Source organism: Streptomyces uncialis, from assembly GCF_036250755.1.
Taxonomy (GTDB): Bacteria; Actinomycetota; Actinomycetes; order Streptomycetales; family Streptomycetaceae; genus Streptomyces; species Streptomyces uncialis.
In genome coordinates, this window is the sequence record NZ_CP109583.1 from 3,103,277 (window position 1) to 3,218,271 (window position 114,995).

At 71.4% G+C, this 114,995-nt stretch carries 103 protein-coding genes (2 of these 103 running past the window's edge); 44 read left to right on the forward strand and 59 right to left on the reverse strand.

The annotated features are described in order from the left end of the window. The 9 genes from OG711_RS12560 to OG711_RS12600 form a co-directional block, all read right to left on the reverse strand. Window positions 1–387, reverse strand: the start of a protein-coding gene (locus OG711_RS12560; protein WP_329559271.1) for an ABC transporter ATP-binding protein. Its footprint begins 1,470 nt before the window's first position; 387 of the gene's 1,857 nt are visible here — the first part of the coding sequence; its start codon is at window positions 385–387; its stop codon lies off the left edge, out of view. Then, window positions 384–1,205 carry an ABC transporter ATP-binding protein gene (locus OG711_RS12565; protein WP_405674837.1) on the reverse strand — a complete coding sequence of 274 codons (822 nt, stop codon included), beginning with the start codon at window positions 1,203–1,205 and terminating at the stop codon, window positions 384–386. Before OG711_RS12565 ends, OG711_RS12560 begins: the two co-directional genes overlap by 4 nt. Before the next feature lie 377 nt (window positions 1,206–1,582). Then, window positions 1,583–2,770: a FecCD family ABC transporter permease gene (locus tag OG711_RS12570; protein WP_329559272.1), complete on the reverse strand. Its 1,188-nt coding sequence runs from the start codon at window positions 2,768–2,770 to the stop codon at window positions 1,583–1,585. 3 nt (window positions 2,771–2,773) lie between these two features. Beyond that, the gene (locus OG711_RS12575) at window positions 2,774–3,856 is read right to left on the reverse strand and encodes a FecCD family ABC transporter permease (RefSeq protein WP_073784944.1); all 1,083 of its coding nucleotides are present in this window, start codon (window positions 3,854–3,856) and stop codon (window positions 2,774–2,776) included. A gap of 69 nt (window positions 3,857–3,925) precedes the next feature. Then, a complete protein-coding gene (locus OG711_RS12580) occupies window positions 3,926–5,050 on the reverse strand; it encodes an iron-siderophore ABC transporter substrate-binding protein (protein WP_329559273.1) in 1,125 nt (374 codons plus the stop codon). 260 nt (window positions 5,051–5,310) lie between these two features. Continuing rightward, entirely contained in the window at window positions 5,311–6,159 is an 849-nt protein-coding gene (locus OG711_RS12585) for a helix-turn-helix domain-containing protein (RefSeq protein ID WP_079184357.1), read from the reverse strand. Window positions 6,160–6,460: 301 nt separating this feature from the next. After that, on the reverse strand, window positions 6,461–6,928 hold the full coding sequence (locus tag OG711_RS12590) for a MarR family winged helix-turn-helix transcriptional regulator (protein ID WP_073784940.1): 468 nt from the start codon (window positions 6,926–6,928) through the stop codon (window positions 6,461–6,463). A gap of 869 nt (window positions 6,929–7,797) precedes the next feature. Further along, entirely contained in the window at window positions 7,798–7,956 is a 159-nt protein-coding gene (locus tag OG711_RS12595) for a hypothetical protein (RefSeq protein ID WP_329559274.1), read from the reverse strand. Further along, a complete protein-coding gene (locus OG711_RS12600) occupies window positions 7,944–8,432 on the reverse strand; it encodes an ATP-binding protein (protein WP_329559275.1) in 489 nt (162 codons plus the stop codon). Before OG711_RS12600 ends, OG711_RS12595 begins: the two co-directional genes overlap by 13 nt. Before the next feature lie 91 nt (window positions 8,433–8,523). On the opposite strand from OG711_RS12600, the gene OG711_RS12605 reads away from it, so the two are divergent. The 4 genes from OG711_RS12605 (at window position 8,524) to OG711_RS12620 (ending at window position 10,171) form a co-directional block, all read left to right on the forward strand. Further along, window positions 8,524–9,366 carry a helix-turn-helix domain-containing protein gene (locus tag OG711_RS12605; RefSeq protein WP_329563766.1) on the forward strand — a complete coding sequence of 281 codons (843 nt, stop codon included), beginning with the start codon at window positions 8,524–8,526 and terminating at the stop codon, window positions 9,364–9,366. Next, window positions 9,363–9,575, forward strand: coding sequence for a DUF397 domain-containing protein (locus OG711_RS12610; protein WP_329559276.1), 213 nt, complete (start codon window positions 9,363–9,365; stop codon window positions 9,573–9,575). Before OG711_RS12605 ends, OG711_RS12610 begins: the two co-directional genes overlap by 4 nt. Before the next feature lie 133 nt (window positions 9,576–9,708). Further along, window positions 9,709–9,918, forward strand: a complete 210-nt coding sequence (locus OG711_RS12615) for a DUF397 domain-containing protein (protein WP_329559277.1) — start codon at window positions 9,709–9,711, stop codon at window positions 9,916–9,918. A gap of 43 nt (window positions 9,919–9,961) precedes the next feature. Next, window positions 9,962–10,171, forward strand: a complete 210-nt coding sequence (locus OG711_RS12620; protein WP_329559278.1) for a DUF397 domain-containing protein — start codon at window positions 9,962–9,964, stop codon at window positions 10,169–10,171. Between the two features lie 69 nt (window positions 10,172–10,240). On the opposite strand, the gene OG711_RS12625 is transcribed toward OG711_RS12620, so the two are convergent. From OG711_RS12625 to OG711_RS12635, 3 genes are all read right to left on the reverse strand, one after another. Then, window positions 10,241–10,825: an NADPH-dependent FMN reductase gene (locus tag OG711_RS12625; RefSeq protein ID WP_073784934.1), complete on the reverse strand. Its 585-nt coding sequence runs from the start codon at window positions 10,823–10,825 to the stop codon at window positions 10,241–10,243. Window positions 10,826–10,948: 123 nt separating this feature from the next. Next, window positions 10,949–11,467: a MarR family winged helix-turn-helix transcriptional regulator gene (locus OG711_RS12630; RefSeq protein WP_237542706.1), complete on the reverse strand. Its 519-nt coding sequence runs from the start codon at window positions 11,465–11,467 to the stop codon at window positions 10,949–10,951. Between the two features lie 283 nt (window positions 11,468–11,750). Next, window positions 11,751–12,764 carry a DUF5954 family protein gene (locus tag OG711_RS12635; RefSeq protein ID WP_329559279.1) on the reverse strand — a complete coding sequence of 338 codons (1,014 nt, stop codon included), beginning with the start codon at window positions 12,762–12,764 and terminating at the stop codon, window positions 11,751–11,753. A gap of 499 nt (window positions 12,765–13,263) precedes the next feature. Here OG711_RS12635 and OG711_RS12640 point away from each other — a divergent pair, with 499 nt between their 5' ends. The 6 genes from OG711_RS12640 to OG711_RS12665 all read left to right on the forward strand — a co-directional run bounded on the left by OG711_RS12640 (window position 13,264) and on the right by OG711_RS12665 (window position 20,467). Continuing rightward, the gene (locus tag OG711_RS12640; protein WP_073784930.1) at window positions 13,264–13,743 is read left to right on the forward strand and encodes a hypothetical protein; all 480 of its coding nucleotides are present in this window, start codon (window positions 13,264–13,266) and stop codon (window positions 13,741–13,743) included. Window positions 13,744–13,790: 47 nt separating this feature from the next. After that, window positions 13,791–15,392 carry a sensor histidine kinase gene (locus tag OG711_RS12645; protein ID WP_079184428.1) on the forward strand — a complete coding sequence of 534 codons (1,602 nt, stop codon included), beginning with the start codon at window positions 13,791–13,793 and terminating at the stop codon, window positions 15,390–15,392. After that, window positions 15,295–15,954, forward strand: a complete 660-nt coding sequence (locus tag OG711_RS12650; RefSeq protein WP_073784926.1) for a response regulator transcription factor — start codon at window positions 15,295–15,297, stop codon at window positions 15,952–15,954. Before OG711_RS12645 ends, OG711_RS12650 begins: the two co-directional genes overlap by 98 nt. A gap of 570 nt (window positions 15,955–16,524) precedes the next feature. Beyond that, window positions 16,525–17,127, forward strand: a complete 603-nt coding sequence (locus OG711_RS12655; RefSeq protein WP_073784924.1) for a carbonic anhydrase — start codon at window positions 16,525–16,527, stop codon at window positions 17,125–17,127. Between the two features lie 512 nt (window positions 17,128–17,639). Beyond that, window positions 17,640–19,742, forward strand: a complete 2,103-nt coding sequence (locus OG711_RS12660) for a SulP family inorganic anion transporter (RefSeq protein WP_329559280.1) — start codon at window positions 17,640–17,642, stop codon at window positions 19,740–19,742. Continuing rightward, window positions 19,739–20,467, forward strand: coding sequence for a hypothetical protein (locus OG711_RS12665; protein WP_329559281.1), 729 nt, complete (start codon window positions 19,739–19,741; stop codon window positions 20,465–20,467). Before OG711_RS12660 ends, OG711_RS12665 begins: the two co-directional genes overlap by 4 nt. A 277-nt stretch (window positions 20,468–20,744) precedes the next feature. Here OG711_RS12665 and OG711_RS12670 read toward each other — a convergent pair whose 3' ends face one another. Further along, a complete protein-coding gene (locus OG711_RS12670) occupies window positions 20,745–21,530 on the reverse strand; it encodes a hypothetical protein (protein WP_329559282.1) in 786 nt (261 codons plus the stop codon). Between the two features lie 99 nt (window positions 21,531–21,629). Between OG711_RS12670 and OG711_RS12675 the strand changes: the two genes are divergently transcribed. After that, the gene (locus OG711_RS12675) at window positions 21,630–22,067 is read left to right on the forward strand and encodes a VOC family protein (protein ID WP_329559283.1); all 438 of its coding nucleotides are present in this window, start codon (window positions 21,630–21,632) and stop codon (window positions 22,065–22,067) included. Between the two features lie 55 nt (window positions 22,068–22,122). Here OG711_RS12675 and OG711_RS12680 read toward each other — a convergent pair whose 3' ends face one another. From OG711_RS12680 to OG711_RS12715, 8 genes are all read right to left on the reverse strand, one after another. Further along, window positions 22,123–23,181, reverse strand: coding sequence for a TolB-like translocation protein (locus OG711_RS12680; protein WP_329563768.1), 1,059 nt, complete (start codon window positions 23,179–23,181; stop codon window positions 22,123–22,125). A 194-nt stretch (window positions 23,182–23,375) separates the two neighbouring features. Further along, window positions 23,376–24,239 (reverse strand): immunity 49 family protein, encoded by an 864-nt coding sequence (locus OG711_RS12685; RefSeq protein WP_329559284.1) that lies wholly within the window; start codon window positions 24,237–24,239, stop codon window positions 23,376–23,378. A 60-nt stretch (window positions 24,240–24,299) separates the two neighbouring features. Beyond that, the gene (locus tag OG711_RS12690) at window positions 24,300–25,151 is read right to left on the reverse strand and encodes an immunity 49 family protein (protein ID WP_329559285.1); all 852 of its coding nucleotides are present in this window, start codon (window positions 25,149–25,151) and stop codon (window positions 24,300–24,302) included. A gap of 11 nt (window positions 25,152–25,162) precedes the next feature. After that, on the reverse strand, window positions 25,163–25,849 hold the full coding sequence (locus OG711_RS12695; protein ID WP_329559286.1) for a hypothetical protein: 687 nt from the start codon (window positions 25,847–25,849) through the stop codon (window positions 25,163–25,165). Further along, window positions 25,846–26,712 carry an immunity 49 family protein gene (locus OG711_RS12700; protein ID WP_329559287.1) on the reverse strand — a complete coding sequence of 289 codons (867 nt, stop codon included), beginning with the start codon at window positions 26,710–26,712 and terminating at the stop codon, window positions 25,846–25,848. The genes OG711_RS12695 and OG711_RS12700 overlap by 4 nt, the downstream gene beginning before the upstream one ends. A 191-nt stretch (window positions 26,713–26,903) precedes the next feature. Beyond that, a complete protein-coding gene (locus OG711_RS12705) occupies window positions 26,904–27,767 on the reverse strand; it encodes an immunity 49 family protein (protein ID WP_329559288.1) in 864 nt (287 codons plus the stop codon). Continuing rightward, the gene (locus tag OG711_RS12710; RefSeq protein ID WP_329559289.1) at window positions 27,764–30,712 is read right to left on the reverse strand and encodes a hypothetical protein; all 2,949 of its coding nucleotides are present in this window, start codon (window positions 30,710–30,712) and stop codon (window positions 27,764–27,766) included. The genes OG711_RS12705 and OG711_RS12710 overlap by 4 nt, the downstream gene beginning before the upstream one ends. Before the next feature lie 173 nt (window positions 30,713–30,885). Continuing rightward, window positions 30,886–31,365, reverse strand: coding sequence for an ATP-binding protein (locus OG711_RS12715; RefSeq protein WP_073784908.1), 480 nt, complete (start codon window positions 31,363–31,365; stop codon window positions 30,886–30,888). Between the two features lie 160 nt (window positions 31,366–31,525). On the opposite strand from OG711_RS12715, the gene OG711_RS12720 reads away from it, so the two are divergent. Together OG711_RS12720 and OG711_RS12725 are read left to right on the forward strand one after the other, a co-directional pair. Further along, window positions 31,526–32,416, forward strand: coding sequence for a helix-turn-helix domain-containing protein (locus tag OG711_RS12720; RefSeq protein WP_405673334.1), 891 nt, complete (start codon window positions 31,526–31,528; stop codon window positions 32,414–32,416). Then, window positions 32,413–32,658 carry a DUF397 domain-containing protein gene (locus OG711_RS12725; protein WP_329559290.1) on the forward strand — a complete coding sequence of 82 codons (246 nt, stop codon included), beginning with the start codon at window positions 32,413–32,415 and terminating at the stop codon, window positions 32,656–32,658. The genes OG711_RS12720 and OG711_RS12725 overlap by 4 nt, the downstream gene beginning before the upstream one ends. 57 nt (window positions 32,659–32,715) lie before the next feature. On the opposite strand, the gene ku is transcribed toward OG711_RS12725, so the two are convergent. Next, window positions 32,716–33,651 (reverse strand): non-homologous end joining protein Ku, encoded by a 936-nt coding sequence (ku, locus tag OG711_RS12730; RefSeq protein WP_329559291.1) that lies wholly within the window; start codon window positions 33,649–33,651, stop codon window positions 32,716–32,718. 91 nt (window positions 33,652–33,742) lie between these two features. Here ku and ligD point away from each other — a divergent pair, with 91 nt between their 5' ends. Next, window positions 33,743–34,627: a non-homologous end-joining DNA ligase gene (gene ligD / locus OG711_RS12735; RefSeq protein ID WP_073785667.1), complete on the forward strand. Its 885-nt coding sequence runs from the start codon at window positions 33,743–33,745 to the stop codon at window positions 34,625–34,627. A gap of 13 nt (window positions 34,628–34,640) precedes the next feature. On the opposite strand, the gene OG711_RS12740 is transcribed toward ligD, so the two are convergent. The 3 genes from OG711_RS12740 to OG711_RS12750 form a co-directional block, all read right to left on the reverse strand. Beyond that, window positions 34,641–35,444 (reverse strand): nuclease-related domain-containing protein, encoded by an 804-nt coding sequence (locus OG711_RS12740; RefSeq protein WP_329559292.1) that lies wholly within the window; start codon window positions 35,442–35,444, stop codon window positions 34,641–34,643. A 774-nt stretch (window positions 35,445–36,218) separates the two neighbouring features. After that, window positions 36,219–37,448, reverse strand: coding sequence for a sensor histidine kinase (locus tag OG711_RS12745; protein ID WP_073785663.1), 1,230 nt, complete (start codon window positions 37,446–37,448; stop codon window positions 36,219–36,221). Between the two features lie 53 nt (window positions 37,449–37,501). Continuing rightward, window positions 37,502–38,386 (reverse strand): hypothetical protein, encoded by an 885-nt coding sequence (locus tag OG711_RS12750; RefSeq protein ID WP_329559293.1) that lies wholly within the window; start codon window positions 38,384–38,386, stop codon window positions 37,502–37,504. Between the two features lie 264 nt (window positions 38,387–38,650). Here OG711_RS12750 and OG711_RS12755 point away from each other — a divergent pair, with 264 nt between their 5' ends. Genes OG711_RS12755 through OG711_RS12765 form a run of 3 tightly spaced genes read left to right on the forward strand, consistent with a single transcriptional unit; the run spans window position 38,651 to window position 41,947 of the window. Then, the gene (locus tag OG711_RS12755) at window positions 38,651–39,004 is read left to right on the forward strand and encodes an SH3 domain-containing protein (protein WP_329559294.1); all 354 of its coding nucleotides are present in this window, start codon (window positions 38,651–38,653) and stop codon (window positions 39,002–39,004) included. A gap of 49 nt (window positions 39,005–39,053) precedes the next feature. Beyond that, the gene (locus OG711_RS12760) at window positions 39,054–40,442 is read left to right on the forward strand and encodes an FtsW/RodA/SpoVE family cell cycle protein (protein ID WP_073784901.1); all 1,389 of its coding nucleotides are present in this window, start codon (window positions 39,054–39,056) and stop codon (window positions 40,440–40,442) included. A 26-nt stretch (window positions 40,443–40,468) separates the two neighbouring features. Next, a complete protein-coding gene (locus OG711_RS12765; protein ID WP_329563773.1) occupies window positions 40,469–41,947 on the forward strand; it encodes a penicillin-binding transpeptidase domain-containing protein in 1,479 nt (492 codons plus the stop codon). Between the two features lie 18 nt (window positions 41,948–41,965). On the opposite strand, the gene OG711_RS12770 is transcribed toward OG711_RS12765, so the two are convergent. Then, on the reverse strand, window positions 41,966–42,574 hold the full coding sequence (locus OG711_RS12770; RefSeq protein WP_329559295.1) for a Uma2 family endonuclease: 609 nt from the start codon (window positions 42,572–42,574) through the stop codon (window positions 41,966–41,968). A 97-nt stretch (window positions 42,575–42,671) separates the two neighbouring features. Continuing rightward, the gene (locus OG711_RS12775) at window positions 42,672–43,592 is read right to left on the reverse strand and encodes an ADP-ribosylglycohydrolase family protein (RefSeq protein ID WP_329559296.1); all 921 of its coding nucleotides are present in this window, start codon (window positions 43,590–43,592) and stop codon (window positions 42,672–42,674) included. Window positions 43,593–44,067: 475 nt separating this feature from the next. On the opposite strand from OG711_RS12775, the gene OG711_RS12780 reads away from it, so the two are divergent. The 3 genes from OG711_RS12780 (at window position 44,068) to OG711_RS12790 (ending at window position 47,211) form a co-directional block, all read left to right on the forward strand. After that, on the forward strand, window positions 44,068–45,186 hold the full coding sequence (locus tag OG711_RS12780; RefSeq protein WP_329559297.1) for a MerR family transcriptional regulator: 1,119 nt from the start codon (window positions 44,068–44,070) through the stop codon (window positions 45,184–45,186). Window positions 45,187–45,578: 392 nt separating this feature from the next. After that, on the forward strand, window positions 45,579–45,866 hold the full coding sequence (locus OG711_RS12785; RefSeq protein ID WP_073784895.1) for a hypothetical protein: 288 nt from the start codon (window positions 45,579–45,581) through the stop codon (window positions 45,864–45,866). 103 nt (window positions 45,867–45,969) lie between these two features. Further along, window positions 45,970–47,211, forward strand: a complete 1,242-nt coding sequence (locus OG711_RS12790; RefSeq protein WP_329559298.1) for a C40 family peptidase — start codon at window positions 45,970–45,972, stop codon at window positions 47,209–47,211. A gap of 105 nt (window positions 47,212–47,316) precedes the next feature. On the opposite strand, the gene OG711_RS12795 is transcribed toward OG711_RS12790, so the two are convergent. The 5 genes from OG711_RS12795 to OG711_RS12815 form a co-directional block, all read right to left on the reverse strand. Continuing rightward, on the reverse strand, window positions 47,317–48,573 hold the full coding sequence (locus tag OG711_RS12795) for a styrene monooxygenase/indole monooxygenase family protein (protein WP_073784891.1): 1,257 nt from the start codon (window positions 48,571–48,573) through the stop codon (window positions 47,317–47,319). A gap of 78 nt (window positions 48,574–48,651) precedes the next feature. After that, window positions 48,652–49,281 carry a GTP-binding protein gene (locus OG711_RS12800; RefSeq protein WP_073784889.1) on the reverse strand — a complete coding sequence of 210 codons (630 nt, stop codon included), beginning with the start codon at window positions 49,279–49,281 and terminating at the stop codon, window positions 48,652–48,654. After that, window positions 49,262–49,639: a DUF742 domain-containing protein gene (locus OG711_RS12805; RefSeq protein WP_073785657.1), complete on the reverse strand. Its 378-nt coding sequence runs from the start codon at window positions 49,637–49,639 to the stop codon at window positions 49,262–49,264. Before OG711_RS12805 ends, OG711_RS12800 begins: the two co-directional genes overlap by 20 nt. An 83-nt stretch (window positions 49,640–49,722) precedes the next feature. Then, window positions 49,723–50,307, reverse strand: coding sequence for a roadblock/LC7 domain-containing protein (locus OG711_RS12810; RefSeq protein WP_329563775.1), 585 nt, complete (start codon window positions 50,305–50,307; stop codon window positions 49,723–49,725). 71 nt (window positions 50,308–50,378) lie between these two features. Continuing rightward, window positions 50,379–53,528: a sensor histidine kinase gene (locus OG711_RS12815; RefSeq protein WP_329559299.1), complete on the reverse strand. Its 3,150-nt coding sequence runs from the start codon at window positions 53,526–53,528 to the stop codon at window positions 50,379–50,381. A 539-nt stretch (window positions 53,529–54,067) separates the two neighbouring features. Here OG711_RS12815 and OG711_RS12820 point away from each other — a divergent pair. Further along, on the forward strand, window positions 54,068–54,841 hold the full coding sequence (locus tag OG711_RS12820) for a protein phosphatase 2C domain-containing protein (protein WP_073784887.1): 774 nt from the start codon (window positions 54,068–54,070) through the stop codon (window positions 54,839–54,841). Window positions 54,842–55,624: 783 nt separating this feature from the next. On the opposite strand, the gene OG711_RS12825 is transcribed toward OG711_RS12820, so the two are convergent. After that, window positions 55,625–56,110, reverse strand: coding sequence for a MarR family winged helix-turn-helix transcriptional regulator (locus OG711_RS12825; protein ID WP_073784885.1), 486 nt, complete (start codon window positions 56,108–56,110; stop codon window positions 55,625–55,627). A 248-nt stretch (window positions 56,111–56,358) separates the two neighbouring features. Here OG711_RS12825 and OG711_RS12830 point away from each other — a divergent pair, with 248 nt between their 5' ends. Further along, window positions 56,359–57,150: a lysozyme gene (locus tag OG711_RS12830; RefSeq protein WP_107499182.1), complete on the forward strand. Its 792-nt coding sequence runs from the start codon at window positions 56,359–56,361 to the stop codon at window positions 57,148–57,150. 77 nt (window positions 57,151–57,227) lie between these two features. Here OG711_RS12830 and lon read toward each other — a convergent pair whose 3' ends face one another. Then, window positions 57,228–59,660, reverse strand: a complete 2,433-nt coding sequence (gene lon / locus OG711_RS12835) for an endopeptidase La (RefSeq protein ID WP_329559300.1) — start codon at window positions 59,658–59,660, stop codon at window positions 57,228–57,230. A 1,167-nt stretch (window positions 59,661–60,827) separates the two neighbouring features. On the opposite strand from lon, the gene OG711_RS12840 reads away from it, so the two are divergent. From OG711_RS12840 to OG711_RS12860, 5 genes are all read left to right on the forward strand, one after another. Continuing rightward, entirely contained in the window at window positions 60,828–61,511 is a 684-nt protein-coding gene (locus OG711_RS12840) for a spermidine synthase family protein (protein WP_329559301.1), read from the forward strand. A gap of 113 nt (window positions 61,512–61,624) precedes the next feature. Beyond that, a complete protein-coding gene (locus tag OG711_RS12845) occupies window positions 61,625–62,368 on the forward strand; it encodes a response regulator transcription factor (protein ID WP_329559302.1) in 744 nt (247 codons plus the stop codon). Continuing rightward, window positions 62,365–63,567 carry a HAMP domain-containing sensor histidine kinase gene (locus OG711_RS12850; RefSeq protein WP_245876634.1) on the forward strand — a complete coding sequence of 401 codons (1,203 nt, stop codon included), beginning with the start codon at window positions 62,365–62,367 and terminating at the stop codon, window positions 63,565–63,567. Before OG711_RS12845 ends, OG711_RS12850 begins: the two co-directional genes overlap by 4 nt. Window positions 63,568–63,928: 361 nt before the next feature. After that, complete coding sequence (locus tag OG711_RS12855) at window positions 63,929–67,777, forward strand: multifunctional oxoglutarate decarboxylase/oxoglutarate dehydrogenase thiamine pyrophosphate-binding subunit/dihydrolipoyllysine-residue succinyltransferase subunit (protein WP_073784877.1); 3,849 nt, start codon at window positions 63,929–63,931, stop codon at window positions 67,775–67,777. Between the two features lie 137 nt (window positions 67,778–67,914). Next, the gene (locus tag OG711_RS12860) at window positions 67,915–68,091 is read left to right on the forward strand and encodes a DUF6104 family protein (protein ID WP_099284549.1); all 177 of its coding nucleotides are present in this window, start codon (window positions 67,915–67,917) and stop codon (window positions 68,089–68,091) included. A gap of 447 nt (window positions 68,092–68,538) precedes the next feature. Here the strand turns inward: OG711_RS12860 and OG711_RS12865 are convergent, their stop codons facing one another. Beyond that, complete coding sequence (locus OG711_RS12865) at window positions 68,539–69,315, reverse strand: hypothetical protein (protein WP_329559303.1); 777 nt, start codon at window positions 69,313–69,315, stop codon at window positions 68,539–68,541. A 145-nt stretch (window positions 69,316–69,460) separates the two neighbouring features. Here OG711_RS12865 and OG711_RS12870 point away from each other — a divergent pair, with 145 nt between their 5' ends. Both OG711_RS12870 and OG711_RS12875 read left to right on the forward strand, forming a co-directional pair. Then, window positions 69,461–70,345: a DUF4097 family beta strand repeat-containing protein gene (locus OG711_RS12870; RefSeq protein ID WP_073784871.1), complete on the forward strand. Its 885-nt coding sequence runs from the start codon at window positions 69,461–69,463 to the stop codon at window positions 70,343–70,345. 1 nt (window position 70,346) lies between these two features. After that, on the forward strand, window positions 70,347–71,372 hold the full coding sequence (locus OG711_RS12875; protein WP_266507987.1) for a PadR family transcriptional regulator: 1,026 nt from the start codon (window positions 70,347–70,349) through the stop codon (window positions 71,370–71,372). A 241-nt stretch (window positions 71,373–71,613) separates the two neighbouring features. Here OG711_RS12875 and OG711_RS12880 read toward each other — a convergent pair whose 3' ends face one another. The 4 genes from OG711_RS12880 to OG711_RS12895 form a co-directional block, all read right to left on the reverse strand. Next, entirely contained in the window at window positions 71,614–72,174 is a 561-nt protein-coding gene (locus OG711_RS12880; protein WP_329559304.1) for a Clp protease N-terminal domain-containing protein, read from the reverse strand. Next, window positions 72,174–72,383, reverse strand: a complete 210-nt coding sequence (locus OG711_RS12885) for a helix-turn-helix domain-containing protein (RefSeq protein WP_073784865.1) — start codon at window positions 72,381–72,383, stop codon at window positions 72,174–72,176. The genes OG711_RS12880 and OG711_RS12885 overlap by 1 nt, the downstream gene beginning before the upstream one ends. Before the next feature lie 90 nt (window positions 72,384–72,473). Then, entirely contained in the window at window positions 72,474–73,436 is a 963-nt protein-coding gene (locus OG711_RS12890; RefSeq protein ID WP_329559305.1) for a zinc-binding dehydrogenase, read from the reverse strand. A 592-nt stretch (window positions 73,437–74,028) separates the two neighbouring features. Continuing rightward, window positions 74,029–75,282, reverse strand: coding sequence for an NAD(P)-dependent malic enzyme (locus OG711_RS12895; RefSeq protein WP_073784861.1), 1,254 nt, complete (start codon window positions 75,280–75,282; stop codon window positions 74,029–74,031). 553 nt (window positions 75,283–75,835) lie between these two features. On the opposite strand from OG711_RS12895, the gene OG711_RS12900 reads away from it, so the two are divergent. The 3 genes from OG711_RS12900 to OG711_RS12910 are packed head-to-tail and all read left to right on the forward strand — an operon-like array spanning window position 75,836 to window position 78,560. Continuing rightward, window positions 75,836–76,813, forward strand: coding sequence for an ABC transporter substrate-binding protein (locus OG711_RS12900; protein WP_073784859.1), 978 nt, complete (start codon window positions 75,836–75,838; stop codon window positions 76,811–76,813). 47 nt (window positions 76,814–76,860) lie between these two features. Further along, the gene (locus OG711_RS12905; RefSeq protein WP_073784856.1) at window positions 76,861–77,802 is read left to right on the forward strand and encodes an amino acid ABC transporter permease; all 942 of its coding nucleotides are present in this window, start codon (window positions 76,861–76,863) and stop codon (window positions 77,800–77,802) included. Next, window positions 77,799–78,560 (forward strand): amino acid ABC transporter ATP-binding protein, encoded by a 762-nt coding sequence (locus tag OG711_RS12910; RefSeq protein ID WP_329559306.1) that lies wholly within the window; start codon window positions 77,799–77,801, stop codon window positions 78,558–78,560. The genes OG711_RS12905 and OG711_RS12910 overlap by 4 nt, the downstream gene beginning before the upstream one ends. Window positions 78,561–78,758: 198 nt before the next feature. Here the strand turns inward: OG711_RS12910 and OG711_RS12915 are convergent, their stop codons facing one another. Next, window positions 78,759–79,520, reverse strand: a complete 762-nt coding sequence (locus OG711_RS12915) for a class I SAM-dependent methyltransferase (protein WP_329559307.1) — start codon at window positions 79,518–79,520, stop codon at window positions 78,759–78,761. A gap of 202 nt (window positions 79,521–79,722) precedes the next feature. Here OG711_RS12915 and OG711_RS12920 point away from each other — a divergent pair, with 202 nt between their 5' ends. Then, complete coding sequence (locus OG711_RS12920) at window positions 79,723–80,370, forward strand: CGNR zinc finger domain-containing protein (protein ID WP_073784848.1); 648 nt, start codon at window positions 79,723–79,725, stop codon at window positions 80,368–80,370. On the opposite strand, the gene sodX is transcribed toward OG711_RS12920, so the two are convergent. Then, window positions 80,256–80,705, reverse strand: a complete 450-nt coding sequence (sodX, locus tag OG711_RS12925; protein ID WP_073784846.1) for a nickel-type superoxide dismutase maturation protease — start codon at window positions 80,703–80,705, stop codon at window positions 80,256–80,258. The genes OG711_RS12920 and sodX overlap by 115 nt on opposite strands. Before the next feature lie 142 nt (window positions 80,706–80,847). On the opposite strand from sodX, the gene sodN reads away from it, so the two are divergent. Further along, complete coding sequence (sodN, locus tag OG711_RS12930; RefSeq protein ID WP_073784844.1) at window positions 80,848–81,243, forward strand: superoxide dismutase, Ni; 396 nt, start codon at window positions 80,848–80,850, stop codon at window positions 81,241–81,243. 609 nt (window positions 81,244–81,852) lie between these two features. Here the strand turns inward: sodN and OG711_RS12935 are convergent. Together OG711_RS12935 and OG711_RS12940 are read right to left on the reverse strand one after the other, a co-directional pair. Next, window positions 81,853–82,251: a hypothetical protein gene (locus OG711_RS12935; RefSeq protein ID WP_329559308.1), complete on the reverse strand. Its 399-nt coding sequence runs from the start codon at window positions 82,249–82,251 to the stop codon at window positions 81,853–81,855. A gap of 281 nt (window positions 82,252–82,532) precedes the next feature. Further along, entirely contained in the window at window positions 82,533–83,765 is a 1,233-nt protein-coding gene (locus tag OG711_RS12940) for a helix-turn-helix domain-containing protein (protein ID WP_329559309.1), read from the reverse strand. 174 nt (window positions 83,766–83,939) lie between these two features. Here OG711_RS12940 and OG711_RS12945 point away from each other — a divergent pair, with 174 nt between their 5' ends. Next, window positions 83,940–84,461 carry a GNAT family N-acetyltransferase gene (locus OG711_RS12945; RefSeq protein WP_266508001.1) on the forward strand — a complete coding sequence of 174 codons (522 nt, stop codon included), beginning with the start codon at window positions 83,940–83,942 and terminating at the stop codon, window positions 84,459–84,461. A gap of 83 nt (window positions 84,462–84,544) precedes the next feature. Here the strand turns inward: OG711_RS12945 and cutA are convergent, their stop codons facing one another. From cutA to OG711_RS12970, 5 genes are all read right to left on the reverse strand, one after another. Beyond that, window positions 84,545–84,724 carry a divalent cation tolerance protein CutA gene (gene cutA, locus OG711_RS12950; RefSeq protein ID WP_266508003.1) on the reverse strand — a complete coding sequence of 60 codons (180 nt, stop codon included), beginning with the start codon at window positions 84,722–84,724 and terminating at the stop codon, window positions 84,545–84,547. A 105-nt stretch (window positions 84,725–84,829) separates the two neighbouring features. After that, window positions 84,830–85,087 (reverse strand): hypothetical protein, encoded by a 258-nt coding sequence (locus OG711_RS12955; RefSeq protein ID WP_329559310.1) that lies wholly within the window; start codon window positions 85,085–85,087, stop codon window positions 84,830–84,832. After that, window positions 85,087–85,368: a hypothetical protein gene (locus OG711_RS12960; RefSeq protein ID WP_329559311.1), complete on the reverse strand. Its 282-nt coding sequence runs from the start codon at window positions 85,366–85,368 to the stop codon at window positions 85,087–85,089. The genes OG711_RS12955 and OG711_RS12960 overlap by 1 nt, the downstream gene beginning before the upstream one ends. A gap of 312 nt (window positions 85,369–85,680) precedes the next feature. After that, a complete protein-coding gene (locus tag OG711_RS12965; protein WP_329559312.1) occupies window positions 85,681–86,157 on the reverse strand; it encodes a hypothetical protein in 477 nt (158 codons plus the stop codon). A 122-nt stretch (window positions 86,158–86,279) separates the two neighbouring features. Further along, entirely contained in the window at window positions 86,280–92,438 is a 6,159-nt protein-coding gene (locus tag OG711_RS12970) for a DNRLRE domain-containing protein (RefSeq protein WP_405674845.1), read from the reverse strand. Window positions 92,439–92,719: 281 nt separating this feature from the next. Between OG711_RS12970 and OG711_RS12975 the strand changes: the two genes are divergently transcribed. After that, window positions 92,720–93,922, forward strand: a complete 1,203-nt coding sequence (locus tag OG711_RS12975) for a sensor histidine kinase (RefSeq protein WP_329559314.1) — start codon at window positions 92,720–92,722, stop codon at window positions 93,920–93,922. A gap of 36 nt (window positions 93,923–93,958) precedes the next feature. Here the strand turns inward: OG711_RS12975 and OG711_RS12980 are convergent, their stop codons facing one another. From OG711_RS12980 to OG711_RS13000, 5 genes are all read right to left on the reverse strand, one after another. Then, on the reverse strand, window positions 93,959–94,564 hold the full coding sequence (locus OG711_RS12980) for a response regulator transcription factor (RefSeq protein ID WP_329559315.1): 606 nt from the start codon (window positions 94,562–94,564) through the stop codon (window positions 93,959–93,961). A gap of 46 nt (window positions 94,565–94,610) precedes the next feature. Then, complete coding sequence (locus tag OG711_RS12985; RefSeq protein ID WP_399545868.1) at window positions 94,611–95,399, reverse strand: ATP-grasp domain-containing protein; 789 nt, start codon at window positions 95,397–95,399, stop codon at window positions 94,611–94,613. A 4-nt stretch (window positions 95,400–95,403) separates the two neighbouring features. Continuing rightward, a complete protein-coding gene (locus OG711_RS12990) occupies window positions 95,404–95,997 on the reverse strand; it encodes a GNAT family N-acetyltransferase (RefSeq protein ID WP_073784826.1) in 594 nt (197 codons plus the stop codon). Window positions 95,998–96,786: 789 nt separating this feature from the next. Further along, window positions 96,787–97,881, reverse strand: coding sequence for a family 2 encapsulin nanocompartment cargo protein polyprenyl transferase (locus OG711_RS12995; RefSeq protein ID WP_329563780.1), 1,095 nt, complete (start codon window positions 97,879–97,881; stop codon window positions 96,787–96,789). 92 nt (window positions 97,882–97,973) lie between these two features. After that, window positions 97,974–99,380: a family 2B encapsulin nanocompartment shell protein gene (locus tag OG711_RS13000; protein WP_073784824.1), complete on the reverse strand. Its 1,407-nt coding sequence runs from the start codon at window positions 99,378–99,380 to the stop codon at window positions 97,974–97,976. Between the two features lie 358 nt (window positions 99,381–99,738). Here OG711_RS13000 and OG711_RS13005 point away from each other — a divergent pair, with 358 nt between their 5' ends. Both OG711_RS13005 and OG711_RS13010 read left to right on the forward strand, forming a co-directional pair. Then, window positions 99,739–99,975, forward strand: a complete 237-nt coding sequence (locus OG711_RS13005; protein ID WP_073784822.1) for a hypothetical protein — start codon at window positions 99,739–99,741, stop codon at window positions 99,973–99,975. Between the two features lie 835 nt (window positions 99,976–100,810). Continuing rightward, window positions 100,811–101,701: a 1-aminocyclopropane-1-carboxylate deaminase/D-cysteine desulfhydrase gene (locus OG711_RS13010; protein ID WP_405673364.1), complete on the forward strand. Its 891-nt coding sequence runs from the start codon at window positions 100,811–100,813 to the stop codon at window positions 101,699–101,701. Between the two features lie 114 nt (window positions 101,702–101,815). Here the strand turns inward: OG711_RS13010 and OG711_RS13015 are convergent, their stop codons facing one another. Then, window positions 101,816–103,414 (reverse strand): Na+/H+ antiporter, encoded by a 1,599-nt coding sequence (locus tag OG711_RS13015; protein ID WP_266508018.1) that lies wholly within the window; start codon window positions 103,412–103,414, stop codon window positions 101,816–101,818. A gap of 72 nt (window positions 103,415–103,486) precedes the next feature. Between OG711_RS13015 and OG711_RS13020 the strand changes: the two genes are divergently transcribed. The 3 genes from OG711_RS13020 (at window position 103,487) to OG711_RS13030 (ending at window position 105,683) form a co-directional block, all read left to right on the forward strand. After that, window positions 103,487–103,747: a UBP-type zinc finger domain-containing protein gene (locus OG711_RS13020; protein WP_073784818.1), complete on the forward strand. Its 261-nt coding sequence runs from the start codon at window positions 103,487–103,489 to the stop codon at window positions 103,745–103,747. Window positions 103,748–104,130: 383 nt separating this feature from the next. Further along, a complete protein-coding gene (locus tag OG711_RS13025) occupies window positions 104,131–104,544 on the forward strand; it encodes an ATP-binding protein (protein ID WP_073784816.1) in 414 nt (137 codons plus the stop codon). Further along, window positions 104,541–105,683: an RNA polymerase sigma factor SigF gene (locus tag OG711_RS13030; protein ID WP_073784814.1), complete on the forward strand. Its 1,143-nt coding sequence runs from the start codon at window positions 104,541–104,543 to the stop codon at window positions 105,681–105,683. The genes OG711_RS13025 and OG711_RS13030 overlap by 4 nt, the downstream gene beginning before the upstream one ends. A 96-nt stretch (window positions 105,684–105,779) precedes the next feature. Here the strand turns inward: OG711_RS13030 and OG711_RS13035 are convergent, their stop codons facing one another. Then, entirely contained in the window at window positions 105,780–106,232 is a 453-nt protein-coding gene (locus OG711_RS13035; protein WP_073784812.1) for a hypothetical protein, read from the reverse strand. A gap of 121 nt (window positions 106,233–106,353) precedes the next feature. On the opposite strand from OG711_RS13035, the gene OG711_RS13040 reads away from it, so the two are divergent. Both OG711_RS13040 and OG711_RS13045 read left to right on the forward strand, forming a co-directional pair. Continuing rightward, window positions 106,354–107,319 carry a diacylglycerol/lipid kinase family protein gene (locus OG711_RS13040; RefSeq protein ID WP_073784810.1) on the forward strand — a complete coding sequence of 322 codons (966 nt, stop codon included), beginning with the start codon at window positions 106,354–106,356 and terminating at the stop codon, window positions 107,317–107,319. 316 nt (window positions 107,320–107,635) lie between these two features. Beyond that, window positions 107,636–107,893 carry a WhiB family transcriptional regulator gene (locus OG711_RS13045; protein ID WP_040248489.1) on the forward strand — a complete coding sequence of 86 codons (258 nt, stop codon included), beginning with the start codon at window positions 107,636–107,638 and terminating at the stop codon, window positions 107,891–107,893. Between the two features lie 412 nt (window positions 107,894–108,305). Here OG711_RS13045 and OG711_RS13050 read toward each other — a convergent pair whose 3' ends face one another. From OG711_RS13050 to OG711_RS13060, 3 genes are all read right to left on the reverse strand, one after another. Further along, on the reverse strand, window positions 108,306–109,787 hold the full coding sequence (locus tag OG711_RS13050) for a sensor histidine kinase (RefSeq protein WP_099284469.1): 1,482 nt from the start codon (window positions 109,785–109,787) through the stop codon (window positions 108,306–108,308). 398 nt (window positions 109,788–110,185) lie between these two features. Beyond that, window positions 110,186–110,953, reverse strand: a complete 768-nt coding sequence (locus OG711_RS13055) for a sulfite exporter TauE/SafE family protein (RefSeq protein ID WP_329559316.1) — start codon at window positions 110,951–110,953, stop codon at window positions 110,186–110,188. Window positions 110,954–111,242: 289 nt separating this feature from the next. Then, window positions 111,243–112,316, reverse strand: a complete 1,074-nt coding sequence (locus tag OG711_RS13060; RefSeq protein ID WP_329559317.1) for an SIS domain-containing protein — start codon at window positions 112,314–112,316, stop codon at window positions 111,243–111,245. A 256-nt stretch (window positions 112,317–112,572) separates the two neighbouring features. On the opposite strand from OG711_RS13060, the gene nagB reads away from it, so the two are divergent. Continuing rightward, window positions 112,573–113,355: a glucosamine-6-phosphate deaminase gene (nagB, locus tag OG711_RS13065; protein ID WP_266510374.1), complete on the forward strand. Its 783-nt coding sequence runs from the start codon at window positions 112,573–112,575 to the stop codon at window positions 113,353–113,355. Between the two features lie 740 nt (window positions 113,356–114,095). Here nagB and OG711_RS13070 read toward each other — a convergent pair. Continuing rightward, window positions 114,096–114,995 carry the 3' portion of a glycoside hydrolase family 3 protein gene (locus tag OG711_RS13070; RefSeq protein ID WP_329559318.1) on the reverse strand. The gene runs 582 nt beyond the window's last position, so only the last 900 of its 1,482 coding nucleotides appear in the window; the start codon falls outside the window, past its right edge; the stop codon is at window positions 114,096–114,098.

Sequence of the window (114,995 nt, forward strand, 5' to 3'; positions counted from 1 at the left end):
GCCGGGTCCGGGGCGGCGGCGCAGTCCGTACGGGTCGAGCAGGCGGGTCATGGTGAGCTGGCGCAGATCGTGCTCGGCGTAGCTGTAGACGCCGACCATCGCGGTGGCGGCACGCTGGTACGAGAGCGACAGGGTGAGGAACACGACGGCGAGCACCGCGAGCCAGCGGAGCAGGGCGGCGGGGTCGGACGGCTCCAGCGCGCGGTCGATGACGACGCCGATGAGGATCGGCACCAGCGCCTCGCAGAGCTGGTGGAGCATGAACGCGAGGGTGGTGAGGCCGAGGCGCAGACCGCGTCCGCCGCGCAGCAGCGCGATCCGGAAGAGGTCGCGGGCCCCGGCGTCGTCCGTGCGGCGGGTGCGGCCCGGCCCTTTCCCGGGGCTCACGGGGTCTCCCGGCGGCGGGCGAGCGGGACGACCATGGGGGTGCCGGTCTCGGGGTCTGGCACGACACGGCACGGCAGTTCGAAGACCTCGCGCACCAGGTCGGCCGTCATGACCTCGGCGGGCGGGCCCTCGGCGACGACCCGGCCGTCGCGCATGGCGATCAGATGGGTGGCGTACCGGGCGGCGTGGTTGAGGTCGTGCAGGACGGCGACGAGGGTGCGCCCGGAGCGGTGCAGGTCCGTGAAGAGTTCGAGGAGCTCGATCTGGTGGGCGATGTCGAGGAACGTCGTCGGCTCGTCCAGCAGGAGGACGGGGGTCTGCTGGGCGAGCACCATGGCGACCCAGACGCGCTGGCGCTGGCCGCCGGACAGTTCGTCGACGAGCCGGCCGGACAGATCGGTGACGGAGGTCGCGGCCATCGCCGCGGCGACGGCGCGTTCGTCCTCGGCGGTCCACTGACGGGTCAGCTTCTGGTGCGGGTAGCGGCCCCGGGAGACGAGCTCGGCGACGCTGATGCCGTCGGGGGCGAGGGAGGTCTGCGGCAGCAGTCCGAGGCGGCGCGCGACCTCCTTGGAGCGGTACTCGGAGATGGCCTTGCCGTCGAGGAGCACCTGTCCGGCGGTGGGCGTCAGCAGCCGGGCCACGGCGCGCAGCAGGGTCGACTTGCCGCAGGCGTTGGGGCCGATGATCGCGGTGAAGGAGCCCTCCGGTATCCGCAGGTCCAGGTGCTCGGCGACGGGGTGGCGGGCGTACCCGAGGGTCGCGTCCCGTACCTCCAGCCGGGCGTGCGGCACATCGGCGAGCGCGGGCGGCGGCACGGGGCCGGGGCGGTGCGCGGGCGCGGTGGCTTCCGGGGCGGGCGCGGGTACGCCGGATTCCTGGGCGGGTACGGGTTCCGGGGCGGGTGCCGCGGATTCCGGCCGGGGTACGGGGTCCGGGGCGGGGGCCGTGGATTCCGGCCGGGGTACGGGGTCCGGCGCGGGTATGGGGTCCGGCGCGGGTACGGGGTCCGGCGCGGGTACGGGGGCCGGGGCGGGTGCCGTGGATTCCGGCCGGGGTACGGGGTCCGGGGCGGGTACGGGGGCCGGGGCGGGTGTCATGAGGTCCGGCGCGGGTGCGGGGTCCGGGCCGGGGTGGTCGGTCTTCGGCGGCATCTGGGGTCCTCGGGAGGGCGGTGCGGGCGGCGGGGCGGGCTTCATCGGCGGGTCGCGTACTGCCGGGCGAGCAGCCAGGCGAGGTAGAGCCCGCCGACGCAGACGGTGACCACCCCCACCGGCAGCTCAAGGCGCTGGGCGGCGTAGTCGGCGGTGACCAGGATCAGCGCCCCGGTGAGCGCGGCGGGCACGATCCGCAGCGTCGTGGAACTCCGGGTCAGCCGCTGGGCGATCTGCGGGGCGGCCAGCGCGACGAACGCGATCGGCCCGACGGCGGCCGTCACCAGCGCGGTGAGCGCGACCCCGACAAGGGTCGCGCTGAGCCGTACCCGGTGGGCGCGGACGCCGAGGGCCACGGCCGCGTCGTCGCCCATCTCCAGCTGGACCAGGGGCCGTACGACCAGGACGGACCAGAGCGTCAGGACGACGAAGCCGACGGCGGCGGGTCCCAGTTCCGTGAACCCGAGACCGCTGAGCGACCCGGCGGCCCAGGTGGCGGCGAGCATCGCCGCCTGGGGGTCGACGGAGAGCAGCAGCATCGAGGTGATGGAGCTGAGTCCGGCGCCGACGGCGATACCGACGATGATGAGCCGGAACGGGTGCAGTCCCCCGCGGTACGCGAGCAGGTACACCAGCAGGGCGGCGGCGGCCCCGCCGACCAGTGATCCGGCGCCGACGGCGAGGTAGTTGGCGGAGCCGAGGAGCAGCATGACGACGCTGGCCCCGGCGTAGGAGCCGGACGAGAAGCCGATGATGTCGGGGGAGCCGAGCGGGTTCTTGGTGAGCGACTGGAAGATCGCGCCGCTGACCGCCAGCGCGGCCCCGCAGATCAGGGCGAACAGCAGCCGGGGCAGTCGCCAGTCGACCACGACGAGCCGGGCGCGCCGGTCGGAGTCCGGGTCGAGGAGCGCGGTCACGACCTGGCCGGGGCTCAGGGAGATGGACCCGGTGCCGAGGGTCAGCACCCCGAGCACGAGGACGGCGGTGGCGAGGGCGGCGCAGACCAGTACGGAACGGCGGTCCACGCGCAGCGCGGTGCCGGCCCGCCGCCAGGCCCAGGTGGTGCGGCCGAAGTCGACGTGCGCGGGCGGCTCACCCCGGCCGGGGGCGGGTACGGGGCGCTTGGTGAGGTCCGGCGCGTCCGTGTCCCGGACGGGTGCGGGCGGCTCACCGGGGTGCGGGGCGGGGGTCACGGCGGGTTCACGCTTCCGGGTGGGGTGGGTGCTCATCGCTCACAGTCCGCTCACGTTGCGGCGCCGGACCAGGGCGACGAGGACGGGCGCGCCGACGAGGGCGGTGACGAGGCCGACCCGCAGTTCCCCGTTGGGCAGCACGATCCGTCCGACGATGTCGGCGGCCAGCAGGAAGGAGGGGGCGACGACCAGGGTCAGGGGCAGGATCCAGCGCTGGTCGGGGCCGGTGAACCAGCGCACCACGTGCGGCACCATCAGTCCGACGAAGGCGATGGGTCCGGCGACGGCGACGGCCGTCCCGGCGAGCAGGGTGACGGAGAGGACGACGGCGACCCGGGTCACGCCGATCGGCACGCCCAGGGCGCGGGCGCTGTCGTCGCCGAGCGCGAGGGCGTTCAGGGAGCGGGCGGTGAGCAGGCCGACGAGGATGCCGACGCCGATCAGGGGGACGGCGACGGTGAGGATGTCGAGGCGGCGCCCGCCGATGGAGCCGACGCCCCAGAACCGCATGATGTCGAGGGTGGCCAGGCTCTTGAGGGTGAGGGCGGAGGTCAGTCCGCTGAACACGGCGGTGAGCGCGACACCGGCGAGGGTGAGCTTCACGGGGGTCGCGCGGTCGGCGCCGAGCGAGCCGAGGGTGTAGACGAGGACGGTCACCCCGAAGGCCCCGGCGAGGGCGAACCAGACGAACGCGGCGGGGTCGGTGAGGCCGAGGACGGCGACGGCGAAGGTCACCGCGAACGCGGCGCCCGCGTTGACGCCGAGGACGCCGGGGTCGGCGAGGGGGTTGCGGGTGAACGCCTGGATGAGCGCCCCGCACAGCCCGAGCGCGGCTCCCACCAGCAGTCCGATCACCGTGCGCGGCAGCCGCAGCTCGCGGACCATCGCGTGTTCGTCGACGGACACGTCGAAGTGGAACAGCGCGTCCCACACGGTCGACGGGGCGATGGCGCGGGCGCCGACCATGAGGCTGAGGACGGACATCGCGAGCAGCAGCGCGAGGGCGGCCAGCAGGACCAGGAAGCGGTGCCGGTGGCGCGGGACCAGGCCCGTACCGGAGTACGGGCCTGGCTCGGCACGCCGCGCGATGGTGTTCCCACCGGGAGGTGATGCGGTCGTCACGGGTGATCCTCGTGGTGGCTGTGCGGGGTGGACCGGATGTCGGGGCGGGTCAGGAGCCCTGGGGACGGGTCAGGAGCCCTGGGTGTCGGACCTGCCCTTGCCCGCGACGGCGTCGGCGAGCAGCGGCACGTACCGCTCCATGGCCCAGGGGATCGACAGCACGGTCGGCGCGCTGACGGCCATGCCGAGTTCGGCGGTCTCGACGAAGGCGTACCGCTTCTCCGCGATGGGCTTCCAGCGCTTGAAGAGGGGGTCCTTCAGGGAGTACGGGACCTCCTTGGGGTCGTAGGCCCAGCCGACGAAGACATCGGCCTTGACCGTGTCGAGCTTCTCCAGGCTGACGCCGCCGTAGAAGTTGGTGCCCTTGACGCCCGCGTTGATGACGTCCAGGGAGGGCGTGTTCTCGAAGCCCATCTCGTTCAGCAGCCGGACCCTGGGGTCGTAGTCGACATACAGACCGGCTTCGGTGGAGCCGGGGGTGAGGGCGGTGCCGTAGGTGAAGGTCTTCCCCTTGAACTGGGGGTTCTCCTTGGCGACGCCGGCGAGCACGGTCTCCGTCTTCGTGACCAGCTGCTCGGCCTTGGTGTTCTCGCCGAGGGCCTTGCCGATGGTGCGGGTCATGTCCTGCCAGGTGCCGCCGTCGAAGGGCCGCTTCAGATAGGGGATCGTGGGGGCGATCTCGGTGAGCCGCTTGTAGTCGACGTCGGTGATGCCGGAGTACAGGCCGACGATCAGGTCCGGGTCGAGGGACAGGATCTGCTCGAAGTCCATCTCGCCGGAGTCCCCGTAGTTCAGGGTCTCGGGGAGTTCGCCGCCCAGCTTCTCCGCGGCGGTGCGGAACCAGGGGGTGTGGCCGTCCTTGTCGCCGCCCCACTGCTTGTCGACCCCGACGGGGAGGACACCGAGGGCGGTCACGATGTCCTGGTTCATCCAGCTGACGGCGACGACGCGCTTGGGCTTCTCGGTGATCTTGGTGGTGCCGTGGGCGTGCTTGATGCTGACCGGGAACGCGGCGGCGCTCTTGTCGGCGGCTTTGCCGTCCCCTTCGGAGCCCTCCGCGGAGCTGCCTCCGCCGCAGCCCGTGAGGACGAGGGCGGCGGCGACCGCCAGTCCCGCGGCACGGGTCCAGACCCTGGCGCGGCGGGGCGTCCGGGTCGGTGCGGCGGCCGTCGGCACGGCCGTGGGTAGGGACATGGTTCTCCTAGGTTCTGCGCACCGCGGGGGCGGCGCGACGGCGACAGGGGGGCGCCGTCGCAGCGGTGCGGGACGTACGCGCGCGGCCGGGCACGGGGACGGTCCGCCGCCCTCCGTACGGGCCAGGTGAGGTAACCCTCACCTGGCTCAACGCTAGGGAACGCCGTGACCGGCGGGCGTCGCGGCCCGGCCAGGGTGCGTCGCGAATCGGCCAGGTGCCGTGCGGCCGGGTCCGGGGCGGCCGGACCGTGGGGGCCGGGTCACGGGGGCACGGGTACGGCGCATTCGCGGAGGTACTCGGTCGGGCTGGCGCCGGTGACCCGGCGGAACGCGGCGCTGAACGCGCTGGTCGTGGAGTAGCCGCAGCGGTGCGCCACCAGGTTCACCGGGTGCCCCTGGGCGAGCATGGTCATCGCGGTGGACATCCGTACGAGCGCGCGCCAGCGGGTGAACGACATCCCGAGGTCCTGGCCGAAGGCCCGGTTGACCGTGCGGACGCTGAGCGAGTGCCGCGCCGCCCATTCCTCGACGGAGCGGTCGCTGTCCGGATCGCGCAGTACGTCGTCCGCGAGGGCCTGGATGCGCCAGTCCGCCGGGAGCGGCACCTCGGGGACGGGGCGGGGATCGTCCTGGAGCATCTCCAGGATGACCCGCTGGGTACGCAGCCGGAGGTCGTCCGGCATGGCGGTGGCGTTGAGGTGGAGCAGCATCTCCTGGAGCGCGCGTCCCACCTTCATCGACCGTGACGAGGTCCAGGTGGCGGGGATCGCGGAGCGGGCCACATAGGTGAAGCAGGCGAAGCTGCCGGGGTCGGCGGTGGCGGCGTGGGGGGCGTCCGGCGGTATCCACACCCCCTGCCCGGGTATCAGCCGCCGCACGCCGGTGGGGGTGTAGAGCGTCAGGGGCCCGGCGTGCGGCCACATGAGAAGGCCGTCGCTGTGGGTGTGCGGTTCCACGTCGAGCGGTCCGTCGCCGCCGTCGAAGACGGCGGTGGTGAGCAGGTACGGCGGCCGCACCACGGCGCCGCCGGCCGGGGGCGCGGCCCAGCGGACGGGCAGGGGCGGGGCCGTCCCGGCGAGCGCGGGACCGGACACATGAGCAACCGACATGAACTTAGGGTAACCTAACCTCCTACCGTCCCGGTCGTACGTCCTGGCCCTCAGGCGGCCGGGACGGGTCGCCTTCGCTCGCGCCTCACGGTTCCGGGCCGGCCGTACGTGTTTCCCGTGCGGGCCGCCTTCGCTCGCGCTTCCGGGTTTGCGCACCTGGGCCTACTTGTCCCGTGCCGGTACAGACGTGGTGCGCGGTTCCCCGCGCCCCTGAGTGGTCCGCGCTCCGCGCACCTGCTCCCGTGCGGCTCGTTCGTGGGTTTGCGCTCGCGCCGCTTCGGGGTGACGCGACGGGGCCGGGTCACGTCGTCGGGGTGGGGGCGGTCGGGCCCTGGTGGCGGAGGCGGGTGACCAGGGCGGCCCAGCGGTCGTCGTAGGCGGCGGCGTCGAGCAGCGCGGTCAGCTCCGTACGGCAGCGGGCCTCGGCGCGCTCGCCGCGGTCGGCGCCCTCGGGTGTCAGGGCGCAGTAGACGCCGCGCCGGTCGTGCTCGCAGCTGACCCGGGCGGTGAGCCCCTTCTTCTCCAGCCGGGTGACGAGCCGGCTCATGGACGACTGGTCGAGGCCCACCGCGGCGGACAGCTCCTGCACCCGCGTGCCCCGGGTGGGGCCGTGCCGCAGCTCGACGAGCACCAGTACCTCCGGGAGGGAGACCTGGAACTCGTCCGCGAGCATCCGCTCCATGGACTGGTTGAACCGGCCCACCATCAGGGTCAGCCGCCGCCACCGGTCGAACTCGCGGAGGCTTGCGGCACGGTCGTCGGCCGACATCCCGGCCTCCCCTCCAGTCGACTCCTTGTCCCTGCGTGACTATAGCCAACTCCGCCCACATTCCATGCGTGCGCACACATCTTACGAAGTCCTGTCGCCGCTGGGTCGCTGGGCCGGCCGTCGAGGTCTGCCCGGGTGGACGTACTCCGTTCCTGTGCCGTCGCTCGTGGGGTGCGCAGTTCCCCACGGGTCGCCTTCGCTTGCGCTTCCGAGGTCCGTCCGGCTGGGCGTACTTCGTTCCTGTGCCGTCGCTCGTGGGTTTCGCGCAGTTCCCCGCGGGTCGCCTTCGCTTGCGCTTCCGAGGTCTGTCCGGGTGGACGTACTTCGTTCCTGTGCCGTCGCTCGTGGGTTTCGCGCAGTTCCCCGCGGGTCGCCTTCGCTTGCGCTTCCCAGGTCCGTCCGGCTGGGCGCACTTCGTTCCTGTGCCGTCGCTCGTGGGTTTCGCGCAGTTCCCCGCGCCCCTTTGGGGCGCCATCTGCTTGTTCTTCGGGTCGGTGCCGGTCGGGATTCTCCGTCCTCGATCCAACGCGCTCGGTACGACGTCCCCCTTGCCCTACTGAAGAGCATCGGAGTCTGCGGGCAGAGATTCCCGCCCACCCCCTCCCGCAGCAGCGCGAGTCCGCGAGGAGGGTGGTTGAACCCCGGCCCCGGGCTGACGTCGGCCCGCAGACGGACGACAGCCCCAGACGGGCGCCCCCAAAGGGGCGCGGGGAACTGCGCAAAAACGAGGACGGCCCCGCACCCGAACGGGAACCGCAAGGGGCGCAACCTCAGGGGCGCGGGGAACTGCGCACCCACGAACGACCCGCACGGGGACAAGTACGCCCAGGTGGGGAACCCCAGGGGCGCAAGCGAAGGCGACCCGCAGATCACCGCCGGGGCGGGCGGGCCCGAAGGGTGTCCCGCAGCCCGTCGAGCTGCCGGTGCAGATCCCGTTGCGCGACATGGCGAGCCCAACGCGCCTCGATCCGGCCCGCCAGGGCGAGAACGCGCTCGAAGCGGTGGGCGCCACGTGTCACCCGTCGCACGTCCCCTCCCCGGGGTTTCCGAGTTCGGCCCACACGGTCTTGCCGCCGTGCCGCCGGTCGCAGCCCCAACGGGAGCTGAGGGCCTCGATCAGGAGCAGGCCGCGCCCGGACTCCGCGCCGTCGCGGGGACAGCGGGGTACCGGGGTGGTGCGCGATCCGTCGCTCACCGCGATCCGGACCCCGCCGCCCACCGCACGGAGTACGTCGAGGCGGAAGGACGAGCAGTTGGTGTGGGTGACCACGTTCGCGACCAGTTCGGTGACGATCTGCCGCGCGTCACCGCACAGTTCGTCCAGGTCCCAGGCCCGTAGAACCTCGGTGACCAGCCGCCGGGCCCGGCCGGCCGCCGACGGCAGACACTCCAGGGCTTCGGCCCGGCCGATCGCCCCGGCAGCGCCATTTCGGGCCCCGAACGCAATTGCAGCGAGGTCGAGTTGGGGTTCGTGTCGTTCCGTGGCTACGTTCTTCCCGGACACGCCGTTCCTCTCCGTAGTCATTCCACTACTGGGGAGGTTCAGCGTGGCCTAGAGCTGGAAGTCCTTCAACGTGCCGCAGGCGGAGGAAACATTGGTAAACCGCAAGGAGTTGAACCCCGACAAGAGTCCGGAAGCAGCGTTCGGCGCACGTCTACGCAGTTCACGCGAGGCACGCAACTGGACGCAGGACGATCTGGCCGCCCGGATGGAATATTCCGGGCGGCATATTTCAGCGATTGAAACCGGCCGCAAACCCCCGACGCGCCGATTTTCGCTTAGCGTCGACGCCGCATTCGGACTCGAAGGCACGAGCGACACGTTCGAACGGGCGTGGGGTGAACTCCGGCGCGGCAGCTTGCTGGAGGGGTTCCCTGAGTATCTGACGCAGGAGTCCCGCGCGGCGGAGATCCGGCTGTTCGAAGTGGGCTTGATCCCGGGCCCGCTTCAGACGCGCGAGTACGCGCAGGCTCTGGCCGACAGTGCCGTGCAACGCGGGGTCATCACCGCCGAACAGGCAGATGAACGAGTCTCGTTGCTGATGGAGCGTCAAGCTGCCTTGGTACGGCCCTTACCACCCATGGTGATCGTGGTCCTGGACGAGAGCTGCATCCGCCGGCCGATCGGGGGCTCCAAGGTCATGGGCGCTCAGCTGGACCAGCTGAGCGAGTTTGCGAAGCAGCCGAACACCGTGCTTCAGATCGCCCCCTTCGGCCTGGGGGAGCGCCGCCCGTTCGACCGGCTGGTCAACTTGCTTACGCTGCATGACCGGTCCGTAGTCTCCTACGTTGAGTCGCAGACCCACGGGCATCTGGAACGCGAGCTCACTTCCGTGCTGCCGCTGGTGAGGGCCTACCATCAGCTACAGGCCGAATCACTCTCCCAAGCGATATCCGTGGCCATGATCAATGAGGTACGAAAGGGCACCCCGCGATGACCGAATCCCCCTCCCTCCTCTGGGTCAAATCCTCCTACAGCAACAACGGCGGTTCCTGCGTCGAGTGGGCGCCCGCACACGCGGACGCCAACGGCATAGTCCCCGTCCGCGACTCCAAGAGCCCCGGCGGACCCGTACTGAACGTCCGCGCCACCGCGTTCGCGGCCTTCGTGGCGGGCGTCAAGGCCGGATCGCTCGACACCGCCTGACCGGACCGCACAGCACATCGCAACGCCGAAGGCCCCGCCGCACACCTTGATTCGAGGACGTGGCGGGGTTGACCCTGCCCGTTCGATCCGCGATCCCCTACCTCGATTCCCCAGCAGGCAGGAAAGGGCCCTCGTGACAACCGAACCTCATGACTGGATCAAGTCCTCGTACAGCGGCAACGGCGGTTCCTGCGTCGAGTGGGCACCGGCACACGCGGCCACCAACAGCACAGTCCCCGTGCGCGACTCCAAGAGCCCCGGCGGACCCGTGCTGGACATCCCCGCCGACGCCTTCACGTCCTTCGTGGCGGGCGTCAAGGACGGAACGCTCGGCACACGCTGACCAGCCGGGCACACCACGCACCGCAACGTCGAAAGGGCACCCCGTGACAACCGAAGCGCACAACTGGATCAAGTCCTCGTACAGCGGCAACGGCGGTTCCTGCGTCGAGTGGGCGCCCGCACACGCGTCCGCCAACGGCATAGTCCCCGTGCGCGACTCCAAGGCCCCGAACGGACCCGTACTGAACGTCCGCGCCACCGCGTTCGCGGCCTTCGTGACCGGCGTCAAGGGCGGAACGCTCGGCACCCGCTGAGCGGGCGGGGACGGGCGAAGCCCCGTCGCATTGCCCGGTACGGGAGTGCGGCGGGGCCTCGGGGGGTGGTCAGACGGTGGCGGACTGGGCCTTCGTCTTGTCGCGGAGGGGCTGGAGTGCGTCGCTCCACGCGATGAGCTGGTCCAGCATCGGGCCGACCGCGTCGACCTGCACGGGCTGCGGGGTGAAGGTCGTGAAGTTCTCGAAGTCGGTGAACAGCGAGAGCATCACCTGGTTGCGGACGGTCGCGACCTGGACCTCGGCCATGATCCCGCGCAGGTGCTCGATCGCGCGGGAGCCGCCCGCGCTGCCGTAACCGACGAAGGCCGCGGCCTTGTTGTTCCACTCCGAGTACAGGTAGTCGATGGCGTTCTTCAGCGCGCCGGACGTGGAGTGGTTGTACTCCGGCGTGACGAACACGAAGCCGTCGTAGGAGTCGACGAGCGTCGACCACTCACGGGTGTGGTCGTTGGCGTACTGGCCGAAGGACGGCGGGGCCTGCTCGTCGAGGAGCGGGAGCTTGATGTCGCGGAGGTCCACGACGTCGAACTCGGCGTCGGTCCGCTTCGAGGCGATCTCGTGCACCCAGTGGGCGACCGTGTCACCGACGCGGCCGGGGCGGGTGCTGCCGATGACGATGGCGATCCTGGTCATAGATATGCCTTGCTTCCTTGTATCGGGTGTCGCGGCGGTGGATGCCGCGCGGGTTCCTGCGGTGTGCGGACCGGTCGGTCCGCTGGGGGCGGACCGCCGGGGTTCGGGGGGACCCGGTGGGGGTCAGGGGCCGGGCGGCGGGGTGCCGCGGGGCTCGGGGAGGGTGAGCCGGCCGCTGAGCTGGTCGCTGATCTCCCGCAGCCGGCGGAGCTGGTCCGCGCTGAGGTGGTCCAGCAGCCGGGTCCGGGCACAGTCCGCGTGCCAGGGCGCGGCCTCCTCCAGCGCGACGCGCCCCGCGGGGGTGAGCCGGGCGAGCAGCGCCCGCCGGTCGCCGGGGTCCTCGGCGCGCTCGATCCAGCCGCGCTGCTCCAGTCTGTCGGCCAGGTGCGAGAGCCTGCTGGCGGACACGCCGGTGCGGCGGGCCAGCTCGTTCATGCGCAGCCGCAGTCCGGGGGCCTCGGAGAGCCAGTCGAGGAGTTCGTAGTGGATCTGCGACATGCCGCCCTCGCGCCGCAGCTCGTGCCCGAGCTGTTCGGACAGCAGCCGGGCGGCGGTGAGGAAGGAGCGCATGGTCCGCTGGGCCTCCCGGTCGGGGTCCGCCGCGGCCACGGCGGGCCGCGGGGGCGCGCTCATGCCTTCCATGGGGACCTCCTGGGAGCTGCTCGGCGGTGTGCTCGGACCAATATAGTTCATCGTTCAATTAATCTCGGAGCCTACAGCGCCACACCCCGGGGAACTATTCCCACCCACGCGCCCCACCGGCCCCGCCGCCCCAGAGCCGATCACCACACAACAGAAAGGGCCGCGACCCCCCGCCCGGCCACGGCCCACACCGCCCTCCCCGCACAAACGGGAACACGGAGGGGGCCGGAACCACCGCGAACGCCTCCCTCCGGGGCGGGTCCGGCAAACCTCCGACGGGTCACTACGAGTAGTCGATCGTGCCGTCCGCCGCCATCGGCGGATGGATGCGCTCCGGCGGGTGGGAGTCGGTGTCGGACGGCCGGGGGCCCTCGGGGCCGTCCGCGCCGCACCGCACCATCCGCTCGATCCGGCAGACCCGGAACATCTCGTCGCCCACCCGTACCTCGTCGGCGCGCTCCGCCGCCCGGAACCGCTCGGCGGCCCGCGCGTAGGCGGCCCGGCCCCGCTCGTCCAGGCCCGTCATCCGGGGCCAGAAATCGGTCAGCCCGTCGTTCAGCACCCGGCGGGCGTCGTGCGGGGTCGGCACCAGCGCGGACCGGGGCCGCCACCGTCCGTCCAGGCGTTCCACCACGCAGAACGCCACCGGCAGCAGCGCCACTTCGGGATGGGTGCGCACGGCCGACACGCTGTCGCGCAGCATGCCGTCGGGGAACCCCGTGCCCGAGTAGCTGAAGTCGCGCAGGGCCAGCTTGAGGGCCCCGGTCATCAGGCCCTGCTCCCGTCCGGGGTCGAGCGGCATGCCCAGCTCGGACGGCCTGGCGTCGGGGGTGAACTCCCAGGAGCGCTTGGCCGGTTCGGGGTCGGTGGGGCGGGGCGGCTCCAGCCCGTCGTCGCCGCCGCGCGCGAACTCGTCGCCCCGGATCACCCGGTAGCGGCTGCCCGCCGCCCGGACCTCGTCCACCGGTTCACGTTCCAGCAGATCGACCGCGGCGAGGAGTTCGCGCCGCACCTCCGGGTCGTCGGTGTCGTCCTTGGCCTGGAACCACAGATGGGAGTTGAGCGAGTCCCGGGCCTCCTGGGGTCTGCCGCAGGTGACCTCGGTCAGCACCCGCCAGCGGGGCGCGTCGGCCGGTTCCTGGACGGCGAGCCCGAACACCGGGCCGCGCAGCAGCAGATTCGGGTAGCGGTAGGACGCCTCCACCGCGTCGGCCTCAGTCACCCACTCCGCCGGATCGTCGCGCCGGACCAGTCCCTCATGGATCCGGTCGAGCTGTCGCTTCCAGTCATCGCCCATGCGCACATTGTGCTGAAGACGGGGCCGCCGTCCGCCCGGATCGGCGCAACCGACCGGACTTGTCCGCCGCACGACCGGGTCCGCGCGCCTGCCGGATGCGGCGAGCGCCCAGGGCGTCCGGGCCGGACCCGGGCCCGGGTGAAGGCCCCGCCGGGGACCCGTGAGCGAGCTCTCACACCGACCCTCACGGATCACCCCGTACCGGGACGAACCACCAGGGGCGGGAGCCGGACCGGAATGCCATCCTCCGCCCGCCGGACGACGGACGGCAGGTGTACGCATCTGCACACCGATCCGTCCGGCTACTGAGCAGTTACCTCGCCCACCACGTATCTCATCCCGGCAAGACCCCAAGAACGAGCAGTTCCGCACGCGACCGCAACGACCACGAACACCGAAGCACCCAGGAGGAAAAGCCCCGTTGGTGCCGGGGCACGGCACGACATGAGAATCCTCTCCTCTTTCCGTCGCCCCTTTGATTGGACTGGACACTCTCCTTATGAAACTCAGGAAGGCCAATCTCGCGATCACGGTGGTGGCGACCCTGGCGGGCGTCGGCATGGTGACCGGCCGGGCCCTCGTGGACGGGAGCGAGCCCCTTGACCTCGGGCCCGTGATCGACGTGAGCGGACCCGAGGCCGGCGCTGTCACCCCGTCGCAGACGGTCTCGCCGCCCCCCCTTTCACCGCAGGGCCCGAAGACCCCACTGCCCACCCCCCCTCGACCCACCGTCACCGTCACGACCACCCCCGGCGCCACCACCCCGCCCAACACCGTCCCGGACGCCACCGACGAGGAGGACGAACCACCCCCGGCATCCGTCCGGCCCACCGGAGGCAGACCCGTGCCCGTCCCGACCCCGCCCCAGAGCAGCCACCGGCCGGGCTTCCCGCCCACCGAGGAGGAGCGCGACCACGACAACGAGGACGGCGGCCGCGGCGAGGGTCACGGTGACGAGGAAGAAGGAGGGGACGACTAGCGGTGCGCAAGCACACGGCCAGCGCGCGGTCGAGAATCGTGGGCTGGATGATGCTCCTGGTGGGTGCCGCGATCGCGGCACCCACCGTCGCCATCACCGTCCTGTGGCAGGCCCAGATGGACGCCCGCGTGGACGAGCAGCTGCTGCACGAGGTGGACAACCTCCGCGCGTTCGCCGGGAAGGGCCGCGGCGAATCGGGCCAGCCCTACACCGACGGCGCCGCGCTGCTCACCGACTTCATGTCCAACAACCTGCCCAACCGGGAGGAGACCTACTTCAGCATCGTGGACGGCCGGGCCGACCGCCGCAGCGGCGTCGACCCGCCCATCAAACTGGACGAGAACCCGGACGTGGTCCGCAAACTGGCCATGCTCGGCAGCACCAAGACCCAGACGGGGTGGCTGGACACCTCGGAGGGCCGGGTCCGCTACGGCGTGGTCCCGGTGCGCGTCGCCGGGGACACCCGGGACGTCCGGCTGGTCCTGATCGAGTTCCGGGACCGCCAGCTCGCCGAGGTCCGCTGGGTGGCCAAGATGCTGCTCGCCACCGGACTCGGCGCGCTCGTGTTCGCGGGTATGACCAGCTGGCTGGTGGCCGGACGGGTGCTCGCGCCGATCCGGCTGGTGCGGCAGACCGCCGCACGGATCAGCGAGTCCGATCTGACCCAGCGGCTGGACGTCCGGGGCCATGACGACGTCGCGGCCCTCGCCCACACCTTCAACCGGATGCTCGACCGGCTGGAGCAGGCGTTCACCGCGCAGCGCCGGTTCCTGGACGAGGTGGGCCATGAACTGCGCACCCCCATCACCGTCATCCGGGGCCATCTGGAACTGATGGACGGCGTCCCGGCCGGCGGTGCGCGCGGTGTGGGTCCGTCCGGCTGGGACGGCAGCCAGGTGCCGGTGCTGGACTCCTGGCAGCCGTGGCCGGAGGGCATCGGTGAGCTCGGGGAGCAGGACCGGGCGGCGACCCGTGCGCTGGTCCTGGACGAACTCGACCGGATGAGCCGGATCGTGGACGATCTGCTGACCCTGGCCAAGGCGGAGCGCCCCGACTTCCTCAGCATCGGTGAGACCAATCTGACCGATCTGATCGTGGACGTCGTCGCCAAGGCCCGCGCCCTGGGCAACCGGCACTGGCGCGTCGCGGCCGTGGCGGAGGCCACGGTCCTCGTCGACGGGCAGCGGCTCACCCAGGGACTGATCCAGCTCGCCGCCAACGCGGTACGGCACACCCTCGACGGCGACCTCATCGAGATGGGGTCGACGGTCCGGGACGAACGGATTCTGCTCTGGGTCCGTGACACCGGGCCGGGTGTGGGACCGATGGACAAGGAACGGATCTTCAACCGGTTCGCTCAGGCCAATCTCGTCGGCACGGCCAAGAAGACGGGTTCGGGTCAGGCGGGCACGGGTATCGGGCTCGGACTGGCCATCGTCCGGGAGATCGCCGAAGCGCACGGCGGCACCGCCTGGGTGGAGGACGCCCAGACGGGCGGGGCCCGTTTCGTCCTCGATCTTCCGGCTTACTACCCCTGGGAGGAAGGACAGCATGCATCGGATCCTCATAGCGGAGGACGAAGCGGGAATCGCCTCTTTCGTGGAAAGAGGCTTAAGGGGATATGGGTTCGCTACCTCAGTGGTGGGTGACGGCCTGTCGGCCTATGAGCACGCCCGCGCCGGGAACTGCGACCTCATGATCCTCGACCTCGGACTGCCCGCCGTCGACGGTCTCACCGTTCTGCGCAAACTGCGCGAACTGCGCGTCACGCTGCCGGTGGTGATCCTGACCGCGCGGGACAGCGTGTCCGACGTGGTCGCCGGGCTCGAACAGGGCGCGGACGACTATGTGTCGAAACCGTTCGCGTTCGAGGAACTCCTGGCCCGGGTCAGGCTCCGGCTGCGGGCCGAGGGCGGGCCGGAGGGCTCGCTGCTGCGGGCCGGGGACCTCGTCCTCGATCTGCGCACCCGGCGGGTCCATGTGAACGGGCGGGTCGCGGAGCTGTCCGCCCGGGAGTTCGCGCTGACGGAGGTGTTCATGCGCAACCCCGACCAGGTGCTGACGCGCGAGCAGCTCCTCAGCCGGGTCTGGGGGTTCGACTACGACCCCGGGTCCAACATCGTGGACGTGTATGTGCGGTACGTACGCCGCAAGCTCGGCCCCGACCGGGTCGAGACGGTACGCGGGGTGGGCTACCGGCTCCGCGCCTGACCCTTCCCGCACCACCCGCACCACCCGCACCGCCAACCCCCTTGCACCCCCGCACCACACACCCCCCGTAACACCGGAACCAGGAACCCCCGCAGGACGCCCGACCCCGCACACCCCCGCAACCCCCACCCCCTCCGGACCGACCCCACCGGACCCCGAGGCCCCAGGACCCCCAACCCGGCGACCCCGGCCGGGGGCTCCGACCCCACCGGCACGCCCCCTCCCGGGGCCCCGGGGACCGGCGCGCGCGAGCCATTCCCACGGCCCGCGCCCGTACATCGCCCGCCCCATCGGCGGGCTTTCGCGCGTTCTGCGCGTTCTGCGCGGGAACTCCCGACGTGCCCCACCTGGCCGTGCGCACATACCAGCGACAAGTGCCCACTCAGATGTGCGCGACCGCGCTCCGACATCGTTATCAAGCAGGTGAGAGCTCTCTCACGGCGATCTCACAGCCGACTCATCACCTACCCGCATGCTTCCGGGCCAAGACAACCACCCCCGGTTGTCCCAACTCCCGCAGCGACCAAGGCCGTTCGCTGCGGAGGTCACTGGATCAGCCAGGAGCACGCCATGAAGAAGCTTCTCGACAACGCGCGGACCTTTCAGCAGCGCATGGCGCCCGAGAGCGAGACCTACCAGCAGTTCGCTGCCGGCCAGAGCCCCGGGACCCTCTTCATCACCTGTTCCGACTCGCGGATCGTGCCCTCGCTCATCATGGGCTCGGCGCCCGGTGAGGTCTTCGAGCTGCGCAACGCGGGAAACATCATCCCCCCCTACCGGCCTGGGCGGCAGTCCGGTGAGGCGGCCACTCTCCAGTACGCGGTCGACGTGCTCCGGGTCCAGGACATCGTCGTCTGCGGACACTCGCACTGCGGGGCCATCGCCGCGGTCGCCAAGGAGCAGGACCTGACGGCTCTGCCGAGCGTAGCGGAGTGGGTTTCCTTCGCCCGTCCGGGTCTGGCCCCCATCCTCGGTACCCCGCCCGAGGACCTGACCCTGACGAACTTCGTCCAGGCCCATGTCGTGGCCCAGCTGGAGACCCTGCGCGGCTACCCCGAGGTCCACGCGGCCATCGCCGACGGCCGGGTGCAGCTGCACGGCTGGTTCTACCGGGTGGACACCGCCCAGGTGTTCGAACTCGACGAGAACGACGGCGCGTTCCACTGCCACTGAGCTCGGAGCCGGGCCGGTTCTCGGGCCCCGCACGGACCGGTCGAGGCGCCAGGGCTCAGGCACCCCCGACCGGTCCGTGAGGACCCCGGACACGACCCGGCTCCGGCGGGGCACCCGCGGCCCCGCACAACCCGGTACGGGACGGACCCAGCGCCCCGTACGGACGGCCCGGACAGCACTCCCGTGCGAACGGCGCCACCGTCCCGTACCGGAACCCCGACGCTTCACCCCGTGTGCCGATGGAGAACCGGCCCCGCGCCGGTCCCGGGACCCGCACCCCACAGGTCCCGACCCCTCACCCCACCCCCCACGGACGCATCCGTCCGCCAGGCCCGCGTACCCCAAGCGCACCCCCAGGCCGGCGGACGGAAGCGGCGAAAGGATCGATCGACATGTCTGCTGAACGAATACACCCGGGAAGTAACGGCCGCCACGCGCGACGGGGCGCCGGCTCCGAGCCCAGCAGTCCAGAGGGCAGCGGTGGCGGCCTACCGAAGAACACCGAGCCGGCCATGAAGGACGCCCTCGGTACCGACTTCATGGCGTCGATCGTCGTCTTCCTGGTCGCGCTGCCCCTGTGCATCGGTGTCGCCGCCGCCTCCGGTGTCCCGGTGGCCCTCGGCATCGTCACCGGCATCATCGGCGGCCTGATCGTGGGCTTCCTGCCCGGCAGTTCCCTCCAGGTGTCCGGCCCCGCCGCCGGACTCGCGGTCCTGGTGCTGGAGTTCGTCACCGAACACGGCCCCGGGATGCTCGGCCCCGTGGTCCTGATGTGCGGCCTCGTCCAGATGCTGCTCGGTGTGCTGAAGGCGGGCGGACTCTTCCAGTCCATCTCGCTGTCCGTGGTCCAGGGCATGCTCGCCGGTATCGGCCTGCCCCTGATCCTCAGCCAGATCTACGCCGTCGTCGACTCCAAGCAGCACGGCACCCCGCTGACCAACGTCGGCGGAATGCCGGACCTCGTCGAGGCGGTCGCGGGCAGCCCCACCAAGCTGGCGGCCCTGGGCCTCGGCGTGATGGCGATCGTGCTCTGCTTCGTCTGGTACAAGGTGCCGAAGCCGCTCAACAAGGTGCCCGCACCGCTGATCGCGGTGGTCCTCGGCTGCATCATCGCCGCGCTCCCCGGCTTCGAAGGTGTGAAGAAGGTCGAGTTCGGCAACATGCTGGAAGCGCTCAACTTCGTGAGCCCCGGCGACATGACCCATATCTTCGACCCCGCCGTCATCATGATGATCATCACCTTCACGGTGATCGCGTCGGCCGAGTCACTGTTCAGCGCGGCGGCCGTGGACCGTATGCACACGGGACCCCGGACCAAGTACAACCAGGAACTCTTCGCCCAGGGCGTCGGCAACGCCGCCTCCGGTGTGGTCGGCGGAATGCCGCTGACCGCGGTGATCGTGCGCAGCGCGGCCAATGTGAACGCGGGCGCCAGGACCAAGCTGTCCCGCATCCTGCACGGTGTCTGGCTGCTCGGCTTCGGTCTGCTGCTGCCGGGCCTGCTCGGACTGATCCCCATCACCGTCCTCGCGGGTGTCCTGCTGCACGCGGGCTGGAAGCTCTTCAACCCGCCGGCGTTCGTCAAGATGTGGAAGACCGACCGTGGCGAGGGCATCGTCATGCTCATCACCACGGCCGCCATCTTCTTCGCCAACCTGCTGGAGGGCGTGCTCGCCGGCCTCGCGATCGCGGTGGTCCTCATCGCCCTGCGCATGTCGCACATGAGCATCAAGCAGACCATCACCGGTGACACCGGCCGCCTGGAACTGCGCGGCAACGCCACCTTCCTGCGGCTGCCCCGGCTGATCGAGGCCCTGGAAGCCATCTCCGACCGCCCCCGGGTGCACGTCGACGCCTCACGGCTCGGCCATCTGGACCTCGCCTGCCGCAGCCAGATCGAGGAATGGGGCGAGCAGCGCAAGAAGGCCGGCGCGCTCCACGTCGACATCCGGCTGCCGGGTGACAAGAGCGACAAGAGCGCGGAGGTCGAGGAGATGGAAGAGGTCACGACCGCACCGGAAGAGGTCGAGGTCACCGCTGAACTCCCCAACGTGCCCGCGGGCGTGGGAGCCGGACCCGGCACCGCGGCCACGACGGCGCAGGACCACGCGTCCGACTCCTACCCGAACGGCCACCAGGCCCCTTCGGCCTCGGACTTCACGGACACCCTGCCCCCGACGCACGAGCGCTCCCGCCCGTACGCCGAGGCCGGGTACCAGCAGACGATGGCCCAGGGCTACGCCCACGGGCACCCCGCGCACGGCGGCTACGCCCGCCAGCACCCGCAGCACTACGGACCGCCCTACGCGTACCACCCGGGCCAGCCGCACCCCGGCTACCCGCAGCCCGGCTACGCCGGTCACCCCGGACAGGCCCACCACCCGCAGCACACGCACTACCAGCACCCCGCGTACCCGCCGCCGCAGGGCTACCCGATCCCGCAGCCGCACCCGCAGGCCGCCATGCACCCGCAGTACCAGCAGCAGCCCCCGCCGCCGTACGACCCGAACCAGCCTCCGCCGCCGCCCTACCAGGGGCCGCCTCCGGCGGGTGGCTACTGGGGCCCCGGCGACGAATGGGCCGCCCAGTCCCACGGCGAGGGGAGCCGGCGATGAAGCAGCGGCTCACGGCGGACGAGCAGGACGGACTGTTCCTGCTCCTGCGCTCACTCCACACGATTCTGACGGCCTGCCAGGACGCGAACTGCCCTGAGCTGCGCCATGAGGCGAAGCCGGACACGGCCCCGGCCCCCGGGACCGTCCTGAACGGAATCCCGTCCCCCGTGAACCGCGACACTCCACGCCACTCGCACCGCTACGCCCGGCCCCCGGCCTCGCCCACCAGGCCGTCCGCCGCCTCGGGTCACCCGCACTCCACGGGACCGTCCCATCCCGCTCCCGCGGGACGGCCCTCGGGTCCGACCCACCCGCACCACCCCGAGGCCCCGGCACACCACCCGGCCGACCTCCACCAGACCCGTGCGGACCCGACAACCCCCCCGGGTCCGCACGCCCCCCAGCACCACGGGGTCCGGGCACCGGGCGGCCACGGGACCACCGTCCCGGCCGCCCGGGGGCCCCGGGCCGCCGGCCGGGACTCCCGCCCGGCGGACGGTTCCGACCCCGACCCGCCAGGCGCGGGCCGCCCGGCACCGGACGCCGCCTCCAAGACCGCCGCCGGACCGGCCGCCACCGGTCCGGCGGCCGGCCCCACCGGAACCCGCACCGACGAGCCCGCCGCGGACCCGCTCCCCCGCAGGGACCGCTCCGGAGCCGCCGCCCGGCTCGAAGCACTACGGGCCGCGGCCCGGACCGAAGCCAAAGCGGCACAAGGGGGTTGAGCGGACCCTCCTCCGCTCAAGTGCCCATCCCCCGCCGGTCGGACACCGCCGACCGACCGGCCCGCGCCGGAGCCTCCCCCATGGCCCATGGGAGGCTCCGGCGCCCTTGTGTGCGCGGGCTTTCGTACGACGGTTGTCGTGCGGGGGCACCCGTGCGGGGGCTGTTGTGCGGGGGCTGTTGTGCGGGGGCTGTTGTGCGGGGCGCCTCGCGTACGGGCGTTCCGGTGCGCGCCGCCACCGCCGTGTACGCGGGCCCGACACCCGGCGCGGGCGCTGTTTAACGCGGCAGGAGGGACCGCATCACGGACGCGGCCTGACGGGTGGTGATCTTCCCGACCGCGCGGGTCCGCCCACCGCGCAGGAAGTCCGCGGGCACCCAGTACCCCGTACCGGGCACCAGCACCTCCTCATGGACCTCGCCGCCCGCACCGGACGCCGTCCGCAGCCGCGCGAGCACCAGCGCGCCGGGCCCGGTCGCGTCGGCGTAGTACGTGACCCGCTCGCCCGCGGTCGCGTCGAGCATGTCGAGCACCCGGGCGTCCAGCGCGACGAACGGTTCCAGCGCCAGACTCCCGGCGAAACTCCCGTACGGGACGCTGATCCCGTCGAGGTCGATCATCTGGCCGACGGAGTACCCGCCGCCCCGCCCGAACAGCGTGACAACGGGCTCATACGGATGCGGCAGTTCCGGCAGCCCCCGGGACCCCACGGCGGCCCACCGCACCGCCGCCCGGCACACCACCTCCAGACCGCGCGGAGCGAGCGTCGCCGCGAACGCGTCCGCCTCGGCCGCCAGGCCGGCGCCCAGCCGCAGCCCCGGCCGCGCGAGTTCCGCGACATCGAAGAACGGCCACCGCTCGGGCACCCCGTACGCGTCCGCCCACAGCGCGGCCCGCCGCATGTGCTCACGCATCAGCAACGCCCGCGACCACCGGTGCGCGTACGCCCGCTCCCAGTCGTCCTGGTCCACGCCCCGCAGCCGGTCGAGCACGCCACGGGGACCCTCACCCCGCACCTCACCGGAGCCCGGCCCGCCCTGCCCGACCGCCCCACCTCGTCCCACCGGTCCACCACCCCCTCCGCGTCCCGTCGCGACGCCCCGCCGCACCCTCCGGGAAGAAATCCCATGGCACGACGTGGGACCCACCCCTACGATGCACGGATGGCGTCGATCAGGCAGGTCCAAATCACCTTCGACTGCGCGGAACCCGAGCGCGTCGCCCGCTTCTGGTCCGAGGTTCTCGGGTACACCACCCCGCCGCCCCCGGAGGGATTCGCGACCTGGGCCGAGTTCGATCGCACGGCGCCCCCCGGACACCGGGGTGAGGCGTTCGCGGTGTGCGCCGATCCCTCGGGTGCGGGTCCGCGGCTGTTCTTCCAGCGCGTTCCCGAGGGCAAGGTCGTCAAGAACCGGGTCCACCTCGACGTCCGGGTCGGCACCGGGCTCGTCGGCGAGGAACGTCTCGCCGCGCTGGAGGCCGAATGCGTACGGCTGCTCCCGCTCGGCGCGGTACGCGGACAACTGCTGCGCGCCGACGGCGTCAACGAGTCCTGCCAGCTGATGCAGGACATCGAGGGCAACGAGTTCTGCCTCGACTGAACGGCCGCCCTCCGGCCGTGGCCGCCGCACCCGGAGCGTGCGGCGGCCGGGCCGGTCAGTAGAGGGTGCGGACGAAGAGGTCCGACTTGCCGTTGGTGTCGCCGGGCACGATGTCGGTGGCCGCGGAGTGGAACACCACCTCACGCCCGCCGGTGCTGACCGCGTCGGTCCTGGCCGACGCGGGCTGGTCCGAGACGATCTCGTCGGTGCCCGTCTGGAGGTCGCGCAAGGTGAGCGACGGTCCGGTCGTGCCGGTCGGGGCGTACAGCAGATACCGGCCGGTGGGATCGATGGCCACGCCCTTCACGTTCGGCACGAGTTGCGCGGTGCCCGAGGCCACGTCGTGGACGTAGGTGTCGGTGCCCGAGAGGTAGACCACCTTGCTGCCGTCGTCGCTGAGCTGCACGAGTGCCGCCGCCACGGACGGCCCCTCGACCGGCCCCGTGGTGGTGCCGGCGGTCCGGTCCCGCACGACGACGTCCTGCGTCGCGGCGTCCTGGTAGGCGACATAGCGGGCGTCACCGCTGAGCGACGGCTTGGGCGCCTGGGCGTGGCCGAGGGTGGCGACGGTCTCCCTGACACCGGTGCTGTCGTCATGGACCTCGACCCGCTGGCCGACCGAGGGCTGCCTGACGACCAGGGCGATGTAGCGGCCGGTCGTGCTGAAGTCCGGCTGATCGCAGCTGTACGCAAGGCAGTTGGTGGAGGCTGTCCCTCCTGTACTCAGCTTGTACTGGCGAATCCGCACGTTGTTGAACCACGGCACCGGATAGGCGGCGTACCGTCCGTCACCGCTGATCACCGGGGGCGCGAGCAGGCTCAGATGCCCGATCTGCTGGGTCTGCCCCGTCTGCCGGTCGCGGACGAACGCCTTGTCGCCTCCGGTGGTGGTACCGGGTGCGAGGTTCAGCGCCGACGACGAGAAGACGACATGGCGGCCGTCGGGCGTGATGGAGGCGCCGGCGGAGTCGCCGTCCCCCTGGGTGCCGTCAGGCGCGACACTGATCCTCTCGACCCCGACGGCGCTGACCCCCGCGGTCCCCGCCACGGCGGCCCCGGGCAGCACCGCCGTCACCGCGCAGACCACGACCGCCGCACTCAGCACGGCCCGCATACGTAAGGTGAAGCTCCGGTTCGCGTTACCCCTCATGTTTCCCCCATGCAGGTCTCCCCCTCCGGTTCCCTACCGGAGGACCACGACCATGCAACCGCGATGGCGCTACGGGGTCAATGCGTCACACGACGTATCGACAGGGCCGGTCCCGGCCGCGCGGAAGCGGTACGCGACCCGGCCGGAGGCCGCACCCGTCAGGTGGGGAACTCGCCCAGCCAGTCACGGGTGACCAGATGACGCGGGATGTAGTCCGACTCCACACCGACCGGAAAGCCCCCGTCGTACGCGAGGCACGCCATCGCGAGGATGCCGAGCGAGAACACCCCGTCGAGGTCCTCTTCACGGTCCTCGTCGGCGGTCCAATACGCCTTGTGCAGCTCCAGCGCCTCCACCAGCGCCTCATGGAAGCCATCGTGGTCCCGCTTCACGAACCGGTAGAACAGATTCACCGGCGGATACGAGATCCGCTGCACCCACTCACGGCCGGCCACCCGGAGCGCGCTCGGATGCGACTTCTCGAACGTCGCGGAGAGTTCATCCACCATGCGGGCCTGATCGCGCAACCAGTACGCCTGAAGCGCGCCCACCCAATGAAACAAGTACTCGTCATGCACGGCACCAGAAGCCCGAAGCACGTCCAACGGCAGCTCGGACAGCTCCGTCATCCGCTTCTGATCCCGACACACAATGGCGAAGAAGAAGGCCGTCAACCAGGTATCCACGTTGGCGTAAGTCAATGGCCCCGCCGCGGGCAGCATGCGTACCTTGTGGTTGATGAGGCACTCCACCGAGCCCTCGGTGACCGCAGCCCGACGAAACACCGCCGAACCCACCTGCATCGCATTCACGACCGCGTACCAGGACTCCACCGACTCAGCGCGCGGATCGACCAGCGAACGTCCCAGCACGGCGATCCTGACGGAGCTCAAGACGATATCCATCATGTGAGGAGCCTCATCGAGCCAATCGATTCGCTCGATCGCACCGTCGAAGAGACGAGTGGCGAACTCGTCGTCACCAGGTCCGGTCATGCGATGACGCACCACTGTCACAGTCACCGGTACATCGTCACATGCAGCAGGGGGGACGGTGAGGGGTCCGGCTCCAGCGCCGGAACGTCACGTGGGGAACTCGCCCAGCCAGTCACGGGTGATCAGGTGATGCGGGATGTAGTCCGACTCCACACCTAGTGGGAAGTCCCCGTCGTACGCGAGGCAGGCCATCGCGAGGATGCCGAGCGAGAACACTCCTTTGAGGTCCTCTTCACGGTCCTCGTCGGCGGTCCAGTACGCCTTGTGCAACTCCAGCGCCTCCACCAGCGCCTCGTGGAATCCGTCGTGATCCCGATTCAGGAACCGGTAGAACATGTTGACCGGCGGATACGAAATCTGCTGCACCCAATCCCGCTCGGCGACACGGATCGAGTCCGGGTGCGACTTCTTGAATGTCGCGGAAAGCTCATCCACCATCCGCGCCTGATCCCGCAACCAGTACGCCTGAAGCGCCGACACCCAATGCAGCAAATATCGGTCATGCACGGCACCCGACGCCCGCAGTACATCCAATGGCAATTCTGCCAACTCAGTCATACGCTTCTGATCACGACACACAATCGCGTAGAAGAACGCCGTCAGCCAGGTGCCCGCATTGACGAAGGGCAGCGGCCCTGTCGCAGGAAGCGTACGGACCTTGTGGTTGATCAGACAGTCCACCGAGCCCTCGGTCACCGCCGCCCGCCTGAAAATTGCCGAACCCATCTGCATCATATTGACGACCGCGTACCAGGACTCCAACTCCTCAGCACGCGGATCGACCAGCGAACGTCCCAGAACCGCGCTGCCCGCGTAGCTCCAGAAGAGGTCCATCATTTCTGGCGACTGTGCCAACAAGTCGATCCGCTTGACCGAGCCCTGAAACAGCCTGTCAGCAAACTCCTTGTCCTCAGGCCCTGCCGCACGATGACGCTCCACGAAACCTGGTTTCACAGGCGGTCCGTCAGGTCCGGGCCCAGGCCGTCGATCAGATCCGGCGGGGCGACGCTATAGCCCTCAGCGCGGCCGAAGTAGGTCGGTTCACCGGGCGCGCAGGCCACGTGCAGAGTGTCGTCCAGCGCACGGAGCGCGGTGGCGAGACGGGGAGCGTTGCGCTGGTGCAACTCGGGATGCGGGTGCCCCTGGAAGTCGCACTCGCCCCAGATGTCGTGGAACACGGCCAGCTCGGCGCAAGGGCCGAGTTCGTCGGGTGTCACGGTCAGTTCGACCAGTCGCCGTACCTGGTGGGCGCGGCCTCCCTCATCGAGCCATTCGCCGTGCCCGACCACCAGGATGTCGGCCGGCTGAGCCGTGGGGAAGGCGACGGGCCTGCACCCAAGGACGCGCCGGGCCGTTTCGGCACCGCCGACCGACGGTGTCAGCAGAGGCAACCTGGTCGTCACACCGACCCCGCCTTGTCCCACTGAGTACCAGTGCCACTCCAGTACGCTCGGCACGAGCAGACGATGTTCGGCGAGGACCGCCACCATCTGCTCCGCCAGCTCCAACGCGGGCAGAAGCCCCACGGTGAAGAGACCATCGGGGCACCACTCCCACGAAGCGACCTGCTCAGGCGCGCGCGCCAGGGCGAACGTACCCACGGGTCTGCCCTGTTCAGCCTTGATCGGGTGACTCATGTGGGGAACTCGCCCAGCCAGCTACGGGCGATCAGGTGGTGGGGCAGGTAGTCCGACTCGACATCGATGGGGAAGTCCCCGTCGTACGCGAGACAGGTCATCGCGAGGATGCCCAGGGAGAACACTCCCTTGAGGTCCTGCTCACGGTCTTCGTCGGCAGTCCAGTACGCCTTGTGCAACTCCAGTGCCTCGACCAGCGCCTCATGGAATCCAGCGTGGTCACGATTCACGAACCGGTAGAAGAGGTTGACAGGCGGATACGAGATCCGCTGCACCCACTCACGACCAGCGACCCGAATCACATTCGGATGTGACTTCTCGAACGTCGCCGAGAGTTCGTCCACCATCCGTGCCTGATCCCGCAACCAGTACGCCTGAAGCGCCGACACCCAATGCAACAAGTACTCGTCATGCACCGCACCTGACGCCCGCAACACATCCAACGGCAACTCCGCCAGCTCCGTCATCCGCTTCTGATCACGACACACGATCGCGAAGAAGAACGCCGTCAACCAAGTACTGGCGTTGAGATAGGCCAAGGGGCCCGTCGCCGACAGGGAACGAACCTTGTGGTTGATCAAGCAGTCCACCGCACCCTCGGTGACCGCAGCCCGGCGGAAAGCCGCTGAACCCATCTGCATCGCATTCACGACCGCATACCAGGACTCCAGCACCTCGGCACGCGGATCTACGAGGGAACGCCCCAGGACGGCGCTCTCCGCCGAACTCCAATAGAAGTCCATCATGTCCGGTGCCTCTTCCAGCGACTCGATGTCCTCGATCGAACCCTGGTACAGACTCTCAGCGAACTTGGCGGAGCTGGGCTCCGCCGAACGATGACGCACCACCGTCATAGTCAACATGCGACTTCCATCCTGGAACCACGCGATGAGGGCGACAGCCTCACAAACGGCCCGCCAAGTGCACTTCCTGGCAGCCAATCAGAACCGGGCAGTGGCCTCATAGCCCTGGACGTTACCGAAGTACTTGGACGAGGGCACGGCCAGAACGAGCGCACGCACGGCCCCGCCCTGTTCAGCCTTGATCGGGTGACTCATGTGGGGAACTCGCCCAGCCAGCTACGGGCGATCAGGTGGTGGGGCAGGTAGTCCGATTCGACATCGATGGGGAAGTCCCCGTCGTACGCGAGACAGGTCATGGCGAGGGGTGCGAGCGCCACCATCCCGTCGATGTCCTCCGCACGGTCCTCGTTGGCGGTCCAATACACCTTGTGCAGCTCCAGGGCCTCCACCAGCGCCTCACTGAATCCCGCGTGATCCCTGTTCACGAACCGGTAGAAGAGATTTACCGGCGGATAGGAGATCCATTGGAGTCGCTCCCGAGAAGTGACATGCACAACATCCGGGTGGGACTTCTGGAACGTGGCGGAGAGTTCGTCCACCATGCGGGCCTGGTCACGCAACCAATATGCCTGGAGCGCCGACACCCAGTGCAACAGGTACTCGTCATGCACCGCACCCGACGCCCGCAACACATCCAACGGCAGCTCCGCCAGCTCCGTCATCCGCTTCTGATCACGACACACAATCGCGAAGAAGAACGCCGTCAACCAGGTGCCGGCGTTGGCGAACGGTTTGGGCCCCATCGCGGGCAGCGTGCGCACCTTGTGATGGATCATGCAGTCCACCGTGCCCTCGGTGATCGCAGAACGACGGAACACCGCCGAACCCATCTGCATCGCGTCCACCACCGCTTCCCAGGACTCCAGCTTCGCCGCGCGCGGATCGATCAGCCCCTGGGCCTGGACGGCCAACTGCGAGGCCTTCCAGTAGACATCGATCATGCCGGGCAGCGCTTCCAGCTTCTCGATCTTCGCAACGGACTTCGGAAAGAATCGACTGACGAACTCTTCACCTTCCGGATTTGCGGAGCGATGACGAACTACCCTGACGGTCACGATGTTTCCCCTACGTCACGTATATCGAACTGTCTCATAGTGTAGCCATTGTAAACACCGTCATTATCACGGCCCTTCACCAGGACGTAGTCGACACGTCCTTCCTCAAGCGCTTCCTCCAGCTGCATAGCGAGCGATTCATCATCCGCCCGCTTCGACATTGCTTCAAGGATATCCGTGAAGTACTCGCGAGAACCCTGTGAATGACGGACATCACCTATCAGCCGACTGCCGAGGTCCGTGTCGACGTTACTCTTCGCCTCGACGACTATATATCGATCTCCCCGCTGCCAGACCTGGTCGAACTGATCGTTTCCAGACCTGGGGCCGTGAAGCTCCAATTCCGATGCTCCAGGGTAGCGCTGAGGTATGGCGTGGTGGCGGGCGATGCCCTCACCAAATGCCTCGCTGGCCACTGTCAGCCTCGCGTGCGGCCCTCTGTGCGCCTCTTTCGCTTTTCGCAGGCTCTCTTGGAGCTCCACATTTTCCGAGTCCTTCTTGAGGGCCTGAGATGCTTCCGTGTGCTTCTGGTGTGGAGCGCGATCATCCGCGATCGCACTTTGGCGCTCTTTCGCCAATTCGTTCAGTTGAGCACGGGCCTCGGGGGTAGCGGTCTTCGCGGCTGTCTCTGTGGGTGCTGCGTCCAGGTAGGAGGGTGGCAGAGCGGGCAGAACATTGTCTTTGGGAATCCACACATTTGCACTCTTCAACAGCTGTGGTGGCACCAACCCGAACTCATCGGCAGCCTCGGCAGCCTTCCGGTACCCGTTCTTCTGGTAGAAGTCCTTGAAGTAGGTGTCGCTGGGGTCGTTGGCCCGCGCTACCTGGTGGTCCATGATCGCCTGGCGCTCCGCCAGGGTGTACGTCCTCGGGTCGCGGGGCTCCGGGAGGTTGTTCCCGGCGCCGCCGCCGGGGCCGTTGCCACCTCCGCCGCCCGGGCCGTTGCCCGTGCCGCCTCCGGCGTTGCCCGGGACCGGGTCCGCTCCCTGGCCCGGCACGGTCGGGCTGTCGCCCGCGGTTCCGCCGCCGGGGGTGGTGTCGGGGGTGGTGGCCGCGCCCCCGCCCGGGGTGGCGTTGTCCCCGAGGTTGTTGGAGGGAAGGTTGTCGGCTGTTCCGCCCGGGATGTGGTTCGCTCCCCCGCCCGGCAGATTGCTCGCGCCTCCACCGGGGAGGTTGTCCACCGCGCCGCCGGGAAGCTGACCCGCTCCGCCGCCCGGCAAGTTGTTCGCGCCTCCGCCCGGGAGGTTGTCCACCGCGCCGCCCGGGAGCTGACCCGCTCCGCCGCCCGGCAAGTTGTTCGCCCCTCCGCCCGGGAGGTTGTTCGCCCCGCCGCCCGGCACGCCGTCCAACCCGCCGCCGCCCGGGACCGCACCCCCACCCGGCGTCACCGCCCCCGGAACAGCACCACCACCCGGCGTCACCCCACCAGGCGTACCGCCCGGGGCACCGGCACCCGGGGTCACCCCGCCCGGTGCACCGCCGCCCGCCGCATTGTCGATACTCCCCGCCACCGGTCCCGCGCCCACCAGCGCCGGTTCCCGTGCGCCCACCTGGACCGGGGTCTCCGACCGCACCGGCGGGACCTCCGCGCCCGAGCGGTCCGGGTTGGTCACATCGCGCGGCATCACGTCCGGCTTCGGGTTGCCCGCCGCGTCGAGTAGTTGGCCGGTGTTCGTGTCGAGGTACTGCGGGCTGCCGTTCGCGTCGTCCGGCAACCGCACCGTGTGCGACGGATCCGGACCCGTACCGGTGCCCGCGCGGGCTGCGTCGTCGGCGCCCGCCACCGGGGCCGGGGTCGCGGGTTCGGGGATGTTGATCCGGGCGCCCGCGTCCACGTTCCGCAGACCCGCCAGGAGATCACCGACCTTCACGGTGACGACCTTGCCGCCCTTCGCGATATACGTCACCGGGTCCAGCAGACGCCCCGTCTTTCCGAGGGCGGAGATCACCTTCGCGACCGAGCCCGTCTTCGCCGCCGCGCCCGCACCACCCGTGAACACCGTCGTCACCACGTTGAACGTCGTCGCACCCGCCGCCCGCGCCGGATTCTTCCCCCACTCGTCCCACGCGACGAGGGCCTTGCCGGTCTCCTTCACCGCCGTCCGCGACTCACGGAACCACCCCGGCAGCTTCTCCTCCGGCAACGCCCAGTACACCGTGCCCAGCACCGGCGTGATGGTGATCGCCAGACCGGTGACGACCTTCGCCAGGCCCGTCCACGCCTGGCCCGCCGCGTCCCACCCGTCGACCCCGACCAGCGTCCCCAGACCCCGGATCGTCCCCCACAGGCCGTCGACGAACACACCCTTCAGGAACGACCCCACATGATGATGGACCTCCCACCAGCGGCGGGACTCCTCCACCTGCGAACCCCACGGCAGCTCCTTCGTACCGTCCAGGTCCTTCTCACTGAACCCGTACATGTTCGACTTGCCCGTGCCGTCGTCCGCGATGAAATGCGTCCCGCACACCAGCGCCGTGATCTTGTTCGCGCAGGCCCGCTCCGCCTCCCAGAACGCCGCCACCGCCGCGTTCACATCCTTCACCAGGTCGTTGTTCTCCTCGACCTTGTCCCCGTCGTCCTTCCAGTGCTTGTCACCACTGATCCCGGACACAAAAGCCGTCGCATCCGCCTTCAACTGCTTCAGCCGCGCCTCGATCGGACGGACCTCCGCCGCGTACTCCGACAACGCCGTCGTCACCGACTCCAGCTGATCCGCGAACACATCCGACTCCGACTTCACCGGACCCGTCGTCGCGAACAACTGCTCCGCCTCCGGCGCCGTGTAGAACGCCGACAACCCCTGAAAACGCGCATGCACATCCGCACCCGCATCACGGAACTGCCCCGCAGCCCCATGAAGCAGCCCCCGCTGCGTCTCCAACTCCCCCAGATCCCCCGTGAACTGAGGAATCGTCCCCGGATTGATCGCCCCGCCATTCACCACAGACCCCCGCCCCTCACTGGCTCGTCACCACGCCCACCGCCGACGACAACCGCCCCATGGAACAACGCGTTCCCGCCATCCCGCGGTTCCCGCAACCGTACGATTCCGGCCCATGACACCGAGCCTGACCGGAACCGTTCCGCGTCCAAGGCCGCCCGCTCACCGGACCTTCACAACAGCGGTCCGGGGTTCACCCCGGTGTCGACGGGCAGGTCCAGTTCGACCCTTACGGTCTTCCCCCCGGCCGGCGCGTCCAACACGCTCCAGCGGTCCGCCAGGGCGGCCACAAGGATCAGTCCGCGTCCGTTCTCCGCCTCGTCATCCGGGGCACCCAAGTCGCCCGGCTCGGGCGGACGTACGGAACCGGCCGCGTCCGTCACCTCGATCCGCAGCGCGCCCGGCTGAAGCATGAGCCTCAGCGCGAACTCCGCCCCAGGTGTGGCGCCCGTATGCGCCACCGCGTTCGCGGCGAGCTCCGCCACGATCAACGCTGCCGCGTCCGAGCTCTCGCTCCCGAACGGGATGCCCCAGCGGTCCAGCCGCAGCCGTGCGTGACGGCGGGCCAGCCGGGCACCGAGGGGAATGGCGTAGAACCGCTGACTGAACGTATGTACGGTTACGCGGTGTCGGCGGATGGTGGGTCCTGTCATGCGGCTCAATCTGGCCCCGATGAGACCGCTTTCACCACCCCTGACCTGCGTACGCTGAAACAGCGTACGCGGCCCAATGCTGGACAGTAGCCTCCTACTCCCGCTAACTCTGGGTGAGTTGGCCGTGTACAGAGTGGTACGTGTGCGGGAGGTGTCCGCGATGCCGGACGAAACGGACGGGACAGAACATGAAGAGGGGACCAGCGGGGCCGCATTACCGCGACGTGGCGGTACGCCCCAGGCCGAGCCCGAGTGGTCGGACAGCCTGCGGACGTTCGGCGCGGTCGTCCAAGCGCTACGGGAACACGCCGGTCTGAGCCGGGCGGAGTTCGGCCTGCGGGTCGGCTACTCCAAACACACGATCGCCTCCGTCGAGCAGGGCCGCAGAATGCCCGACGTGGCCCTCATCGAGGCGGCCGAAGCCCTCACCGGCGAGACCGGAGCGCTGCGCAGCGCAGCGCTCCACCTCTCCCGCGAGAAAGGGCTCGCGGCCTGGTTCCGCCAATGGGCCCAGTTGGAGGCGAAAGCCCTGACCTTGTGGACCTACGAGTGCAGGCTGATCCCTGGCTTGTTGCAGTCGGAGCCATACGCCCGAACGCTGTTCGTCAACCAGCTCCCACCTCTCGGGGACGATCAGATAGAAGCTCAGCTCACCATGCGACTCGATCGACAGCGACTGCTTCGGGAGCGTCCGAACACCGCATACAGCTTCATCATCGAGGAACACCTGCTGCTGCGGAACATGGGCGGCCGGGACGTGACCCGTGGCCAACTGGACCATCTCATCGAGGTGGCTCAGCTGCGGAACATCGAGATCCAGGTCATGTCCTTGGAACGGCACAGTCACGCGGGGCTGGACGGCCCTATGCAGGTACTGGAGACCCCGGAGAACAAGTGGTTCGGTTACGTCGAAGGACAGAAAAGCAGCCAGATCATCACTGACCGCAAAGTGGTGAGCATGCTCAAGATGCGGTATGCCAGGATGCGCTCACAGGCCCTCACGCTGGACGACTCCTTGGGTCTGTTGAAGCGGATGCGAGGAGCGATATGAGCACCACCGGCCTGGCCTGGTTCAAGAGCAGCTACAGCGGCGGGGACGGCGACTCCTGCGTAGAGATCGCGCTCACCTGGCACAAGTCCAGCCACAGCGGCGACTCCGGCGACGACTGCGTAGAGATCGCGACCTGCCCCGGAACCGTCCACGTACGGGACAGCAAGGTCAAGGCCGGGCCGCAGTTCGCCGTCACCGCCACCGCCTGGACCGGCTTCGTCACGTACGCCGCGCGAGGCTGACCCGGGACCGCCCCTGACCGGGTACGGACCGGCCAAGGGCGGCGGGCCGTACCCGGTCTACGCGCTGGCGCGCTTGCGCGGGGTGGCCTTCTTGGCCGTCTTCTTGGCCGCAGTCTTGCCGGACGCGGTCTTCTTCCCCGACACGGACTTCTTGCTCGCGGTCTTCTTCGGGGCGGCCTTCTTCTTCGCTGTCCGGGCGCGTCCCGACCGCTTGCCGGACTTCTCCTCCGCCGCGCGGACCGACTGCTCCAGGATCGCCGCGAGGTCGATGACCTCCGCGCCCTCGGTCTTCTCCGGGGCCGGACGCGGGGGGAGTTCGCCGGACAGCTTCGCGGCGATCAGCTCGTCCAGGGCCGCGCGGTAGTCGTCGTGCATGGTGTCGGGGTCGATCTCGCCGAGGGTGTCCATCAGGGCGTCCGCGAGGTCGAGTTCGGCGTCCTTGATGGTGACGCGGCCCTCGGGGGCGACGTGCTCCGTGGAGCGGATCTCGTCGGGCCACAGGAGCGAGTGCAGCAGCAGCACGTCGTCCACGACGCGCAGCATCGCCAGCCGCTCCCGGCCGCGCAGGGCGAACTTGGTGAGGGCGATGCTGCCGGTCCGCTTCAGGGCCTCGCGCAGCAGCACGTACGGCTTGCCCGCGTCGGTGCCGTTCGCGGCGAGGTAGTACGCGGTGTCCATCTGGAGCGGGTCGATGCGGTCGGCGGGCAGGACGGCGACGACCTCGATGGTCTTCGTGGTGCGCAGCGGCAGGGCGGCGAGGTCCTCGTCCGTGACGGTGACGACCGTGCCGTCGGCCATCTCGTACCCGCGCACGGTGTCGGCCGCCTGGACCTCCTCGTCCTCCAGCTCGCACACCTTGCGGTAGCGGACCCGGCCGCCGTCCTCGGTGTGGATCTGGCGGAAGGACACGGAGTGGTTCTCGGTCGCGCTCATCAGCTTGACGGGGATGCTGACCAGGCCGAACGCGATCGAACCGTTCCAGATCGAGCGCACGGGCACCGCCTTCCGGGACCGGACCCGGGGCGGTCGCGCCCCGTATCCGGATGTACATCCGATTCATCACGTTTCGTGGCAGTCTCATCGTATGACGCCCATGACGGAGGTGGCGGGGCGGCGGCTGGCGCTCAGCAACCTCGACAAGGTGCTGTACCCGGACAGCGGCTTCACCAAGGGGCAGCTCCTGCACTACTACGCGACCACCAGTGAACCGCTGCTCGCCCAGCTCAGGGACCGTCCGGTGTCGTTTTTGCGGTACCCGGACGGGCCGGGGGGCCAGCGGTTCTTCACGAAGAACGTGCCGCCGGGCACGCCCGAGTGGGTGCGGACGGCCGAGGTCCCCCATTCGGACGGGTCGCAGCGGCAGGTGGTCGTGCAGGACCTGCCGTCGCTGATCTGGGCGGCGAACCTCGTCACGGAGTTCCACACCCCGCAGTGGCGGGACGGGGCGCACGGGCGGGCCGACCGGCTCGTGCTGGACCTCGACCCGGGAGCGCCCGCGACGGTCGTGGAGTGCTGCGAGGTGGCGCTGTGGCTACGGGAGCGGCTCGCCGGCGACGGGCTGGAGGCGTTCGTGAAGACGTCCGGCTCGAAGGGGCTGCATCTGCTCGCGTCGATCCGGCCCACCGCGTCCGACCGGGTGACGGCGTACGCGAAACGGCTCGCCGTCGCGGCGGAACGGGAGCTGCCCGCACTGGTCACCCATCGGATGACCCGCAGTCTGCGGCCCGGCAAGGTCTTCGTGGACTTCAGCCAGAACGCCGCCGCGAAGACGACGGCGACGCCGTACACGGTACGGGCGCGGCCCGAGCCGACCGTCTCGGCCCCGCTGACCTGGGACGAGGTCGCGGGGTGCGGGACACCGGAGCAGCTGGTGGTGCTCGCGGGCGAGGTCGCGGGGCGGCTGGAGCGGTACGGGGATCTGCTGGCGCCGCTGTACGAGGAGGGGCGGGCGGGGGAACTGCCGTCCTGAGACGGGACCGGGTTCAGAGGCGGTGCCAGGTGGCGCGGTCGCGGGCCGTCGCGTGCAGGGCCTCGACGTCGGCCGGTTTGAGGACGGCGTCCTCGCGGGCCAGCGCGGACAGTTCGGTGTCGCGCAGGACCCGGATGTCCCGGGGTGCGGCGGTCACGGTGACGCGGGCGGCACCGGCCGGGGCGAGCACGGCGCGGACCTCGGCCGCGAGGGCGTGCGAGGCGCGGTCGGCCAGGGCGCGGACGGTGCGCAGCAGGGGGTGGGCTGCCGACCGGCCGACGGTGACGAGCGGGTCGTCCACGTGCACCTGGCGGCGGCGGGCGGGCAGTGCGTGCACGGCGAAGAGTCCCGCCGGGCCGATGGCGAGATGCGGTACGCGGTCCCCGCCGGGCAGGGGCACGGAGTGCAGGATGCGCCAGCCCCCGGCCTCCAGGGCGTCCAGGGCCGCGCCGGTGGCCTCCTCGGCCGCGAGCGCCGCCTTCCGGGGGTCGGCGCGGAGGCGGCGGGGCGGGGACGGGTCGCGGTCCAGGGCTACACGCAGGCTCTCGCCGGGGCGGTTCGGGGCGAGGTCGTCGTCGGGGTGGAGGCTGAGCCGGGTGAGGTCGGCGGGGCCGGGCAGCACGGGGGGTCCTACGGTCACCCGGCCGGTGAGGTAGGGGGCCAGGGCGGCGAGGACGGCGTCGGTGTCGCGGGTGCTCAGGAGGGTGACGCGGGAGTCCTCACGGTCGTACCAGGCGAGGGTCCTGCCGGACGCGGTGGTGACGTGGAGGAGCTGGTGGCCCTGGCGGTGGGTCGGTACGACGCGGAGGTCTGTCATGTGGATCACCCCGCTCCATGGGAGCAGGTGCGGTGCCTGGGCCGCAACAGGTCCGTACGGCGCCCCAGCGGATACCGGCCAGGTCCCCGTCCGGGGGGCACGGGTACGCCGGGGTTCCCGTCCCCGTCCCCGTCCTCCCGTGCGCCCGTGGGGGTTGCCTGTGCTGGGCGTACTTGTTCCCGTGCGGGTCGCTCGTTGGGTGCGCAGTTCCCCGCAGGTCGCCTTCGCTCACGCCGCCGGGTTTCCTGTGCTGGGCGTACTTGTTCCCGTGCGGGTCGCTCGTTGGGTGCGCAGTTCCCCGCGCCCCTGAGGTGCTGCCCCGTTGCGGTTGTTCTTCGGGTGCGGGCCTGCCCTCGATTTCGCGCAGTTCCTCGCGCCCCTGGGGTTCCACACCTGGACGTACCTGTTCCCGTGCCGTCGTCCGTGGGTGCGCAGTTCCCCGCGCCCCTTTGGGGGCGCCCACCTGGGGCTGCGGTCAGAGTGCGGGCTGTCATCAGCCCGGGGCGGGGTTGAACCACCCTCCTCGCGGACTCGCCCGGCTACGGGAGGGGGTGGGCGGGAATCTCTGCTCGCAGACTCCGATGCTCTTCAGTCGGGTCACCGGACGACTTACCGAGCGTGTCGGATCGAGGACGGAGAATCCCGACCGGCACCGACCCGAAGAACAAACCGGGTGCGCCCCAAAGGGGCGCGGGGAACTGCGCACCCCACGAACGACCTGTACAGGAACGAAGTGCGCCCCGCACAAGAAACCCAGGCGGCGCCCACCCCGACTCACGGCAACGTGAGAGTCGCTACGGCCCCCGGCGGGGCCCCATTGGTGAACGTCAAGCACGCCCCCAACGTCGTGGCCTGGCCGAGCGCGATCGTGAGCCCGAGCCCGTGCCCCTTCGTACCGCCCTCCGTCCGGAACCGCTGCGGCCCGTGCAGCACGAGGTACTCGGGATACCCGTCCCCGTGGTCCCGGACGGTGACCTCGGCCCCGTCCACCGTGACGATCACGGGCCCCCGCCCATGGGTCACCGCGTTGGCGACCAGGTTCCCGAGGACCCGTTCGAGCCGCCGCCGGTCCGTGTCGACGCACACGTCCCGGACCACGTCCAGCTCCGCACCGGTCCCCCGGACCACCCGCTCGGCGAGCGGCCCCAGCCAGTGCGCGTCGAGGTCCACCCGCTCACTGCCCGCGTCCAGCCGGGAGATCTCCAGCAGATCCTCCGTGAGGGTCCGCAGCGCGGCGACCCGGTCCCGTACCAGCTCGGTGGGGCGCCCCGGCGGCAGGAGTTCGGCCGCCGCGTGCAGCCCGGTGAGCGGGGTCCGCAGCTCATGGGCCACGTCCGCCGTGAACCGCTGCTCGCTCTCCAGTTTGCCCTGGAGCGAGGAGGCCATGGTGTCCAGCGCGGCGGCGACCGCCGCGACCTCGTCCTGGGCCTGGCCGGGGAACTTCGTCCGGGGGTCGTCCACCCGCGCGTCGAGGTCCCCGGCGCTGATCCGCCGCGCGACCCGCGCGGTGGCGTGCAGCCGCCGGGTGATCCGGGTGACGGCGAACGCCCCGACCAGCAGGGTCGTCCCGATCGCGAGGGCGGAGGAGCCGAGGATCGCGCGGTCGAGACCGGCGATGGTCCGTACGCCCTGGGAGTAGTCGACGGCGACCGCGAGCACCCGGCCGCCGTCGGCGGGTCCGGCCGCCCACATCGTGGGGCGCGGCGCGCTGTCGCCGACCATCGTGCCGCGTTCGCCCTCCAGCGCCAGCGTCCGCAGCGAGCGGGGCAGTCCCGGCGGGTCGACGGAGACGCCGGGCCCGAGCCGGTCGCCGTCCTCGAACGCCTCGGTGGCGTCCGCGAGCCGGGTCAGCGCCCGGTCCCGGGCCTGGCCGACGGTCTGGTGGGTGACGGACACATGGACGAGCAGCCCGAGCAGCGCGGCCAGCGAGCAGCACATGACGGTGATGAAGACGGCGGCCTTCCACGGCAGGGTCGCGGTCCAGGCGCGCAGCCAGGGCAGCACGCCGTGCGCGGGAGGCGGCGGGGTGTGCGTCGGGCGGCTGCCGTACGGCGGGTTCACGGGGTGCTCCCGGGGGACGGGGAGGCGGTCGGAGGCCGGGGGGCGGGGGACTTCGGGGTGCCGCCGGCGCCGTCCACGCGCAGGAACTCGTCCTTGGTGGGGAGCATCGCTTCCTGGTGGCGGTCCCAGGACCACACGGTCCGGTACTCGTAGCCCGGTATGCCGGACACGGCCCGGATGACGAGGTCGCGGCCGGCCAGTTCGACGCCTGTCACCGCGTCGGAGGTCGACATGATCTGGGTCAGTTCGTCGCCCTCGTGGGTGAAGACCCGGACCGCGAGCTGATCGTCGGGCAGCCGGATACCGATGATGAGGTCGTCGCGGCCGTCACCGGTCAGATCGCGGTACTGCTCCTTGAGCACAGGGCAGCCCCGGCTGCCCGCACCCCCCGCACCGTCCGACCCGTCCGACCCGCTCGCGCCGCTCCCGTCGTCCGACCCGCCAGAACCGTCCGAACCATCCGACCCGTCCGACCCGTCCGAACCGTCCGGACCGCCCGAACTATCCGACCCATCCGACCCATCCGATCCGTCCGACCCGCAGCGGGTGATCTTCTTCGCGGTGTCCTCGTCGAGGGCGAGGGGGCCGGTGAAGGTGTCGGGGTGCTGTTTCGCCTGGGCGCGCAGGACCGCGAGGGGGTCGAGGGTGCGGATGTCGTCGCGGGGCAGGGCGAAGCCGTCGACCGTCTCCGTCTCGGCCTCGCCGTAGTCGTACGCGGGGGTGGAGGCCGGGGGGAGATCCGGCCACAGCCGGGCGGGGCCGACGGCGGTGGTGGCGGGGCCGGCGCTCTCCAGGTCGCCCGGGTTGCCGCAGGCACCCAGCAGCACGGCCAGCGGCAGCAGCAAGGCGATGCCTGACCGGCGGGGTCTGCGGTGGGACACGGCACGGGCTCCTGCGGACGGACGGACGAACGGGGATTCACTCCTTCAGCCCGCCACGGTACGGGAACGCCCCCCGTAACCCCTAAGCGCGGACATTTCCCCCCGGCCGGACCACGGCCTCCCCTGTCATCACGCGATCACCCGGCTGTCCGGTTCCCGACGGATGCCGTCCGCACCGAACCCGATGGGCGTACCCAACAGGCAGGCGGGGAGCCACCCTTCTAGGGTGAAACCGCATCAGACCCCCACGAACAAGGAACCCCTATGCGCCTCCGTACCCTCGCGATAGCCACCGCGGGCACCGCCCTGGCCCTGACCTCGACGATCACCCCGGCGGCGGCCGCGCCCACCGGCCACGACGGCGACCACGACCGCGACCGCGGCCACTACCAGGGCCGGGTCACCGCCCACGGCGGACTGCTGCTGCGCGACTCCCCCACCCGCGGCAGCCGTGTCATCCGCCGGGAGCCCCACGGCGCGATCGTCTCGATCTACTGCCGGACCGAGGGCGAACGCGTCGACCACAACCACATCTGGTACCTGCTCACGGACGGGACCTGGGCGTGGGGCTCGGCCCGCTACATCGAAACCTTCGACAGAACGCCCCATTGGTGCTGAAGCACCGACATAACGGGACATAGGTGGAACGAGTTGCTACGTTCCCGCCATGACCGGAACGACAGCGCAGGCGCCGCCCACCCCACCGGCCGGGGCCCCCGCTGTCCGCCCGCCGCTGGGCCGCGGCACCGAACTGGTGCTCCTGGTCCCGGCGGTCCTGCTCGCGGTCTGCGGCTACTGCGCGGCGGGCCTCGGCAGGACCGGCGCGGTCCCGCCCGGCGTCGCCGCGTACGGCGCCGGGCTCGGCGCGCTCGCCCTTCTCGCGCATATCGCCGTACGGCTGCGCGCCCCGTACGCCGATCCGGTGCTGCTGCCGATCGCCGTCCTGCTCAACGGGATCGGCCTCGTCCTCATCTACCGGCTGGACCTGGAGACCCCGGGCGACCGCGCGGCCCCCGCGCAACTGGTCTGGTCGGCCCTGGGCGTCGCGCTGTTCACCGTGGTGGTGCTGGCCCTGCGCGACCACCGAATCCTCCAGCGGTACGCGTACCTCTGCATGGCGGCGGCCCTGGTGCTGATGATCGTGCCGATCTTCTTCCCGGCGGTGAACGGCGCCCGGATCTGGATCAGGTTCGGCGGATTCTCGATCCAGCCGGGTGAGTTCGCCAAGATCCTGCTGGCGCTGTTCTTCGCGAGCTATCTCGCCGCCAACCGCCACGCGCTCGCGTACACGGGCCGCCGGATGTGGCGGCTCCAGCTGCCCACCGGCCGAGTGCTGGGCCCGATCGTCACGGTCTGGCTGCTCAGTGTGATCGTGCTGGTGCTCGAACGCGACCTCGGCACCTCGCTGCTCTTCTTCGGGCTGTTCGTCGTCCTCCTGTACGTGGCCACCGGCCGCACCGGCTGGATCGCGGTGGGACTCGCCCTCGCGGCGGCGGGCGCCACGGCCGTCGGGCGGCTCGAACCCCATGTGCACACCCGGGTCCAGGACTGGCTGCACCCCTTCGCGTCGATCGACGCGGGCCAGGGACCCAACCAGCTCGCCCAGTCGCTGTTCGCGTTCGCCGCGGGCGGGCTGCTCGGGACGGGCCTCGGCCTCGGCGACTCGATCCTCATCGGCTTCGCCGCCAAGTCGGACTTCATCCTGGCGACGGCCGGCGAGGAACTGGGCCTCGCGGGCCTTTCGGCGCTGTTCCTGCTGTACGCGCTGCTGGTGGAACGCGGCTTCCGCACCGGACTCGCCCTGCGCGACCCCTTCGGCCGGCTGCTCGCCGTGGGGCTCGCGTCGATCGTGGCCCTCCAGTCGTTCGTCATCGCGGGCGGGGTGACCGGACTGATCCCGCTGACGGGCATGGCCATGCCGTTCCTGGCCCAGGGCGGCTCCTCCGTCGTGACCAACTGGATCATCGTGGCCCTGCTGATCCGGCTCAGCGACTCCGCCCGCCGCCACCCCCCGGAGGACGACCCAACGGCCACGGACGGGGGAACGGTCCGATGAGCGCCCGTCCCGTACGCGCCCGGAGCATGAGCCGCTGCGTGCGGCACACCGCCGCCCTCTGTCTGCTGCTGCTCGTCGCCCTGCTGGTGAACGCGGCCCGGGTCCAGATCGTCGAGGCGGGCACCCTGGACGACAACCCCGCCAACCGCCGGTCGGCCATCGCCCGGTACGCCGAGCCGCGCGGCGACATCCTGGTGGACGACCGCCCGGTCACCGGCTCCAAGGACACCGGCGAACAGCTCCGCTACGAACGCGTGTACCGCGACGGCCCGTTGTACGCGCCGGTGACCGGCTTCTCCTCCCAGCTGTACGGGACGTCCTTCCTGGAGAACGCGGAGGACTCCGTCCTGGCGGGCACCGACCCGATGCTCGCGCCGCTGCCCCTGTGGCACGAACTCACCCGCTCCCGCTCCCCCGGCGGCCGGATCGCGACCACCCTCGACGGGTCGGCGCAGCGGGCCGCGTACGACGGGCTCGCGGGCCGCAAGGGCGCGGTGGCCGCCCTGGAACCGGGCACCGGCCGGGTTCTCGCCCTGGTGTCGACGCCCTCGTACGACCCGGGCAGGCTGTCCGGCAACGGCCCGGCCGTCGAGAGCGCGTGGCGGCGGCTGAACGGCTCCCCGGACCAGCCGATGCTCAACCGGGCGATCCGCCAGACCTATCCCCCGGGCTCGACCTTCAAGGTGGTGACGGCCGCGGCGGCCCTGGAGACGGGGACGGTACGGGACCTGGACGACCCCACCGACTCCCCCGACCCGTACCGGCTGCCCGGCTCCACGTCCTCCCTGACCAACGAGGTCGACGGCTGCGAGGACGCCTCCCTGCGCTACGCCTTCACCTGGTCGTGCAACACCGTCCTCGCGAAGCTCGGCACCCGGGTGGGGCTCGCCGGGATGACCGGCACGGCGGAGGACTTCGGCTTCAACGACCGGGGGCTGCGCGTCCCGTCCCCGGTGGCCGCCAGCAACTTCGACCGCCGGATGGACAAGGCGCAGCTCGCGCTCTCCTCCGTCGGGCAGTTCGACACCCGGGCGACCCCGCTCCAGATGGCGATGGTCGCGGCGGCGGTGGCGGGCGGCGGCACGGTCCGCACCCCGTACCTCGTGGACCGCGCCACCACCCACGACGGCAGCCCCGTCCGCACCCCGGGCTCCCGGGTGCTGCACCAGGCGATGAACGCCCGCACCGCGGCGCAACTGCGCGAGCTGATGACGGAGGTCGTCGAGAACGGCACGGGCGGCAAGGCGGCGATCCCCGGCGCCACGGTCGGCGGCAAGACGGGCACGGCCCAGCACGGTGTCGGCAACACCGGCACCCCGTACGCCTGGTTCATCTCCTGGGCCCACGCGGACGGCTCCCCGGAACCGGCGGTCGCGGTGGCGGTGGTCGTGGAGGACGCGTCGGCGGTACGCGGCGAGATCAGCGGCGGGGGCGACGCGGCGCCGATCGCGCGGGCGGTGATGGGGGCGGTCCTGGACGGCGCGGAACGGAAACGGGACCGCTGAAATCGCGGGGCCGCGGGGTCAGGGGCTGGGGCGGCGGGGGTGGATCGCGGTGAGGTCGATGTCGATGGCGAACGGCGTGACGAGTTTCAGCCTGGCGTGGTGAATCCCGGTCAGGGCGTAGCTACGGCTCGCCGGGTCCAGTTCGTAGACGTAGACGACGGGCAGGCCGTCGTTCGCCTCGACGCGCCAGTAGTGCGGAATGCCTGCCCGCGCGTACTTGGGCGGCTTGATGTCGCGGTCGCGGGCGACCGAATCGTCGGACACCACCTCGACAGCGATGAGCACGTCCTCGGGCTCGAACCAGGTCTGCCCCGAACCGGTGTCCGCGTCGACCGGCACCACGAGGACATCGGGCTCGGGCCGGTTCTTCCGGTCGAGCTTCGTCGTCATCTCGCGGATCGCTTCCAGGTGCGGCGGCGCCTGCGCGATCAGCTCGTTCTCCAACAGACGTACGGTCCGCGCGTGGAATCGGGTCCGCGGACTCACGAGGACGAGGGTCCCGTCGATCAGCTCCGTGTGCGGAGGTAGATTCGGAAGCTTGTCGAGGTCGTCCGCCACCCAGCCGCCCACCGGCGGACGAGCCCACTCGTAGTGCTCGTCCAGCCCGTAGTCGCGTTCAGCGTTCATGATCGCTCCCATGGGCCGGATCGTGCCTGATACGGCCAGGGTACCCAGGACGAACGGTGACTGATCATCCGATCGGGTGACGAACACACCGGCGGGCTCACCCCGCGTCCGCCGTCACCCAGCCCGGCAGGGACTCGCGGCGCTTCAGCCACGCCTCCGAGACGCTGGCCGTGCCGGTACGTGCGCCGACGATGCCCGCGGTGATGGCACAGGTGGTGTCCACGTCGCCGAAGCCCTCGGCGGTGGCCCACAGCGCGGAGACCAGGTCGTCGGTGTGGCGCGCGGCGGTCCAGACGGCGAACGGGACGGTGTCGTCGGCGCGGATCCGCCCGCCGCTGCCCAGGGCGTCGGCGGCCCGCCCGGGCTCGGTGGAGAAGGGGAGGTCGTCCGCTCTCAGCAGTCCGTCCCGTACCGCGCCGGGCGGGGTGGCCTCCGCGACGGCGGCGATGGTGAGCCGGGCGCGGGCGGCCAGCGCGGCGGCGACCGCGACGGCGACGGCCCCCGCGACGGCCTGCGGATGCGCGTGGGTGACCCGGGCGGAGACCTCGGCCTGCGCGACCGCGCGTTCGAGGTCGTCGCAGAACCACGCGCCGAGCGGGGCGACCCGCATCGCCGCGCCGTTGCCGAGGCTGCCTTCGCCGCCGAACAGGGCGGGGGCGAGCTCCGGCCAGCGCTCGGGGTGCTCCGCGTAGTGCGGGAGGAGTTCGTGCATCCCGGCTCCGTAGCCGCGTCCCGGGTCGGCCGCGTATCCCTGGCCGAAGGCCCCGGCGAGGGCCGTCGGGTCGACCTCCCCGTGCTCCTCCAGGACCCTCAGCACCCCGAGCGCCATCGCGGTGTCGTCGGTCCAGCGCCAGTCCTTCTCCTGCGGCATACGGCGGGCCCGGACCTCCTCGTAGGCCTGCTGGCGCTCCCGGAACAGCGGGAACCAGCGCTCACCGAACGCGTCCCCGAGGGCTAGCGCTTCGAGGCTGTCACGTGCGGCGGCGCGGCGGTCCGCGGGGGCGAGGGCTTCGTTCATGGCGTCATGTTGCCAGGTGATCGTCCCGTCGCGCCTTCGCTTCCGCCCCAGGGGTTCGCCTTCGCTCGCGCCCCGGAGTTTCCTGTGCCGGGCGCACTTCGTTCCTGTGCCGTCGCTCGGTGGTTTCGCGCAGTTCCCCGCGGGTCGCCTTCGCTCGCGCCCCGGGGTTTCCTGTACTGGGCGTACTTCGTTCCTGTGCCGTCGCTCGTGGGTGCGCAGTTCCCCGCGCCCCTTTGGGGCGCCCGCTCGCTGTTTCCGTTCGGGTGCGGGTCGCCTTCGCCCGCGACCCGGGGTTCCACACCTCGCCGCAATTGCGCCTGTACCGGTTCCCCGTGGGTGCGCAGTTCCCCGCGCCCCTGGGTAGTCGGGGCCCTGCGTACTTGTTCCTGGACGGGTACTCCGGGCTGGGCGTACTTGTTCCTGGACGGGTAGCGGGGTTGACCCTTACGTGGGGTCAGGGGTGAGGGTCCGGGGTGTGGAAGAGCATCTGAGTGTGGGACGTGTGGCCGGGCTCGCCGGGGTGACCGTCCGCACCCTGCATCACTACGACCGGATCGGCCTCGTACAGCCGTCCGCGCGGACCCCGGCCGGGTACCGGGCCTACGCGGCGGGTGACGTGGAGCGGCTTCGGGAGGTGCTCGCCTACCGGCGGCTGGGCTTCGGGCTGCGTGAGATCGCGGAGCTGGTCGACGACCCCGCCACCGACGCGGTCGCCCACCTGCACCGACTACGCGGACTGCTCCTGGAACAGCGCGACCGCGCCGCCGCCATGGTGACCGCCATCGACAAGGAACTGGAGACACGGGCCATGGGGAAACGAACGACACCGGAGGAACAGCTGAAGATGTTCGGCGCACAGCTGTACGAGACGATCGGCTCCGCCTATCCGGCGACACGGCGCACCGAACCCCGGATCGCCGCGCGGGTCTGGGACGCGCTCGGGGACGCCAGGACCGTACTGAACGTAGGAGCCGGTACCGGCTCCTACGAGCCCCCGGACCGTGACGTCACGGCGGTGGAACCCTCAGCGGTCATGCGGGCGCAGCGCCCCCCGGACGCCGCGCCGTGCGTGGCCGCCGCCGCGGAAAAACTGCCCTTCGATGACGGGTCCTTCGACGCCGCGATGGCCTTCAGCACCGTGCACCACTGGCGGGACCCGATCGCGGGGCTGCGCGAGATGCGGCGCGTGGCCCGCCGCGTCGTGGTGTTCACCCACGACAGCAGTGACAGCGGCTGGCGTCAGCGGTTCTGGCTCACCCGTGACTACCTGCCCGAGATCACCGGCCTCGTCGCCGGCCGCCCCTCCGTGGACCGTCTGGCCGACGCGATCGGAGCCCGTAGGCAACCGGTGCTCATCCCGTGGGACTGCGCCGACGGCTTCCTGGAGGCCTATTGGCGCCGACCCGAGGCCTACCTGGAGGAGCATGTCCGCCGCGCGGTCTCGGTGTGGACCCGGGTAGGACCGCAGGCCGAACAGCGGGCGGTGCACCGCCTCCGCGACGACCTCTCCTCCGGCCGCTGGACCGAACGCAACCGCGAACTCCTCGCCCTGGACACAGCGGAACTGGGCCTGCGCCTCCTGGTGGCCGAGTGAGCCACCTCCCGCAGTCGCCCGGCTACGGAAGGGGGTGGGCGGGAATCTCTGCCCGCAGACTCCGACGCCACCAATACAGCCACTGAACGCCCGTACCGAGCGCGTTGGAGCGAGGACGGAGAATCCCGACCGGCCCCGACCCGAAGAACCCACAGGACGCGCCCCAAAGGGGCGCGGGGAACTGCGCAAAAGACGAGGGCAGGCCCGCACCCGGCCGACAACACCAGACAGGCAGCGCCCCCACAGGGGCGCGGGGAACTACGCAAACCCACCGAGCGACGGCACAGGAAACAAAATACGCCCAGCACAAGAAACCCGGGGCCGAGGCCGGACGACCCGCACCGGAGAACCGGTCAAGGCGCCCCCGCCAGAACAAGTGGGACACTACCCCCGTGCGCAGCGAGAACACCCCCTTCGTCGGCGGACCCCTGGACGGCCGGGTCCTCCCGGTCCTCGTGGGACCCACCGGCCACCCCCCGAAGATCTACCGCGTCCCCGTCCCGGCCCCGACGGAGGACACCCCGCCGACCGTCCACATCTACCGCCGGGTCTCCGTCGTGGCCGGACGCCGCCTCCCCCTGCACAGGGGGTGGCGCTACGAGTACGACCCGGACGGCGACCCCGGCGGTCCCAAGTGGCCGTGGAGCAGACGCGCCACCCCCGGCCGCCCGCCCGGGTGACCCCGTTGCTCCGAACCGCCCAGCCCCCCGCGCGCGATCCCGTACCCCCGCTGATGCTCGCCCTGCGGGGCGCACCGGCCGCCCCCTGCGCGGAGGTGACGACATGTCAGGAACACGGACACACAAGGCGCGCACGGCGACCCTGGCCACCCTGCTGGCGGCCGGACTCCTCGCCCCCGGAGCCCCGGGCACCCCAGGCACCGGCACCGCGTCCGCCGCGCCGAGCGCACCAGGCACACCCGGCACACCCCCCGTACCCGCGGCCCCGGCCGCCCCTGCGGCCCCAGCCGCCCCCGCACCGGACCGCTCCGTCAGCGCCCTCCTGACGGACCTTCAGCGGCTGTACCGGGAGGCGGGCTCGGCCACCGCGCGCTACCGCGCCACCGACGAGGAACTGAGCCGCCGCCGCGACCGCGTCGGCACCCTCCAGCGCCGGCTCGCCGACGCCCGCGGCGCCCTGCACACCAGCCGGGGAGCCGCGGCCCGCCTCGCCCGCCAGCAGTACCGCGGCGCCGACAGCCTCTCCCCGTACCTGCGGCTGCTGACGGCCCGCAGCCCCCGCCAGCTCCTCGACGAGAGGTACATCCTGGCGCGGGTGTCCCAGCACCGGGCCGCGGCGGTGGACCGGCTCACCGGGTCCGAACGGACCGCGGACGGTCTCGCGAGCGCGGCCCGCGCGGCACTGGACGAACAGCAGACCCTCGCGGCACGCCACCGCGAGGAGCGGGACGCCGTCACCGGGAAGCTCGACGAGGTCGAGCGACTGCTCGCCTCCCTCACCCCCGAGCAGCTCGGCCGGCTGGGGCAGCTGGAGTCCGCGGGGGCCGAGGCCGGCACCCCGCGGGAGTTCGTGGAGTCCGGGGCGCTCGCCGGACCGCAGGCGAGGTCGGCCGCGCCCTCCGCGACCGGTGAGGCCGCGCTGCGCTACGCCGTCGGGCAGATCGGCAAACCGTACGAGTGGGGAGCGGTGGGCCCCACCGCGTTCGACTGCTCGGGGCTGACGTCGAAGGCGTGGGCGGCGGCCGGTGCCGGTATCCCCCGGACCAGCCAGGAGCAGTGGAACGAGCTGCGCCGGGTACCGCTGGGCGCGCTGCGCCCCGGGGACCTGGTCGTGTACTTCCCGGGCGCGACGCATGTGGCGCTCTACCTCGGGGGCGGCCGGGTCGTGCAGGCCCCGCGCCCCGGCGCGAAGGTCAAGGTGTCACCCGTCGCGGCGAACCCCGTGCTCGGCGCGGTGCGGCCGGACCCGGACGAGCCCGCGATGACGGGCTACCGCCCACCGGAGCTGCCGTCCGGGGCCGACGCGGGTTCCGACGCGGGCTACGACTCCACGACGGCCCCGTGAGCACCCGGCGAGCACCGGGTGGACGGCCCCCTGAACGCCCCGTGCGGCCGCCCCGGACGGGACGGCCGCACGGACCGGCGGAAGCAGGCGGCCTCAGGGACCCGATCAGCCCGACAGGGAAGCCAGGTACGCCTCGGCCTTCTCGGGCTCGAAGAAGAAGTTCTCGAAGTCCGACGGGTCGTTGAACCCGTTGGCGAACCGGTCCGCGACCGGCTGGAGCGCGCCCGCCGCGCCGATCAGGTTCAGCACGTGCTCCGGCGGCGCGCCGAGCATCGCGTTGGTCCACTTGGTGACGTGCTGCGCCGTCTGCCAGTAGCGCTCGAACGTGGCGGTCATCCACGTCTCGTCGAACTCGCCGTCACCGTGGGCCACGATCGACTCCAGGTACGACGCCGCGCACTTGGACGCCGAGTTGGAGCCCTGCCCGGTGATCGGGTCGTTGGCGACGACGACATCGGCGACGCCCAGCACCACGCCCCCGCCGGGCAGCCGCCCGACCGGGTTGCGGACGGTCGGGGCGTAGCGCCCGGACAGCGTGCCGTTGGCGTCGGTCAGCTCGGCCTTGGTGGCGCGCTCGTACTCCCACGGCGTGAACCGCTTCATCAGGTCCAGGGTGAGCGCGAGATGCTCCGAGGGGTCCTTGACGCCCTTGAAGGCGTCGAGGGGTCCGCCGGGTATGCCCTCCCAGAACAGGATGTCGGCGCGGCCGGACAATGTCAGCGTCGGCATCACGAACAGTTCGCCGACCCCGGGCACCAGGTTGCAGCGGACCGCGTCGTAGTCGGGGTGCTCGGGGCGGACCCCGAGACCGTGGACGTAGGCGACGGCGAGCGCGCGCTGGGGCTCGCTGTACGGGGAGCGGGAGGCGTCCCGGCCGAACATCGAGACGAGTTCGCCCTTGCCCGCTGACACGAGTACGAGGTCGTAGGCGCGGGAGAAGTAGTCGAGGTCGGAGACGGCGGCGCCGTGGATGACGACGCGGCCGCCGCGCTGCGCGAAGGTCTCCATCCAGCCGGCCATCTTGATCCGCTGGTCGACGGACTGCGCGTGTCCGTCGAGCTGTCCGACCCAGTCGATGACCCGTGGTCTGGCGCCGCCCGGGTCGTCCTCGGGGGCGGGTCCCGCGACGGAGACCCCGAGGCCCTTGATCTTCGGGGCCTGGGACTCCCAGAAGTTGACCTGGAGATCGCGCTCGTGCTGGAGCGCGGTGTGGAACATGCACTGCGTGGACATGACCCGGCCGGACCGGATCTCGTCCGCGGTGCGGTTGGACATCAGGGTGACCTCGTACCCCTGGGACTGGAGGCCGAGGGCGAGCTGGAGACCGGACTGACCGGCACCGACTATGAGTATTGTCCGCATACGGATGTTCTCCTGTTGAACCACGTGAGCCAGTGAACGACGGGAACAGCTGGGGATCTCCCGGGCCGTGTCCCGCGATTACGCGGGGCTGGACTCCAGGGCTTGGCGCACCACGGCGAGCAGGGTCTCGACCACCGATATCCGGTGCCGCGCGTCCATGATGAGGATCGGCACATGCGGCGGCACGGTCAGGGCGTCACGCACGTCCACCTCGTCGAACCGCTCGCTGCCGTCGAAGTGGTTGACGGCGACGATGTACGGCAGACCGCAGCTCTCGAAGTAGTCGAGCGCGGGGAAGCATTCGTCGAGCCGCCGGGTGTCCGCGAGGACGACCGCGCCGATCGCGCCGCGCACCAGGTCGTCCCACATGAACCAGAAGCGCTGCTGCCCCGGGGTGCCGAACAGGTACAGGACGAGGTCGTCGTCCAGGGTGATGCGGCCGTAGTCCATGGCGACCGTGGTGGTGGTCTTCTCCGGGGTCGCGGAGAGGTCGTCCGTCCCGACGCTGGCCTCCGTCATCAGGGCCTCGGTCTGGAGCGGTTCGATCTCCGAGACGGCCTTGACGAGGGTGGTCTTGCCGACGCCGAAGCCGCCCGCGACGACGATCTTCGTGGCGACCGGGGCGCGGGTGCGGTCCCGCTGCCACGCCTTGAGGGGTTCGCCGTCGGTGTCGGCGGACGGCAGTGGTTCAGAGACGACGGAGTCCACTCAGCACCCTTTCCAGCAGCGCGCGGTCCGGCTGGCCCGTTCCGTGACCCGTTCCGTATACACGGATCTTGCCCTGGTCGGCCAGGTCACTGAGCAGGACCCTGACCACGCCGAGCGGCATCTTCAGCAGCGCGGCGATCTCGGCCACCGTCCGCATCCGGCGGCACAGTTCCACGATGGCCCGCATCTCGGGCATGACCCGGGTCGCCAGCGAGCCGTTGGCGAGTTCGAGGCGCTCGTCGGGGGCCTCGATGGCCGCGACGAACGTCTCCACGAGCAGGACGTGCCCGAAGCGGGTCCGTCCCCCCGTCAGCGAGTACGGACGGACCCGGGCCGGCTTCCTGTCGGAGCCGCGCACCGGGAGCCTGGTGGACGGCGCGGCGAGGCCGGCGTCGTCACCGTTCGCGGCGGCGTCGCCCGTACGCGAGGGACCGGACGCGGTCACTGGGCGCTCCCGGGGGTACGGAGCGGCGTCCGGGGCTCACGCGGCCGGGGCACCTCGGCGTACTCACCGGGGGCCGGCGGGTCGGCGGCGCCCCGGGACTCCAGCGACTGGCGCAGCTCGCTGCGCAGTTCGGGGGTCAGGACATGTCCGGCGCGTCCCACGAACAGGGCCATGTGGTAGGCGATGACGCTCATGTCGCAGTCCGGGGTGGCGTGCACCCCGAGGAGCGAGCCGTCGCTGATGGACATCACGAAGAGGCTGCCGTCCTCCATGGCCACCATGGTCTGCTTCACCCCGCCGCCGTCCATCAGCTTGGCGGCGCCGAGGGTGAGACTGCCGAGACCGGAGACGATGGTCGCGAGGTCCGCCGACGAGCCCTTGGGCCCGGCGGGCCGACCGGCCGTGCCGGACGCGTCGGCGCCGGTCGCGCCGGGGTCGCTTCCGCCGGGGCCGGTTCTGCCGGGGTCCGAGGAGAGCAGCAGCAGCCCGTCCGACGAGACGACCGCGACGGACAGGAGTCCGGGTACCTCCTCGACCAGATTCGTCAGCAGCCAGTGCAGGTTGCGTGCCTCACGGCTCAGTCCGTATCCACCGGTGGCACCGGAACGTGCCTGGGCGGATGTACTGACACCGGGCGATGTGCTGGGCGCAGTCAACTGCTTCCCTCCTCGACTGTGTCCCCCACTGTTTCCCCACCGCGGCCCACCGACTCCGCCGGGGCGGGGCCGATCTCGGCCTCCACGTCCCGGCGGCCGGCCGCGGCCCCCTGATGAAAGCCCCCGAGCTTGCGCCGCAGGGCGTCCGCGTCGACGCCCCCTCCTGCGGGCCTCGCCACGGTCACGGGCTCACTGATCCTAGGCGTCCGCTTGGGCAGCCCCTTGTCCGTCACGCGTGTCCCGCCCGGGATGTTCCCCTGAACAGCGGTCCGCGCGGTCGGTCCCGCGGGTGCGCCGGGCGCCGGTGCCTCGTCGTGGGCGCGGGTGTGATGACCGTGTTCGTCACCGGCCGCTCCGCCCACCGGTGCCTCGTCCGGGCCCCCAGCCCGCTCGGACACCGTTTCCCCGCCGGACTCCCCGTCGCCGTCCCGGAAGAGGTCTTCCCCGGTGCGGTGTTCCTGTTCCTCGCTGCGGTGTTCCCCGAAGAGGTGTTCTCCGGTGTGGTGCTCCCCGGGATGGTTCCGGGGGTGGTCGGACAGGGATTCCGCTTCCGTGTCGGAGCGCGGTTCCACGTAGGACTCCGGGTCCGCGTCCAGGTCCAGGTACGGGTCCAGGTCCGCGTGGATCTGCGCGTCCGGCACCCACTCCGCTTCCGCTCCCGATTCCGCTCCCGATTCCGTCACCTGTTCGGTGTCCGGCGGCGATGGCGGGGCGATCAGTTCCATCGTCGTCTCGGAGTGGCGTACGGCGGTCTCGGCCGCGGCGATGAGGGGGTCCCCTTGAACCGCTCGGCCGCGCAGCACATTGGAGTTGGCCTCGGCCTCGGAGCCGGGCAGCCGCAGCGCGGGCGCGGCGCCCGCGGCGAGCGGCGGCACCGCCGTGGCGGCGGCCGGTTCGGCGGCGAGCATCCCCTTGGGCAGCACGGCGACCGCGGTGACGCCGCCCTGCTTCTGCTCCCGCAACTGGACCCGCACACCGTGCCGGTGGGCGAGCCGCGCCACCACGTAGAGCCCGAGACCGAGACCTTCGTCGCTCTCCGGTCCGGCGGTCAGGTCGGCGGGGTCGAACTCGGAGAGCCGCAGGTTCAGTTCCCGCAGCCGCTCGGAGGTCATCCCTATGCCCTCGTCCTGGACGGACAGCATGACCTCGCCGTTCTCCAGCAGCCAGCCGGACACCTCGACGGAGGCGTCGGGCGGGGAGAACGATGTCGCGTTCTCCAGGAGTTCGGCGAGCAGATGGCTGAGGTCGTCGGCCGCGAACCCGGCGATATGGACGTGCGGCGGCAGCGAGGTGATCCGTACCCGCTCGTAGCGCTCGATCTCGCTGACGGCGGCCCGTGCCACATCGACCAGCGGTACGGGGCCGGGGTGGTGGTGGCCGTGGTCGGCCCCGGCGAGGACCAGCAGGTTCTCGCTGTGGCGGCGCATGACGGTGGCGAAGTGGTCGAGCTTGAAGAGGGTGGAGAGCCGGTCCGGGTCCTGTTCCCGGTCCTCCAGGCCCTCGATGACGGCGAGCTGGCGCTCGACGAGTCCGAGGGTGCGCAGGGCGAGATTGACGAAGGTGCCCTGGATGCTGTGGCGGACCCGCCCGAGATCGGCGGCGGCCCGGTCCAGCTCGGCGCGGAGTTCGGCCGTGCGGTCGGCCATCGACTCGCGCTCGCCGATCAGATGCCTGCGGTCGCCCTCCAGGGTGGCCAGCCGCTCATGCAGCGCGACGGTGTGCGCGTGCAGGGCGTTGACGGAGTCCACGGCCTGGGCGAACTCGTCGTTGCGGCCGGTGAACCGTACGGGTTCCTCGGCGGCCGGGTCGGCGGCGAGCCGGGCGGAGCCGATCCGCAGCACGGCGAGCGGCCGGGTCAGCGAACGGGCCATGCCCATCGAGACGCCGACGGCGAGGAGTAGCAGGGCGCCGATGACGCCGACCCGGATCTCCAGCTCGGTGACGGCGTCGTCGCGGAGCTGTTCGAGGCGGTCGACGCGGGCGGTGGCCAGGGACGCCTCGACCCCGCGCATCAGATCGATCCGGGAGGACAGCGCGGCGGCGACCTTCTTGGTGTCGATCTCCAGGTCGTCGTCGCTGAGCCGGGCCTCGTCGGTGAGCCGGTTCAGATACCGCTCGGCGGCGGCGGTCTCGGCGCCGTTGACGGTGGAGTCGTACGAGGCGAGGTCGGCGGCGGGCGCGACATCGCGGAAGTCCGCGAGGGCGGCGGTGGAGCGGTGCTGGGCCTGCTGGGCGGCGCCGCTGAGTTCGAGGCGCTTCCTGGCGTCCGCCGCGGACTCGTCGGGCACGGTCTCCATGAGCCCGGTCGTCTGGTTGAACTCGGTGGTGGTGGAGCGGGGGACGGCGAGCGCGGCGAGCAGCAGACCACGGGCGGCCGACGCCTGCTCGACGGCGCGGTCGAGGTCGGCCAGCGACCGGGCGCCCGGGGCGGCGGCGGGCGGGGTACGCACGGCGACGTCCTCGGCGAGCCGGTGCAGCTCGGTGATGACCTTCGCGTACGCCTGATGGGCGGCGAGGGCTTCGCTCTTGCCGGTGAGCGCGGCGCGGCGGGCGGCGGCGACGGCGTCGAGGTCGGTGCGCAGGGCGGCGGGCGCGCCGGCGCGCAGCTCCTGGATACGGCGGTCGACGCGGGCGCTGCGCTGCTCGGAGAGTCCCTTGCCGTCGGGGCGTCCGGCGGCGATGAAGGCGATGACCTCGTCGCGCTCGTCCGCGAGGGCGTGGGCGAGGGAGATGCCCTGGTGGGCCCGCTCGGCGGCGGTGACGAGGTTCTGCGCGTCGTTCAGCTCGCTGGAGGAGGCGAGCAGGGCGGGAGCCCCGGCGCCCGCGATGGCGGCGGCGACGACGGTGACGGAGATGAGGAGCCGGTTGCGCACCCGGGCGCGGCGCTTGCGCTTGCCCTTGGGGGCGGCGGGCGCGGGCGCCGGTACGGGGTTCGGCACCGGGCCGGGCCCGGGGTTCGGCGGGGTGCCGCCGGGTCCCGTGGGTCCGCCGCCCTGGCCGCTGGGTCCGCCGGGGCCCGCGGGGGCGCCCGGGGGGGTGGAGGTGCCAGGAGGTACGGAAGCACCACCGGTCGTGCCGGGCGCCCCGGGCGGTACGGGGGCGCCGGACGTTCCGCGCGGTTCGAACGTTCCGGGCAGGCCGGACATGCCGGGGGTCCCGGTCCGCACCGAGGTGCCCGGGGTCCCAGGTGTGGCGGGTGACCCGGGGGGGTACGGGGCTACCGCACCCTGCTCCGGGGCCGACTGCCCGCCTTTGCGCCGAGGCCGCATCTTCTGCACCGGTGCTCGCATTCTGACTCGACTACCCACGTTTCCGGCACTCATGGGTCCGGATGATGCACCGTCAACCCGCCGGGTCCGCCGCATACGGCTCCAGACCATTCCAGCGCCCGTGGGGAGTGGACGCGCATCGCCGGACCGGCCACCCGAAGGAGTGAACATCGACCGGGAGTTGGGCGGCAAGTTCCTGGGGCACGCGCCAGGCGCCCTGTCCGGTGCGCCGGTTGGACGTGATCGGCGGGGTTTGGCAAGATGCCCCACCACGAGTCGGCGGAACAGATCATTCCCGAGCAAATCAGGCAGGTGACCGGTCGGTACGGTCGTCGCGCTGTCGACCGCCGGTCACCTCTGCGTAACCCCCGCCACCGATTCGTGGGCATCGGTGGGGGCTCGTGCAGACTGACCCGATGCGCATCGAAATCGCCACGGCACCCGGTGACCCCGCACGACCCAACGAGGACTTCGCCTCGGTGGCGGTTCCCGCCTCCGGACAGGGCGGGACGCTGGTCGTGCTCGACGGGGTGACGCCACCCGCGGGGGAATACGGATGCCGGCACTCCGTTCCCTGGTTCACCGCGCGACTCGGGGGCGCACTCGGTGAACTGTCCGTTTCGCGGGCAGATCTGACGCTGCGGGAGCTGCTGGGCGACGCGATCCGCAGGACCGCGGACGCTCACCGCGACACGTGTGACCTTTCTCACGTGCGAACCCCACAGGCAACGGTGGTCCTCGCGCGATGGGACGACGAACGGGTCGAGTACCTCGTGCTGTCCGATTCGGTACTGCTGGTCGAGGACGCGGACGGGGCGGTGAGCGCGGTGCTGGACGACCGGCTCGACCGGATGCCCCGGGAGACGTTGCGGTCCGTCGGGGCGACGGACGGGGAGCTGCGGAACAAGGAGGGCGGCTTCTTCACCGCCGCCGCCGATCCGGACGTGGTCCGGCGGGCCGTCGTCGGGGAGCTGCCGCGGGAGCGGGTGCGGACGCTCGCCGCGATGACCGACGGGGCGTCGCGGTGGGTGGAGCGGTTCCGGTTCGGGGGGTGGGGGGAGTGTCTCTCCTTGCTGCACAAGGAGGGGGCGCAGGCGTTGGTGGACGCGGTGCGGGAGGCCGAGCGGGGTGGTCCCCCCTCGCGGGGCAAGCGGCACGACGACGCAACGGTCACCTACGTAGCCCTCTGACCCCGTCCGCCCCTCTACGGTCCCCGTGCCCCCGGGGTTCCCCACCTGAGCGCACTTGCCCCCGTCCGGGTCGCTCGTGGGGTGCGCAGTTCCCCGCGCCCCTGAGGTCGCGCCCCTTCCGGTTCCCGTTCGGCTGCGGGTTGCCCGTGGTTGCTCGCGCAGTTCCCCGCGCCCCTGGATGCTGCCCCCTTGCGGTCGCTTCTTCGGGTGCGGGTCCGCCCTCGTCTTCGCGCAGTTCCCCGCGCCCCTGGGGTTCCACACCTGGACGTACTTGTTCCCGTGCGGGTACGGACGTGGGTGCGCAGTTCCCCGCGCCCCTTTGGGGGCGCCCCTCTCCTCGCGCAGTCGCCCGGCTGCCGAAGGGGGTGGGCGGGACTCTCTGCCCGCAGACTCCGATGCCCTTCAGTCGGGCAAGGGGGACGTCCGACCGAGCGCGTTGGAGCGAGGACGGAGAATCCCGACCGGCACCGACCCGAAGAACCGGCCGGACGCGCCCCAAAGGGGCGCGGGGAACTGCGCACAACCACCGAACGACGGCACAGGGACAAGCGCGTCCAGCAGGAACGAGAACCGTCCCGCACCCGAAGAGCGACGAACAGAGGCAGCATCCAGGGGCGCGGGGAACTGCGCACAACCCACGAGCGACGGCACAGGAACGAAGTGCGCCCAGCCGGACGAACCTGGGAAGCGCAAGCGAAGGCGACCCGCAGGGAACCGCGAAACCACCGGGCGACAGCACAGGAACAAGCGCGTCCAGCCGGACAGACCTCGGGGCGGCAGACGTCAAGACTCCGTGGAGCGGTTCAGCCGCTGAAGGAGGCGGGCCAGCTCGGCCACCTCCGCCGGCGCCCAGTCGGCGAGCTGACTGACGTAGCGGGCCCGCCGGGCCGCCCGCACACGCGAGACCCGCACCCGCCCCGCCTCCGTGAGCCGGATCAGCGAGGCCCGCCCGTCCGCGGGATCGGGCTCCCGCGTGACGAGCCCCAGCTCGTCCAGCACCTTCAGCTGCCGGCTCATCGTGGCCTTGCCCACCCCCACGTACCCCGCGAGATCGGTCGCCCGCTGCACCCCGCATTCGTCCAGTCGGACCAACAGTCCGTAGGCCCCGGGTTCCAGTTCCGGATGCACCGCGCGGGCGATCTCCCCGGACGAGGCCCGGGCCCGCCGCAGAATCACCGTCAGCTCGCGTTCGAGCGCGAGGAACTCCCGGGCCACCCCGCCGTCCCCGGTCCCCGTACCGCTCCCGCCCTGATCCGCGCCTGCGTCCATGCCCCGTCTTCCCGCTGCTGAAGGTGCTGTCCGTACCGCCGGGCACGACCCTCGCCGCGGCCCCGCCAGTATTTCGCAGGTGCGCGGGTGGCCGTGGCGGCCCGGACCCCGACAGGCGCCGGGCCCCGCGCGGCCGTAGTCCTGGTAGCTGACACCTCACCACCGCACCAGGCAGACGAAAGGCACCGAACATGCACCGGACCCGCACCCGCCGTATCACCCGGCCGGCCCCCTTCGCCCTGTTCGCGATGGCCCCACTGCTCGCGATAACCCCGCTGCTCGCGGTCCACCCGGCGTCGGCCGGGACCGCAGCGGCCGACGACCCGGCGGTACCGCCCCGCGGCTCCGCCTGGATGGGCATCGGGGTCCTCGCGCACGACGGCGAGGACGGGCGGCCCGTGGAGGGCCGCGCGGCCCGGACCGAAGGCGTGGACGTGAGCAGCCATCAAGGCGATGTGGCGTGGCCGACGCTGTGGGACAGCGGCGTCAGATGGGCCTATGTGAAGGCCACCGAGGGGACGTACTACAAGAACCCGTACCACCCTCAGCAGTACAACGGCTCGTACGACGTGGGGATGATCAGGGGCGCCTACCACTTCGCGACACCGGACACCACGAACGGCGCCACCCAGGCCGACTACTTCGTGGACAACGGCGGCGGCTGGTCGGGCGACGGACGGACCCTGCCCGGGGTGCTGGACATCGAGTGGAACCCGTACGGGGACGCCTGTTACGGGAAGAGCGCGAGTCAGATGGTGACGTGGATCAGGGACTTCTCGAACCGCTACCGGGCGCGCACCGGCCGGGACGCCGTCATCTACACGGCGACGAGCTGGTGGACCCAGTGCACGGGGAACTCCCCCGCCTTCGGGGACGTGAACCCGCTGTGGATCGCGCGGTACGCGTCGACCCCGGGCACCCTCCCGGCGGGCTGGGCGACGCACACCATGTGGCAGTACACGTCGACCGGCCCGACGGTCGGTGACCACGACTGGTTCAACGGGGCGCTGGACCGGGTCCAGGCCCTCGCGAACGGCTGACCCGCGGCACCCGAACGGCCCTCCCCCGGGGGATGGGGGAGGGCCGTCCGCCTCCGGGGGCGGTCCGGGCGCGTCCGTCACGCCGCGACCGGGACCTCCGGGGCGGTTGTGCTGGTCGCCGGGGCGAGGGCCAGTTCCAGGACCTGGCGGACGTCCGTGACGGGGTGGACGTCCAGCTTGGCCAGGATCTCGGCCGGGACGTCGTCCAGGTCGGCCTCGTTCCGCTTGGGGATCACCACGGTGGTGACCCCGGCCCGGTGCGCGGCGAGCAGCTTCTGCTTCACCCCGCCGATGGGCAGGACCCGGCCGGTCAGCGACACCTCACCGGTCATCGCCACGTCCGTGCGGACCTGGCGTCCGCTGAGCAGCGACGCGAGGGCGGTCGTCATGGTGACGCCCGCGCTCGGGCCGTCCTTGGGGACGGCGCCCGCCGGGAAGTGGATGTGCACGCCGCGGTCCTTGAGGTCGCCGACCGGGAGTTCCAGTTCGGCGCCGCGGGAGCGCAGGAAGCTCAGCGCGATCTGCGCCGACTCCTTCATCACATCGCCCAGCTGGCCGGTCAGGGTCAGTCCGGCCGCGCCGGTCTCCGGGTCGGCCAGCGACGCCTCCACGTAGAGGACGTCACCGCCCGCGCCGGTCACCGCGAGCCCGGTGGCGACACCGGGGACGGCGGTCCGCCGCTCGGCCGGGTCCTGCGCGGACTCCGGCACATGGTGCGGCCGTCCGATGAGCGCGCGCAGCTCGTCACCGGTGACGGTGAACGGCAGCTCACGCTCGCCCAGCTCGTGCTGTGCGGCGACCTTGCGCAGCAGCCGTGCGACGGCCCGCTCCAGGTTCCGTACGCCCGCTTCCCGGGTGTACTCGCCCGCGAGTCCGCGCAGCGCGCTCTCCGCGAGAGTCACCTCGTCGGCGCCGAGGCCCGCCCGCTCCAGCTGGCGCGGCACCAAGTGGTCCCGGGCGATGACGACCTTCTCGTCCTCGGTGTAGCCGTCGAGACGGACCAGCTCCATCCGGTCCAGCAGTGCCTCCGGGATGGACTCCAGGACGTTCGCGGTGGCGAGGAACACCACATCGCTGAGGTCCAGCTCGACCTCCAGGTAATGGTCCCGGAAGGTGTGGTTCTGCGCCGGGTCCAGGACTTCGAGGAGGGCCGCGGCCGGGTCGCCCCGGAAGTCGGAGCCGACCTTGTCGATCTCGTCGAGGAGGACCACCGGGTTCATCGACCCGGCCTCCTTGATCGCCCGCACGATCCGTCCGGGCAGCGCCCCGACGTACGTACGGCGGTGACCGCGGATCTCGGCCTCGTCCCGGACGCCGCCGAGGGCGACCCGGACGAACTTGCGGCCCATGGCGTGCGCGACGGACTCGCCCAGCGAGGTCTTGCCGACCCCGGGCGGGCCGACGAGCGCCAGCACGGCGCCGCCACGGCGTCCGCCGACGACCCCGAGGCCGCGGTCGGCGCGCCGCTTGCGCACCGCCAGGTACTCGGTGATGCGTTCCTTCACGTCCGCGAGGCCCGCGTGCTCGGCGTCCAGCACGGCGCGGGCGCCCTGGATGTCGTACTGGTCCTCGGTGCGCTCGTCCCACGGCAGCTCCAGGACGGTGTCCAGCCAGGTGCGGATCCAGCCGCCCTCCGGGGACTGGTCGCTGGACCGCTCCAGCTTGTCGACCTCCTTGAGCGCGGCCTCCCGGACCCGCTCCGGCAGATCGGCGGCCTCGACCCGGGTCCGGTAGTCGTCGGACTCGTCGTCGGTGCCCTTCTCGCCGTTCAGCTCGCGCAGTTCCTTGCGGACCGCTTCGAGCTGGCGGCGCAGCAGGAACTCGCGCTGCTGCTTGTCGACGCCCTCCTGGACGTCCTTCGCGATCGACTCCGCCACGTCCTGCTCCGCGAGGTGCTCGCGGAGCTGTTCGGTGGCCAGCTTCAGGCGGGCGACCGGGTCGGCGGTCTCCAGCAGGGTGACCTTCTGCTGGACAGTGAGGAACGGTGAGTAACCGGAATTGTCGGCGAGCAGGGACACGTCCTCGATCTGCTGGACGCGGTCCACCACCTGCCAGGCGCCGCGCTTGCGGAGCCAGCTGGTCGCGAGGGCCTTGTATTCGGTGATCAGTTCGGTGATCGCGCCGGGCAGGGGGTCGGGGACGGTCTCCGTGACCTCGGTCCCCTCCACCCACAGGGCCGCGCCGGGGCCGGTGGTGCCCGCGCCGATACGGACGCGGGAACGGCCGCGGATCAGGGCGCCCGGGTCGCCGTCGGCGAGGCGGCCGACCTGTTCCACCGTGCCGAGGACGCCGGTGCTCGCGTAGGCGCCGTCGATACGGGGGACGAGGAGCAGCCGGGGTTTGCCGGGTGCGGAGCCCGCGGCGGCCTGTGCGGCGTCCACCGCGGTGCGTACATCGGGATCGTTCAGGTCCAGGGGGACGACCATGCCGGGCAGGACGACCTCGTCGTCGAGCGGCAGCACGGGCAGCGCGAGCGGGGTGCCCTTGGAACCAGCGGACTCAGTAGCCATGATCTCCCCTTCGGCATTCAAGTTGAGCTATGTCGACTCAATGCATGGCGCTCCGCGAATGTTCCCGGGGTGGTGTTCGCCCTCAGCGATCCGCCTTCGCTTGCGCTTCTCAGGTCCGTTCGGCGCGGCGCACTTGTTCCTGTGCCGTCGCTCAGGTCTGTCCGGCTGAGCGCACTTGTTCCTGTGCCGTCGCTCGGTGGTTTCGCGGTTCCCCGCAGGTTGCCTTCGCTTGCGCTTCCCAGGTCTGTCCGGCTGGGCGTACTTCGTTCCTGTGCCGTCGCTCGGTGGGGTGCGCAGTTCCCCGCGCCCCTTTGGGGCGCGTCCGGTTGGTTCTTCGGGTCGGTGCCGGTCGGGATTCTCCGTCCTCGATCCGACACGCTCGGTAAGCCGTTACGTTGCCCGACTGAAGAGCATCGGAGTCTGCGAGCAGAGATTCCCGCCCACCCCCTCCCGCAGCCGGGCGAGTCCGCGAGGAGGGTGGTTTGAACCCCGACCCCGGTCGCTGAGAGTCCGCAGCCGGACGACAGCCCCAGGTGGGCGCCCCCAAAGGGGCGCGGGGAACTGCGCAAAAGACGAGGGCCCACCCGCACCCGAAGCGCGACCGCAACGGGGCAGCACCCAGGGGCGCGGGGAACTGCGCGAGCAACCACAGGCAACCCGCACCCGAACGGGAACCGCAAGGGGCGCGACCTAAGGGGCGCGGGGAACTGCGCAAACGAGGGCGACCCGCACCCGAAGAGCGACCGCAATGGGGCAGCACCTCAGGGGCGCGGGGAACTGCGCACCCCCGTCCGACCCGCACGGGAACGAGTACGTCCGGGTGGGGAACCCCAGGGCGCGGGGAACTGCGCAAAAGACGAGGGCCCACCCGCACCCGAAGAGCGACCGCAACGGGGCAGCACCCAGGGGCGCGGGGAACTGCGCGAGCAACCACAGGCAACCCGCACCCGAAGCGCGACCGTAATGGGGCAGCACCTCAGGGGCGCGGGGAACTGCGCACCCACGGACGACGGCACGGGAACAGGTACGCCCAGGTGGGGAACCCCAGGGGCGCGGGGAACTACGCACCCCGCGGACGACGGCTCAGGGGGCCTCGGGGCGCGGGCGAGGGGGGGCCTGGGGCGGAAAACCGGGGCGGTGGGGTGGGGGGATCGACAGGATGGGGGGATGGCTCCTCTGATGGACGGCGACAGCGCACTCGTACTGGACCGCAGGACCGGCCCCCACGGCGAGGTGGCCCTGCGCAGACAGGGGCACCTGCTCCAGATCATCGCGAACGGCTGCTTCCTGATGGACACGTCGGACGGCCGCTCCGAGCGGCTTCTGGTGGACGCGGCGCGGGACGCGCTCCCCGGCGCGGGAGGCCACAGCCTGCTGCTCGGAGGGCTCGGCGTCGGCTTCTCGCTGGCGCACGCCGCCGCGGACCCCGCGTGGCGCTCCGTGACCGTCGTGGAGCGCGAGGCGGCGATCATCGACTGGCACCGGGCGGGCCCCCTCGCCGAGGTCTCCGCGACGGCTCTCGCGGACCCCCGTACCGAGATCCTGCACACCGATCTGCTGACCCATCTGAGGACCGCGGACCGCTCGTACGACGCCCTGTGCCTGGACATCGACAACGGACCCGACTGGACGGTCACCGAGGACAACGACGGGCTGTACACCCCGCAGGGCCTCGCGCTGTGCCGTGCGCGTCTGGCGCCCTCCGGCGTACTGGCCGTGTGGTCGGCTCGGCCGTCGCCCGATTTCGAAGGAACATTGCGGAATTCCGGGTTCCAAGGGGTCCGTACCCATGAAATCCCGGTCGCGAGGGGCGTACCGGACGTCGTGCACCTCGCGATCAGAGCTGGATAGCCCGCACACGCTCCGTGCCTCTAGTCTGCTGACCGGCGCGCGGACCATGTGCGTGCCATGCACAGCCATGGGATCACCCCACGGATTCCGAACAGCTCAGTCAGGGGCGGGCGATGGAGCACACACACACCTCGCAGCAAGGTAGTACCCAGCCGGCGGGGGCGGGCGCCCAGCGTCGGGTGCTGGTGGTGGAGGACGACCCGACGATCGTCGACGCGATCTCCGCCCGGCTGCGCGCCGAGGGATTCCATGTGCAGACGGCCGGTGACGGGCCCGCGGCCGTGGACACCGCCCAGGCGTGGCAGCCCGATCTGCTGATCCTCGACGTGATGCTGCCGGGCTTCGACGGGCTGGAGGTGTGCCGCCGGGTCCAGGCCCAGCGGCCCGTGCCCGTCATGATGCTCACCGCCCGCGACGACGAGACGGACATGCTGGTCGGGCTGGGGGTCGGCGCGGACGACTACATGACCAAGCCGTTCTCGATGCGGGAGCTGGCCGCCCGCGTCCATGTACTGCTGCGCCGGGTCGAACGCGCCGCGCTCGCCGCGACCACCCCCCGCAGCGGCACGCTCCGGCTCGGGGAGCTGGAGATCGACCACGCCCAGCGGCGGGTCCGGGTGCGCGGTGAGGACGTGCATCTGACGCCCACCGAGTTCGATCTGCTGGTGTGCCTGGCGAACACCCCGCGCGCGGTGCTCTCCCGGGAGCAGCTGCTGGCGGAGGTGTGGGACTGGGCGGACGCCTCCGGCACCCGGACGGTGGACAGCCATATCAAGGCCCTGCGCCGCAAGATCGGCGCGGAGCGCATCCGCACCGTGCACGGTGTCGGGTACGCGCTGGAGACCCCGACGCCATGAGCGGCCCCGCCGGTCGGCCCGGCCCGCATCTGACGGACGGTACGACGGGCGAGGCGGCGGGACTCGGTCCCGGCTCCGAGAAGCTGCGTCCGTTCTCGATCAAGACGAAGCTCGGCACGCTGGTCGTGGTGTCGGTGTTCATCACGACCGGGCTGCTGATGATCGCGGTGCGCACCGAGACGGAGCTGCGGTTCATCACCGTGTTCTCGGTGATCGCGACGCTGCTGATCACCCAGTTCGTGGCGCACTCGCTGACCGCGCCGCTGGACGACATGAACACGGTCGCCCGGTCCATATCGCACGGGGACTACACCCGGCGGGTGCGCGGCCACGACCGCAAGGACGAGCTGGGCGATCTCGCGACGACCATCAACCGGATGGCCGACGACCTGGAGGCCCAGGACCGCCAGCGCAAGGAACTCGTGGCGAATGTCTCGCACGAGCTGCGGACCCCGATCGCGGGGCTGCGGGCGGTGCTGGAGAACGTGGTGGACGGGGTCTCGGCCGCCGACCCGGAGACCATGCGCACGGCGCTGAAGCAGACGGAGCGCCTCGGCCGGCTGGTGGAGACGCTGCTGGACCTGTCCCGCCTGGACAACGGGGTCGTACCGCTGAGGGCGCGCCGTTTCGAGGTGTGGCCGTATCTGTCGGGCGTGCTGAAGGAGGCGAACATGGTGGCCTCGGCGCGGGCCGGGATCGCCTCGGGTTCCGGCAGTCACACCCGTACGGACGTGCATCTGCATCTCGATGTGTGGCCGCCGGAGCTGACCGGGCACGCCGATCCCGAGCGCATCCACCAGGTGGTCGCCAATCTGATCGACAACGCCGTGAAGCACAGTCCCCCGCACGGCCGGGTCACGGTGAAGGCCCGCCGGGGCACCGGCGCGGAGTCCCTGAGCCTGGAGGTCATGGACGAGGGGCCCGGTATCCCCGAGTCGGAGTGGCACCGGGTGTTCGAGCGCTTCAACCGGGGCCCCTACACCGACCCGGCGGGCGCCGTGGGCGGGGCGGCAGGCGGGCCCGGGGGGCCGCGGCCGGCGCCGCCGGGGCCCGGGGGCAGTGACGGCGGTACGGGGCTGGGGCTGGCGATCGCGCGCTGGGCGGTGGATCTGCACGGGGGCCGGATCGGGGTCGCGGAGTCGGCGCGGGGTTGCCGGATCCAGGTCATCCTTCCGGGGCTGTCACGAGGCCAAGGTTGACGTAGGGTTCGAGTCGACAGGCCAAGATCGTCGGGCTCGGGTGGCGGACGGACACGTTCCGCCCACCGTCCGGTCGGGTTCCGCCTCCGGGTGGCGCACGCGCGGACTGACACGATCCAGCACGGTCGGCCGCCGGACGACGCGGTGTCCTCACCCGTCCGTCGTGCTCCGGCGTGCCCTGACGTCCACCGCGCCACAGGCGAACCACGGTTGTTTCCCGCCATTTCGAACCCTGAAACACCCCTTCCAGTGTGACTTACGCGACGGATCAGCTGCCCCGCCTGCACTCCTGGCCCCGCAAGGCGTAGCCTTAATTCCCGCTGTCCATCATCTTGTGAAGCGGAAGAGGGCGGTTGCCGCCGTGTCGTCACAGTCCCCCAGTAATTCGAGCTCCCCCAGCCTTCGGCCAGGAGGCGCCCCCACAACCGAACGAGCAGGGCAGGGTCAGGACCCCGCCGCTGCTTTCGGTGCCAATGAGTGGCTCGTCGACGAGATCTATCAGCAGTACCTCCAGGACCCGAACTCGGTAGACCGCGCCTGGTGGGACTTCTTCGCCGACTACAAGCCGGGGGCAGCTGCCACCCCGGTCCCGGCGGATACCGCGGCCCCCGGTACGCAGGCTGAGAAGCCCGCCGCCGTGAGCCCGGCCGTCCCCAGCGCGTCGCCCGCACCCGCGGCCAAGGCTCCGGCCACGCCCGCGGCCCCGGCGAAGGGCGCCACCGCACAGGGTGCCCCCGCCGCGCCGCAGGCCAAGCCCGCCGCGTCCGCTCCCGCGCCCGCCAAGGCCGCTCCGGCGAAGGCGGCACCCGCCGCCGAGCAGGCGCCGGCCGCGGAGGCACCCGCGGGGCCGGAGTTCGTCACGCTGCGCGGCCCGTCGGCCGCTGTCGCGAAGAACATGAACGCCTCGCTGGAGGTGCCCACGGCCACGTCCGTGCGCGCCGTGCCGGTGAAGCTCCTGTTCGACAACCGCATCGTGATCAACAACCATCTGAAGCGCGCCCGGGGCGGGAAGATCTCCTTCACCCACCTCATCGGGTACGCGATGGTGCAGGCGATCAAGGCCATGCCGTCGATGAACCACTCCTTCACGGTGAAGGACGGCAAGCCGACGCTGGTCAAGCCGGAGCACATCAACTTCGGCCTCGCCATCGACCTCGTGAAGCCCAACGGTGACCGCCAGCTGGTCGTCGCGGGCATCAAGAAGGCCGAGACCCTGAACTTCTTCGAGTTCTGGCAGGCCTACGAGGACATCGTCCGCCGCGCCCGTGACAACAAGCTCACGATGGAGGACTTCACCGGCGTCACGGTCTCGCTGACCAACCCGGGGGGCCTCGGTACGGTCCACTCCGTGCCGCGGCTGATGCCGAACCAGTCGGTGATCATGGGCGTCGGTTCCATGGACTACCCGGCGGAGTTCCAGGGCACGTCCCAGGACACCCTGAACAAGCTCGGTATCTCCAAGGTCATGACGCTCACGTCGACCTACGACCACCGGGTCGTCCAGGGTGCCGCCTCCGGCGAGTTCCTGCGGGTCGTCGCGAACCTCCTGCTCGGCCAGGAGGGCTTCTACGACGAGATCTTCGAGGCGCTGCGCATCCCCTACGAGCCGGTCCGCTGGCTCAAGGACATCGACGCCTCGCACGACGACGACGTCACCAAGGCCGCCCGGGTCTTCGAGCTGATCCACTCCTACCGGGTCCGCGGCCATGTCATGGCCGACACCGACCCGCTGGAGTACCGCCAGCGCAAGCACCCCGACCTGGACATCACCGAGCACGGTCTCACCCTGTGGGACCTGGAGCGGGAGTTCGCGGTCGGCGGCTTCGCGGCCAAGTCGATGATGAAGCTGCGGGACATCCTCGGGGTGCTCCGCGACTCGTACTGCCGCACCACCGGCATCGAGTTCATGCACATCCAGGACCCGAAGCAGCGCCGCTGGATCCAGGACCGGGTCGAGCGTCCGCACAGCAACCCGGAGCGCGAGGAGCAGCTGCGCATCCTGCGCCGGCTGAACGCCGCCGAGGCGTTCGAGACGTTCCTCCAGACCAAGTACGTCGGTCAGAAGCGGTTCTCGCTGGAGGGCGCCGAGTCCGTCATCCCGCTGCTGGACGCGGTCATCGACTCGGCGGCCGAGTCCCGGCTGGACGAGGTCGTCATCGGGATGGCGCACCGCGGCCGGCTGAACGTCCTCGCGAACATCGTCGGCAAGTCGTACGCGCAGATCTTCCGGGAGTTCGAGGGCAACCTCGACCCGAAGTCGATGCACGGCTCCGGCGACGTGAAGTACCACCTGGGCGCCGAGGGCACCTTCACCGGTCTCGACGGCGAGCAGATCAAGGTCTCGCTCACCGCGAACCCCTCGCACCTGGAGGCCGTCGACCCGGTCCTCGAAGGGGTCGCGCGCGCCAAGCAGGACATCATCAACAAGGGCGGTACGGACTTCACGGTCCTGCCGGTCGCCCTGCACGGTGACGCGGCCTTCGCGGGCCAGGGTGTCGTGGCCGAGACGCTGAACATGTCGCAGCTGCGCGGTTACCGCACGGGCGGCACGGTCCACATCGTCATCAACAACCAGGTCGGCTTCACCGCCGCCCCGGAGTCGTCCCGCTCGTCGATGTACGCGACGGACGTGGCGCGGATGATCGAGGCGCCGATCTTCCATGTGAACGGCGACGACCCCGAGGCCGTCGTCCGGGTGGCGCGGCTCGCGTTCGAGTTCCGTCAGGCGTTCAACAAGGACGTCGTGATCGACCTCATCTGCTACCGCCGCCGCGGTCACAACGAGTCCGACAACCCGGCGTTCACCCAGCCGCTGATGTACGACCTGATCGACAAGAAGCGCTCGGTGCGCAAGCTGTACACCGAGTCCCTGATCGGTCGCGGTGACATCACGCTGGAGGAGGCCGAGCAGGCGCTCCAGGACTTCCAGGGGCAGCTGGAGAAGGTGTTCACGGAGGTCCGTGAGGCCACCTCGCAGCCGTCCGAGGTGCCGCTGCCCGAGCCGCAGGCCGAGTTCCCGGTCACGGTGAACACGGCGGTCTCCCAGGAGGTCGTCAAGCGGATCGCCGAGTCGCAGGTCAACATCCCCGAGCGGGTCACCGTCCACCCGAGGCTGCTGCCGCAGCTCCAGCGCCGTGCGGCGATGGTGGAGGACGGCACGATCGACTGGGGCATGGGCGAGACCCTCGCCATCGGCTCGCTGCTGATGGAGGGCACCCCGGTGCGGCTGTCCGGCCAGGACTCCCGCCGCGGCACCTTCGGCCAGCGGCACGCGGTGCTCATCGACCGGGAGACCGGCGAGGACTACACCCCGCTGCTGTACCTGTCGGAGGACCAGGCCCGTTACAACGTCTACGACTCCCTGCTGTCGGAGTACGCGGCGATGGGCTTCGAGTACGGCTACTCGCTGGCCCGTCCCGAGTCCCTGGTGATGTGGGAGGCGCAGTTCGGTGACTTCGTGAACGGCGCGCAGACGGTGGTGGACGAGTTCATCTCCTCCGCCGAGCAGAAGTGGGCCCAGACCTCGGGTGTCACGCTGCTGCTGCCGCACGGTTACGAGGGCCAGGGCCCGGACCACTCGTCCGCCCGCCCGGAGCGGTTCCTCCAGCTCTGCGCGCAGAACAACATGACGGTCGCGATGCCGACCCTGCCGTCGAACTACTTCCACCTGCTGCGCTGGCAGGTCCACAACCCGCACCACAAGCCGCTGGTCGTCTTCACCCCGAAGTCGATGCTGCGGATGAAGGCGGCGGCGTCGAAGGCGGAGGAGTTCACGACGGGCGGCTTCCGTCCGGTCATCGGTGACACCCGTGCCGAGGCGTCGGCGGTCCGCAAGGTCGTCTTCTGCGCGGGCAAGGTGTACTACGACCTGGAGGCCGAGCGGGTCAAGCGCGACATCACCGACACGGCGATCATCCGTATCGAGCGGCTGTACCCGCTGCCGGGCAAGGAGCTCCAGGCGGAGATCTCCAAGTACCCGAACGCCGAGAAGTACCTGTGGGCCCAGGAAGAGCCCGCGAACCAGGGTGCGTGGCCGTTCATCGCGCTGAACCTGATCGACCACCTCGACCTGGCGGTCGGGGCGGACATCCCGCACGGTGAGCGGCTGCGGCGGATCTCCCGTCCGCACGGTTCGTCGCCCGCGGTGGGTTCGGCGAAGCGGCACCAGGCGGAGCAGGAGCAGCTGGTCCGTGAGGTGTTCGAGGCGTAGCGCCTCTCCCCGGCGACGGTCGGGGTGACCGGGGCCCGGTGCCCCATCCGCTGGACGCGGGTGGGCACCGGGCCCCGGTGCGTGGTGCCCCCCGTACCCTGGTCGTACGTGCCGGTTTCCCCCTTCTGGAGCATGCGTTGTACTTCACCGATCGTGGTATCGAGGAACTGGAGAAGCGGCGGGGCGAGGAGGAGGTCAGCTTCGAGTGGCTCGCGGAGCAGTTGCGGGCGTTCGTGGACCTCAACCCCGACTTCGAGGTCCCGGTGGAACGTCTGGCGACGTGGCTGGCCCGTCTGGACGACGAGGAGGACTGACCGTCCGGGCGGTGCGGGTCGCCTTCGCTCGCGCTTCTGGGTCTGCCCGGGTGAGCGCACTTGTTCCTGTGCCGTCGCTCGGTGGGTGCGCAGTTCCCCGCGCCCCTGGGTTCGCTGTGCTGGGCGCACTTCGTTCCTGAGCCGTCGCTCGGTGGGTGCGCAGTTCCCCGCGCCCCTGGGTCTCCTGTGCTGAGCGCGCTTCGTTCCTGAGCCGTCGCTCGGTGGGTGCGCAGTTCCCCGCGCCCCTATCGGGGGCGCCTCTTGCGGTGGGCCCTTCGTCCCCCGGCCCGCAGCCGGACGACGACAGCGAGGGGGCGCCCCGAAGGGGCGCGGGGAACTGCGCGAAGACGAGGACCGGCCCGCAGCCGAAGAGCGACCGCGAGGGGCAGCGTCCAGGGGCGCGGGGAACTGCGCACCCACGGACGGCCCGCACGGGGAAAAGTACGGTCAGGGGGGTGTACCCAGGGGTGCGGGGAACCGGGCGCGTAGCCCGACCGTGCCCGTCGTGGCGAGGAGGCCGCCGGCCAGGACCAGGGCGGGGCGGCGCCGGTGGACGCCCCAGAGGGCCATCGGCACACCCAAGCCCACCTGCACCACGCACAGCGCCCGTACCACCGGCCCCCACCAGATCCCCGGATCGGCGCCCCCCTCCCCCACCGCCGCCCGCAGGGCGACCCGCAGGACGGGCATGGACGCCCCGGGGGTGACCCCGGGCGGCAGGACCAGCCCCGTCCGCGCGAGCACCGCGACCAGCCCGATCAGCCGGGCCCGCGCGTCCGCGTCCGAGTCGCCGCGGGTCAGTACGTCCAGCGCCTGGAGGTCCAGCACCGGATCGAGGCCGAGCCGCAGCGCGACGGTCCGGACCGCCTCGTCCTCCCCGACGGGTGTCCCGCCCGCGAGCCACTCGTACCCCACGGGCCGCCGGAACCCCGAGGCCAGGACGAAGCCGCTGTGCCCGGGGTCCCACCACAGCGCGAGCACCGGCCACGGTCCGCCGACGGCGAGCGCCCCGGCCCAGCCGGTCACCACCCGTTCCACCGGATCGCCGCCCGTCTCCCGCCAGGGCGCGCCCTCCGGGACCAGTACGGTCCAGCCTTCCCCGGCCGCCGCGGCCCGCATCGGCTCACGGAGCAGCCGGGCGACCGGGGCCACGGTGTCGGGGGTGCCCCGGCACAGCAGCAGCGCCCCGGTGACCGGGGCGGCGTTCTCAGCGGCGGACGGCATGGCACCACGCTAGATCAATGCGTCAGATACGGCTCATCACCGGACAGAAGGGGCGTGCCCCTTGACCTCCGCGATCCGCGATATATCGTGTATTGGAAGAAGACGCGATATGGCGCGTCAATCCCGAACAGGGGAGGTCGGCACCATGTCCGAGTGGTCCGTCGCAGATCCGCAGAAGCTCACCTTCGACGCCCCGCTGACGGAGCTCCACGTGCGGCTCGTCAACGGAACGGTCAATGTCGTGGGCACCGAGAGCAGTTCCGCGCGGCTCCAGGTCTCCGAGATCGAGGGCCCGCCCCTGGTGGTGACCCATGAGGACGGCGTCCTGACGGTCGCGTACGAGGATCTGCCCTGGAAGGGCTTCCTGCGCTGGCTGGACCGCAAGGGCTGGCAGCGCAGCGCGGTGGTCTCGCTGACGGTCCCCGCCGGGACCCGGGTGGAGGTCGGCGTCGTCGGCGCGGGAGCGGTCGTCTCCGGCATCGAGGGGCGCACCGAGGTCAAGGGCATCACCGGTGACACCACCCTCGTCGCGCTCGCGGGCCCCGTCCGCACCGACACGGTCGCCGGGAACATCGAGGCGCACCGGCTGACCGGCGACCTCCGCTTCAACTCCGTGTCCGGCGACCTCACCGTCGTCGAGAGCTCCGGCTCCTCCGTACGGGGCGACTCCGTCAGCGGCTCCATGATCGTGGACCTCGACCCCACCGGCGGCCCCGCCGACATCAGCCTCACCAGCGTCTCCGGCGAGATCGCCGTCCGGCTGCCGCACCCGGCGGACGCCGAGGTCGAGGCGAACACCGCGAGCGGCAGCCTCTCCAACCACTTCGAGGACCTCCGGGTCAGCGGCCAGTGGGGCGCCAAACGGATCACCGGACGGCTCGGCAGCGGCAGCGGAACGCTGAAGGCGAGCACCGTGTCCGGTTCGATCGCCCTGCTGCGCCGGCCGCCCGCCGACCACCACGACTCCCCGCCCGTACCCGACCCCGCCGCCGCGCCCACCGGGGACGGCACCGACCGGAAGGTGCTGTGACATGCCTCCTGTCTTCGCCCATGGCCGACTGCGTCTCTACCTCCTGAAGCTCCTGGACGAGGCCCCCCGGCACGGTTACGAGGTGATCCGCCTCCTGGAGGAGCGCTTCCAGGGGCTCTACGCGCCCTCCGCCGGCACCGTGTACCCGCGGCTGGCCAAGCTGGAGGCCGAGGGGCTGGTCACCCACACCACCGAGGGCGGCCGGAAGGTCTACTCGATCACCGACGCGGGCCGCGCCGAGCTGGCCGGGCGCAGCGGTGAGCTGGCCGATCTGGAGCTGGAGATCGGCGAGTCGGTCGCGGAGCTGGCCGCCGAGATCCGGGACGACGTACGCGGGGCCGCGGGCGATCTGCGCCGCGACATGCGCGCGGCGGCGAAGCAGGCCCGTACGTCCGGCGGCAAGGACTTCCCCGACCCCTCCGACCTGCTCGACGGAGCGTGGGGCGACAAGGAGGCGTGGCAGCGCGCGAAGGACGACATCCGGCGCGCCAAGCAGGAGTGGAAGGACCAGGCCCGGCGCGCCAAGGACGAGAGCCGACGGGCCCGGGACGAGGCCCAGCGGGCCCGCACCCAGGCCCAGGAGGCGCAGGCGCAGGCCCAGGAGCAGGTCCAGCGGATCGCCAGGAAGGTGCAGGAGCAGGTCCAGTCCCACTTCCAGCGCGGCGAGTGGCCGACCGGGGTGCGGGAGGGGCTGTCCGAGCTGGCCAAGGAGTTCGGCGACTTCGGCAAGGACTTCCGCTGGGGCGGCGGACAGCCGACGGCGGCCCCGGAGCCCCCCGCGCCCCCGCAGGACGCGCCGCCCACAAAGCCGGGCGGTCAGGTACCGGACTGGGCCGACGAGGAACCGTCGGGTGATCCGGCGCGTGATCTCGACCGGCTCCTCGACCGGTTCCGGGACGGTATCCGTGACACGGCCCGCGACCACGGTGTCACGGACGCGCAGTTCCGGGAGGCCCGTCGGCATCTGTCCGAGGCGGCGGCGGGGATCGCGGCGGCTCTGCACCCCGGCGGGGCCCGTAGCGACTGATCTCCGCCCCGCCCGCGCGGGTGCGGGTCCCCGTGCGACGGGGGTCCGCACCCGCGCGGGTACTTGGCGGGCCCGCGTCCCTGGGTCCGTCCACCGGGGCGCACTTGCTCCCGTGCAAGTCGTTCGTGGGTGCGCGGTTCCCCGCGGCCCCTTTGGGGCACGTCCTCCCCGTGATGTCTTCGTCCGGGCGTGCGGACGAACGACCACCGCGAGGGGCGCCCGAAAGGGGAACGGGGACGGCTCAGGCGGCCGTGCCGTACAGCACCCGTTCCAGCGCGAGCCGTTCGACGCCATGGTCGGCCAGGACCTCCGCGCCCACCCCCGGCCGGGAGGTCACCGCGAGCAGTACATGGTGGTCGCCGATCTCCCGCTCCCGCCGCCCCAGCGCGATCCGCAGCGACCGCGTCAGCACATCCTTGGACTCCGGGGCGAACGGCACTCTCCCGAACCACCCGCGACGGCCGCCCGCGCGACGGCCGGCGGACGCCAGCGCCCCCGCCCCGTGGCCGTCCTCGACCCGGGTCACCAACTCGTCCACGTCGATCCCGAACCCGGCGAGGGCCTCGGAGTCGGCGCGTGACAGTCCGCCGCGGCGGCGCGCGTCGTCCAGCGCGCGTTCCACGGAGTCCCGTCGCCGGTCGGCGCCCAGCGCGGCGAGCGCGAAGGACGCCCTGCTGCCCTCCCGGTCGAACAACGCGAGGAGCAGATGCTCCTCCCCCACCGTCCGTGCCCCGGCCCGTTCGGCGTGCCCGAGCGCGTCGACGACCACGGCCCGCGCGTCCTTGGTGAACCGTTCGAACATCACTGCCTCCCGTGCTTCTTGTGCACCGCTTGCCTGCTGACACCCAGTTCGGCCGCGATCTCCTGCCACGACCAGCCCTGCGCGCGGGCCGCGCGCACCTGGACAGCCTCCAGCCGCTCCAGCAGCCGGCGCAGTGCGGCGACCGCCCGGAGTCCGACCCTCGGGTCGCGGTCACCCGCCCGCGCGGCGAGATCCGTTGCTTCGGTCATGATGTCAACGTACATTGACACCCGGCACGCGTCAACCAAAATTGACAGCCGGAGCACGGAGGCAGCCCCGCACCGAGACGCGCGCTCCGGCTACACGGTCAGCACGATCTTCCCGAACTGGCCCCCCGCCTCCATCCGCTCGAATCCCTCCCGGGCCCGGTCCAGCGGCAGCACCTCGTCGATCACGGGGCGCACCCCCGCCGACGCGCAGAAGGCCAGCAGATCCTCCAGCTCGTCCTTCGACCCCATGGTCGAGCCGACGATCCGCAGCTCCAGGAAGAACACCCGGGTCAGCTCCGCGTGCGAGGGCGCGTCACCGCTGGTGGCACCGGAGATCACCAGCGTGCCGCCGGGCCGCAGGGACCTGACCGAGTGCGACCAGGTGGCCGCCCCCACGGTCTCGATCACGGCGTCCACCCGCTGCGGCAGCCGCGCGCCCGCAGGCAGCGCCTCCACCGCGCCCAGCTCCAGGGCCCTCGCGCGCTTGGCCTCGTCCCGGCTGGTGGCGAACACCCGCAGCCCGGCGGCCTTGCCCAGCACGATGGCGGCGGTGGCGACGCCCCCGCCGGCGCCCTGCACCAGGACGGAGTCCCCGGGCCGCACCCCCGCGTTGGTGAAGAGCATCCGGTACGCGGTGAGCCAGGCGGTCGGCAGGCACGCGGCCTCCTCGAACGACAGCCCGGACGGCTTGGGCAGGACGTTCCACACCGGTACGGTGACCTGCTCGGCGAAGGTGCCCTGATACTTCTCCGTCAGGATGGACCGGCCCTCACGGGGTCCGACACCGTGACCGGTCTGGCCGATCACCGAGTGCAGGACGACCTCGTTGCCGTCCTGGTCCACCCCGGCGGCGTCACAGCCGAGGATCATCGGAAGCTTGTCCTCCGCGAGCCCGACCCCCCGCAGGGACCACAGGTCGTGATGGTTCAGCGAGGCGGCGCGGACATTCACGGTGGTCCACCCGTCCCGGGCCACCGGGGCGGGACGTTCCCCCAGCTCCAGCCCGTTCAGCGGGTGATCACGGTCGATACGAGCGGCATAGGCAGCGAACATGCCGCGACGATAGGCCCCACCCCACCCCCAAGGAACACCCCACCCCCGTGACACCCCGCACACCCACAAACACGCCCAGCCCAGCGGCCCCAGGGGCGCGACCCAAGGGGCGCGGGGAACTGCGCACCCCCGGACGACCCGCACAGGAACAAGTACGTCCAGGTGTGGAACCCCAGGGGCGCGAGGAACCGCGCACCCACGAACGGCCCGCACAGGAACAAGTACGCCCAGGGGTGGAACCCCAGAGGCGCGGGGAACCGCGCGAGCAACCAAGGACCATCCGCACCCGAACGGAACCGTAAGGGGCGCGACCTAAGGGGCGCGGGGAACTGCGCACCCCCGTCCGACCCGCACGGGAACGGAGTACGCCCAGCACACGAAACCCAGGGGCGCGGGGAACTGCGCACCCACGGACGGCCCGCACAGGAACGGAGTACGCCCACCCGGACAAACCCCAGAAGCGCAAGCGAAGGCGCCCCGCACAGGAACAACGCCCCAGGGAACGCCGAACGCCCCCGGCCCGGGGCAGCAGCCCAGGAACCGGAGGCGAAGCAAAACGGCGGAGCACCCCGCACGGGGCTTCGCACGGAGCTCAGCGACGGGCGACACCCTCCGCCCGCGCCGCCGCGGCCACCGCCGCGGTCACCGCCGGAGCGACCCGCTCGTCGAACGGCGAGGGAATCACGTAATCCGCGGCCAGGTCGTCCCCGACGACCCCGGCCAACGCGTTGGCGGCCGCGATCTTCATCCCCTCCGTGATCCGCGACGCCCGCACCTGGAGCGCCCCGGCGAAGATCCCGGGGAAGGCGAGGACGTTGTTGATCTGGTTGGGGAAGTCGGACCGCCCGGTCGCCACGACGGCCGCGTACTTGTGCGCGACCGTGGGGTGCACCTCGGGCTCCGGGTTGGCCATGGCGAACACGAACGACCGGGGGGCCATCGACGCGACCGCCGCTTCCGGCACCGTCCCGCCGGACACCCCGATGAAGACGTCCGCCCCGGCGAGCGCCGCTTCGAGGCTGCCGCTCAGCCCGGCCCGGTTGGTGATCTCCGCGAGCTCCCGCTTGACCGGGTTGAGGTCGTCCCGGTCCCGGCTGACGACACCCTTGCGGTCGGCGACGGCGACGTCCCCGATCCCCGCTTCGAGCAGGAACTTGGAGATGGCGACCCCGGCGGCACCCGCCCCGGAGATCACCGCGCGCAGATCCCCGAGCGTGCGCCCGGTCAGCTTCGCGGCGTTGCGCAGGGCCGCGAGCGTGACGACGGCCGTCCCGTGCTGGTCGTCGTGGAAGACCGGGATGTCGAGCGCCTCCTGGAGCCTGCGCTCGATCTCGAAGCAGCGCGGCGCGGAGATGTCCTCCAGATTGACACCGCCGAAGGAGGGCGCGAGCCGCACGACGGTCTCGATGATCTCGTCGGTGTCCTTGGTGGCGAGCGCGATCGGCACCGCGTCGACGCCGGCGAACTGCTTGAACAGGATCGCCTTGCCCTCCATGACGGGCAAGGACGCCTCGGGACCGATGTCCCCGAGGCCGAGGACGGCGGTACCGTCCGTCACGACGGCCACGACCTGCGACTTCCACGTGTAGTCATGGACCAGGTCGGGCTGCTCGGCGATGGCGCTGCACACTCGGGCGACACCGGGGGTGTACGCCAGGGAAAGGTCGTCCTTGTCACGGACGGGGACGGTCGCCTGGACGGCCATCTTGCCGCCCCGGTGGAGCGCGAACACCGGATCGAAGGAATCGAGGGGCTCCCCCCCGGCCTCGTGACCCGCACTGCCCTGGACGCGCGTCGCACCGGCGGTGTCGCTGTCGCTGCGAGGATTGACGATCTCCGCTGCCACTGTCTTTACCCCTTAAATCTGTACTCGTTGAGGGTGGCCACTCCTGGTAAAGGGGTGGGCGGGCACCGCGCCGGAATCCGCAGTCGCGAAACGTCCGTACGCCGGTGAGGCGTACGGGACCGGCACGACGGGCGCGCCGCACACGCGCCCAGAGCCCCGGATAGGGGTGTAAAGAACCTTCTTACCGGACGGACGGTGTCATGGACGAGTCCACCCCGTCGCGGTGACGTGACTCATAGCCGAATTTCATGAAGATAGGGACAACCGGCCGAAATGTCGATACATACCCTTGATCGACGGTACGACCGAATCGCTCCACCCCGGGTGCACCGAAGATTTTCCGGCGGCCGGGTTCCGGACCCGCAGAAGGTGCGGTCGGGATGTACCGGCCTGTCGGGGTTCGGGTTCGACCTGTTATCCGATTTTGACATGGCTGCGCCGTTGAACGACCTGGTCCGAATGGCAAGATGCCGTCATCACACGTGGTCGCGACACCCGAAGGTGTGTGCCCGCCGACCACCGGCTATTCACCCACCTGCCGGAGGAATCCACCATGACCGCACGCTCCACCCGTCGCTCGTTCGCCGCGAAGTCCGGGCAGTCACGGCTCGCCGCGATCGGCGCGATCGCGGTCGCCGGCTCGCTGCTCCTGAGCGGCTGTGGTGACCAGACCAAGGAGAAGGCCGAGGACAGCGGGGACAGCGGCCGCGAGAGCGCCGCCGCCGCCCCGCTCGCCGACAAGCTCCCGAAGGCCGTCCGCGACAAGGGCGAGATCAAGGTCGGCTCGGACATCGCGTACGCGCCCGTCGAGTTCAAGGACGACTCCGGCAAGACGGTCGGTATCGACCCGGACATCGCCGCCGCCATCGGCAAGCAGCTCGGCGTGGACTTCGTCTTCGAGAACGGCACCTTCGACACCCTGATCACCGGGCTGCGCTCCAAGCGGTACGACCTCGCGATGTCCGCGATGACCGACACCAAGGACCGCCAGAACGGCGTCGACGGCGACACCGGCAAGAAGGTCGGCGAGGGCGTCGACTTCGTCGACTACTTCAACGCCGGCGTCTCCATCTACACGCCCAAGGGCAAGACCCAGAACATCAAGGGCTGGGACGACCTCTGCGGCAAGAAGATCGTGGTGCAGCGCGGCACGGTCTCCCACGACCTCGCCAAGGCGCAGGCCAAGGAGTGCCCGTCCGGCAAGAAGCTCGCGATCGAGCCGTACGACAACGACCAGCAGGCCCAGACCCGGCTGCGTTCGGGCGGCGCCGACGCCGGTTCGTCGGACTTCCCGGTCGCCGCGTACGCGGTGAAGACGTCCGGCGGCGGCAAGGACTTCGAGCTCGTCGGTGACCAGGTCGAGGCCGCCCCGTACGGCATCGCCGTGGCCAAGGGCAACGACGAGCTGCGGGACGCCGTCCAGGCGGGCCTGGACGCGATCATCAAGAACGGTGAGTACGACAAGATCATCGCCAAGTGGGGCGTCGAGGCGGGAGCCGTAAAGGAGGCCGTGGTCAACGGCGGCAAGTGACCCCACGCACCCCGCTACGCCGACCAGGCCACTGAAAGGCAAGACCCGTGTCCGTCGACATTGACAAGACGGGCGGCGGCCCCCCGGCCCCGCCGCCCGCCCGGCCGGAGGCCATCAAGGCCGTCCCGGTCCGGCACTACGGGCGGTACATCGCCGCCGTGGTCGCCATCGCCCTGCTCGCCTCGATCGTCTACGCGTTCGCGCAGGGCAAGATCAACTGGGGTGCGGTCCCCGACTACTTCTTCGACGACCGCATCCTCAAGGGGGTCGGCAGCACCCTGCTGCTGACCGCCCTGTCCATGCTGATCGGCATCGGCGGCGGCATCCTGCTCGCGGTGATGCGGCTGTCGAAGAACCCGGTGACCTCGTCCATCGCGTGGTTCTACATCTGGTTCTTCCGGGGCACCCCGGTCCTCGTCCAGCTCTTCGTCTGGTTCAACCTGGGCCTGGTCTTCGAGTACATCAACCTCGGCTTCGTCTACAAGGACTACTGGTCGAGCTTCATGACGCCGTTCCTGACGGCGCTGCTCGGCCTCGGTCTCAACGAGGCCGCGTACATGGCGGAGATCTGCCGGGCGGGTCTGCTGTCGGTGGACGAGGGCCAGACCGAGGCGTCGCACGCGCTCGGGATGAGTCATCAGAAGACCCTGCGGCGGATCGTGATCCCGCAGGCGATGCGGGTGATCGTGCCCCCCACGGGCAATGAGGTCATCAACATGCTGAAGACGACCTCATTGGTGTCGGCGGTGCAGTACTACGAGCTACTGAAATACGCCCAGGACATCGGACAGACCTCGGGCGCCCCGGTGGAGATGCTCTTCCTCGCCGCCGCCTGGTACCTGATCATGACGTCGGTCCTGAGCGTCGGCCAGTACTACGTGGAGCGGTACTACGCGCGCGGCTCCAGCCGCCAGCTGCCGCCCACGCCCTGGCAGAAGGTCAGGAAGCATGTGTTCTCCCTGTCCAGCCGAAAGGGGGCCACGGCATGAGCGCGATGGTGAAGGCCGAAGGCGTCCACAAGTCGTACGGCAATGTCGAGGTGCTCAAGGGCATCGACCTGGAGGTCGCCACCGGTGAGGTGTTCTGCCTCATCGGCCCGTCCGGTTCCGGCAAGTCGACGTTCCTGCGCTGCATCAACCACCTGGAGAAGGTCAACGCCGGGCGGCTGTACGTGGACGGCGAGCTCGTCGGCTACCGCCAGAAGGGCGACAAGCTGTACGAGCTGAAGGACAACGAGGTCGCGCTGAAGCGGCGTGACATCGGCATGGTGTTCCAGCGGTTCAACCTCTTCCCGCACATGACCGCCCTCCAGAACATCTGCGAGGCGCCGATCCAGGTGAAGCGCGTGCCCGCGCGGCAGGCCCGGGAACGGGCCGCGCAGCTCCTGGAGCGGGTCGGGCTCGCGGACAAGGCGGACAGCTATCCCTCGCAGCTGTCCGGCGGACAGCAGCAGCGGGTCGCGATCGCGCGCGCCCTGGCGATGGACCCCAAGCTGATGCTGTTCGACGAGCCGACCTCCGCGCTCGACCCCGAACTCGTCGGCGATGTGCTCGACGTGATGCGTGATCTCGCGGAGTCCGGGATGACGATGGTGGTCGTGACGCACGAGATGGGCTTCGCGCGGGAGGTGGGCGACTCGCTCGTCTTCATGGACGGCGGTGTGGTGGTCGAGTCGGGCGACCCCCGCGAGGTCCTGACGAACCCCCAGCACGAACGCACCCGGTCCTTCCTGTCCAAGGTCCTGTGACCCGGACCTGACGAGGGACACCCGAGGGGCGGTACGAACTACTCGTACCGCCCCTCGCCCGTTCCCCGGAATGAGGACAGGGCCCGCACCCCAAGAGGACAGAGCCCGCGCCCCGAAGGGACACGGCGCGCACCCCGGACGCGACCGGTGTACGTCCGGAACGGGCAGCCGCGCGCCCCGAGAGGACAGACGCGTGTCCTACTTCAGGGCGAGGACCATCCCGTCGGACGGCGAGCCCCACACCCCACGGGCCTCCGAGAACCCGCTGCCGCGCAAGGCCCGGACATGCCAGTCGAGCGGTGGGGTGTCCCCGTCCGCGTGCTCCCCGTAGATCTCGAACCGCCGGGCCGTGGGCTCCGCGAGGACCGGGTCCCGCCCCACCAGCTCCCACCATCGGGCCCAGTCGAGCGCGCCGTCCTCGCGGGCCCGTTCCCGCCGGGCCCGGCGCAGGACGGCCTCCGCCTCGTTGATCCGGGGCGTCGAGCCGTCGACCATGTGGTCGGCGTTCATGAACACGCCCCCGTCCCGGACGATCCCGGCGATCCGCCCGTAGAGCTTGGCGAGCGGATCGAGGTGCAGCCAGTGCAGGGCGGTCGCGGTGAGCACGGCGTCGTACGTGTCGTGCGGCAGCCGGTCGACCCAGTCGGGTTCCTTGAGGTCGGCCGTCACGAAGGTGACGCGGTCGTCGCCCTCGAAGGTCCCCTCGGCGATCGCCAGCAGCGCGGGATCGAGATCGACACCGGTACTTCGCGCGTTCGGGAACCTCGTCAGCAGGCGATCCGTAATACTCCCCGTACCGCACGCGAGGTCCAGCACCCGGGGCGCGGGCCCGGCGAACGCCTCGACCATGTCCAGCATGACCCGGAACCGCTCCTCGCGGTCGGGCATGTACCACTCCTGCTGCCGGTCCCAGCTCTCCTGCCAGGCCCGCCAGTCGGCTCCGGTCGTGGTCCCGGTCATCGGTCCGCTCCTCTCACCCGTACGGCCGTACGAAAGGCTCCAGGGCCCGCGGACGGCCGTTCCGGCCGGGCGGGCGTGCGGAATCCCCGGAAGGACCCGGCATCCCTGGGAGCCACCCGATCGACGTAATACCCTTGAACGACAAGCAGCCATTACCCATCGTGTGCACGACGACCATAGACGGCCCCCGTAAGGACTACAAGTGGAACTGGCCTATTACTCGGACTACGCCGTACGTCTGGTCAACAGCGAGGAGCCGGTACGGGGCAAGGACACCCTGACCTCGGTGGACGCCGTCCGTGACCTGTTCGGCGCGAACAAGTCGGCCGCGCGTCGGACCACGGACTCGGACGTGACCCGCTTCCGGTCGGTGCGCGCCCGGCTGCGCGCGGTCTTCGAGGCGGCCGACACCGGGGACGAGACGCTCGCGGTGGACCTGCTGAACTCGCTGCTGATGGAGTTCCCGGTCAGCCCCCAGATCTCCGGCCACGACGACCGCGACGACAGCGGCGACCCGCTGTGGCACATGCACCTCGCGGACCACCCGTCGAACGCCACCGCCGGGTACGCGGCCATCGCCTCGATGGGGCTGGCCATCCATCTCACCGAGTACGGGGTGGACCGCCTCGGCCTGTGCGAGGCGGCCCCGTGCCGCAACGCCTATCTGGACACCTCGACCAACCGCTCCCGGCGCTACTGCTCGGACCGCTGCGCGACCCGGGCGAACGTGGCCGCCTACCGGGCCCGCAAGCGTCTGGAGGCCGACCGCGCGGCCGACGGACCGCCGCCCGCGAGTACGGGCCGCACCGCCGAGAACGCCCAGGAGAGCGCCCCCGCCCAGGGCCGCTGACCGGACTCCCGGCGGCGCGGCCGGTACCGCGCGAGGACCCGCCCGAGGACGAACTCCTCGGGCACCGTCCCGTACACCGTGCTGTCCGCGCCGGCCGTCGGGTTGTCGGCGAGCACCCACCAGCCGCCCCGGCGCCGCTCGACGGCCCGCTTGACGATGAGCAGGTTCTGCTGGAGCGGGTGGCGCAGGACGACGACCTGGCCGGGCCTCACCCGGGCGCCGTAGCGGACCAGCACCTGGTCGCCGTGGTAGAGGGTCGGCACCATCGACGGACCCTCCACCTCGGCCAGCCCGAACACCGCGCGGGCCGCCCCTTCCTCCGCTGCGTCCGGCATCAGCAACCTCCCGAATCGTTCCGTCACACGTCCCGGTCCGCCCCCGGACTTTTGTCCTAAGCCCATGGGGGCACCCGCGAAAACCACTCACCCACGGAGTAATGTCCCACCTGAGAAGACGATCACGAGGAAGGACAGCTCCATGCTCTCCCGCCTGTTTGCCCCCAAGGTCAAGGTCAGCGCACACTGCGACCTGCCCTGCGGCGTGTACGACCCGGCCCAGGCCCGCATCGAGGCGGAGTCGGTGAAGGCCGTGCAGGACAAGATGGCCGCCAACAACGACCCGCACTACCAGGCTCGCGCCACGGTCATCAAGGAGCAGCGCGCCGAACTGGCCAAGCACCACGTCACGGTCCTGTGGAGCGACTACTTCAAGCCCCCGCACTTCGAGAAGTACCCGGAGCTGCACACCCTGGTCAACGACACCCTGAAGGCCCTCTCGGCCGCCAAGGCGTCGACCGACCCGGCGACGGGCCAGAAGGCCCTGGACCACATCGCCCAGATCGACAAGATCTTCTGGGAGACCAAGCAGGGCTGATCCATCAGCCCAGGCCCGCGCGGGCTGCCGCGCAGGTCGAAAGCGTACGAGGAGGGCCCGCCCGCCGGGCCCTCCTCGTGTCGTCACGCCATGCCACCGGCTCCACCGCAGGCGCGGCGGCCGTCACGACGGTTCCCTGAGCTCACGTGCGACCTGCCCGGCGGCGATCCGCGGAGTTCCGCCGTACCGACAGTGCCGGGACGGTGGAGAGCGCCGACAAGCGTCACTCGCCCCCGCCCCCGTCCCCCTTCCCGCACCTCGGGCAGCGGCACGGCGGCCACGCCATCGGCGGAGCTATCAGGACCGGATCACCTACGGTCACCACCGTCAGGTGCCGCTCACCGATCCGCTCGCCGTCCGACCCGACGCGGTACGTGGTGATCCGCATCCTTGAGGCCGTCGGGTCCGGCCCACCAGGGTTCACTTCGTGCCCTCCGCCCTGACCGCACGAGCACGGGCAGCGTCGTCCGACGGGCCGTAACCGCAACCGCAGGTCGTCGAGGCGCAGCCTGGTCACGCCGTGGCAGCCGTGGGTGTTCTCGGGGTGCCCCATGATCCGGGCGGACAAGCAGGGCGCGCAGGGCACCGGCGGCGAACCGTCCGGTGCCCTCACCTTCCCTCCCCCGGCCTCTCGTCGTCCCGCCGATCCGGGTTGCTCTCGTGCCGATCGAGCGGTTCAGCGCGGCTCGGCAGCCGCTCGCCACGGCTGCGGGCCACCCTCAGCGTGTCGTGCAGCGACTCGACCAACCGCGCCGCGACGAACCGCAGCTCCCGCGCCCCCGCCTTCGGCTCGCTCAGCAGAGCCCGTGCGTGTCCGAGGAGTTGGTCGGCCATGTCGAGCTGTGTGGATTCCCTGACGTCCGCGATCCTCGACAGATATCCGTCGCCGTCGTCCGTCACGAGGTAGCAGGGCTTCCCCTCGGGGGTCGACCACGGCAGCAGCCGCACCGAGGACCCCCGGCCCACTCGTGTGGACCCGAAGGGTGCTCGTACGTCGTGGCCGGTCATCGCCGTACCTCGGTTCCAGCGGTCACGCGGAACCCCACACTCGTACCCTCGCGAGCCGGTACCGCCGCACGGCGCAGTCCGGTGCCGGGCCGTAGCGCCCACACCGGACATTCGAAGATCAGACCGATACGCTTCACAGCGTCGTCAACTCCAGTCAGCTGATGGCCATGCCCCCGGACGTTCGCCCGTCGCGGGGGTGCCTTACTGACCGTCAGCATGCCGACGTGGAAGGGCCGCAGTGTTCCCGAACGAGGAACACCGCGGCTCTTGCGCCGACCGCCCTACATGCCCACCCATCCGGCGAGGGACGCCAGGCCGCCGGACGCGCGGCGTTGGCGACGGACCAGTACGGCGATGGTTTCCCGCATCAAAGGGTGGTACCTGGCCTGCTGCGGAGCGACTTCCCTGGCCCGCTGCAACGACTTCTCGGCGGCCTCCGCCTTGCCCATCAGCGAATGCGCGCGTGCCATCTCGATGTGGTAGCGGCCGACCCGCATCCTGGGGTGGTCCGCCGGGAAGCGCAGATTCCGCGCCGCCTTCATCGCCATCCCCAGGTCCCCGAGTTCGACCGAGGTGGCGACATCGAAGTGAGCTACGTTCGTCAGGCCGAAGGAGGCCCAGTAGACCCGGGGTACGTCCCGGCCGATCCGGTCGGCCGCCCGGTGAGCCAACTCCAGCTCGCCGGCCACCGAGCCCTTGTCCTTCGCCTGTGCGGCGGCGATGGCTCCTGCCAGATGAAGCGTCCCCGCGACGGCCACAGCCTGCACCGACCCCGGATCGTCGTACTGACCGATGAGCGAGTGGCCTCGTTCCAGTATCCGCGAGGCCATCCTGTTGTTCCCGTGGCGCAACAGCATGGCACTGCGTTTGCTGAGGCGGATGGCCAGCAGCAGCGGGTCCTGTGCCTGCTCGGCCATCCAGCCCATGCGTTCCAGCGCGATCATCGCCAACTGGTGGTAGCCGAGCCGGTAGGTGAACTCGTAGGTCACCCAGTAGGCCCAGCTCAGAGCCTGCGCGGCTGTTCGGCGTTCCTGTTCGGAAGGGGCGAGGCTCAGGGCCGTGGTCAGTTCGCCCAGGAGCCCGGGGAGCCTCGCGCCGACTCCCTTGTACTCCGTCGCGCACGCGCCCGCGCACAGCGTCTCGACATCGGCGGTGATCACGCTCAACGGCCTGGGGACGATTTCCGCGTCAGGGCCGAGGTCGTACAGATCAAGGGCGTCCGACAGCGGTGCGATCATGCGGTCGAGCTGGTCCTGCCGCATCTCGGACACATACGGCTGACCGTTGAGAACGGCTATCTCGACTTCCAGTGCCCGCGCCACCGCTGCCACGATGGCAGGTGTGGCGGGGGTGAGCCCCGCCTCCACCTTCGCGATGGTCCCGCGTGCGACGAAGGCCCGCTGCGCCAGGCCGGTTTGTGTGAGCTGACGCAGCTTGCGGTAGTCGGCGATCCGGGCGCCGATGTGGTCGTCGGTGTGGTGCGGCATGGTGTGCCCCGTTTCTGCCTTGGACACCCGAAACGGTACTCCTGAAGGAGGATCGGTTCCGTCGGGGTGGCAGTCCACCAGGCTCTGGGCAGGATCAGGATCGAGGCGCACCATCGGCAGTCTCAGCCGGGTGCGGAGCCTGATGGACTTCGCAGGGTCGAGGGCGCCGGGGGTTACGTCATGGATCGAGAGGTCACAGCAATGGAAGTGCAGCGGTACGGGCAGCAGGACGCGAAGGACATCCGGACCTTGCTCCTGGACATCCACGACGTGGCCTATCAGGGGTCATCCGCGTCATTCGACTCCCGGGAGCGTTTCGCGGAGTTCGTCGACGGCTGGAGCAGCCGGGAGGGGTGGGTCTGCCTCATCGGCTTCGATGAAGGCGAACCTGTGGGCTACCTCTACGGCGCCCCCTTCAGTCCCGGCGGCTGGTGGAGGGGCTCGGAACGGCCACGGTCCTTGGGGCCCACCGAGCGGGCCTTCGCACTGTCCGAGCTGATGGTGCTGCCCCGGTGGCGGAAGACCGGCGCCTCGTCGGAACTCCACGAAGCGCTGCTCTCCAGCAGGAGCGAGGAGGCGGTCACGCTGTTCGTCGACCTCGCGCACCCCAAGGTCGTGGCCCTCTACGAATCGTGGGGGTACGAGCAGGTCGACGAGTCCCAACCCTTCGACGACTCACCGGTGTTCGCGGTGATGCTGCGGCGGCTCAAGCCCGGGGGTTGAGCGTCAGCCGGATTCTCCCGACCCCACCGTCGCGCTCACCCAGCCGAGATACGTCTCGGACCCCGCCGTGATCGGTACCGCCGTCACCTCCGGAGTTGCCACTCCGCGGACGTTCCGAGCTCGCCTTCGTGCCAGAAGACGGAGGCGACCTGGCCCACGATCTGCGCCCCGGCCGCCAGCCGCCCCGCGACCGCTGAACGGGCCAGCGCGACCGCCTGCTCCCGCGTCTGGGTGGCGGTCGATACCTGTACGTGGTCAGCCATGCGCGCGACCCTATTGCCGGGGCCTACGACCCGGCCGCGACCTACGTACCCGGTCTCTTACACACCCCGCCGATCCCGCCCGCAAAGCCCTCGCCCAACAGGCTGCTAGGCCGTGATGAGCTTGACGGCGGTGACGGTGAGGACGCCGGGGGGGCTGACGTAGTAGACGACGATCGCGTCGGCTCCCGCGATCGTCGCCTCGCGGTAGTCCCGTTCGCCGCGCTTGGCCTCCACCGAGCCGTGCCCGTACGGGTCGGCGCCGATCGTCGTCCTCATGGCCTTGTCCAGGGCGGTGCGGCGCTGGGCCGGGAGTCCGCGGCGGGCGGCGTCGGCCTGGGAGGCGTAGGCGATGCGGTAGCCCATCAGGCGACCTCGCCGTCGTCGAGGACGGTGACGCCGGAGTAGTCGCCGGACCGCAGCCGGTCGACCTGGTCGTCCATCTCCTCCACCGCGCCCGGGACGGTACGCAGGGCCCACATGGCGAGGCGGAGGGGCAGATCGGGGCCCGGGGTGGAGCCGATCTCGGCGTCGAACGCGGCCCGCAGCTCCTCGGCGAGGGCGGCGCGGACATCCGCGATCGTGGCCGGCAGTTCCACTTCCCGGCCGTGCACGGTCGTCGTCCACCGCTCCGGTGTCTCGTCCACCGCGCCGCCTCCGCATCCTTGTCGCCGGACCTGGCCTTCCGCCGACCACGGTACGTGGACGACGTCCCCACGCCCCAGGGTGCGAAGGAGCGCGCACACGAACGAGGGACAGCGTCACCCGCTGCGCCGACGGCACACGGTCGCGGCCTCCGCATGCTCGTGGACTCGGCCGCCCGCCGCCCCCCTGTCGGGGAGAGCGATGCCCTTTGTACGGGGACGACTTGTTCGAGGACGACGGCGCCAAGGCGGGCCGCCGCCAGGGCCCCCGCCCCGGCCGCACCCCGCGTACCCACCCCCGCGAGCCCCGGACCCTCAACCTCCCGCCGTCACCCCCCGCCCCGCGCGCCGCCGTATCAGCGTCACCGTCGCGCACGCCGCCGCGCAGAGCGCCAGAGTCACCGGGGATGTCACCACGTCCGCGTAGCCGTCCCAGCGGGTGGACAGGGGGGCGTCCGAGGCGAGGGAGCCCAGGGGGACGCCGAGGAGGAGGGGTGGGAGGAGCAGTGCGAGGACGGTGGTCGTGAGGGCTGCGGGGAGGGGGGTCGTGGGGGACAGGAGGCGTTCGAGGGGGCGGGTGGCGAGGACGGGGGTGCGGATCACGTACGACGCGGCCACCGCCAGGGCGGCGAGGAGGGCGTACCACCACAGGGGGGTGTGGTCCGTGAGCTGTTCGGTCAGGGGGATGCCCCGGGCCGTGGCGGCGGAGGACTGCCAGGTCCAGGCGCACCACAGGACGAGCGACGCGAACGCGAGGTACTGGGGCGGGCCGGGCCGCGTGTGTCGGGACATGTCTCCTGGGTTCCGTTGCATACATGGGGTGTGGGGTGGGGTGAGGGGCCGGGCAGTCGCTCGCCCGGCCCCTCGTCTCGTTCGGTCAACCGCCGGTCAGCCGAGCGGCGGTGGTGGTGCCTCTAGCATCGGCCCCTTCTGACGTAGCGGTAGAGGCCGTACCCCGCGCCGATGGCTGTCAGGCCCTGGCCGTAGCGGGCGGAGCCGGGGTACACCGTGCTCAGGGCGCCGAACCCGGCCCAGGTGCCCGCGCAGAACCCGGCGGCGCGGTAGCTGTAGCCCCTGCGGTGGTTGTACGAGCGGCTGCGGGTGTAGCGCTGGAGGCGACGGGTGCGGTTGTTGAACTTCCGCAGCGAGCGGTACGCGCGGTAGCCGGACCGTACGGCCTTGTACGCCTTGCGGCAGTGTTTCCAGCAGGCCCAGCCGACGCGTACCGCCGCGATGGCGAGCGGGATCCAGCGGCCGTCGAGGTCGTACTGGTTCAGCGGGTCGGCGTAGGTGTAGTCGTACGCGTTGGCGCTGCCGCCGTGGACGGGGTCGAGGGACAGGAAGCGGCCGGTCGCCGGGTTGTAGAGGCGTACGCCCATGAGGGTCAGACCGGTGAGCGTCTCGCTGGAGCGCTGTTTGGCGCCGAGCCAGTCGTAGCGCGCGGGGGTCCGGCCGTCGCGGGGGTTGCCGTACTCGTCGGAGTCCTGGGCGATCGGTGCCTCGGCCGGGTCCAGCGGGAGCTGGAGGGCCACGTCGCCGTGGACGGAGGAGAGCTGGAGGACGGTGCCTCCGGTCCTCGCGGTGACGGCGCCGAGGTCGCCGCCGGGGGCCTGGACATTGCGGGTGATCTCCCCGGTCGCCGGGTCCTCCACGGTCCAGCGGGGGTTGTCGCCGTCGCCGTCGTAGTGGTTGACCTTGCTGGCGGTCCGCGTCCAAGTGGTGCCGCCGCCGGTCTCGACGGTCCAGGAGCGGAAGCGCAGCGCGGGGTCGAGCTGCCAGGTCTGGCGGCTGTTGCCGGTGGTCTGCCGGTGGGCGAGGTCGTTGGCGTGGTAGCCGAGGGTGGTGCCGGGCAGGGCGGTGGTGCGGCCCAGGGCGTCGTACGTCCAGCCGGTGTCGACGAGGCGGTCGCCGCTGTCGTAGGTGTGGGTGGTGGTGGTTCCTCCGGTGGTGGGGCAGGCGGCGCCGGACGCGCCGGTGGCGGTGGTCAGGGAGGTGCGGTTGGAGCGGGTGTCGAAGCCGTAGGCGCGGCGTGTGCAGACCTCGCCGACGGTGTCCTGGACGGCGGCGAGGCGTCCGACGGCGTCGTACTGGTTGCTCTGCGCGGACCAGCCCTGGTGCCGGGTGACCTGGCCGTGGACGGATGCGGCGACCGTGTCGGTGAACAGGGTGACGTTGTCGCTGTCCCGGGTGTAGACGCGGGACAGGGTGGCGCCGGTGGTGTCCTCGGTGACGGTGAGGCTGTGGCCGCCGGGCAGTTTCTGGGTGGCGACGGAGCCGTCCGGGTCGTAGGTGGCGGTGAAGGCGCCCGCGACCGAGTCGGTGGTGCGGGTGGCCAGGCCCCGGGGTTCGGCGGCGTGGTCGTAGGTGTGGGTGACGGTCGAGGGGACGGAGTCGGTCTCCTTGACGGGGCGGTCGAGCAGGTCGTACTCGGTGGTGGTCACCCCGCCGTCGGCGTCGGTGTAGGACAGCAGGCGGCCGAGTTTGTCGTACGCCTTGGTGATCGTGCCCGCGGTGGGCGAGGTGATCGTGGTGACCTTGCCGGTCGCCGGGTCGTAGCCGGTGGTGGTCGCCGGGACGGGCTGGCCGAGGCCGCCGCTGACGGTGACCGTGGTGGGGCGTCCGGCGTCGTCGTGCGCGGTGGCCGTGGTGCGGGTGGTGCCGCCCGCCGTGTCGGTGACCTTGGTGGTCTGGCCGAAGAGGCCGTACTCGGTGAGGCTGTCGGGCAGCGCGGCCGGCTGGGAGCCGCCGCCGGTGACGGCGCCGGCGGGGCCGGTCCAGCAGAGCAGGTCGGCCCATTCGGGGCGGCCCCCGCAGCGGCCGGTGCCGTCGGCGGTCCAGTACTCGGTGAGCCGGGTGTTGGCGCTCGTGGCGGTGCCGCCGGGCAGTGCCTGGGAGACGACGCGGCCCTGGGAGTCGTAGCCGGTGACGGTGGTCAGGGCCAGTCCGCCGGGGTCCTGGACGGTGTGGGTGGGCAGGCCCTTGGCCCAGTCGTAGCGGGTCGAGGTGACGCGCTTCTCGGCGTGGACGGCGGCGTGGTCACGGATCTGGGCGCCCTTGGTCTCCAGGGTGACCTGGTCCTTGACCTTGGCGGTGCCGTCGGTGGGGCGGCCCTCGTCGTAGCGCTTGGCGGTCCAGCCGCGGGCGGGTACGGAGGTGCCGGAGCCGATCAGGACGGTGCTGCCGTCCTTGAGGTCCTCGGTGAGGTCGACCCGGCGCAGCGGGCCGAACTCGGCTTCCTCGCGGGTGCCGTTGTCGTTGTGGACGGAGGTGGTGGACAGCAGATGGGCGCGTTCGGCCGAGGGCGCGGCGATGATGCCGAGGTCGGTGAGCCGGTCCTTCTGGGCGTCCGTGGTGCCGAGCGCGAGGGCCCGGTTGGCGGCGGTCAGTTCGCGGACGGTGTTGCCGTGGCGGTCGTACTCGGTGGTGGTGAGGTGGCCGCCGGGGGTGGCCGTGTTCACCTGGCGGCCGGAGGCGTTGAGGTAGTGGACGGTGGCCCGGGTGTAGCCGTTGCCGGTGAGCCCGGTGCCGTCGTGGGACGACGGGACGGAGTCGGCGGGGAACACGGCGGTCGCGTCGCTGGGGGTGTCGAGCTGGCCCCAGCCGGCGGTGGCGGCGCCGCCCATGGCGTGCGGGGCGGCGGTGCCGGTCAGCGGGACGCCGTAGACGAGGCTGGTGACGGCCTCGCCCTCGACGGTGGCGGCCGTGCCGGGGCGCAGGCCCTCGCGCGCGGCCTTCAGCAGCATGCCGTTGCCGGAGGTGGCGGCGCCGCCCGCGTTTCCGTACGTGTAGGTGTACGGGAGTTCGCCGGGCTGCTCCAGCCAGGTCACCCGGCCGTCCCGGTACGAGTACTGGGTCTGGGCCTGGCGGCCGGTGCGGGGGTCCCAGGTCTGGCGGAGCTTGCCCGCGGAGTCGTAGCGGTATCCGGCGACGGGGGTGGCGGTGGCGTTCGCGGCGCCGGGTGCGGTGGCCCAGAGCCTCAGCTGCTTGAGCTGGCCGCCGAAGTCGCCGAAGTCCGCGTCGGTGACCGTACCGGTGGCCGTGGTGGCCGTGGCGTAGACGAACTCCAGGACCCGGCAGCCCTTGGTGGCCGGGTCGGTCTCGCAGGCCGCGGGGGTCACGGCCGAGGTGGGCGCGATGATCCGCTTGGGGCGGGCCAGCTTCTTGCCCGCGACGGTGACGGTCTCGGAGACCACGGTGGTGGTGGAGGAGCCGAGGCCGTCCTGGAGGGTGCTGGACACCTGCCAGGTGGTGGCCGCCGGGTCGGGCTTGGTGAAGGTGGTCACCACGCCTTCGGCATCGGCGAGGGTGAAGGTGCCGGTGACGGAGCCGCGCAGGGTCAGGTCCTCGGCGCCGGGCTCGGAGACCCAGCCGGTGCGGGCGGCGTCGGCGGTGAAGTGGAGCGCGTCGCCCTCGTCGGAGACGACGCTGACGGCGGTGTCGGAGACCTTGCGCAGATGGCTGTACTCGGACTCGGTGCCCTCGGCGGCCGTACCGGCCACCCATTCCTTGCCGAAGATCGCGGCCTGGCCCTCCTGGCGGGTCCCCGCGTCGGGGGTCCGGGAGGAGGCGGTACGGGACACGCTGACGCCGAAGAACGACGCGTCGGTCTCGGAGAGGGTGTGGTCACCGGTGAGCAGGTTCACCGAGCCGGGGCCGACCTCGGTGGAGGCGGCTCCGTCGGCGTCGCGGTCGACGACGACGGTCAGCGGCGCGGTGCTGCTGGTGGCGGCGCCGGGGCCGGTGAAGTCGGCCTTGAGCTGGACGGTTCCGTCGGGGTCGACGGTGCTGGTGGTGTTCCACACGAGCGGGGCGTTGCGGCCCGCGACGAGCGGTACCGGCCAGCCGGTGAGCGGGGTCCCGGCGGCGGTGACGTCACCTGCGGGGATCGCCGTCCAGGGGTCGGCCTCGGAGCGGCGCCAGGAGAAGGCGGCGGAGTCGTAGGTGCCCGCCTTCGCCTCGGCGACGAGCGGGAGGCGGCGTGCGGTGCGTTCGCCGTCGGCGGGCTGGACGAAGCCGCCGGGTCCGGCGTGGAAGAGGTACTCGCGGGCCTCGGACTTGTTGTCGGCCTTGTCGACGGCCCGCACCTGGAGGGTGTGGGTGCCGTTCTTCGGCGGGGTGACGGAGAGGTCCTTGGCGGCGGACGCGCCGCCGGTGGCGGCCTTGGTCCAGGTCACACCGTCGAGCGACCATTCGAGCCAGTTGTGGTCGGCGGCCGGCGGGGTGACCCGGAAGGTGCCGGGCTGGCCCTCGCCCTTGACCCACTGCCCGGCCGGGTAGTCGGTGGAGGTGATCGCGCCGGGCGCGGAGGGCGCGGCGGTGTCGACGGTGAACGTCTTCCACGCCGACCAGCCGGTGTTGTAGTGCGCGCCGTCGTACGGGTTGGTGCGGAACTTGTACGTCTTCCCGTGGGTGAGGACCCCGGCGGGGACGGTCACGGACGCGGGTGAGCCGGACGGCGTGTACTTGGAGACGATGACGTTGCCGACCTGGGTGTCGGTGGCGTTGTCGAAGATCTGGAAGGTGCCGTTGACCTTGTCACCGTCGGCGTCGACGAAGGTGTCGCGCAGCGTCGGTGTGGTGGTGCTGACCAGGTAGGTGGGGCCGTAGGAGAAGAACGGCGGTCCGGCCTCCTGCTTGGTGCCGGTGCGCGGCCGGTAGTTGTAGGTGACGCGCAGCTTCGGCGGGTTCGCGGCGGCGTTCGCGGAGTTGACGCGCTTCCACTGCGGGACGGTCGTCTCGCTGGTGGCCCGCAGTCCCATATGGCCGCGGGTGGCCTTGGCGGAGGACCACTCCTGGACGAGGGTGGTGACGTCCGCGTCGATCCAGCCGTCGGGCTGGGCCGCGCAGGACGGGTTGCCGCGGGTCTGGGTGGAGGTGGCGCGCTTGGCGGTCCACGCGGGCTGTGCGGTCCAGCGGGACGAGGTGGAGGCCGCGCCGGTGGCCCAGACCTCCCAGGGCTGCGCGGCGCAGGTGGTGTTGCCGGAGTGGAAGTTCCACAGGCTGAGCTTGGCGTCGGTGATCAGCGCGTCCCGGACCGGCGAGGTGTTCCAGGTGAGGAAGGAACGGGCGGTGCGGGGCGTGCCATTGGGGTTGTTGGTGCCGGGGTTGCCGAGGTCCAGTTCGGTGTCGGCGGACCAGTCGACGGTCTCGCCCTGCTGGACGTAGGTGTCGAAGACGCTGGAGAGCGACGAGGTCGACGGGTCGACGGTGACGGGGTACTTCGTCGCGGGGTCGGCGAGGAACTTCTCGTCGGGGGTGATGACGAGGTCCACGCCGTCCGCGCGCTGGACGACCTTCATCCCGACCCGGGCGCGGTGGATGTGCTCGCCGGAGACCTTGTCCACCGCCGCGTCCCACATGACTGGCGCGGGCATGACAGCCCGCTTCTTGTTCCTGCGGTCGGTGAACAGCACACTGCCGTCCGCCAGCTGCTTGGCCTTCAGCCCCTTGGCCGTCAGCGGCAGCGTGTACGAGTAGCCCGCCGCGGGCCGCTCCTTCACCTCGACGTACTGCTCGAAGCCGGTACGCGTCGCCTCGACCACCACGTCCGCGCCGGGCACGGCGTCGACGTACTCGGCGCGGGTGCCCTTCAGCCGCGGCTCGGGCAGACCGCCCTTCCAGCGCAGGGTGAGCTGCTCGCCGCCCTGACCGAGGGTGACGAGGTCGACCGCCCCGGACCGCTGCGCGGCCCGCAGCGACGACGCCGGACGACCCTCGCCACCGGACAGTTTCAAGCCATTCGGATGCGCGGCGGGCGCGACACTGCCGTCCGGCTGCCCGGCCAGCTCCACATCGACGCCGACCCACTTCCCGTCCCGCTCGAAGCGGACCGGCCCCGCGGCCAGTTCGGTGGTGAGACTGCCGTCCATGTTCGCCCAGGTGGTCGAGGTCTCACTCCGTTCGCTGAGCGCCTCCACCCGGTGTCCGGCGAGCCGGGCCGCGACCCGCGCGGACGGGATGTCCTCCGCCTGCCGGGGTCCGGCCTTCCTCACCGGCTTCGGCTCAGCCTCCGCGGCGGCCTCGCGCTCCGCGGCCGGTACGGCGACGGCCTGGCCGGTGGCGGCGACGATCACGGCCGCCTCGACCGTCAGTACGGCCGCGACGGCGACCGCCACACGCGGCAGTATCCGTCTGCGCCGCTGGAGCGCGAGCACGGAGCCCTGCCACTCGTCGGCGGGCCCTGGGGTGTCAGTCACGTCGGGGTGCCTCTCTCGGTGAGGGTGTGGAGCACATCCAACCGAGGCCCCGCGACGACCGGAATTGACATATTCACGCCGCGCCCGTGAGATCTTCACTTGTACTGTGCACGTTCACATGCGCCGCGTTACGGACCAGGGGGGCTGGGGTGTCTGACGTGCGTGACTCTCCGCCGTGGGCCGCCGCGCGCCGGCTGGGACCGAGGGCCCGGGACGTCTCCCCGAGGGCCCTGCTGGTCTCCCGGCTGACGCTCGTGGCGCTCGCCGCGGTCACCGGCATCATGTTCCTGCACATGTGGACCGGACTCGACGGCCTCGACCTGGACCACCGCACCACGGCCGTCAGCGTGCTGACCGCCGTACTGCTGCTGATCACCCTGCTCGGCCAGTACACGCGACGGCATCCGCACTGGCGGCGGATGCTGCTGCTGGTCGCCCAGGCCGCGCTCACCTATCTGCCCGTGCTCCTCTTCCGGGAGATCTGGCTGAGCGTCCTCGGACTGCTGCTCGGCGCGAGCCTCGCGTCGCTGCCCCGCCCGTCCGGACTGATCGCGGCGGCCATGGTGACGGTCAGCGGCCCCGTCGTCATCTTCCTGCTCCCCGTCGACAACCGGACCGCCGTGGGCGTGGCCGCGCGGACCCTGGTGGTGGGCCTGGTCGTCTACGGCATCGTCCGGCTGGCGTCGGTCGCCGTCCAGGCGCACGCCGCCCGCACCCAGACCGCGCGGGCCGCCGTGCAGCGGGAACGCGCCCGGATGGCCCAGGATCTGCACGATCTGCTGGGGGCGGCACTTTCGGCCATCGCGGTCCGCGGCGAGGCGGCGGCCCGGACCACCGACGATCCCGCCGCCGCCCGCCGGGAGTTCGTTGCCCTCGCGGAACTGGCCCGCCAGGCGCACCACGACGTCCGCGGCGTGGCCCGCGACCGGGTCAGCCTCTCCCTCGGACGCGAACTGGCGTCGGCCCGCGCCGCGCTGGAGGCCGCCGAGGTACGGGTACGCGTCACCCAGGACGGACCCCGGGTCCCGGCGGCCGTCGGCACCTGCTTCGGCGCGGTGCTGCGCGAGTGCCTGTCCAACGTGCTGCGGCACAGCCAGGCCCGGGTCTGCTCGATCACACTGCGCCACGGGGACGGCTCCGCCGAACTCACCGTCGAGAACGACGGCGTACCCGTACGGCCCGCGCCCGGAGCGCACGACGGCACCGGACTCACCAGCCTCGCCGTCCGCGTCACGGCCCTCGGCGGCTCGCTGACGGTGTCCGGCCCCCGGGCGGGCGGCCTGTTCCGGGTGGTCGCCCGGGTCCCCGTCCCGCCCGAGCCGGAGCCCCGCCCGGCCATGAACGACGCACGGACCGGGTGACCCGCCGACCCGGCCCACCGGACCGCGCTCCCCGCCTCACGTCCAGCCGTTGCGCCCCGCGATCCGTACCGCGTCCACCAGGGTGCGGGCGTGCAGTTTGCGGATCACGTCCGACAGCCGGTTGCGGACCGTGCCGATACTCAGGGACAGCCCGACGGCGATCTCCCGGGCGTCCGCGCCGTCGCCCGCCAGCCGCAGGATCTCCGTCTCCCGCTCGGTGAGCGGACACTCCCCGAACGCCCACGCCTCGTCCAGCAGCGCCGGGTCGATCATCCGGCCGCCCCCGGCCACCGTCCGCACCGCCTCCAGCAGCCGCCCGGGCGCCACCGACTTCAGCAGGAACCCCGGCAGCCCCGCGTCGAGCGCCCGCCGCAGATGGCCCGGCCGGTCCATCGCGGTGAGCAGCAGCGACCGGCAGTCCGGCAACCGCTCACGCAACCGCAGCGCGGTGGTCAGCCCGTCCGTGCCCGGCATCCCGATGTCGAGGACGGCGACATCCGGACGCCGCGCCAGGGCGGCGGGGATCACCGCGTCACCGCTGCTCACATCGGCCACGACCTCGATGTCGAACGCCTCGTCGAGCAGCAGCACCAGCCCGGCGCGCACCACGTGCAGATCCTCGGCCACCAGCACTCTGATCATCCTGGCAGCATCCGTGAGACCCCCGGGGCACGCAAGTGCCTCGCGGTCAGCGGGCGCCCCGTCCGGCGACGGCGAACCGCCGGTCACCGTCGCGTATCCGGTCCCGTGGTCCGGCCGCCCGCAGGACCACGTCCAGACAGCGCTCCGGGTCCGCCGCGTAACAGGTGCTGAACCACGCCATGTTGGCCTCCACGACGGCCCAGCCCGGCTCGTCCCCGGCCAGCAGCCCCACGTCCAGCACCACCGCGCTCGGCAGCGTGTCCGCGTGTCCGGCGAGCAGCCGGGCGGCGAAGTCCGAGACGGCGTCCGCCCGGGGGTCCGCCGCGAGCGGCGCCGCGTCCAGCAGACCGTGGGTGGCGTAACGGGAGCCGGTGCGGACCGTGCCGTCCAGCACGAACAGCCGGTACTCGGCCGCCCAGCGCACCACTTCACTCATCTGCACGGGGGTGTCCGGGGGCAGCCCCGGCGCGAGGTCCCGCCCGTCCGGGTACACCGCCGCGGGGAACGTCTTCGCCGTCGGCGGCTTGAGGAACGCGGGCCGCGTGAGCCGACGGGCCGCCGCGAGGTCGGTCGTCGCGATCCGGCGCCCGGTCCACTCACGCGGCAACCGGGGCAGCCAGTCGGCGTCCGGTTCGAGGAGCGCCACGCCCAGGCCGTCCACGACACCGGCGGCGAAGCCGGGGCCGCCGTAGTAGTGCGCGGCGCGCCCGGTCCGTCCACCGCCCGGCACCGGCACCTCGACGTCCATGCCCCGGCGGCGCGCCGTGTCCGCGAGGAGTTCCCGGGTCACGGTCGGCCACGGCGCCACCGCGAACAGCGCCCGGGTCCCCGGCACGGCGCTAACCGCGCGGTTCCCGCCACATGGGCCACATCGTCGGACCGTCCGGCAGCTCCAGCACCGGGTCGAGGACGGTGTACCCGAGCCGGGTGTACAGGTCCCGGCTGCGGGCGCTGCTGGCCTCCAGGTACGCGGCGGTGCCGTCCCGGTCGCAGCGCTCCAAGGCCGCGGCGATCAGGGCCGTGCCCAGTCCCTCGCCCCGGCGGGCCGGGTCGACCGCGATCATCCACAGATACTCGTGGGCCGTGTGCGTGGGGTGGATACCGCTGGTGAGGCGGCCCACCGCCTCGACGCGCTTGTTGTCCGGGTCGATGGCCTGCCGCAGCAGGGCCGGGCCGTCGTCGTCCTCGTCGTGCGCGCCCTCGGGCACCGACAGCCACAGGGCCACGGCGGAGCCGTCCTCGGCGAGGTCGACCCGGCCGCCCTCCAGGACGAGGTCCAGGAAGGCGCCCATCAGCAGCGGGTGGCCCCGGCGGAACGACTCCTCCTCGGGGAAGACCCAGTTGCTCACGGGGTCGTCGTGGAACGCGGCGTCCAGCAGCCGCACCACGGCCTCCCGGTCGCCGGCCCCCGCAGCCCGGATCACCACAGCCATCCCGCCCTCCACCCCTCAACAAGCCCGCACCCCGGACCCCTTGACCCTAAACGACCCGCCTTCGCTCGCGCTTCCGGGGTTCCGGGGTTCCCCACCTGGGCGTACTTGTTCCTGTGCGGGCCGGACGGGGGTGCGCAGTTCCCCGCGGGCCGCCTTCGCTCGCGCTTCCGAGGTCTGTCCGACGTGACGCGCTTGTTCCTGTGCGGGTCGGACGGGGGTGCGCAGTTCCCCGCGCCCCTGGATGCTGCCCGCTTGCGGTCGCTCTTCGGGTGCGGCCCGGTCCTCGTTTTCGCGCAGTTCCCCGCGGGCCTGGATGCTGCCTCCTTGCGGTAGCTCTTCGGGTGCGGGTCGGTCCTCGCTTTCGCGCAGTTCCCCGCGCCCCTTTGGGGGCGCCTCTTACGGTTCCCGTTCGGGTGCGGGTGGTCCGTGGTTGCTCGCGCAGTTCCCCGCGGGCCTTTGGGGGCGTCCCCTGGGGCTGCCGTCAGGCTGCGGGCCGGCATCAGCCCGGTTGGGGTCCAACCCCCCACCTCGCGCAGTCGCTCGACTACGGGAGGGGGTGGGCGGGAATCTCTGCCCGCAGACTCCGATGCTCTTCAGTCGGGCAACGTAACGGCTTACCGAGCGTGTCGGATCGAGGACGGAGAATCCCGACCGGCACCGACCCGAAGAACAAACCGGGAGCGCCCCAAAGGGGCGCGGGGAACTGCGCACCCCACGAGCGACCCGCACAGGAACGAAGTCCGCCCAGCCGGACAGACCTGGAAAGCGCAAGCGAAGGCGACCCGCGGTTCACACCGTGCGGCGGGTCACGAACTCCGCCAGCGCCAGCAACTCCCCCGCAGCCGCGGGCTCCCCCACCGCCCGCGCAAGACACTGCACCGCCCGCGACATCCGGTCCCCGGCCTGGAGCTGCGCCCAGTCCCGTCCCCCCGCCGCCTCCACCACCCGCACCGTCCGCGCGAGCGCCGCCGCGTCGGAGGGATCGGCGGGCACCCCGTACAGCAGCGCCAGCTCAGCCCCCGCCGCCGTCCCGGAACCCAGCGCCGCCACCACCGGGAGGGACTTCTTGCGGGCGAGGAGATCGGCCCCGGCCGGCTTCCCGGTACGCCGGGGATCACCCCAGATCCCGATCACGTCGTCGATCAGCTGGAACGCCAGCCCGGCCTCCCGGCCGAACGCGTCCAGCGCCGCGACCTCCTCCTCCCCCGCCCCCGCGTAGACCGCGCCGATCGCACAGGCGCAGCCGAGCAGCGCCCCGGTCTTGGCCTCGGCCATGGCGAGGCAGCCGTCAAGGGTGACCTCGCCCGGCGCCTGCCGTTCCATCGCCGTGTCGGATTGCTGTCCCGCGCACAGCTCCACCACACAGGTGGCGAGGCGGGCCGCCGCCCGGGCCGCCCCGGGATGCGGATCACCGGCGAGCATGACGTACCCGAGGGCCTGGAGCGCGTCCCCCGCGAGGATCGCGTCCGCGTCACCGAACACGCTCCACGCGGTGGGCCGGTGGCGGCGGGTGGCGTCACGGTCCATCACATCGTCGTGCAGCAGCGTGAAGTTGTGGATCACCTCCACCGCCGCCGCGGCCCGTACCGCGTCCTTGGGCCGCCCGCCGAGGGCCCGTACCGCGGCCAGCACGAGCGCGGGCCGGATGGCCTTGCCCGCGTTGCCCGCGGCCGGGGTGCCGTCCGCGTGCTCCCAGCCGAAGTGGTAGCGGGCGATCCGGCGCAGTTGCCCCGGCAGGGTGTCGACGGCACGGCGCAGTTCGGGATCGACATCGGCGCGCGCCGCTTCGAGCAGCGCCATGGCCTCCCTGTCGCCCCCGTCGTCCGGCCCGGCCGGGGCCGGGACCGGCCCGGACCCCGGTCGTCCCTCGCGCGACGACGTCACGGTGCCGACGGATTCCCGCCCTCCGGCGAGGGACTGGCCGGGAAGCGCGGACAGGGTGTCCGCGCCGACCCCGGGTTCCGGACCGGTGGACGTCACTGCCAGCGGCCGATCTCGACGTTCTCCAGGATGCCGAGGGCGTCCGGGACGAGCACCGCGGCCGAGTAGTACGTCGTCACCAGGTACGAGATGATCGCCTGCTCGCTGATGCCCATGAACCGCACCGACAGGCTGGGCTCGATCTCGTCCGGGATGCCCGCCTGGTGGAGCCCGACGACGCCCTGCTCGGTCTCGCCCGTACGCATGCAGATGATGGACGTCGTCCGGGCGTCGCTGACCGGGATCTTGTTGCACGGGAAGATCGGCACCCCGCGCCAGGTCGGGATGCGGTTGCCCGCGACCTCGACGGACTCGGGGACCAGCCCGCGCCGGTTGCACTCCCGCCCGAACGCGGCGATCGCCCGCGGATGGGCCAGGAACAGCTTCGACCCGCGCCTGCGGCTCAGCAGTTCGTCCAGGTCGTCGGGGCCGGGCGCCCCGTCGTGCGGCTGGATGCGCTGCTCGTACTCGCAGTTGTTGAGGAGACCGAACTCCTTGTTGTTGATCATCTCGTGCTCCTGGCGCTCCTTCAGCGCCTCCACGGTGAGCCGGAGCTGGTGCTCGGTCTGGTTCATGGGCTGGTTGTAGAGATCGGCCACCCGGGAGTGGATACGCAGCACGGTCTGCGCCACGCTCAGCTCGTACTCCCGTGGGGACGCCTCGTAGTCGACGAACGTGCCGGGCAGGGCCGCCTCCCCGACATGCCCCGCCGAGAGGTCGATCGCACGTTCGCCGTACTTGTTGGCGCGCTGCTCGGGGATCGCGCGCAGCCCTTCGAGATGCGCCCGCAGCGACTCGCTCCGCTCACCGGTCTGCTCGACCGCCGCCCGGGGCAGCACCAGGACCGTGGTCGCGGTCGCCGCGCGGGCCGTGTACTCCCAGATCGCGTCCGGATCGGTCAGCGACTCGTCCCCGAAGTGGGAACCGTCCGCCAGGACCTCCAGGACCGCGTCGTCCCCGTACGGACCGGTGCCGATCTTCTCGACCCGGCCGTGGGCGAGCAGGAACACCTCACCGGACGGGTTGCCGAACGACGTCAGCACCTCCCCCGCCGCGTACTCCCGCTGCTCGCAGCGTCCGGCCAGTTCCCCCAGGACCTCCAGATCCTCGTAGTCCCGCAGGACCGGCAGTTCCCTCAGCTCGGCGGGGATGACGCGGACGTCGTCCCCGGTCTTGACGAACGTCACGCGCCCGTCCCCGACGGAATAGGTCAGCCTCCGGTTCACCCGGTACGTACCGCCCTGCACATTCACCCACGGCAGCATCCGCAGCAGCCAGCGCGAGCTGATCTCCTGCATCTGCGGTGCCGACTTGGTGGTGGTGGCCAGATTCCGCGCCGCCGCTGTGCCGAGACTCTGCTGCGGCTGCGCCTGCTCTGCGCGGACCTCTTCGCCTACCGACATGGATTTGCCCTCCCGATACCTGCACTGACCTGCGGTGAAGAGCCTTGCAGTACGGGCCGTCGGGGTGCCATCACACAAACGAGCGGGAATGAACGCCGCCGTTCGGGTGAGCAGCGAATTGTGACGAACCGTTTCTACACGGGTGCGCTCCGACGGTTTACGGGGACGCCGGTCCTGGAACATCCGAGTTCGGAGGGATATGTCCCTACGTCCGCCGCACGGGTGACAGGGAGCTGTCCCGTGTGACGGAACGGAAGGGGCCGGGAACTCCAAGATCCCCCCGCACGTTCATCGAACGCGCGCACCAAAGAGCACGCCGCCGGTCCAGGCGGCACCTGACGAACGGAAGTGGTTCACGATGGCGGGTTTCCTCGATCGGGCCAAGGAGCAGGTCCAGCAGGGGCTCAACCAGGGCAAGCAGAAGCTTGACGAGGTCCAGGCCCAGCGCGCGGGGGCCGACCTCCTGAAGAAGATCGGCGCGGCGTACTACGCGGAGCGCCGGGGCAGCGGTACGCCCGAGGCCACCCAGCGGGCCGTCCAGGAGCTGGAGAGCCACATCGCGGTCCACGGGGACGGCGTCCTGCGCCAGCACTGAGCCCCGTGCGGGGAGCCCCGAGGTTTCCTGTGCTGGGCGTACTTGTTCCCGCACAGGCTGTCCGGGGGTGCGCAGTTCCCCGCGGGTCGCCTTCGCTCGCGCTTCTGGGGTTCCACACCTGGACGTACCTGTTCGCGTGCCGGTTCCCCGTGGGTGCGCAGTTCCCCGCGCCCCTGGATGCTGCCTCCTTACGGTCGCTCTTCGGGTGCGGGTCGCCCTCACTTTCGCGCAGTTCCCCGCGCCCCTGAGGTCGCGCCTCTTGCGGTTCCCGTTCGGCTGCGGGTGGTCCGTGGTTGCTCGCGCAGTTCCCCGCGCCCCTGGATGCTGCCTCCTTCGGGTTGTTCTTCGGGTGCGGGTCCGCCCTCGTCTTTTGCGCAGTTCCCCGCGCCCCTTTGGGGGCGCCCAACTGGGGCTGGCGATCAGACTGCGGGCTGCATCAACCGGGGCTGGGGTTCAAACCACCCTCCTCGCGGACTCGCCCGGCTACGGGAGGGGGTGGGCGGGAATCTCTGCTCGCAGACTCCGATGCTCTTCAGTCGGGTCGCTGGACGTCGTACCGAGCGTGTCGGATCGAGGACGGAGAATCCCGACCGGCACCGACTCAAAGGACCGACAGAACGCGCCCCAAAGGGGCGCGGGGAACTGCGCACCCCACGAACGACGGCACAGGAACGAAGTACGCCCCGCCGGACAGACCTAGGAAGCGCAAGCGAAGGCGACCCGCGGGGAACTGCGCACCCCCGGACAACCTGTACAGGAACAAGTACGCCCACCCGAGGTGACCCGGGCGGGGACCCGGACCGGGGTCAGGGCGGGCGGGGATCACAATGGGTGGGTGCACCACTTGCCGCCGCCCCAGGTACCCACCCCGCTGGAACCCGTCGAAGACCCCCGTTTCGACGCCCGGGGAATCACCCTCTCCCTGAAGCGGGACGACCTGATCCACCCCCACCTCGTGGGCAACAAATGGCGCAAGCTCGCCCCGAACCTCACAGCCGCCGCAGGCCACCCCCTCGTGACCTTCGGCGGCGCGTACTCGAACCACCTCAGGGCCACCGCCGCGGCCGGCCGCCTCCTCGGCGTCGCCACGACCGGCGTCGTCCGGGGCGACGAGCTCGCCGACCACCCCCGCAACCCCTCCCTCGCCCGCTGCGAAGCGGACGGCATGCGGCTGCACTTCGTCGACAGATCGACGTACCGCCGCAAGGACGAGCCGGAGATACGCGCGGCGCTGCTGCGGGATCTCGGCGAGGAGGACGCGTACCTCGTCCCGGAGGGCGGGAGCAACGCGCTCGCCGTACAGGGTTGCGCCGCGCTGGGGACGGAGCTGCGCGGCCACGCGGACGTGGTCGCCGTGGCGTGCGGCACGGGCGGGACGCTCGCGGGACTCGCCGCCGGGCTGGGGCCCGATCAGCGGGCGCTCGGGGTGTCCGTGCTGAAGGGCGGCTTCCTCACCGGGGAGACGGCCCGGCTCCAGGACACGGCCTTCGGCGGACCCCGGGGCCGCTGGTCGGTGACCGACCGTTTCCACTGCGGCGGCTACGCCCGCGTACCCGCCGCGCTGGAAGCGTTCGCGGCGGACTTCGAGCAGCGGCACGGACTCGCGGTGGAACGTCTCTATGTCGCCAAGACACTGTGGGCGCTGACGGTGCTCGCCGAGGAGGGCGCGTTCCCTGCCGGGACACGGCTGACCGCAGTCGTCACGGGCGCCCCCGAGCCGTACTGACCGCACCCGGAGGGCCGGACCCGACCGCGCCGGGAGGGGAACCGCGCGGTCGCCGGGGACCGCGCGGCCCACGGGGAATCGACCGACCGCCGGGGGCCGACCGGGCCGGGGAGGTCAGTCCGCCTCCTCGCGGTAGGCCGCGGCCTCCTCCAGGTCGAGCCTGCGCAGCAGCGTCCGCATCAGCTCGTCGTCGATGACCCGCGCGTCCCGCAGCCGGACGAAGACGTCCCGCTCGGCGCCGATCATCTCGCGGGTGAGTCGGCGATAGGTGTCGTCGACGGATTCACCGGTTTCCGGGTTGGGTTGCCCGAGCCGTTCCCAGACCGCGTTGCGCCGTCGCTCCAGGGTGAGCCGCAGACGGTCCACAAGGGGGCCGGGAAGGTCGTTGCGCCGGTCCTGGAGGAGTTCGTCGAGGCGTTCGTCGGCGGCGCGGGAGGCGGCGTTCTGGGCCTGCGCCTCCGCGAGGGTCCGCGACCGCGCGTCCCGGCCCGGCAGCTTCAGCAGCCGGATGAGCCCGGGGAGGGTGAGGCCCTGCACCACGAGGGTGCCGATCACGGTGGTGAAGGTCAGGAACAGGACGAGGTTGCGGGCGGTGAACGCGTCCCCGTCGTGCGTGGTCAGCGGGATGGAGAAGGCGATGGCCAGCGACACCACGCCCCGCATCCCCGCCCAGCTGACCACCAGGGGCCGCCGCCAGTCCGTGTCCGCCTCGCGGGCCCTGATCCGGGGCGAGAGCCAGATCGGCAGATAGGTGGCGGGGTAGGACCAGACGAACCGCACCGCCACCACGACCACGAACAGCGCGAGGGCGTACCAGAGCGCCTGCGCGTAGCCGACCGGCCCGAGTCCTTCGAGGACGAGCGGCAGTTGCAGTCCGATCAGCGCGAAGACGGTGGACTCCAGGATGAACGAGACCATGCGCCACACGGCGGCCTCCTGGAGCCGGGTCTCGAAGTCGACCTGCCAGGCCCGGTGCCCGAGGTAGAGGGCGACGACGACCACGGCGAGCACCCCGGAGGCGCCGACCTGTTCGGCGGCGGCGTAGGCGACGAAGGGGATGAGCAGCGAGAGGGTGTTCTGGAGCATCGCCTCCTTGAGGTGGAGGCGCAGCCAGTGCAGCGGGACCATCAGGATCAGCCCGACGGCCACTCCCCCGACCGACGCGACAAGGAACTCCTGGATGCCGCCGGCCCAGCTCATGCCCTCGCCGACGGCGGCGGCGAGGGCGACCTTGAAGGCGGTGATGGCGGTGGCGTCGTTCACGAGGGATTCGCCCTGGAGGATCGTGGTGATCCGGGAGGGCAGTCCCACCTTGCGGGCGATCGCCGTGGCGGCCACCGCGTCGGGCGGCGCGATCACCGCGCCGAGCACCAGCGCGGCCGTCAGCGGCAGATGAGGGATCAGCAGATACGCCAGCCAGCCCACGGCGACGGTCGCGAAGAGCACATAGCCGACGGACAGCAGTGCGACGGGGCGGATGTTGGCCCGCAGATCGAGGTACGAGCTCTCCAGGGCCGCGTTGTGGAGCAGCGGTGGCAGCAGCAGGGGCAGCACGATGTGCGGGTCGAGGGCGAACTCGGGGACCCCGGGGATGTACGCGGCGATCAGCCCGGCGGTGACCAGCAGCAGCGGCGCGGGTACGGGGGTGCGCCGGGCGAGCCCGGCCACGGCCGCGCTCGCCGCGATCAGTCCGATCACCGACAACGCGTCCATCGCGGTATCCCTTCCCGGCGCTGCGGATCGCGGGCCCTGCCGGGTCCCGCGCACGCACGTAACCTGGCAATCATGAAGCAGTGCACGCATATCTCGGCGCTTCCCGACCCCGCGCCGGAGCCGTTGAGCGAGACGTGCCCCGGTTGCCTGGCCGCGGGGACCAATCCGGTGCAGCTGCGGATGTGCCTGTCGTGCGGGCACGTGGGCTGCTGCGACTCGTCGCCGCTGCGACACGCCACGGGCCATCACGAGGAGACGGGGCATCCGGTCATGCGCACGCATGAACCCGGTGAGGACTGGCGATGGTGCTTTGTCGACTGCGTGATCGTGTGACGGGCGCGGCCGGCGTCCGCGGCTGAGCGGAGCCCGTGCCGCTCAAGTGCGGAAACGATCCGCCGGTGGCTGACCTCGGGGTCCGCCGGGGCGCCGCGCGAGCGTGCGGCGATGACGGGGACGGTTCGGGTGCCGGGACGCTGGGTACGTCACAGCGGCGCGCGGAGGGATCGGCGGGGGGCAGGATGGTGTTCCCATCGGTACCCGCAGACCCCTAGCCACTGTGCGTACCCATGTGCTTACGATGAGTGACAGCAAGGGACGGGGTCCCTGGGACACTCACGCCGTCAGCGCGATAGCGTCACCGCTGAACCATCTAGCGCGTTGTCCGGGGGGACGATCCCCCGGAGCCCCGAAGAGCTTGTACCACCTTGGAGGTGAGGGTGTCCCAGATCGCAGGAGAGCCCGGGACCCAGGACTTCGTGGAAGTCCGGTTGCCGGCTGCGGGTGCCTACCTGTCGGTGCTGCGGACGGCGACGGCCGGTCTCGCGGCGCGTTTGGACTTCACCCTCGACGAGATCGAGGACCTCCGTATCGCCGTCGACGAGGCGTGCGCGATCCTGCTCCAGCAGGCCGTGCCCGGTTCGGTGCTGAGCTGTGTGTTCCGGCTCGTGGACGACTCCCTGGAAGTGACGGTCTCGGCCCCGACGACGGACGGTCGCGCTCCCGAGCGCGACACCTTCGCCTGGACCGTGCTGTCGGCACTCGCGGGGAAGGTGGACTCGTCCGTCGCGGACGACAAAACCGTGTCGATCAGCCTCTACAAACAGCGCGGCGCGGGACCCGGGCCGGCGTGAGGGACGGGGACGGGCCGGTGCGGGACGAGGGAAGCGGCACACCAGGTCTCCCCGCCGGTGATCCGGGCGGCCCAAGCGGCCGTCCGGCGCCGGGCGGTATCCCCGAGCAGCAGGCCAGGTCGCACCCGGAGGACACCCTCCGGGAAGCGGCCGACCCGACGGGGCCGGCGAGGTCGCCGGACACGACCGACGTGTTGGAGCAGGCACATCCGGACGGCCCCGGGGACACGGACGGGCGCGCGTCGCGGTCCGGCCGGGGCGGCGGACCGGGGGCACCTCCCAGCGGGAGCTGGGGGAGGGCGGGAAGAATGAGCGAGCACGAACGGGCCGCCGAGCGGGAAGCGGGCGCACCGGGTGCCCGGGAAGTGCAGCGCTCCCGGCACGAGCAGGACCGGAGCGCGGCACGGGCGATGTTCGTCACGCTGCGCACCCTGCCCGACGGCAGCCCGGAGTACGCGGAGCTGCGCAACAAGCTCGTACGGCTGCATCTCCCGCTCGTGGAGCACCTTGCACGGCGCTTCCGCAACCGGGGGGAGCCGCTGGACGATCTGACGCAGGTCGCCACGATCGGGCTGATCAAGTCCGTGGACCGGTTCGACCCGGAGCGGGGGGTGGAGTTCTCCACCTACGCCACGCCGACGGTCGTCGGGGAGATCAAGCGTCACTTCCGCGACAAGGGCTGGGCGGTCCGCGTTCCGCGGCGGCTCCAGGAGCTGCGGCTCTCGCTGACCACGGCGACGGCCGAGCTGTCCCAGCAGCACGGCCGCTCCCCCACGGTGCACGAGCTCGCCGAGAAGCTGGCGATCTCCGAGGAGGAGGTCCTGGAGGGGCTGGAGTCGGCGAACGCCTACTCCACGCTGTCCCTGGACGTGCCGGACACGGACGACGAGTCACCGGCCGTGGCCGACACCCTCGGCTCGGAGGACGAGGCGCTGGAGGGCGTCGAGTACCGCGAGTCCCTCAAGCCGCTGCTGGAGGATCTGCCGCCGCGCGAGAAGCGCATCCTGCTGCTGCGGTTCTTCGGCAACATGACCCAGTCGCAGATCGCGCAGGAGGTCGGCATCTCCCAGATGCATGTCTCCCGGCTGCTGGCCAGGACCCTGGCGCAGCTGCGCGAGAAGCTGCTGGTCGAGGAGTAGCCGTACCGGCCGGTGGTGACCGGCCGTGACGGACGGGCGACGCCCGGGACCCTCGGGTCCCGGGCGTCGGTCGTGCGTGTGTGTCCGCTGCCGTCGCTACTGGTCGGCGCGGCCGGGGCCGCGGATGTCCAGGGCCACGGTCGTGGCGGGGTTGACCAGCAGGACCAGGGTGGTGACGGCGGCGACCCCGAGGGCGATCCCGCCGGGGATGAGCATGCTGTCGGCCTGGAGCAGGGTCCACGCCACGGGCAGCGAGATGATCTGGGTCATGATCGCGGGGCCCCGGCTCCAGCCGCGCCGCGCCAGCAGGCCCTTCGCGGCGACGAGCGGCAGCACGGCGAGCGCGACGAGCGTCACTCCCGCGGTGAGCGCCTGTCCGGCGCTGCCGTCCCCGGTCAGCCCGCGCACGCTCACGTACAGGCCGCCAGCGACGAGCGCGGCGCCCTCCAGTCCGGTCAGGGCGGCGGCCGCGGTCAGCCGTCCCGGGCGGGGTCCTTCGGGGGTCCCGCCGGGGTCCGTGCCCCGCGGGGACTTCGCTTCAGCACTCACCCCAGCAGGGTAGCCCGCGCGGCGCGAAGGCCGGTCCGGCGGGCCGTCCGGCGCGCGGCGGAGGGTCCGGCGGCGGGCCCGAGGTGGGGTCCGGTGCCGCGCGCTGGGTACCCTGCATGGCATGCGCGCACTCCTCGTAGTCAACCCGGCGGCCACGACCACCAGTGCGCGTACGCGTGATGTGCTGATCCACGCCCTGGCGAGCGAGATGAAGCTCGAAGCGGTCACCACCGAGTACCGCGGGCACGCCCGGGACCTCGCCCGGCAGGCCGCCGAGGGCGACGAGATCGACCTGGTGGTGGCGCTGGGCGGCGACGGCACGGTCAACGAGGTCGTCAACGGTCTGATGGACCACGGCCCGGACCCGGAGCGCGGTCCCCGGCTCGCGGTGGTCCCCGGCGGTTCCACGAATGTGTTCGCCCGCGCGCTGGGCCTGCCGAACGACGCCGTGGAGGCGACGGGCGCCCTGCTGGACGCGATCGAACGGGGCTCCGAGCGGACCGTCGGGCTCGGGATGGCGAAGGGGACGCCCGGGACGGCCGACGAGGCGATTCCCGGCCGCTGGTTCACCTTCTGCGCGGGCCTCGGATTCGATGCCGGGGTGGTCGGACGGGTCGAACAGCAGCGCGAGTCGGGAAAGCGGTCGACCCACGCGCTTTACGTGCGGCAGGTGGTCCGGCAATTTCTGGGTGAACAGCGCCGGCACGGTTCGATCACCCTGGAACAGCCGGGCAGGGAACCGATCGAGGATCTTCTGCTGTCCATAGTCTGCAATACGGCCCCGTGGAGCTATCTGGGCAATCGCCCGCTCTACGCGGCACCCCGCGCGTCGTTCGACACCGGACTGGATGTGCTCGGGCTCACCCGGCTCACCACCCCCGCGGTGACCCGGTATGCCACACAATTGCTCACTTCGTCCCCCGAACGGGGACCCCAGGGCAAGCACGCGGTGTCACTGCACGACCTGAACGAGTTCACCTTGCATTCGAAGGTCCCACTGCCCTTGCAGATGGACGGAGACCACCTCGGACTGCGAACGAGCGTGACGTTCCTAGGCGTAGGCCGTGCACTGCGTGTGATTGTGTGAGCGGAAGGGGCAAAAGTCCTTGCACTCGAACGTTTAGGCAAGGGTCCACCCCATGGAAGTACGGCTGTGACCTAGTCGACACCGAGGAATCAAAAAAAACTTTCCAGAAGGGGTTGTATCCGCAGCCCAGGTTTGCGAGTCTCTATGTGGCGCTCGGGACGGGCCGCACCACCGCCCCCCACAGAGAGCCCGAACCCCTCCTCAAAACAATGGACCGCCCCCGGCTTCCGGGTGTAGGCCCTTCACTTGTTGGGGGATTCGTGAAAGCGTTCACATTCACAAGCAATCCGAAGTATCACCAAGAGAGGTAGCAGCCATGGACTGGCGTCACAACGCCGTTTGCCGCGAGGAAGACCCCGAGCTGTTCTTCCCCATCGGCAACACCGGTCCCGCGCTGCTGCAGATCGAGGAAGCCAAGGCCGTCTGCCGTCGCTGCCCCGTAGTGGAGCAGTGCCTGCAGTGGGCACTCGAGTCCGGTCAGGACTCGGGTGTCTGGGGTGGCCTCAGCGAGGACGAGCGCCGCGCAATGAAGCGTCGGGCCGCTCGCAATCGGGCGCGGCAGGCCAGCGCCTGACGCTCAGCCACTTATCCAGCCTCAGCAAGGCGGCGCGTGCAGCGTGTACGCATCTCCCGTCTCCCGAGCCGCAGCGCGTAGAACCCCGCAGTGCTCAAGCTGAAGTCGCGCGAAGAGCCCCGGACCTCCCGGTCCGGGGCTCATTGCGTTTTCCCCGTGCCCCTGGGTGCAGCCCCATTGCGGTCGCTCTTCGGGTGCGGGTCGCCCTCGTTTCGCGCAGTTCCCCGCGCCCCTGGGTGCTGCCCCATTGCGGTCGCTTCTCGGGTGCGGGCCGTCCTCGCGCGGTTCCCCGCGCCCCTGGGGTTCCACTTCTGGACGTACTTGTGCCTGTGCCGTCGCTCGTGGGGTGCGCAGTTCCCCGCGCCCCTTTGGGCGGCGCTGCCTACCTGGTGTTGTCCGTCGGCTGCCGGGACTAGGGGTTGAGGGGGGTGGGGGTGGCGTCCAGGGGGATGTCCAGGAGTACCCGGGTGCCTCGGGTGGGGGCCGGCTGCATGTCGAACGTGCCGCCCAACTCCCCCTCGACCAGGGTCCGGACGATCTGGAGCCCGAGGTTCCCGGACCGGTGGGGGTCGAACCCCTCGGGCAGACCGACGCCGTCGTCCTGCACCGTGACGAGCAGCCGTGCCTGCTTGACCGTCCCGCCCCGTACCGCCGACACCTCGACGCTCCCGCTGTCGAGCGGCCCGAACCCGTGCTCCAGCGCGTTCTGCAAGACCTCCGTGAGCACCATGGACAGCGGGGTCGCGACCTCCGCGTCGAGGATGCCGAACCGCCCCGTCCGCCGCCCCGCGACCTTGCCCGGCGACAGCTCCGAGACCATCGCGAGGACCCGGTCCGCGATCTCGTCGAACTCCACCCGCTCGTCCAGATTCTGGGACAGCGTCTCATGGACGATCGCGATGGACCCGACCCGGCGGACCGCCTCCTCCAGCGCGGCCCGTCCCCGCTCGGACTCGATCCGGCGGGCCTGGAGCCGCAGCAGCGCGGCGACCGTCTGGAGGTTGTTCTTCACCCGGTGGTGGATCTCCCGGATGGTCGCGTCCTTGGTGATCAGCTCACGTTCGCGGCGGCGCAGTTCCGTGACGTCCCGCAGCAGCACCAGCGAACCGATCCGGGGTCCCTTGGGCTTCAGGGGGATCGCCCGGAGCTGGATCACCCCGCCGTTGCCCTCGATCTCGAACTCCCGGGGCGCCCAGCCGCTCGCCATCGTGGGCAGCGCCTCGTCCACGGGCCCCCGGGAGGGCGCGAGTTCGGCCGTGGTGCGGCCCAGATGGAGGCCGACGAGGTCGGTGGCGAGACCGAGGCGGTGGTACGCGGAGAGGGCGTTCGGGGACGCGTACTGGACGACACCGTCCGCGTCGAGGCGGATCAGTCCGTCACCGACCCGGGGCGAGGCGTCCATGTCGACCTGCTGGCCGAGGAAGGGGAACGAACCGGCGGCGATCATCTGTGCGAGGTCCGACGCGCTCTGGAGATACGTGAGTTCGAGCCGGGACGGCGTACGGACGGTGAGCAGATTGGTGTTGCGGGCGATGACCCCGAGGACCCGGCCCTCCCGGCGGACCGGGATGGACTCGACCCGTACGGGGACCTCCTCGCGCCACTCCGGGTCACCCTCGCGCACGATCCGACCCTCGTCCAGGGCAGCGTCCAGCAGGGGCCGTCGGCCGCGCGGGACGAGATGGCCGACCATGTCGTCCTGGTACGAGGTGGGGCCCGTGTTGGGCCGCATCTGGGCCACGGAGACATAGCGGGTGCCGTCGTGGGTGGGCACCCACAGGACGAGGTCCGCGAAGGAGAGGTCGGAGAGCAGCTGCCACTCCGAGACCAGCAGATGCAGCCACTCCAGGTCCGTGGCGGACAGGGCGGTGTGCTGGCGGACGAGATCGTTCATGGAGGGCACGTCTGCGAGCGTACCTGGCGTGATCGCAACGTTCTCGGGCGGCGGGCGCGGTACGGGGCCGGCCCCGGAAACACCCGCGGGCCACGGTGCCTGGGAGGGACCCTCAACCCTCCCGGCACCGCAGCCCGGAGCAATCCCGGCCGGCGGGTGTGCGGTCCCGGTCGGCCGTTGACGAGGATCCGGTGCAGTCAGGGCAGAGAGCGCCGGTTCCCCTGACCGTCCTCCTGTGCGGGGAGAACGGAGCGGAGGCCCCGGAGGAGAGACCCCCGGGAGTTCCATGCCTGTCATTGTGGACTAGACCATTCGCGTCTGTCCATGCGTTGACCCATGTTTGTCGTCCGGGCGCTCCCGGTGGCGGAAAACGCTCGGTGCGGCGGGCCCGTGTCCCGTCAGCGGAGCAGCAGTTGGACGAAGGCGAACGTCCCGACGGTCACGATCACGCCGCGGAGCACGACCGGGCTGAAGCGCCGGCCGAGGGCCGCGCCCGCCTGGGCGCCGATCGTGGAACCGATGGCGATGAGCAGGACCGCGGTCCAGTCGAAGTCGGCGACGAAGAGGAAGAACAGCGCGGCGACACCGTTCACGATCGCGGCGAGCACGTTCTTGACCGCGTTGAGGCGCTGGAGGGTGTCGTCGATCAGGGTGCCCATCAGGGAGAGGTAGATGATCCCCTGGGCGGCGGCGAAGTAGCCGCCGTAGATACTGGCGAGGCCCATCCCGGCCAGCAGCGGCAGACCGCCGTCGGGCCGGGGGGAGACGTCCGTCCGCTCGCGGCGGCGCTTGACGGCGCGGGTGATCCACGGCTGGAGCACCACGAGTACCAGGGCCAGTCCGACGAGGACGGGCACGATCGTCTCGAAGGCGGACTCGGGCAGGGTCAGCAGCAGCGCCGCCCCGGTGACGGCCCCGACCGCGGCGACGGCCCCGAGCCGCAGTATCCGGCGGCGCTGTCCGACCAGCTCACGGCGGTAGCCGATGGCTCCGCTGATCGCCCCGGGGACCAGGCCGAGCGCGTTGGAGACCGTCGCGGTGACCGGCGAGAGGCCCACGGCGAGCAGCACCGGGAAGGTGATGAGGGTGCCGGAGCCGACGACGGCGTTGATGGCCCCGGCGCCCGCGCCGGCCGCGAGGACGGCGGCCATCTCCCAGAGCGTCATCGTCCTGCCTCCCGCGGGGCGGCGGCCGGACGGCGGGCCGGGGCGGGCGGGTGCGGGGGCCGGGGCGGCCTGGGCTGGAGGATCATGGGCTGACGCTATCCGGGTGACGCGCGGACGCCGCCCGGGATGTCCGCCCCGGCGCTGTGATCTGCGTCCCGGCCCGGTGCGGCGCCTCCCGGCCCGGTTGGGTGCGCCGTGTCCGGTTCGGTGGGATGCGCCGCGTCCCGGTGCGGTGCGCCGCGTCCCGTTCGGTGGGGGTCCCGGCCCGTTTCGGTGGGCTCCGCCCGGTTCAGTGGGTCTCGGTGACCTTGGCGAGGGCGCGGGGGGCGTCGGGGTCCTGGCCGCGGGCGATGGTGATCTCGTAGGCCAGCAGCTGGAGGGGGATGATCTCCAGTACGGGCTGGAGTTCCTCGGGGACGTCGTCGGTGGGCAGGACGAACCCCGCGGACGCCTGGTCGACCTGGGCGCGGGGGCCGATGACGACGAGGTCGGCGCCCCGGCCGCGCAGCCGGTCCAGTACGGGTTGCAGGGCCTCGCCGCCCCTGCCCGCGGTGACGACGGCGATCACCGGGGAGATGTTGTCGACCATCGCGAGGGGTCCGTGCAGCAGATCGGCGCCGGAGTAGGACAGCGCGGGGATGTAGCTGGTCTCCATCAGCTTGAGCGCGGCTTCCTTGGCGGTCGGGTAGCCGTAGCCGCGTGAGGTGATCACCATGCGTTCGGCGAAGCGGTAGCGGGCGGCCAGGGCCCGGATCTCCGACTGGCGGGCCAGCAGGTCGGCGGCCAGCTCCGGCAGCGGCAGCGCGGCGCCGCCGTCCCCGCCCGCGAGGCCCTCCACGAAGAGGTACAGGGCGAGCAGGGACGCGGTGTACGTCTTGGTGGCGGGCAGCGCCTTCTCCGGCCCGGCCATGATGTCGATATGGAACTCGGAGACCGCGGCGAGCGCCGAGTCGGGGTTGTTGGTGACCGCGAGGGTGACGGCGCCGGCCTCCCGGGCGGCCCGGGTGGACGCCACCAGGTCGGGTGAGCCGCCGGACTGGCTGACGGTGACGACGAGGACGTCCCGCAGATCGGGGCGGGCACCGTACGCGGTGGTGGTGGACATGGAGGTGAGTCCGCAGGGCAGGCCCCGGCGGATCTCCAGCAGGTACTTGGCGTACAGCGCGGCGTTGTCGGAGGTGCCGCGCGCGGTGAGCAGGACGAATCGGGGCGCACGGGCCGCGACCTGTTCGGCGACCTCCCGGATACGGGGCCCGCCGGTGTCCAGGAGGCGGCGCAGCACCGCGGGCTGCTCCGCCATCTCGTGGGACATGATCCGGCCCGGCCGCTCGCGCTGGGGGTCGGGGGTGGTCCTGGCGGTCATGCGGGCCTCCTCGGGCGGGGTTCCGGCGGGGTGTCCCCTTCCATTCCACTCCCCCGGCGCGGGTCCCGCCGCCCGGAGCGGGGCGGCGGGCGATGTCACCGGCGGCCGTGGGCCGTTGTACGCGGCGCCGTCGGCCGCCCGTTCCCTGATAGCACATCACCGGCCCACTCGCACGGCGGGGGGATTCTGCTAGATTGGTCTATACCACATGTCGTTGTCCCAGCCCGTGCACGTTCTCCAGATCGGCAGGCCCAGCGTGGAAGTTGTGATCGTCCCGGACGCCGAAGCAGGCGGCGAGCTCATCGCCGAGGCCATGGCCGCACTGCTGCGGCGCAAGCCCGGCGCGGTGCTCGGCGTGGCCACCGGTTCCACCCCGCTGCCGGTGTACCGGGCCCTGGAGGCCAAGGTGCGGGCCGGCGAGGCCGGGGTGACGCGGGTACGGATAGCCCAGCTCGACGAGTACGTGGGGCTGCCCGCGGAGCATCCCGAGTCGTACCGTTCGGTGCTGCGCCGGGAGGTGCTGGAGCCGCTGGGGATCAGCGCCGACGCGTTCCTGGGGCCCGACGGGACCACGACGGACGTACCGGCCGCCTGCGCCGCGTACGAGGCGGCGCTGACCGCCGCCGGGGGTGTGGACCTCCAGCTGCTGGGGATCGGCACGGACGGGCACATCGGGTTCAACGAGCCCTGCTCGTCGCTGGCCTCGCGGACGCGGATCAAGACGCTCACGGAGCAGACCCGGGTGGACAACGCCCGCTTCTTCGACGACATCTCGCAGGTGCCGCACCATGTGATCACCCAGGGGATCGGGACGATCCTGGAGGCGCGTCATCTGGTGCTGCTCGCCACGGGCGAGGGCAAGGCGGACGCCGTCGCGGCGACCGTGGAGGGGCCGGTGGCGGCGGTGTGTCCGGCGTCGGCGTTGCAGTTGCACGCGCATGCCACGGTGGTGGTGGACGAGGCCGCGGCTTCCAAGCTGAAGCTCGCGGAGTACTTCCGGCACACGTTCGCCGCCAAGCCGTCCTGGCAGGGCATCTGACCGTCCCGGCCCCCGAGGCGCCGGCGCCCCCACGGGCCCGGCGCCTTCCGCTTGCGCGCGCCCGAGGTCTCCCCGGCTCAGCGCACTTGTTCCCGTGCCGTCGCTCGTGGGGTGCGCAGTTCCCCGCAGGTCGCCTTCGCTTGCGCTCCCGAGGTCTCCCCGGCTCAGCGCACTTGTCCCCGCACAGGTCGCTCGGTGGGTGCGCAGTTCCCCGCGCCCCTGGGGCTCCCCACCTGGACGTACCTGTTCCCGTACGGGTCGGACGGGGTGCGCAGTTCCCCGCGCCCCTTCGGTCGCGCCTCTTGCGGTTCCCGTTCGGGTGCGGGTGGTCCTTGGTTGCTCGCGCAGTTCCCCGCGCCCCTTTGGGGCGTCCGGCTGGGGCCGGGGATCAGGGTGCGGGCTGTCAGCGACCGGGGTCGGGGTTCAAAGCACCCTCCTCGTGCAGTCGCATGGCTACGTAAGGGGGTGGGCGGGAATCTCTGCTCGCAGACTCCGATGCTCTTCAGTCGAGTCACGGAACGTCGTACCGAGCGTGTCGGATCGAGGACGGAGAATCCCGACCGGCACCGACCCGAAGAACCGGCCGGACGCGCCCCAAAGGGGCGCGGGGAACTGCGCGAAAACGACGAGCGACGGCACAGGAACAATCGCGCCCAGCCCAAGAAACCCACGGCCCCCCGGAAAACGGACAGACCCCCGTACCGAGCCCCAACTCGGTACAGGGGTCTGGCTCTGTGGGCTCAGTGGGTGGAGGTGAGAGCCTCCACCGCGGCAGCCCCGCACACCCGTGCGGCGCCATTCGTGGCGACATACAGCGCCCCGACCGCGTCGGCCCGCGGCACACCCATCTCCACGACAACCGTGTCGGGCCGGGCCGCGACGATCAGATCGAGCGCCGCCCGCATCCACCCGTGCCGGTGGACGTCCCGGACGACCGCGACGATCCGCCGGTCCCCGGCGGCCGCGAGCGCGTCCGCACCCGCGGACTCACCCGTGAAGTCCCCGGTGACCGTACCGGGCAGCACCTTGCGGAGCTCCGCGGCGACGCCCCAGGGCGTCTCGTCCCCGACGGCGATGTTGGCGACCGGCGGGAAGGAGGCCACGAACGGCGCCCCCGTGACGGGCCCGGAGTACGCGGCCCCGCGCGTCACCCGCAGCGCGCGCCGCGCGGCGACGAGCCCGACGTCGCTCGGCACGCCCGGGCCGGTGTCGGCGGTCCGCGTCCAGGCGGCCAGCGCCCGTACCCGGGCAGCCGCGTCGGCGAGCCGCTCCTCGGCGAGATCGCCGGTGCGTACCGCGGAGACGAGCGCGTCCCGCAGCCGCAGCACGGTGTCCTCGTCGGCGAGCCCGCCGCCGACACAGATCGCGTCGGCGCCCGCGGCGATGGCGAGCACGCTGCCGTGCTCGATGCCGTACGTGCCGGAGATGGCCTCCATCTCCATGCCGTCGGTGACGATCAGTCCGTCGTAGCCGAGTTCCTCACGCAGCAGGCCCGTCAGGATGCGGCGGGACAGCGTCGCGGGGAGGTCGGCGTCGAGCGCCGGGACCAGGATGTGGGCGCTCATCACGGCCTTGGTGCCGGCGGCGATGGCGGCCCGGAAGGGGTCCAGGTCCCGGACGTCCAGGGTCGCGAGGTCCAC

Coding starts and splice junctions, on each gene's coding strand:
- OG711_RS12570 (WP_329559272.1), bottom strand. CDS start 2,770: ATGAGCACCCACCCCACCCGGAAGCGTGAACCCGCCGTGACCCCCGCC.
- OG711_RS12580 (WP_329559273.1), bottom strand. CDS start 5,050: ATGTCCCTACCCACGGCCGTGCCGACGGCCGCCGCACCGACCCGGACG.
- OG711_RS12585 (WP_079184357.1), bottom strand. CDS start 6,159: ATGTCGGTTGCTCATGTGTCCGGTCCCGCGCTCGCCGGGACGGCCCCG.
- OG711_RS12590 (WP_073784940.1), bottom strand. CDS start 6,928: ATGTCGGCCGACGACCGTGCCGCAAGCCTCCGCGAGTTCGACCGGTGG.
- OG711_RS12610 (WP_329559276.1), top strand. CDS start 9,363: ATGACCGAATCCCCCTCCCTCCTCTGGGTCAAATCCTCCTACAGCAAC.
- OG711_RS12625 (WP_073784934.1), bottom strand. CDS start 10,825: ATGACCAGGATCGCCATCGTCATCGGCAGCACCCGCCCCGGCCGCGTC.
- OG711_RS12630 (WP_237542706.1), bottom strand. CDS start 11,467: ATGGAAGGCATGAGCGCGCCCCCGCGGCCCGCCGTGGCCGCGGCGGAC.
- OG711_RS12635 (WP_329559279.1), bottom strand. CDS start 12,764: ATGGGCGATGACTGGAAGCGACAGCTCGACCGGATCCATGAGGGACTG.
- OG711_RS12640 (WP_073784930.1), top strand. CDS start 13,264: ATGAAACTCAGGAAGGCCAATCTCGCGATCACGGTGGTGGCGACCCTG.
- OG711_RS12645 (WP_079184428.1), top strand. CDS start 13,791: ATGATGCTCCTGGTGGGTGCCGCGATCGCGGCACCCACCGTCGCCATC.
- OG711_RS12650 (WP_073784926.1), top strand. CDS start 15,295: ATGCATCGGATCCTCATAGCGGAGGACGAAGCGGGAATCGCCTCTTTC.
- OG711_RS12655 (WP_073784924.1), top strand. CDS start 16,525: ATGAAGAAGCTTCTCGACAACGCGCGGACCTTTCAGCAGCGCATGGCG.
- OG711_RS12660 (WP_329559280.1), top strand. CDS start 17,640: ATGAAGGACGCCCTCGGTACCGACTTCATGGCGTCGATCGTCGTCTTC.
- OG711_RS12665 (WP_329559281.1), top strand. CDS start 19,739: ATGAAGCAGCGGCTCACGGCGGACGAGCAGGACGGACTGTTCCTGCTC.
- OG711_RS12675 (WP_329559283.1), top strand. CDS start 21,630: ATGGCGTCGATCAGGCAGGTCCAAATCACCTTCGACTGCGCGGAACCC.
- OG711_RS12680 (WP_329563768.1), bottom strand. CDS start 23,181: ATGCGGGCCGTGCTGAGTGCGGCGGTCGTGGTCTGCGCGGTGACGGCG.
- OG711_RS12695 (WP_329559286.1), bottom strand. CDS start 25,849: ATGAGTCACCCGATCAAGGCTGAACAGGGCAGACCCGTGGGTACGTTC.
- OG711_RS12700 (WP_329559287.1), bottom strand. CDS start 26,712: ATGTTGACTATGACGGTGGTGCGTCATCGTTCGGCGGAGCCCAGCTCC.
- OG711_RS12715 (WP_073784908.1), bottom strand. CDS start 31,365: ATGACAGGACCCACCATCCGCCGACACCGCGTAACCGTACATACGTTC.
- OG711_RS12720 (WP_405673334.1), top strand. CDS start 31,526: ATGCCGGACGAAACGGACGGGACAGAACATGAAGAGGGGACCAGCGGG.
- OG711_RS12725 (WP_329559290.1), top strand. CDS start 32,413: ATGAGCACCACCGGCCTGGCCTGGTTCAAGAGCAGCTACAGCGGCGGG.
- ligD (WP_073785667.1), top strand. CDS start 33,743: ATGACGCCCATGACGGAGGTGGCGGGGCGGCGGCTGGCGCTCAGCAAC.
- OG711_RS12740 (WP_329559292.1), bottom strand. CDS start 35,444: ATGACAGACCTCCGCGTCGTACCGACCCACCGCCAGGGCCACCAGCTC.
- OG711_RS12755 (WP_329559294.1), top strand. CDS start 38,651: ATGCGCCTCCGTACCCTCGCGATAGCCACCGCGGGCACCGCCCTGGCC.
- OG711_RS12760 (WP_073784901.1), top strand. CDS start 39,054: ATGACCGGAACGACAGCGCAGGCGCCGCCCACCCCACCGGCCGGGGCC.
- OG711_RS12765 (WP_329563773.1), top strand. CDS start 40,469: ATGAGCCGCTGCGTGCGGCACACCGCCGCCCTCTGTCTGCTGCTGCTC.
- OG711_RS12770 (WP_329559295.1), bottom strand. CDS start 42,574: ATGAACGCTGAACGCGACTACGGGCTGGACGAGCACTACGAGTGGGCT.
- OG711_RS12775 (WP_329559296.1), bottom strand. CDS start 43,592: ATGAACGAAGCCCTCGCCCCCGCGGACCGCCGCGCCGCCGCACGTGAC.
- OG711_RS12790 (WP_329559298.1), top strand. CDS start 45,970: ATGTCAGGAACACGGACACACAAGGCGCGCACGGCGACCCTGGCCACC.
- OG711_RS12795 (WP_073784891.1), bottom strand. CDS start 48,573: ATGCGGACAATACTCATAGTCGGTGCCGGTCAGTCCGGTCTCCAGCTC.
- OG711_RS12815 (WP_329559299.1), bottom strand. CDS start 53,528: ATGTCCGGCCTGCCCGGAACGTTCGAACCGCGCGGAACGTCCGGCGCC.
- OG711_RS12820 (WP_073784887.1), top strand. CDS start 54,068: ATGCGCATCGAAATCGCCACGGCACCCGGTGACCCCGCACGACCCAAC.
- OG711_RS12825 (WP_073784885.1), bottom strand. CDS start 56,110: ATGGACGCAGGCGCGGATCAGGGCGGGAGCGGTACGGGGACCGGGGAC.
- OG711_RS12830 (WP_107499182.1), top strand. CDS start 56,359: ATGGCCCCACTGCTCGCGATAACCCCGCTGCTCGCGGTCCACCCGGCG.
- lon (WP_329559300.1), bottom strand. CDS start 59,660: ATGGCTACTGAGTCCGCTGGTTCCAAGGGCACCCCGCTCGCGCTGCCC.
- OG711_RS12840 (WP_329559301.1), top strand. CDS start 60,828: ATGGCTCCTCTGATGGACGGCGACAGCGCACTCGTACTGGACCGCAGG.
- OG711_RS12845 (WP_329559302.1), top strand. CDS start 61,625: ATGGAGCACACACACACCTCGCAGCAAGGTAGTACCCAGCCGGCGGGG.
- OG711_RS12850 (WP_245876634.1), top strand. CDS start 62,365: ATGAGCGGCCCCGCCGGTCGGCCCGGCCCGCATCTGACGGACGGTACG.
- OG711_RS12865 (WP_329559303.1), bottom strand. CDS start 69,315: ATGCCGTCCGCCGCTGAGAACGCCGCCCCGGTCACCGGGGCGCTGCTG.
- OG711_RS12870 (WP_073784871.1), top strand. CDS start 69,461: ATGTCCGAGTGGTCCGTCGCAGATCCGCAGAAGCTCACCTTCGACGCC.
- OG711_RS12875 (WP_266507987.1), top strand. CDS start 70,347: ATGCCTCCTGTCTTCGCCCATGGCCGACTGCGTCTCTACCTCCTGAAG.
- OG711_RS12880 (WP_329559304.1), bottom strand. CDS start 72,174: ATGTTCGAACGGTTCACCAAGGACGCGCGGGCCGTGGTCGTCGACGCG.
- OG711_RS12885 (WP_073784865.1), bottom strand. CDS start 72,383: ATGACCGAAGCAACGGATCTCGCCGCGCGGGCGGGTGACCGCGACCCG.
- OG711_RS12890 (WP_329559305.1), bottom strand. CDS start 73,436: ATGTTCGCTGCCTATGCCGCTCGTATCGACCGTGATCACCCGCTGAAC.
- OG711_RS12900 (WP_073784859.1), top strand. CDS start 75,836: ATGACCGCACGCTCCACCCGTCGCTCGTTCGCCGCGAAGTCCGGGCAG.
- OG711_RS12910 (WP_329559306.1), top strand. CDS start 77,799: ATGAGCGCGATGGTGAAGGCCGAAGGCGTCCACAAGTCGTACGGCAAT.
- OG711_RS12915 (WP_329559307.1), bottom strand. CDS start 79,520: ATGACCGGGACCACGACCGGAGCCGACTGGCGGGCCTGGCAGGAGAGC.
- sodX (WP_073784846.1), bottom strand. CDS start 80,705: ATGCCGGACGCAGCGGAGGAAGGGGCGGCCCGCGCGGTGTTCGGGCTG.
- sodN (WP_073784844.1), top strand. CDS start 80,848: ATGCTCTCCCGCCTGTTTGCCCCCAAGGTCAAGGTCAGCGCACACTGC.
- OG711_RS12935 (WP_329559308.1), bottom strand. CDS start 82,251: ATGACCGGCCACGACGTACGAGCACCCTTCGGGTCCACACGAGTGGGC.
- OG711_RS12945 (WP_266508001.1), top strand. CDS start 83,940: ATGGAAGTGCAGCGGTACGGGCAGCAGGACGCGAAGGACATCCGGACC.
- cutA (WP_266508003.1), bottom strand. CDS start 84,724: ATGGCTGACCACGTACAGGTATCGACCGCCACCCAGACGCGGGAGCAG.
- OG711_RS12955 (WP_329559310.1), bottom strand. CDS start 85,087: ATGGGCTACCGCATCGCCTACGCCTCCCAGGCCGACGCCGCCCGCCGC.
- OG711_RS12965 (WP_329559312.1), bottom strand. CDS start 86,157: ATGTCCCGACACACGCGGCCCGGCCCGCCCCAGTACCTCGCGTTCGCG.
- OG711_RS12980 (WP_329559315.1), bottom strand. CDS start 94,564: ATGATCAGAGTGCTGGTGGCCGAGGATCTGCACGTGGTGCGCGCCGGG.
- OG711_RS12990 (WP_073784826.1), bottom strand. CDS start 95,997: ATGGCTGTGGTGATCCGGGCTGCGGGGGCCGGCGACCGGGAGGCCGTG.
- OG711_RS13000 (WP_073784824.1), bottom strand. CDS start 99,380: ATGTCGGTAGGCGAAGAGGTCCGCGCAGAGCAGGCGCAGCCGCAGCAG.
- OG711_RS13005 (WP_073784822.1), top strand. CDS start 99,739: ATGGCGGGTTTCCTCGATCGGGCCAAGGAGCAGGTCCAGCAGGGGCTC.
- OG711_RS13015 (WP_266508018.1), bottom strand. CDS start 103,414: ATGGACGCGTTGTCGGTGATCGGACTGATCGCGGCGAGCGCGGCCGTG.
- OG711_RS13020 (WP_073784818.1), top strand. CDS start 103,487: ATGAAGCAGTGCACGCATATCTCGGCGCTTCCCGACCCCGCGCCGGAG.
- OG711_RS13040 (WP_073784810.1), top strand. CDS start 106,354: ATGCGCGCACTCCTCGTAGTCAACCCGGCGGCCACGACCACCAGTGCG.
- OG711_RS13045 (WP_040248489.1), top strand. CDS start 107,636: ATGGACTGGCGTCACAACGCCGTTTGCCGCGAGGAAGACCCCGAGCTG.
- OG711_RS13050 (WP_099284469.1), bottom strand. CDS start 109,787: ATGAACGATCTCGTCCGCCAGCACACCGCCCTGTCCGCCACGGACCTG.
- OG711_RS13055 (WP_329559316.1), bottom strand. CDS start 110,953: ATGACGCTCTGGGAGATGGCCGCCGTCCTCGCGGCCGGCGCGGGCGCC.
- OG711_RS13060 (WP_329559317.1), bottom strand. CDS start 112,316: ATGACCGCCAGGACCACCCCCGACCCCCAGCGCGAGCGGCCGGGCCGG.